At 57.8% G+C, this 115,343-nt stretch carries 97 protein-coding genes, 2 pseudogenes and 1 riboswitch (2 of these 100 cut by a window edge); of the genes and pseudogenes, 50 read left to right on the top strand and 49 right to left on the bottom strand.

Features of this window, described 5'->3' with window-relative positions:
* From fhuA to hrpB, 3 genes are all read right to left on the bottom strand, one after another.
* On the bottom strand, positions 1–1,999 hold the 5' portion of the coding sequence (fhuA, locus tag F3I47_RS12195) for a ferrichrome porin FhuA (protein WP_150028614.1). 224 nt of this gene lie to the left of the window's left edge; the window shows 1,999 of its 2,223 coding nt (coding positions 1–1,999); the start codon lies at positions 1,997–1,999; its stop codon lies off the left edge, out of view.
* Between the two features lie 199 nt (positions 2,000–2,198).
* A complete protein-coding gene (gene mrcB / locus F3I47_RS12190; protein WP_150028615.1) occupies positions 2,199–4,736 on the bottom strand; it encodes a bifunctional glycosyl transferase/transpeptidase in 2,538 nt (845 codons plus the stop codon).
* Between the two features lie 98 nt (positions 4,737–4,834).
* On the bottom strand, positions 4,835–7,318 hold the full coding sequence (gene hrpB, locus F3I47_RS12185; protein WP_150028616.1) for an ATP-dependent helicase HrpB: 2,484 nt from the start codon (positions 7,316–7,318) through the stop codon (positions 4,835–4,837).
* Positions 7,319–7,354: 36 nt separating this feature from the next.
* Here hrpB and thpR point away from each other — a divergent pair, with 36 nt between their 5' ends.
* The 9 genes from thpR to panD all read left to right on the top strand — a co-directional run bounded on the left by thpR (position 7,355) and on the right by panD (position 14,414).
* The gene (thpR, locus tag F3I47_RS12180) at positions 7,355–7,912 is read left to right on the top strand and encodes an RNA 2',3'-cyclic phosphodiesterase (RefSeq protein WP_009092036.1); all 558 of its coding nucleotides are present in this window, start codon (positions 7,355–7,357) and stop codon (positions 7,910–7,912) included.
* Positions 7,890–8,594, top strand: a complete 705-nt coding sequence (gene sfsA, locus F3I47_RS12175; protein ID WP_058957914.1) for a DNA/RNA nuclease SfsA — start codon at positions 7,890–7,892, stop codon at positions 8,592–8,594. The genes thpR and sfsA overlap by 23 nt, the downstream gene beginning before the upstream one ends.
* A gap of 247 nt (positions 8,595–8,841) precedes the next feature.
* Positions 8,842–9,297 (top strand): RNA polymerase-binding protein DksA, encoded by a 456-nt coding sequence (dksA, locus tag F3I47_RS12170; RefSeq protein ID WP_008925615.1) that lies wholly within the window; start codon positions 8,842–8,844, stop codon positions 9,295–9,297.
* Positions 9,298–9,370: 73 nt separating this feature from the next.
* Entirely contained in the window at positions 9,371–10,249 is an 879-nt protein-coding gene (gluQRS, locus tag F3I47_RS12165; RefSeq protein ID WP_009092040.1) for a tRNA glutamyl-Q(34) synthetase GluQRS, read from the top strand.
* 88 nt (positions 10,250–10,337) lie between these two features.
* Positions 10,338–11,756, top strand: a complete 1,419-nt coding sequence (gene pcnB, locus F3I47_RS12160) for a polynucleotide adenylyltransferase PcnB (RefSeq protein WP_208971008.1) — start codon at positions 10,338–10,340, stop codon at positions 11,754–11,756.
* Positions 11,753–12,238 carry a 2-amino-4-hydroxy-6-hydroxymethyldihydropteridine diphosphokinase gene (gene folK / locus F3I47_RS12155; RefSeq protein ID WP_046101246.1) on the top strand — a complete coding sequence of 162 codons (486 nt, stop codon included), beginning with the start codon at positions 11,753–11,755 and terminating at the stop codon, positions 12,236–12,238. The genes pcnB and folK overlap by 4 nt, the downstream gene beginning before the upstream one ends.
* Before the next feature lie 83 nt (positions 12,239–12,321).
* Entirely contained in the window at positions 12,322–13,116 is a 795-nt protein-coding gene (gene panB, locus F3I47_RS12150; protein ID WP_046101245.1) for a 3-methyl-2-oxobutanoate hydroxymethyltransferase, read from the top strand.
* Between the two features lie 15 nt (positions 13,117–13,131).
* Complete coding sequence (panC, locus tag F3I47_RS12145; protein WP_046101244.1) at positions 13,132–13,986, top strand: pantoate--beta-alanine ligase; 855 nt, start codon at positions 13,132–13,134, stop codon at positions 13,984–13,986.
* Positions 13,987–14,033: 47 nt separating this feature from the next.
* On the top strand, positions 14,034–14,414 hold the full coding sequence (gene panD, locus F3I47_RS12140; protein ID WP_009092050.1) for an aspartate 1-decarboxylase: 381 nt from the start codon (positions 14,034–14,036) through the stop codon (positions 14,412–14,414).
* A 54-nt stretch (positions 14,415–14,468) separates the two neighbouring features.
* Here the strand turns inward: panD and F3I47_RS12135 are convergent, their stop codons facing one another.
* The 3 genes from F3I47_RS12135 to F3I47_RS12125 form a co-directional block, all read right to left on the bottom strand.
* On the bottom strand, positions 14,469–15,482 hold the full coding sequence (locus tag F3I47_RS12135) for an acyltransferase family protein (RefSeq protein WP_009092052.1): 1,014 nt from the start codon (positions 15,480–15,482) through the stop codon (positions 14,469–14,471).
* Positions 15,483–15,902: 420 nt separating this feature from the next.
* A complete protein-coding gene (locus tag F3I47_RS12130) occupies positions 15,903–16,673 on the bottom strand; it encodes an ABC transporter permease (protein WP_009092055.1) in 771 nt (256 codons plus the stop codon).
* Positions 16,670–17,599 carry an ABC transporter ATP-binding protein gene (locus tag F3I47_RS12125; protein WP_009092057.1) on the bottom strand — a complete coding sequence of 310 codons (930 nt, stop codon included), beginning with the start codon at positions 17,597–17,599 and terminating at the stop codon, positions 16,670–16,672. Before F3I47_RS12125 ends, F3I47_RS12130 begins: the two co-directional genes overlap by 4 nt.
* A gap of 108 nt (positions 17,600–17,707) precedes the next feature.
* On the opposite strand from F3I47_RS12125, the gene can reads away from it, so the two are divergent.
* Positions 17,708–18,364 (top strand): carbonate dehydratase, encoded by a 657-nt coding sequence (can, locus tag F3I47_RS12120; protein WP_033736612.1) that lies wholly within the window; start codon positions 17,708–17,710, stop codon positions 18,362–18,364.
* Between the two features lie 80 nt (positions 18,365–18,444).
* Here can and hpt read toward each other — a convergent pair whose 3' ends face one another.
* Positions 18,445–18,981 carry a hypoxanthine phosphoribosyltransferase gene (hpt, locus tag F3I47_RS12115; protein WP_009092060.1) on the bottom strand — a complete coding sequence of 179 codons (537 nt, stop codon included), beginning with the start codon at positions 18,979–18,981 and terminating at the stop codon, positions 18,445–18,447.
* 235 nt (positions 18,982–19,216) lie between these two features.
* Between hpt and F3I47_RS12110 the strand changes: the two genes are divergently transcribed.
* Positions 19,217–20,500 carry a cystathionine gamma-synthase family protein gene (locus F3I47_RS12110; protein WP_009092062.1) on the top strand — a complete coding sequence of 428 codons (1,284 nt, stop codon included), beginning with the start codon at positions 19,217–19,219 and terminating at the stop codon, positions 20,498–20,500.
* Here the strand turns inward: F3I47_RS12110 and cueO are convergent, their stop codons facing one another.
* Positions 20,501–22,132, bottom strand: coding sequence for a multicopper oxidase CueO (gene cueO, locus F3I47_RS12105; RefSeq protein WP_150028617.1), 1,632 nt, complete (start codon positions 22,130–22,132; stop codon positions 20,501–20,503). It abuts the gene before it with no gap.
* Positions 22,133–22,313: 181 nt separating this feature from the next.
* On the opposite strand from cueO, the gene F3I47_RS12100 reads away from it, so the two are divergent.
* The 3 genes from F3I47_RS12100 to speD all read left to right on the top strand — a co-directional run bounded on the left by F3I47_RS12100 (position 22,314) and on the right by speD (position 24,463).
* The gene (locus F3I47_RS12100; protein WP_009092068.1) at positions 22,314–22,661 is read left to right on the top strand and encodes a YacC family pilotin-like protein; all 348 of its coding nucleotides are present in this window, start codon (positions 22,314–22,316) and stop codon (positions 22,659–22,661) included.
* A 100-nt stretch (positions 22,662–22,761) separates the two neighbouring features.
* On the top strand, positions 22,762–23,625 hold the full coding sequence (gene speE, locus F3I47_RS12095; protein WP_046101240.1) for a polyamine aminopropyltransferase: 864 nt from the start codon (positions 22,762–22,764) through the stop codon (positions 23,623–23,625).
* Between the two features lie 22 nt (positions 23,626–23,647).
* Positions 23,648–24,463 (top strand): adenosylmethionine decarboxylase, encoded by an 816-nt coding sequence (gene speD, locus F3I47_RS12090; RefSeq protein ID WP_009092072.1) that lies wholly within the window; start codon positions 23,648–23,650, stop codon positions 24,461–24,463.
* A gap of 47 nt (positions 24,464–24,510) precedes the next feature.
* Here speD and F3I47_RS12085 read toward each other — a convergent pair whose 3' ends face one another.
* From F3I47_RS12085 to F3I47_RS12075, 3 genes are read right to left on the bottom strand one after another with little or no spacing between them, the layout of a single operon-like run.
* Positions 24,511–25,272 carry a DeoR/GlpR family DNA-binding transcription regulator gene (locus tag F3I47_RS12085; RefSeq protein WP_046101239.1) on the bottom strand — a complete coding sequence of 254 codons (762 nt, stop codon included), beginning with the start codon at positions 25,270–25,272 and terminating at the stop codon, positions 24,511–24,513.
* A 6-nt stretch (positions 25,273–25,278) separates the two neighbouring features.
* On the bottom strand, positions 25,279–26,259 hold the full coding sequence (locus tag F3I47_RS12080) for a D-threonate 4-phosphate dehydrogenase (RefSeq protein WP_058957908.1): 981 nt from the start codon (positions 26,257–26,259) through the stop codon (positions 25,279–25,281).
* Positions 26,252–27,508 (bottom strand): four-carbon acid sugar kinase family protein, encoded by a 1,257-nt coding sequence (locus F3I47_RS12075; protein ID WP_150028618.1) that lies wholly within the window; start codon positions 27,506–27,508, stop codon positions 26,252–26,254. Before F3I47_RS12075 ends, F3I47_RS12080 begins: the two co-directional genes overlap by 8 nt.
* A gap of 187 nt (positions 27,509–27,695) precedes the next feature.
* Between F3I47_RS12075 and F3I47_RS12070 the strand changes: the two genes are divergently transcribed.
* The 5 genes from F3I47_RS12070 (at position 27,696) to F3I47_RS12050 (ending at position 33,113) form a co-directional block, all read left to right on the top strand.
* Positions 27,696–28,844 carry an iron-containing alcohol dehydrogenase gene (locus F3I47_RS12070; RefSeq protein ID WP_150028619.1) on the top strand — a complete coding sequence of 383 codons (1,149 nt, stop codon included), beginning with the start codon at positions 27,696–27,698 and terminating at the stop codon, positions 28,842–28,844.
* A gap of 11 nt (positions 28,845–28,855) precedes the next feature.
* Positions 28,856–29,740 (top strand): dihydrodipicolinate synthase family protein, encoded by an 885-nt coding sequence (locus F3I47_RS12065; protein ID WP_150028620.1) that lies wholly within the window; start codon positions 28,856–28,858, stop codon positions 29,738–29,740.
* Positions 29,741–29,819: 79 nt separating this feature from the next.
* Positions 29,820–31,235, top strand: a complete 1,416-nt coding sequence (locus F3I47_RS12060) for a sodium:solute symporter family protein (RefSeq protein ID WP_009092082.1) — start codon at positions 29,820–29,822, stop codon at positions 31,233–31,235.
* A 1-nt stretch (position 31,236) separates the two neighbouring features.
* A complete protein-coding gene (locus tag F3I47_RS12055) occupies positions 31,237–32,433 on the top strand; it encodes an exo-alpha-sialidase (protein WP_009092083.1) in 1,197 nt (398 codons plus the stop codon).
* 8 nt (positions 32,434–32,441) lie between these two features.
* Complete coding sequence (locus F3I47_RS12050; RefSeq protein WP_190311311.1) at positions 32,442–33,113, top strand: SDR family NAD(P)-dependent oxidoreductase; 672 nt, start codon at positions 32,442–32,444, stop codon at positions 33,111–33,113.
* 63 nt (positions 33,114–33,176) lie between these two features.
* Here F3I47_RS12050 and yacL read toward each other — a convergent pair whose 3' ends face one another.
* The 3 genes from yacL to F3I47_RS12035 all read right to left on the bottom strand — a co-directional run bounded on the left by yacL (position 33,177) and on the right by F3I47_RS12035 (position 37,274).
* Positions 33,177–33,557 carry a protein YacL gene (gene yacL, locus F3I47_RS12045; protein WP_009092085.1) on the bottom strand — a complete coding sequence of 127 codons (381 nt, stop codon included), beginning with the start codon at positions 33,555–33,557 and terminating at the stop codon, positions 33,177–33,179.
* 190 nt (positions 33,558–33,747) lie between these two features.
* Complete coding sequence (acnB, locus tag F3I47_RS12040) at positions 33,748–36,345, bottom strand: bifunctional aconitate hydratase 2/2-methylisocitrate dehydratase (RefSeq protein ID WP_111208287.1); 2,598 nt, start codon at positions 36,343–36,345, stop codon at positions 33,748–33,750.
* Between the two features lie 419 nt (positions 36,346–36,764).
* A complete protein-coding gene (locus F3I47_RS12035; RefSeq protein WP_150028622.1) occupies positions 36,765–37,274 on the bottom strand; it encodes a phenolic acid decarboxylase in 510 nt (169 codons plus the stop codon).
* Positions 37,275–37,379: 105 nt separating this feature from the next.
* Between F3I47_RS12035 and F3I47_RS12030 the strand changes: the two genes are divergently transcribed.
* Together F3I47_RS12030 and F3I47_RS12025 are read left to right on the top strand one after the other, a co-directional pair.
* Positions 37,380–38,285, top strand: a complete 906-nt coding sequence (locus F3I47_RS12030; protein ID WP_150028623.1) for a LysR family transcriptional regulator — start codon at positions 37,380–37,382, stop codon at positions 38,283–38,285.
* Between the two features lie 99 nt (positions 38,286–38,384).
* Positions 38,385–38,765 (top strand): annotated as a pseudogene (locus F3I47_RS12025) (hypothetical protein); the annotation flags it as partial.
* 266 nt (positions 38,766–39,031) lie between these two features.
* On the opposite strand, the pseudogene F3I47_RS12015 reads toward F3I47_RS12025, so the two are convergent.
* The 5 genes and pseudogenes from F3I47_RS12015 to pdhR all read right to left on the bottom strand — a co-directional run.
* Positions 39,032–39,327, bottom strand: a pseudogene (locus F3I47_RS12015) (integrase core domain-containing protein); the annotation flags it as partial.
* A 49-nt stretch (positions 39,328–39,376) separates the two neighbouring features.
* A complete protein-coding gene (gene lpdA / locus F3I47_RS12010; RefSeq protein ID WP_046101230.1) occupies positions 39,377–40,801 on the bottom strand; it encodes a dihydrolipoyl dehydrogenase in 1,425 nt (474 codons plus the stop codon).
* Positions 40,802–40,961: 160 nt separating this feature from the next.
* Positions 40,962–42,863, bottom strand: coding sequence for a pyruvate dehydrogenase complex dihydrolipoyllysine-residue acetyltransferase (gene aceF / locus F3I47_RS12005; protein ID WP_150028625.1), 1,902 nt, complete (start codon positions 42,861–42,863; stop codon positions 40,962–40,964).
* 14 nt (positions 42,864–42,877) lie between these two features.
* Complete coding sequence (gene aceE / locus F3I47_RS12000) at positions 42,878–45,544, bottom strand: pyruvate dehydrogenase (acetyl-transferring), homodimeric type (protein ID WP_009092095.1); 2,667 nt, start codon at positions 45,542–45,544, stop codon at positions 42,878–42,880.
* Between the two features lie 103 nt (positions 45,545–45,647).
* Positions 45,648–46,412 carry a pyruvate dehydrogenase complex transcriptional repressor PdhR gene (gene pdhR, locus F3I47_RS11995; RefSeq protein WP_009092096.1) on the bottom strand — a complete coding sequence of 255 codons (765 nt, stop codon included), beginning with the start codon at positions 46,410–46,412 and terminating at the stop codon, positions 45,648–45,650.
* A 515-nt stretch (positions 46,413–46,927) separates the two neighbouring features.
* Between pdhR and aroP the strand changes: the two genes are divergently transcribed.
* The 4 genes from aroP to F3I47_RS11975 all read left to right on the top strand — a co-directional run bounded on the left by aroP (position 46,928) and on the right by F3I47_RS11975 (position 51,197).
* Positions 46,928–48,283, top strand: coding sequence for an aromatic amino acid transporter AroP (gene aroP, locus F3I47_RS11990; protein WP_009092097.1), 1,356 nt, complete (start codon positions 46,928–46,930; stop codon positions 48,281–48,283).
* A 124-nt stretch (positions 48,284–48,407) separates the two neighbouring features.
* A complete protein-coding gene (locus F3I47_RS11985; protein ID WP_009092098.1) occupies positions 48,408–48,653 on the top strand; it encodes a hypothetical protein in 246 nt (81 codons plus the stop codon).
* Between the two features lie 175 nt (positions 48,654–48,828).
* Positions 48,829–50,241 (top strand): glycoside-pentoside-hexuronide (GPH):cation symporter, encoded by a 1,413-nt coding sequence (locus tag F3I47_RS11980; protein WP_009092099.1) that lies wholly within the window; start codon positions 48,829–48,831, stop codon positions 50,239–50,241.
* A complete protein-coding gene (locus tag F3I47_RS11975; protein WP_150028626.1) occupies positions 50,238–51,197 on the top strand; it encodes a family 43 glycosylhydrolase in 960 nt (319 codons plus the stop codon). The genes F3I47_RS11980 and F3I47_RS11975 overlap by 4 nt, the downstream gene beginning before the upstream one ends.
* Here F3I47_RS11975 and ampE read toward each other — a convergent pair.
* Complete coding sequence (gene ampE, locus F3I47_RS11970; RefSeq protein WP_150028627.1) at positions 51,179–52,033, bottom strand: beta-lactamase regulator AmpE; 855 nt, start codon at positions 52,031–52,033, stop codon at positions 51,179–51,181. The two genes, F3I47_RS11975 and ampE, sit on opposite strands and share 19 nt — an antisense overlap.
* 16 nt (positions 52,034–52,049) lie before the next feature.
* On the bottom strand, positions 52,050–52,601 hold the full coding sequence (ampD, locus tag F3I47_RS11965; RefSeq protein WP_009092102.1) for a 1,6-anhydro-N-acetylmuramyl-L-alanine amidase AmpD: 552 nt from the start codon (positions 52,599–52,601) through the stop codon (positions 52,050–52,052).
* Between the two features lie 196 nt (positions 52,602–52,797).
* Here ampD and nadC point away from each other — a divergent pair, with 196 nt between their 5' ends.
* The 4 genes from nadC to hofC all read left to right on the top strand — a co-directional run bounded on the left by nadC (position 52,798) and on the right by hofC (position 56,930).
* Complete coding sequence (gene nadC / locus F3I47_RS11960; protein ID WP_140028862.1) at positions 52,798–53,694, top strand: carboxylating nicotinate-nucleotide diphosphorylase; 897 nt, start codon at positions 52,798–52,800, stop codon at positions 53,692–53,694.
* Between the two features lie 216 nt (positions 53,695–53,910).
* Positions 53,911–54,366: a prepilin peptidase-dependent pilin gene (gene ppdD / locus F3I47_RS11955; protein WP_009092106.1), complete on the top strand. Its 456-nt coding sequence runs from the start codon at positions 53,911–53,913 to the stop codon at positions 54,364–54,366.
* Positions 54,353–55,738: a type II secretion system protein GspE gene (gspE, locus tag F3I47_RS11950; RefSeq protein ID WP_150028628.1), complete on the top strand. Its 1,386-nt coding sequence runs from the start codon at positions 54,353–54,355 to the stop codon at positions 55,736–55,738. Before ppdD ends, gspE begins: the two co-directional genes overlap by 14 nt.
* Positions 55,731–56,930 carry a protein transport protein HofC gene (gene hofC / locus F3I47_RS11945; protein ID WP_150028629.1) on the top strand — a complete coding sequence of 400 codons (1,200 nt, stop codon included), beginning with the start codon at positions 55,731–55,733 and terminating at the stop codon, positions 56,928–56,930. The genes gspE and hofC overlap by 8 nt, the downstream gene beginning before the upstream one ends.
* Positions 56,931–56,955: 25 nt before the next feature.
* On the opposite strand, the gene F3I47_RS11940 is transcribed toward hofC, so the two are convergent.
* Positions 56,956–57,996 carry a GMP reductase gene (locus tag F3I47_RS11940; RefSeq protein WP_150028630.1) on the bottom strand — a complete coding sequence of 347 codons (1,041 nt, stop codon included), beginning with the start codon at positions 57,994–57,996 and terminating at the stop codon, positions 56,956–56,958.
* 234 nt (positions 57,997–58,230) lie between these two features.
* On the opposite strand from F3I47_RS11940, the gene coaE reads away from it, so the two are divergent.
* From coaE to yacG, 3 genes are read left to right on the top strand one after another with little or no spacing between them, the layout of a single operon-like run.
* Positions 58,231–58,839, top strand: coding sequence for a dephospho-CoA kinase (gene coaE / locus F3I47_RS11935; protein WP_150028631.1), 609 nt, complete (start codon positions 58,231–58,233; stop codon positions 58,837–58,839).
* A gap of 4 nt (positions 58,840–58,843) precedes the next feature.
* Positions 58,844–59,587: a cell division protein ZapD gene (gene zapD, locus F3I47_RS11930; protein ID WP_150028632.1), complete on the top strand. Its 744-nt coding sequence runs from the start codon at positions 58,844–58,846 to the stop codon at positions 59,585–59,587.
* Between the two features lie 8 nt (positions 59,588–59,595).
* Entirely contained in the window at positions 59,596–59,793 is a 198-nt protein-coding gene (yacG, locus tag F3I47_RS11925) for a DNA gyrase inhibitor YacG (RefSeq protein ID WP_009092117.1), read from the top strand.
* 30 nt (positions 59,794–59,823) lie between these two features.
* Here the strand turns inward: yacG and mutT are convergent, their stop codons facing one another.
* The 22 genes from mutT to ilvI form a co-directional block, all read right to left on the bottom strand.
* Positions 59,824–60,219, bottom strand: a complete 396-nt coding sequence (mutT, locus tag F3I47_RS11920) for an 8-oxo-dGTP diphosphatase MutT (protein WP_009092119.1) — start codon at positions 60,217–60,219, stop codon at positions 59,824–59,826.
* A gap of 142 nt (positions 60,220–60,361) precedes the next feature.
* Complete coding sequence (gene secA / locus F3I47_RS11915) at positions 60,362–63,064, bottom strand: preprotein translocase subunit SecA (RefSeq protein WP_009092121.1); 2,703 nt, start codon at positions 63,062–63,064, stop codon at positions 60,362–60,364.
* Between the two features lie 74 nt (positions 63,065–63,138).
* Positions 63,139–63,645, bottom strand: coding sequence for a secA translation cis-regulator SecM (gene secM / locus F3I47_RS11910; RefSeq protein ID WP_223812705.1), 507 nt, complete (start codon positions 63,643–63,645; stop codon positions 63,139–63,141).
* 299 nt (positions 63,646–63,944) lie between these two features.
* A complete protein-coding gene (lpxC, locus tag F3I47_RS11905; RefSeq protein WP_009092125.1) occupies positions 63,945–64,862 on the bottom strand; it encodes a UDP-3-O-acyl-N-acetylglucosamine deacetylase in 918 nt (305 codons plus the stop codon).
* A gap of 101 nt (positions 64,863–64,963) precedes the next feature.
* The gene (ftsZ, locus tag F3I47_RS11900; RefSeq protein ID WP_009092127.1) at positions 64,964–66,118 is read right to left on the bottom strand and encodes a cell division protein FtsZ; all 1,155 of its coding nucleotides are present in this window, start codon (positions 66,116–66,118) and stop codon (positions 64,964–64,966) included.
* Positions 66,119–66,189: 71 nt separating this feature from the next.
* A complete protein-coding gene (ftsA, locus tag F3I47_RS11895) occupies positions 66,190–67,446 on the bottom strand; it encodes a cell division protein FtsA (protein ID WP_009092129.1) in 1,257 nt (418 codons plus the stop codon).
* Positions 67,443–68,282, bottom strand: coding sequence for a cell division protein FtsQ (gene ftsQ, locus F3I47_RS11890; RefSeq protein ID WP_009092131.1), 840 nt, complete (start codon positions 68,280–68,282; stop codon positions 67,443–67,445). The genes ftsA and ftsQ overlap by 4 nt, the downstream gene beginning before the upstream one ends.
* 1 nt (position 68,283) lies before the next feature.
* A complete protein-coding gene (locus F3I47_RS11885) occupies positions 68,284–69,204 on the bottom strand; it encodes a D-alanine--D-alanine ligase (protein ID WP_150028633.1) in 921 nt (306 codons plus the stop codon).
* Complete coding sequence (gene murC, locus F3I47_RS11880) at positions 69,194–70,672, bottom strand: UDP-N-acetylmuramate--L-alanine ligase (RefSeq protein ID WP_150028634.1); 1,479 nt, start codon at positions 70,670–70,672, stop codon at positions 69,194–69,196. Before murC ends, F3I47_RS11885 begins: the two co-directional genes overlap by 11 nt.
* A 70-nt stretch (positions 70,673–70,742) precedes the next feature.
* Positions 70,743–71,801 carry an undecaprenyldiphospho-muramoylpentapeptide beta-N-acetylglucosaminyltransferase gene (murG, locus tag F3I47_RS11875; protein ID WP_111208300.1) on the bottom strand — a complete coding sequence of 353 codons (1,059 nt, stop codon included), beginning with the start codon at positions 71,799–71,801 and terminating at the stop codon, positions 70,743–70,745.
* Positions 71,798–73,012 carry a cell division protein FtsW gene (ftsW, locus tag F3I47_RS11870; RefSeq protein ID WP_150028635.1) on the bottom strand — a complete coding sequence of 405 codons (1,215 nt, stop codon included), beginning with the start codon at positions 73,010–73,012 and terminating at the stop codon, positions 71,798–71,800. The genes murG and ftsW overlap by 4 nt, the downstream gene beginning before the upstream one ends.
* Positions 73,012–74,328 carry a UDP-N-acetylmuramoyl-L-alanine--D-glutamate ligase gene (gene murD, locus F3I47_RS11865; RefSeq protein ID WP_009092140.1) on the bottom strand — a complete coding sequence of 439 codons (1,317 nt, stop codon included), beginning with the start codon at positions 74,326–74,328 and terminating at the stop codon, positions 73,012–73,014. The genes ftsW and murD overlap by 1 nt, the downstream gene beginning before the upstream one ends.
* Positions 74,329–74,330: 2 nt before the next feature.
* Positions 74,331–75,413: a phospho-N-acetylmuramoyl-pentapeptide-transferase gene (gene mraY / locus F3I47_RS11860; protein ID WP_150028636.1), complete on the bottom strand. Its 1,083-nt coding sequence runs from the start codon at positions 75,411–75,413 to the stop codon at positions 74,331–74,333.
* Positions 75,407–76,765 (bottom strand): UDP-N-acetylmuramoyl-tripeptide--D-alanyl-D-alanine ligase, encoded by a 1,359-nt coding sequence (murF, locus tag F3I47_RS11855; protein WP_150028637.1) that lies wholly within the window; start codon positions 76,763–76,765, stop codon positions 75,407–75,409. The genes mraY and murF overlap by 7 nt, the downstream gene beginning before the upstream one ends.
* Entirely contained in the window at positions 76,762–78,249 is a 1,488-nt protein-coding gene (murE, locus tag F3I47_RS11850) for a UDP-N-acetylmuramoyl-L-alanyl-D-glutamate--2,6-diaminopimelate ligase (RefSeq protein WP_150028638.1), read from the bottom strand. The genes murF and murE overlap by 4 nt, the downstream gene beginning before the upstream one ends.
* Positions 78,236–80,002 (bottom strand): peptidoglycan glycosyltransferase FtsI, encoded by a 1,767-nt coding sequence (locus tag F3I47_RS11845; protein WP_009092146.1) that lies wholly within the window; start codon positions 80,000–80,002, stop codon positions 78,236–78,238. Before F3I47_RS11845 ends, murE begins: the two co-directional genes overlap by 14 nt.
* A gap of 16 nt (positions 80,003–80,018) precedes the next feature.
* The gene (gene ftsL / locus F3I47_RS11840; RefSeq protein ID WP_003854764.1) at positions 80,019–80,339 is read right to left on the bottom strand and encodes a cell division protein FtsL; all 321 of its coding nucleotides are present in this window, start codon (positions 80,337–80,339) and stop codon (positions 80,019–80,021) included.
* Complete coding sequence (rsmH, locus tag F3I47_RS11835; protein WP_009092147.1) at positions 80,336–81,277, bottom strand: 16S rRNA (cytosine(1402)-N(4))-methyltransferase RsmH; 942 nt, start codon at positions 81,275–81,277, stop codon at positions 80,336–80,338. The genes ftsL and rsmH overlap by 4 nt, the downstream gene beginning before the upstream one ends.
* A gap of 2 nt (positions 81,278–81,279) precedes the next feature.
* The gene (gene mraZ / locus F3I47_RS11830; RefSeq protein ID WP_009092149.1) at positions 81,280–81,738 is read right to left on the bottom strand and encodes a division/cell wall cluster transcriptional repressor MraZ; all 459 of its coding nucleotides are present in this window, start codon (positions 81,736–81,738) and stop codon (positions 81,280–81,282) included.
* Between the two features lie 496 nt (positions 81,739–82,234).
* Positions 82,235–83,245, bottom strand: coding sequence for a catabolite repressor/activator (gene cra, locus F3I47_RS11825; protein ID WP_009092150.1), 1,011 nt, complete (start codon positions 83,243–83,245; stop codon positions 82,235–82,237).
* 196 nt (positions 83,246–83,441) lie between these two features.
* Entirely contained in the window at positions 83,442–83,933 is a 492-nt protein-coding gene (gene ilvN, locus F3I47_RS11820; protein WP_009092152.1) for an acetolactate synthase small subunit, read from the bottom strand.
* Between the two features lie 2 nt (positions 83,934–83,935).
* Positions 83,936–85,660, bottom strand: coding sequence for an acetolactate synthase 3 large subunit (gene ilvI / locus F3I47_RS11815; protein ID WP_009092154.1), 1,725 nt, complete (start codon positions 85,658–85,660; stop codon positions 83,936–83,938).
* A gap of 730 nt (positions 85,661–86,390) precedes the next feature.
* On the opposite strand from ilvI, the gene leuL reads away from it, so the two are divergent.
* The 5 genes from leuL (at position 86,391) to leuD (ending at position 91,240) form a co-directional block, all read left to right on the top strand.
* Positions 86,391–86,474 (top strand): leu operon leader peptide, encoded by an 84-nt coding sequence (gene leuL, locus F3I47_RS22720; RefSeq protein ID WP_111208305.1) that lies wholly within the window; start codon positions 86,391–86,393, stop codon positions 86,472–86,474.
* Between the two features lie 89 nt (positions 86,475–86,563).
* Positions 86,564–88,126, top strand: coding sequence for a 2-isopropylmalate synthase (gene leuA, locus F3I47_RS11805; protein WP_150041162.1), 1,563 nt, complete (start codon positions 86,564–86,566; stop codon positions 88,124–88,126).
* Between the two features lie 2 nt (positions 88,127–88,128).
* A complete protein-coding gene (leuB, locus tag F3I47_RS11800; RefSeq protein WP_009092158.1) occupies positions 88,129–89,220 on the top strand; it encodes a 3-isopropylmalate dehydrogenase in 1,092 nt (363 codons plus the stop codon).
* 4 nt (positions 89,221–89,224) lie between these two features.
* The gene (leuC, locus tag F3I47_RS11795; RefSeq protein ID WP_009092161.1) at positions 89,225–90,631 is read left to right on the top strand and encodes a 3-isopropylmalate dehydratase large subunit; all 1,407 of its coding nucleotides are present in this window, start codon (positions 89,225–89,227) and stop codon (positions 90,629–90,631) included.
* A gap of 3 nt (positions 90,632–90,634) precedes the next feature.
* A complete protein-coding gene (gene leuD / locus F3I47_RS11790; RefSeq protein ID WP_009092163.1) occupies positions 90,635–91,240 on the top strand; it encodes a 3-isopropylmalate dehydratase small subunit in 606 nt (201 codons plus the stop codon).
* A 308-nt stretch (positions 91,241–91,548) separates the two neighbouring features.
* On the opposite strand, the gene F3I47_RS11785 is transcribed toward leuD, so the two are convergent.
* A complete protein-coding gene (locus tag F3I47_RS11785; protein WP_058958457.1) occupies positions 91,549–92,727 on the bottom strand; it encodes an MFS transporter in 1,179 nt (392 codons plus the stop codon).
* 254 nt (positions 92,728–92,981) lie between these two features.
* Between F3I47_RS11785 and sgrR the strand changes: the two genes are divergently transcribed.
* The 4 genes from sgrR to thiQ all read left to right on the top strand — a co-directional run bounded on the left by sgrR (position 92,982) and on the right by thiQ (position 98,085).
* The gene (gene sgrR / locus F3I47_RS11780) at positions 92,982–94,643 is read left to right on the top strand and encodes an HTH-type transcriptional regulator SgrR (protein WP_150028640.1); all 1,662 of its coding nucleotides are present in this window, start codon (positions 92,982–92,984) and stop codon (positions 94,641–94,643) included.
* 35 nt (positions 94,644–94,678) lie between these two features.
* A riboswitch (TPP riboswitch) is annotated at positions 94,679–94,781 on the top strand.
* Positions 94,782–94,827: 46 nt separating this feature from the next.
* A complete protein-coding gene (gene thiB / locus F3I47_RS11775; protein WP_150028641.1) occupies positions 94,828–95,814 on the top strand; it encodes a thiamine ABC transporter substrate binding subunit in 987 nt (328 codons plus the stop codon).
* Positions 95,790–97,397, top strand: a complete 1,608-nt coding sequence (gene thiP, locus F3I47_RS11770; RefSeq protein WP_140028852.1) for a thiamine/thiamine pyrophosphate ABC transporter permease ThiP — start codon at positions 95,790–95,792, stop codon at positions 97,395–97,397. The genes thiB and thiP overlap by 25 nt, the downstream gene beginning before the upstream one ends.
* The gene (gene thiQ / locus F3I47_RS11765) at positions 97,384–98,085 is read left to right on the top strand and encodes a thiamine ABC transporter ATP-binding protein ThiQ (protein WP_150028642.1); all 702 of its coding nucleotides are present in this window, start codon (positions 97,384–97,386) and stop codon (positions 98,083–98,085) included. The genes thiP and thiQ overlap by 14 nt, the downstream gene beginning before the upstream one ends.
* Before the next feature lie 4 nt (positions 98,086–98,089).
* Here thiQ and F3I47_RS11760 read toward each other — a convergent pair whose 3' ends face one another.
* Complete coding sequence (locus tag F3I47_RS11760; RefSeq protein ID WP_009092177.1) at positions 98,090–98,854, bottom strand: DedA family protein; 765 nt, start codon at positions 98,852–98,854, stop codon at positions 98,090–98,092.
* A gap of 169 nt (positions 98,855–99,023) precedes the next feature.
* On the opposite strand from F3I47_RS11760, the gene polB reads away from it, so the two are divergent.
* The 3 genes from polB to rluA all read left to right on the top strand — a co-directional run bounded on the left by polB (position 99,024) and on the right by rluA (position 105,136).
* Positions 99,024–101,384 (top strand): DNA polymerase II, encoded by a 2,361-nt coding sequence (gene polB, locus F3I47_RS11755; protein ID WP_150028775.1) that lies wholly within the window; start codon positions 99,024–99,026, stop codon positions 101,382–101,384.
* A 152-nt stretch (positions 101,385–101,536) separates the two neighbouring features.
* Positions 101,537–104,443, top strand: coding sequence for an RNA polymerase-associated protein RapA (gene rapA, locus F3I47_RS11750; RefSeq protein ID WP_150028643.1), 2,907 nt, complete (start codon positions 101,537–101,539; stop codon positions 104,441–104,443).
* Between the two features lie 39 nt (positions 104,444–104,482).
* Positions 104,483–105,136, top strand: a complete 654-nt coding sequence (rluA, locus tag F3I47_RS11745) for a bifunctional tRNA pseudouridine(32) synthase/23S rRNA pseudouridine(746) synthase RluA (RefSeq protein WP_009092184.1) — start codon at positions 104,483–104,485, stop codon at positions 105,134–105,136.
* Between the two features lie 51 nt (positions 105,137–105,187).
* Here rluA and djlA read toward each other — a convergent pair whose 3' ends face one another.
* On the bottom strand, positions 105,188–106,000 hold the full coding sequence (djlA, locus tag F3I47_RS11740) for a co-chaperone DjlA (protein ID WP_009092186.1): 813 nt from the start codon (positions 105,998–106,000) through the stop codon (positions 105,188–105,190).
* Positions 106,001–106,182: 182 nt separating this feature from the next.
* On the opposite strand from djlA, the gene lptD reads away from it, so the two are divergent.
* The 6 genes from lptD to apaH are packed head-to-tail and all read left to right on the top strand — an operon-like array spanning position 106,183 to position 112,993.
* Positions 106,183–108,555 (top strand): LPS assembly protein LptD, encoded by a 2,373-nt coding sequence (gene lptD / locus F3I47_RS11735; protein WP_009092188.1) that lies wholly within the window; start codon positions 106,183–106,185, stop codon positions 108,553–108,555.
* Between the two features lie 54 nt (positions 108,556–108,609).
* On the top strand, positions 108,610–109,905 hold the full coding sequence (surA, locus tag F3I47_RS11730; protein ID WP_150028644.1) for a peptidylprolyl isomerase SurA: 1,296 nt from the start codon (positions 108,610–108,612) through the stop codon (positions 109,903–109,905).
* Positions 109,895–110,887: a 4-hydroxythreonine-4-phosphate dehydrogenase PdxA gene (gene pdxA, locus F3I47_RS11725; RefSeq protein ID WP_150028776.1), complete on the top strand. Its 993-nt coding sequence runs from the start codon at positions 109,895–109,897 to the stop codon at positions 110,885–110,887. Before surA ends, pdxA begins: the two co-directional genes overlap by 11 nt.
* Positions 110,880–111,701, top strand: a complete 822-nt coding sequence (gene rsmA, locus F3I47_RS11720; RefSeq protein WP_009092193.1) for a 16S rRNA (adenine(1518)-N(6)/adenine(1519)-N(6))-dimethyltransferase RsmA — start codon at positions 110,880–110,882, stop codon at positions 111,699–111,701. Before pdxA ends, rsmA begins: the two co-directional genes overlap by 8 nt.
* 3 nt (positions 111,702–111,704) lie before the next feature.
* On the top strand, positions 111,705–112,082 hold the full coding sequence (gene apaG, locus F3I47_RS11715; RefSeq protein WP_009092195.1) for a Co2+/Mg2+ efflux protein ApaG: 378 nt from the start codon (positions 111,705–111,707) through the stop codon (positions 112,080–112,082).
* A 53-nt stretch (positions 112,083–112,135) separates the two neighbouring features.
* Positions 112,136–112,993 (top strand): bis(5'-nucleosyl)-tetraphosphatase (symmetrical) ApaH, encoded by an 858-nt coding sequence (gene apaH / locus F3I47_RS11710; RefSeq protein WP_009092197.1) that lies wholly within the window; start codon positions 112,136–112,138, stop codon positions 112,991–112,993.
* A 33-nt stretch (positions 112,994–113,026) separates the two neighbouring features.
* Here apaH and F3I47_RS11705 read toward each other — a convergent pair whose 3' ends face one another.
* Together F3I47_RS11705 and folA are read right to left on the bottom strand one after the other, a co-directional pair.
* Entirely contained in the window at positions 113,027–114,910 is a 1,884-nt protein-coding gene (locus F3I47_RS11705; protein WP_150028645.1) for a PhoX family phosphatase, read from the bottom strand.
* Between the two features lie 90 nt (positions 114,911–115,000).
* Positions 115,001–115,343, bottom strand: the 3' portion of a protein-coding gene (gene folA / locus F3I47_RS11700; RefSeq protein WP_009092201.1) for a type 3 dihydrofolate reductase. It continues 140 nt past the right edge of the window; 343 of the gene's 483 nt are visible here — the last part of the coding sequence; the start codon falls outside the window, past its right edge; its stop codon occupies positions 115,001–115,003.

The following is a 115,343-nucleotide window of genomic DNA, read 5'->3' as shown; positions in this document are numbered from 1 at the left end:
TATTAGTTGGGGTTTCAGCATACAGCCCCTGGCTTTCACCCACGTAACGGACCCCAGCACCGATCGTCACGCCTGACAGCGCGGTTTCGTGGAAGGTGTAGTCGCTCCAGAGTGAGGCCATATGCTTCGGCACCTGCACCGGCGTTTTGCCTTTCAGCAGGGTGTCTTCGGTATATTCCGCATCGGTGTAGGTATATGAGGCGGTCAGGTTGACGTTGGCATTCAGCGCCGCTTTGGCTTCCAGCTCAACGCCGCGCGAACGGATCTCACCGCTCTGTACGCTGAAGAAAGCCCTTTGTGGATTGGGATCGGCAGTCAGGTTTTTGGTTTTGGTCAGCTGATACAGCGCAGCGGTGAGCACTACCGGACGATCTTTCGGCACATACTTCACGCCCGCTTCATACTGCTTAGCGCGTGACGGATCAAAGGCTTCGCCATCATAAGTGGCACCCGCATTCGGAATAAAGGCTTCGCTGTAGCTGAAGTAAGGCGCGATACCGTTATCAAAGACATAGTTCAGTCCACCCCGCCAGGTGAAGGCCTGGTCGTTCTGGCGATCAACAGTGTCGGTGACCCGGTTATATACCGAGTTCATGGCGTAGTCGTAGCGGCCACCCAGCGTCAGCACCCAGCGGTTCCACTCCATCTGATCCTGAGCATAGAGACCTGTCTGGCGCTGCTTATTAAGGTGCTGATAAGGATCGGCAAACGGCGTCACGCTGTCATCGCCATACTGCGGATTAACGGCGTTCAGGCTGGAGGCAGAGCCAAACTGGGCGTCGATATCGTTGCGGGTACGCTGGAAATCCACACCCAGCAGCAGCGTATGATCCACCAGGCCGGTGGCAAATTTCGCCTGCGCCTGCGTATCCACGGCAAACTGATTCAGCTTCTCGCGGGAGGCTGCTGACCCACGGGTGATCTCCTGCGTCGCGGCGTTGAAACCATTGCCATAAATACTGCGGTAGTCGGTGCGCAGATCGGCGTAGCGCAGGTTCTGACGCAGCGTCCAGGTGTCGTCGACGCTGTGCTCGGCGCTGTAGCCCACCATTTTGGTGGTGCGGGAGATCTTGTTGCTCTGCTCGCCTTCATCGAAGTTGGTCGGCAGCTTATATTCACGGCCATCCGCGCGGGTGATCGGCACGATCGTGCCCTGCCGCGGCAGCCAGCCGTAATAGCCGGTTTCCGGCTCGTTCTGGAAATAGGTCAGCAGGTCAACGCGGGTCCGCTCATCGGGACGCCAGCTGAATGCGGGCGCGATGGTGTAGCGCTTCTCTTTGTTCATCGCCTGCTGCGCATCCTGACTGCGCGCCTGCCCGGTCAGTCGATAGCTGTATACACCGTCATCATCCAGCGCGCCACCAAAATCAAAGCCGGTTGAGAAGAGATTGTCGTTACCCATCTGGAACTGGACTTCACGCAGGGTCTCCTGCGTCGGACGCTTACTCACCAGCGCGACCACGCCGCCAGGGTTACTTTTGCCGTAGAGCACCGACACCGGACCGCGCAGCAGCTCGGCACGCTCCAGGAAGTAAGGGTCGAGGGCAAACTCCGAGTAGTTATCCCCCTGCAGTTTCAGGCCATCCAGATACTGGTTGGTGTTGGTTTCGCTGAAGCCGCGGATCGACAACGCATCAATCACGTCTGAGCTGCCCCGGTTGCCGGTCAGCACGCCAGGCGTGTAGTTAAACGCTCCTTTGACGCTGGTCACGTTGCGCATCTCCATCTCTTCGCGGGTCACCACGGAGACGGACTGCGGATTTTTTTCGATTGGGGTATCGGTTTTGGTGCCGGTAGCGCTGCGCTTCGCGGCGATCGTCGGCGCCGGGCCCCAGGGGCTTTCGGCTTCGACCCCACTGCCGCCTTCTGCCGAGACGACCATCGTCTCCGTCTGCGCGGCATACAGCGAGGTGCTCAGGCTGAGTGAAATCATGACGCCCAGAAGCGGTCGGGAAAATGTTTTTTTGGTGTTGTCGGCAAAACGCGTTCGCGCATTCATAAAAGTGTCTCTTAAAATAGGCTCAGGCGAGCGAATCGAAACGATAATGATTATTATAACGGATTAGATAATATGCGAACTGCAGCGGGCACTGCAAGAACAAATCCCAGCGTTGACGCCGTTTGCGGGGCGATTGAAGAGTAATAAAAGACCACAAAAAAAGGGCGCCGAAGCGCCCTTTTTAACCCATCTGGCCGATTTATTTGCCAAACATATCTTTTATCCACCCTGCTACGCCGTCGCTCTCTTTCTGCTCCTGCGGTTGCTGGGTCGGCTGCTGCTGTTGCTGCTGTTGCTGCTGTTGCTGCTGATCGAACAGCTGTTGCTGCTGCTGAACCTGTTGCTGCTGTTGCTGACACAGCGCATTCGGATCCAGCGCCCAGACCGGCAGCGCGCGCCAGGTGCTGCTGCCCGTGCCGCAGACAAAGTTACCGGCAGAGTCGATGTTCATCAGCGAGACATCTTCCGGCGGCGTCAGCTGCAGCGGCATTGGCGCCTGATTATCGAGGTAGCGACGGTAGATCTGCATCGCACCGCTGGCACCGTAGAGTTTGGTCGGCTGGTTGTTGTCGCGTCCCACCCAGGTGATCGCCACTTCTTTGCCATCAATACCGGCAAACCAGCTGTCGATCAGATCGTTGGTGGTCCCGGTTTTTCCGGCCAGATGCGCATTCGGGAAACGCGCGCCCAGCGCACGGGCGGTGCCATGATCGGCGACCTGCTGCAGGGTATAGAGCGTCAGATAGGCGGCCTGAGCCGGTTCCACGCGCTGCGCCTGCGGATAGCTCTGATAGAGCACGCTGCCATCTTCGGCGATCACCGACCGCACCGCCGAGAGCTCAGCGCGGTTACCGCCGCTGGCAATCGACTGGAACGCCTGCGCTACTTCAACCGGCGTCAGGTTCAGTGCACCCAGCAGCATGGCTGGTACCGGATTGAGCTGATCCTTCGCCACGCCCAGCTTAGTCCAGGTGTCCACCACCGCATCCAGCCCCAGCGTCATACCGAGGTTCACCGTCGGCACGTTCATGGAGTTGGTGAGCGCATCCACCAGCATCACTTTGCCGCTGAAGCGACGATCGTCGTTCATCGGTTTCCAGAGGCTGCCGTTGGGCTGCTTCAGCGCAATCGGCTCATCGGCGATCCAGCTGTTGAGACGGTAGCTGTTAGGCTGGCTCAGCGCGGTCAGATAGGTCGCCGGCTTCGCCAGTGAGCCAATCGAACGGCGCGCCTGCAGCGCACGGTTGTAACCGGCGTACTGCGGATCGGCACCGCCGACCATGGCGCGCACTTCGCCACTGAAGCGGTCAACCACCACCATCGCCGTTTCCAGATCCTTCAGGCCGCGCTGTTTTTTCAGCGTCGGAATCCCGTCAACCACCGCTTTTTCCGCCGCATCCTGCGACACCGGGTCCAGCGTGGTGAAGATTTTCACCCCGGAGAGATCTTTGATCTTATCGCCCAGTTTCGCCTGCAGTTCGTTACGCACCATCTGCATAAAGGCAGGCTGTGGCGTGATCACGCCCCCTTTCGGCTGCACGCCCAGCGGACGCGCCGACAGCATGTCATACAGCTCCTGATCGATTACCTTCTGCTGCTGCAGCAGGCGCAGCACCAGGTTGCGTCGCTCCAGCGCCAGTTTCGGGTTACGCCATGGGTTGTAGAGTGAGGCACCTTTTACCATGCCGACCAGCATCGCCTGCTGATCCAGACTCAGCTCATCGACCGGACGGCCAAAGTAGTAGAGGCTCGCCAGCGGGAAACCGCGGATCTGATCGCTGCCCGCCTGGCCGAGATAGACTTCGTTCAGGTAGAGCTCCAGAATGCGATCTTTGCTGTAGCGCGCATCCATGATCACCGCCATATAGGCTTCACGCGCTTTTCGCCACAGCGAACGCTCGTTGGTGAGGAACAGGTTCTTCACCAGCTGCTGCGTCAGCGTACTGCCGCCCTGCACCGCTTTGCCGGCGGTGATGTTCGCCAGGAAGGCACGGCCAATCGAGTAAGGGCTGATGCCGTCATGCTCATAGAAATGGCGATCTTCGGTGGCAATCAGCGTATCGACCAGCAGATCCGGGAAACCGGCGCGGGGCACAAAGAGTCGCTGTTCGCCATTTGGCGACTGCAGCATGGTGATCAGCCGGGGATCGAGGCGGAAGAAGCCAAAATCGCGACCGGTTTCGAGGTTTTTAATCTCGCTCAGCTCATCCTTGCTGAAGCTCATGCGTGCATGGATCTGCCCCTCTTTACTGTCGGGGAAATCAAACGGACGACGCAGCAGCTCGATCGTGTTGCCCTTCACCGAAAACTCGCCGGGACGGGTAATGCGCGACACTTCGCGATACTGGGTGCCTTCCAGCAGGGCGACCATTTCACTTTTGTTGTAGGCCATGCCCGGTTCCAGGCTGACCATGCGGCCATAGACGGTGGCGGGCAGTTGCCACACTTTACCGTCGATACGGCTGCGAATTTCCGAGTCGAGGTAGATGCCCCACGCGGCCATAACCACCACAAACACCAGGAACAGTTTAATTATCCATCCCAGCCAACGGCGTTTGCCGCGCGGCGGTTTTCCACCTTTACCTTTACGTGGCACCGGCGCTTCCTCCTCGTCATCATTAAAATCGTCCTGGTCGATATCCTGTTCGATATCCCTGCGTCGTCCCCGCCCCGCACTGCTGCGCGGCGGCAACGCTTTACCTTTGCGCCCTATTGGTTCGCGATCGTTCCCAGACATTACTTTTCTTCTCCAGGCAGTGCTTACGGCAGCGCCGCTACTCTAACTGCTTTCTCGCATAACGCATGGCAGAACCCTCTGAATTCGATCCAGTGGACTCAACCCTGCGGGGACATTTTTTTGGTTCGCCTTGTTGGCAAGGCGGTAGCCGGATCGTCGGGCCAGAGGTGTTTCGGATACCGTCCCTTCATCTCTTTCCTGACCTCCGGCCAGGCACCGCGCCAGAACGCCGCCAGATCGCGGGTGATCTGCAACGGCCGCTGGGCGGGCGATAACAGCTCCAGCACCAGCGGGATGCGTCCTTCCGCTACGGTGGGGTTCTGCGCTTCACCAAACATCTCCTGAATCCGTACCGCCAGCGCGGGCGGCTTCTCCGCATCGTAGCGAATCGGCAGCCGGCTTCCGGTCGGCACAGTGTAATGAGTTGGCAGCGCACTATCCAGCCGCTGACGTTGTGACCATGTGAGTAAATGTAAGAGTGCGGAGGTCAGGTTTACCGCCTGCAGGCTGCGGAGATCGCGCACCGTGGTCATCTGCGGCAGCAGCCACTCCGGCAGACGCTCAAGCAGTGCCGCATCATCGACACCAGGCCAGCACTCTTCCGGCAGCCACTGCGCCGCACACTGGATACGCACCCGCAGCTGCTCTGCCTCTGACGTCCAGCCGAGCACGGACAGCCCCTTTTCCGCAATCCAGCGCAGCATCGCCGCGTGCAGTACCGCCGGTTCCGGCTTTGCCATCGGCTGCGTCCGGAGTATCAGTGCGCCAATCTGCTCACGCTTCAGGGCGCGCAGCGTGCCCTTCTCTTCATCCCACTCAACCTCGGTGCGGCGTTCAACCAGGGCGGGCCGCTGCTGGCACAGCGCCTCAATGTCGACCGGCAGAGCCAGCAGCATCCGGGCATCCGGCGCGGCGCTGCTCTGTAACAGGGCAGGCGCGATCAGCCATTCATGACGCGTCAGGCCATCCTGCTCATCCAGCCTGGCCCCCAGCCCGTTGGCGAGCTGATAGCGGCCGCTCTGGTCGCGTCGCCGCGCCAGCCGATCGCCAAACCCCACCGCCAGCAAGCCGGCGAAACGATCCTCATCGACCCGTCCGCCTCGCACCTTCAGTCGCTGCTGCCACTGCTGCGCCCGCCGCTGCCAGTGTGCCTGAGGCCGGTGCAGCGCATCTCGCAGATCGGCGCTGCCGCTGCGGGGTGGCTCTTCCAGAATCGCCACCAGCAGTGCGGCGCTGGCAACCGCATCCGCCTCGTCGCCCGCCGCACAGAGCATCGCCGCCAGGCGCGGATCGCTGCCCAGCTGTGCCATGCGCCGCCCCAGGGTATTCAGCAGGCCATGGTCATCCAGAGCTCCCAGACGGGTTAACTGCTGCCGGGCCGCCGCCAGGTTTTTCACCGGTGGCTGATCCAGCCACTGCAGCTGTTGCGGCTGGGTGCAGCCCCACTGCAGCAGATCCAGCCACAGCGAGGAGAGATCGCTGTTCATGATCTCCGGCTCGCTCTGCGCGGCCGCGCGGGCGGCCTGCTCCTGCGGCAGTAAATGCAGGCAGATCCCCGGCATCAGACGCCCGGCGCGGCCCGCACGCTGGATCATCGACGCCTGGCTGATGCGCTGGGTCTGCAGACGCGTCACGCCACTGCGGGCATCGAACAGGGCGCTGCGTTCCAGTGCGCTGTCGACCACCAGCCGGATCCCCTCAATGGTCAGACTGGTTTCGGCAATATTGGTGGCGAGCACCACTTTGCGGCGTCCGGCCGCGGCGGGCTGGATTGCCCGGCGCTGTGCCGCCAGCGGCAGCGCCCCGTAGAGCGGCGTCAGATCCACGTCGTCGCTGATGCGCGCTTCCAGTTCACGCTTCACCCGTTCGATCTCCGCCACGCCCGGCAGAAACAGCAGCAGCGAACCGCTCTCCTCCCGCAGCAGCTGGGCAACTTCACGCGCTACCGCCTCTTCGAAACGCACCGTCTGGTTCAGCGACGCATAGCGCCGCTCCACCGGAAAGCTGCGTCCTTCTGAGACGATCAGCGGGGCGTCGGGCAGCAGCGCCGCCAGCCGGGCATTGTCCAGCGTGGCGGACATCAGCAGGATTCTGAGGTCGTCGCGCAGCCCCTGCTGCACATCAAGCAGCAGCGCCAGCGCCAGATCGGCCTGCAGGCTGCGCTCGTGAAACTCATCCAGGATCACCAGCGACACACCCTCCAGCATCGGGTCGTGCTGAAGCATGCGCGTCAGCATGCCTTCGGTCACCACTTCCAGTCGCGTCTCTGGTCCGACGCAGCTTTCGCCGCGCATCCTGAATCCTACCGTCGCCCCCGGCTGCTCGCCGAGCTGCTCCGCCAGCCGTTGCGCTACGTTGCGCGCCGCCAGCCGCCGTGGTTCCAGCATAATGATTCGCCCCGGCAGCGCCGCCTGCTGTAATAGCTGCAGCGGCAGCCAGGTCGATTTGCCCGCCCCCGTCGGTGCGGCCAGCAGGATTTGAGGGGCGTGGCTCAGCGCCGCCAGAATGTCAGGCAGCACCGCGCTGACCGGTAAATCGCTCACAACAAACTCCGCTTCTGCCTGTGCTAAGATGGCGCGCATTGTAGCATCCATCCGTGATATTTGCCGGAGAGCGCCATGGCGACACAACGCTTATTTTTTGCCATCAGCCTGCCTGACGCGATGCAGCAACAGCTGGTGCGCTGGCGGGCCGACACCTTCCCTGCAGAGGCGGGCCAGCCGGTGGCCGCCGCCAGCCTGCACCTGACGCTGGCGTTTCTCGGCGAGGTCGCGCCGGAGACCTCCCAGCGCCTGCAGACGCTGGCATCGCGCATTGATCAGCCCGGCTTCGATCTCGAGCTGGATGATGCCGGACACTGGCCGCGCCCCGGCGTGGTCTGGCTCGGCTGCCAGCGCGCCCCACGCGGTCTGTTACAGCTCGCCAGCCTGCTGCGGGCCCAGGCTGCCCGACACGGCTGCCACCAGAGCCCGCAGCCGTTTCATCCGCACATTACGCTGTTACGCCAGGCGACACAGCCCGTGGCGCTGCCGCCGCGCGGCTTTCACTGGCGTTTTCATGTCCCGGCGTTTTCGCTGTTTGCCTCGGAGTACAGCCGGGGCCGTACCCGTTATCGCACCCTGGCCAGCTGGCCGTTACGCTCTCAGGATCCCCATGCACTTCTCTCCTCCTCTTAAGCCCGCCCGCCTGATCGCCCGCTACAAGCGCTTCCTGGCCGATGTCGTGACGCCCGAGGGCGAGCAGCTGACGATTCACTGCGCCAACACCGGCGCCATGACCGGCTGCGCCACCCCAGGCGATCGGGTCTGGTACTCCACCTCCGGCAGCCTGACGCGCAAATACCCGCACAGCTGGGAGCTGACCGAGACGCAGGCGGGAGAGTGGATCTGCGTCAATACGCTGCGCGCGAATCAACTGGTAGCCGAAGCGCTGGACCAGAACCGGATAGCGGAACTGACCGGTTATGCCCAGCGTCAGGCGGAAGTCAGATATGGCAGTGAAAAAAGCAGAATTGATTTCCTGCTCAGAGCAGAGGGCCGACGCAACTGCTATATTGAGGTGAAATCCGTAACCCTTTTACATGAAGGTAAAGGTTATTTTCCGGATGCGGTGACGATTCGAGGACAGAAACACCTGCGTGAACTGGCGACGGTTGCGGCAGAGGGTCATCGGGCCGTTTTGTTGTTTGCCGTTCTGCACTCGGGGATTGAGGACGTTTCCCCGGCACGCCACATTGATGCGGCGTATGCAGAACAACTGGCTCAGGCGCAGCGAGAGGGTGTAGAGGTTTTCGCGTATCAGGCAGACTTATCCGCGGCGGGAATAGTTCTTAAAACGCCGGTTAACGTAACCTTGTAATATCTTTTGCAATTTTATGTGGTAAGAATGCTCAGAATCGGGGGCCAACTACGCTGTTCCTCACAGGCTTGTCAAGGTGTGTTCACGAAGAATTGCCAACCCTGACTGCTTCTGTTATTTATAGCGGCCTGTTTTTTTCCCCAATGGGGGATCGATGTACCCCGCAGATGTCAAATGCAGGCTGGCAGCAACGCCCCTGCGAGACGCAAGTCGAAGGGTATAGTGCGTGTTATCCAGGAGAAGCAACATGCAAGAAGGTCAAAACCGTAAAACATCGTCCCTGAGTATTCTCGCTATCGCCGGCGTCGAACCTTACCAGGTGAAACCGGGCGAAGAGTATATGAACGACGCGCAGCTGACCCATTTTCGCAAGATTCTGGAAGCCTGGCGTAATCAATTGCGGGACGAAGTCGATCGTACCGTATCGCACATGCAGGATGAAGCTGCTAACTTCCCGGACCCGGTAGACCGTGCCGCGCAGGAAGAGGAGTTCAGCCTGGAGCTGCGTAACCGCGATCGCGAACGTAAACTGATTAAAAAGATCGAGAAGACGCTGAAGAAAGTGGAAGATGACGACTTCGGCTATTGCGATTCCTGTGGCGTAGAGATCGGTATCCGCCGTCTCGAAGCGCGTCCTACCGCCGATCTCTGCATCGACTGTAAGACCTTAGCAGAAATTCGTGAGAAACAAATGGCCGGCTGATGCCGCGTCCAGCCTGTTGCCACGCAGCGGTACACCTGTTGTCCTGTCCGCTGCGTGGTCACTTCTGAAACCTATGTCATCCTCCTGTATCGGTCGCTTCGCCCCCTCTCCTTCTGGTGAACTCCATTTCGGCTCGCTGATTGCTGCGCTGGGCAGTTACCTGAGCGCGCGTGCGCAGAACGGGCTCTGGCGGGTGCGGATTGAAGATATCGACCCGCCACGCGAAGTGCCGGGGGCTGCAGATCGTATCCTGCATCAGCTGGCGCACTATGGACTGGAGTGGGATGGTGAGGTGCTGTGGCAGTCGCAGCGTCATGAAGCCTACCGGGAGGCGCTGGCCTGGCTGCAGCAGCATCGTCAGAGCTATTTCTGCACCTGCCCCCGGCGCCGCATTCAGGAGATTGGCGGTTTCTATGATGGCTACTGCCGCGATCGGCATCGCGGGCCGGAGAATGCTGCGCTGCGTTTACGTCAGCATGCCCCGGTTTTTGCCTTTGAGGATCGGCTGCGCGGTCACGTTGAGGCGGACAGGGGGCTGGCAGAGGAAGATTTTATTATTCACCGGCGCGACGGGCTGTTTGCCTATAACCTGGCGGTGGTGGTTGACGATCACTTTCAGGGGATTACCGAAGTGGTGCGCGGCGCCGATCTCATTGAGCCGACCGTGCGGCAGATTGCGCTTTATCAGCAGTTCGGCTGGGCGGTGCCCGCCTGGCTGCACCTGCCGCTGGCGCTTAATCACGACGGTAATAAGCTGTCGAAGCAGAATCATGCGCCGTCGCTGCCGGATGGCGACGCCCGGCCGCTGTTAGTGGCGGCGTTGCGCTTTCTCGGACAGCCTGTTTCACCCGGCTGGCAGGACTTAACGCAGGACAAACTGCTGTCTGATGCGGTGTCGCAGTGGAATATCGCTTTGATGCCGCAGGAGAACGCCCTGAAACCGGATGCATAGACAACAGCATTCTCAAACGGTTCTCAACAGGCTATGATTAGCCGCTGATTTTACCTACACCCTTTTTATGCCACTGTCGAGGTGTCCCATTTTTACCCGAGTAGCTAATTTTTGCCGGAAAGTCCTGAAGCGTGATGAAGAGGAAGCCCCAGCAGAGGTTGAACCAGAGCGTCTTATGACCATCATCCCTCGTGAAAGCCATACCATCTCACGTAAAGACATCAGCGAAAATGCCCTCAAAGTGCTCTATCGCCTCAATAAAGCCGGTTATGAAGCCTATCTGGTAGGCGGTGGCGTGCGCGATTTGCTACTGGGGCAAAAACCGAAAGATTTCGATGTGACGACCAACGCCACGCCTGAGCAGATGCGCAAGTTGTTCCGCAACTGCCGTCTGGTCGGTCGCCGTTTCCGTCTGGCACACGTGATGTTTGGCCCGGAAGTGATCGAAGTTGCCACCTTCCGTGGACATCATCAGGCGGAAGAGATGGCTGAGGATCGCAACAGTTCGCAGCGCGCCCAGAGCGGCATGCTGCTGCGCGACAACATTTTCGGTTCGATTGAAGATGATGCTCAGCGCCGCGATCTCACCATCAACAGCCTCTACTACAGCGTGGCGGATTTCACCGTGCGTGACTACGTGGGCGGCATCAGCGATCTGGAACAGGGCATCATCCGCCTGATTGGCGATCCGGAAACCCGTTACCGCGAAGACCCGGTCCGTATGCTGCGCGTGGCGCGCTTTGCTGCGAAGCTTAACATGCGCATTGCGCCGGAAACGGCAGAGCCGATCCCGCGTCTGGCCTCGCTGCTGCGTGATATTCCACCGGCTCGCCTGTTTGAAGAGTCGCTGAAGCTGCTTCAGGCGGGCTACGGCTACAGCACCTATCTGAAGCTCTGTGAATATCAGCTGTTCCAGCCGCTGTTCCCGACGCTGGCGCGCAATTTCACGGAAAACAGCGACAGCCACATGGAGCGCATGCTGGCGCAGGTGCTGAAAAACACCGATAACCGCATTCAGAATGATATGCGCGTGAATCCGGCGTTTCTGTTTGCCGCGATGTTCTGGTATCCGCAGCTGGAAGCGGCAGAGCGCATTGCGCAGGAAAGTGGCCTGACCTACTTTGAAGCCTTTGCGATGGCGATGAATGATACGCTGGATGAAGCCTGCCGTGCGCTGGCAATTCCGAAGCGCATCACCTCGCTGATCCGCGATATCTGGCTGCTGCAGCTACGCATGTCGCGCCGTCACGGTAAACGCGCCTGGAAACTGATGGAGCATCCGAAATTCCGCGCCGCTTACGATCTGCTGGCGCTGCGGGCGGAAGTGGAAAATAACCCGGAACTGCTGCGTCTGAGCCAGTGGTGGGGCGAATTCCAGGTCGCCGCGCCGCCGCAGCAGAAAAACATGCTGAACAACCTCGGCGACGATCCGGTGCCGCGCCATAAATCGCGTCGTCCGCGCCGCCGTTCTTCCGCGCCGCGTCGTGACAACCAGAACGCCTCATGACCCGGGTTTACCTGGCATTAGGCAGTAATCTGGCCGACCCGCTGCATCAGGTTGATGCAGCGCTTCGCGCCCTGGATGCGTTGCCGCAGACGCAGCGCATTGCCACCTCGCCCTTCTACCGCACGCCGCCCTATGGCCCGCCTGATCAGCCCGACTTCCTGAATGCCGCCGTGGCGCTGGAGACCGATCTCAGCGCAGAAGCGCTGCTGGACCACACCCAGCGCATTGAGCAGGAGCATGGCCGGGTGCGTAAGGCGGAGCGCTGGGGACCGCGCACGCTGGATATCGATCTGATGCTGTTTGGCGAGGCGGTGATCAACAGCGAACGGCTGACGGTGCCGCACTATGACCTGCTGAATCGGGCGTTTATGCTGGTGCCGCTGCTGGCGATTGCGCCGGATGTTCGCCTGCCGGATGGCCGCGCGCTCAGCACGATTCTGGCCACGCTCGACAGCCGCAGCATCACCCTGTGGCCGCGCTGAGCAGACAAACACAACTCTCTGATTCCGCTCTCTGACGCTATCCAGTAAACTGCGCCCATCAGAATTCCTGAGTTGAGAGCGCCATGAAACCCACCACGATTTCACATCTGCGTCAGGCGAAAGCCAGCGGTAAAAAATTCGCGACGCTGACCGCCTACGATTTCAGTTTTGCCCGCCTGTTTGCCGATGAAGGCATTCAGGTGCTACTGGTTGGCGATTCGTTAGGTATGACGATTCAGGGGCATGACTCAACGCTGCCGGTGACGGTCAGCGACATCGCCTATCACACCGCCGCCGTGCGCCGTGGCGCGCCGCAGGCGCTGCTGCTCGCTGACCTGCCCTTTATGAGCTATGCCACGCCGGCACAGACCTTTGACAACGCTGCGCAGCTGATGCGCGCCGGAGCCAACATGGTCAAACTGGAAGGCGGCAGCTGGCTGGCTGAAACCGTCCGGATGCTGACCGAACGCGCCGTGCCGGTGTGCGGTCATCTGGGGCTGACGCCGCAGTCGGTCAATATCTTTGGCGGTTATAAAGTCCAGGGGCGTGATGAAGCGGGAGCCGAGCAGCTGCTGGCCGACGCGCTGGCGCTGGAAGCCGCGGGCGCACAGCTGATGGTGCTGGAGTGCGTGCCGGTCTCGCTGGCCCGGCGGATCACCGCCGCCCTCACTATTCCGGTGATCGGCATTGGTGCCGGTAACGTCACCGATGGACAGATTCTGGTGATGCATGACGCCCTGGGCGTGACCGGCGGCCACATCCCTAAATTTGCCAAAAATTTCCTGGCGGAGAGCGGCGATGTTCGCGCGGCGATTCGCCACTATATCGCTGAAGTTGAAGCCGGTACCTACCCGGCGGCCGAGCACAGTTTTCAGTAATTCGGGAGAGTCACCGTGTTGATCATTGAAACGCTGCTGATGCTGCGCCAGGAAGTCCGTCGCTGGCGTCAGCAGGGTAAACGTATTGCGCTGGTGCCGACAATGGGCAACCTGCATGAAGGGCATCTGACGCTGGTGGATGAGGCGCGGGCGCGCGGCGACATCGTGATTGTGTCGATCTTCGTGAATCCGATGCAGTTTGACCGGGCAGACGACCTGGCTCGCTATCCGCGCACGCTGCAGGAGGATTGCGAAAAGCTGAACCGCCATCAGGTGGATGTCGTCTTTGCCCCCTCGCCGGCTGAAGTCTATCCGCAGGGCGCGCAGAATCAGACCTTTGTTGAGGTGCCGGTGCTCTCCTCTCTGCTGGAGGGCGCGACCCGTCCGGGCCATTTTCGCGGCGTGGCCACCATCGTCAGCAAACTCTTTAATCTGGTGCAGCCCGACATTGCCTGTTTCGGTGAAAAGGATTTTCAGCAGCTGGCTATCATTCGTAAGATGGTGGCCGATATGGGCTTTGACATTGAAATTGTCGGTGTGCCTACCGTACGGGCTGCGGATGGTCTGGCGCTGAGTTCGCGCAACGGCTACCTGACGGCCGATGAGCGTCAGCTGGCCCCGGTGCTGAGCCAGGTGATGCGTCAGATGGCGACGCGGCTGGAAAACGGCGAGCGCCATGTTGAAGAGATTATCGAGGCGGCCAGTGAGGCGCTGGTCGCGCAGGGATTGCGTCCTGATGGCCTGGCGATCTGCGATGCGGAAACGCTGCAGCCGCTGACGGTGGACAGCCAGCGCGCTGTCGTGCTGATGGCCGCCTGGCTGGGCAATGCCCGCCTGATTGACAACCAAACCGTTGACCTGACGCTGTAAGCTCACCCGCTACAGATTACTTTATTTCTCTGACAAGGTTTCTGGCTATGATTCGCACTGTTCTGCAAGGCAAATTACACCGCGTGAAAGTGACGCAGGCGGACCTCAATTACGAAGGTTCCTGCGCAATCGATCAGGATTTCCTGGATGCTTCCGGCATTCTGCAATATGAAGCGATCGATATTTATAACGTCACCAACGGTCAGCGTTTTTCCACCTATGCTATCGCGGCTGAGCGTGGCTCAAAGATCATTTCGGTGAATGGCGCGGCCGCCCGCTGCGCCTGCCAGGGCGATATTTTAATTATCTGCTCCTATGTGCAGGTTGAAGATGCGGAAGCGCGTCAGTGGCAGCCTAAGGTCGCCTATTTTGAGGGTGACAACCAGATGAAGCGTCTGGCAAAAGCGCTGCCAGTACAGATCGCCTGATAAAAAAGGGCCGCCCGTGATACGGCCGGCCCTTTTTCTTTGCGGTTATTTCCGTTAAACCGGTTTGGCCGCCAGCGGCTTCGACGGTTTTTTCATCGTAAAGAGGAAATTAAACCAGCCACGCTTTCTCATCAAACAGAGCGTCCAGGGTAATGCCAGCGCCACCAGGAAAGCCGAAATAAACTTCAGATCGTTAACCCAGGCGGACGGGCTTTCAAATTTCACAATCTTACTGAAGAACTGAATCGCCAGATAATGCGACAGGTAAAAGACGATAGAATTAACGCCGATATAATAAACCAGTTCAGACTTCAGCTTCAGCGCAATCCAGACAAAGAACGGAACCGACAGCAGTGCCAGCGGTGACAGTAATGCCTGCGAATGACGATCCAGCACAAAAATATTCAGGCAGGAGAGCAGCGCAAAACTGGCCACCGAAATGAGCAGGGTCGGACCGTGCTGCACTTTCTCCGCGATATCCACCTGCTTTCTCACCACGTAATCGCCCAGATAGAAGAAAACAAACAGATAAAGGGATTTATTAATGTGGCTGTTATCGAAACTGGCAAACACGCCGTCCGGGTCAATGGCTGGCAGTGCCCAGCTCAGCGCCATGCAGATGCCGAACACGAGCAGGAACGGCAGATGGCGGGCAAAGATAATCACAATAAAGAAGATAAACAGCGAATGCAGGAACCAGGTCATATCGCCGCCACCGGTCAGGTGAGAGAGAATAATATTCATCGGCGATTGCGGCGTATTGGCCATTGAGCTGAACAGAATTTTCAGCCCGCCATAAACCGCCACCCAGACCACAAACGGATAGAGAATACTGCGCACCTTGTTATTAAAAAAAGGACCCAGGCCTTTTCTTAATCCGGCATCGACAAATAAGCCCGACACAAAAAACATCAGCCCCAGCCTTACCGGTGCCAGCATCTCATTTAGCAGGCTGCTGAAGGCGGTAAAATGACCGGCATTGTTATGGACAGCGATAGTACTGTGCAAAAAAATGATTGCGAGAATACTCAATCCCCGCAGATTGTCGATCCACGTTATACGATTCATCTTTTCCTGCCTTTGATTAAAAACTGGCCCTGAATGTGCGACCATTCTTCTTATTACAGACACTCCATTCCCGCCCTTTCGTCCCTGAGCAGAGGAATAACCTTATTCGGCGGTATTCTGATCACTCGCGCTGAAATAAACAACAGTCGGGGCTTAAGGCTAATCTTAAAAAAAATTTAACAGTGGAGAATCATTAAGATAGAAACCGGTTCCACTTTAATATCAGATAATGCTTAGGGTTATTTTTTATCAGGAGGGCGAAAAAGGCGGCTATTTCCCGCAATCGCGTGAAAAAAGAGAGACGGAGCAGAAGAAAGGATCGTTTTTTAAGGCCAGTGACAACCGGAAAAGGCGGCGATTTTTTATCCGGCAATAAAAAAGCCACGCGCGTTTCGCTGCGTGGCTTCGGTAAAGCTTTCGTCAGGTGCGTAATCCGCGTCCGCGCTGAATCAGCGCATAGACCAGCCCGTAAAAGACCAGAATAAACGCGATCAATACCGAAAGCGTAAAGGCCAGCGGCACGTCATTAATGCCCAGGAAGCCATAGCGGAACCCGCTGATCATATAGACGATGGGGTTCAGCTTCGAAACGGCCTGCCAGAATGGCGGCAGCAGACTCAGCGAATAGAACACGCCACCCAGATAGGTCAGCGGCGTCAGCACAAAGGTCGGGATCAGGCTGATATCGTCAAAGGTCCGGGCAAACACGGCGTTCAGCAGACCGGCCAGTGAAAACAGAATCGCGGTCAGCAGCAGCGTCACCGCCACCATCGTCCAGGAGTGAACGTGAAACGGCACGAAGAAGAGCGAAATGGCCGTGACCAGAACCCCGACGCAGACACCACGCGCCACGCCGCCGCCGACATACCCCGCAATAATGATGTGGGTCGGCACCGGCGCGACCAGCAGCTCTTCAATGTTGCGCTGGAATTTGGCACTGAAGAATGAGGATGCGACGTTAGCATAGGCGTTGGTAATTACCGCCATCATGATCAATCCCGGCACGATAAACTGCATATAGCTGAAGCCGTGCATCTCACCAATGCGTGACCCGATCAGGTTACCGAAGATGATGAAATAGAGCGTCATGGTGATCACAGGCGGCACCAGCGTCTGGATCCAGATGCGGGCAAAACGGTTAATCTCTTTGGCCCAGATACTTTTCAGCGCCACCCAGTACAAATGTGTCATGCTTTTGCTCCTGTTTTTCCCTGCGTCGTCAGGCCAACGAACAGCTCTTCCAGACGGTTCGCTTTATTTCGCATACTCAGTACCTGCACCCCCTGCGCACTCAGCTGGCTGAAGACGCTGTTCAGCCCCTGCTCACGCAGCACTTCCACCTCCAGCGTGGAGGTATCCGTCAGGCGATACTGGAATCCTTCCAGCGCGGGCAGTGGACTGCGCGGCGCCAGATCGAGGATAAAGGTTTCTGATTTCAGCTTGGACAGCAGCCCTTTCATCGAGGTATTTTCCACCAGCTCACCGCTCTGGATGATGCCGATGTTGCGGCACAGCATCTCCGCCTCTTCCAGATAGTGGGTGGTGAGAATGATGGTGGTGCCTTTGGCATTCAGATCTTTCAGGAACCCCCACATTGAGCGCCGCAGTTCGATATCGACCCCCGCCGTCGGCTCATCCAGAATCAGCAGTTTGGGCTCATGCATCAGCGCGCGGGCGATCATCAGACGGCGTTTCATCCCGCCGGAGAGCATGCGCGCCCGTTCACTGCGTTTTCCCCACAGATCGAGCTGTTTCAGGTACTTCTCCGCCCGCTGATTGGCCTCACGCCGTCCGACGCCGTAGTAACCCGCCTGGTTAACGACGATCTGCATCACCGTTTCAAACGGGTTAAAGTTAAACTCCTGTGGCACCAGGCCGAGCTGGCGCTTGGCATTCACCACATCTTTTTGCAGGTCGTAGCCAAACACCCGCACGCTGCCGCCGGATTTATTGACCAGCGAACTGATAATCCCGATGGTGGTGGATTTACCGGCACCGTTTGGCCCCAGCAGCGCATAAAAGTCACCCGCTTCAACGTTAAGATCGATGCCCTTCAGCGCCTGTACGCCGCCGGGATAGGTCTTGGTCAGCTGAGAAAGTTCCAGTGCATATGTCATTCTGCATCCATACCCTGTTTTGGTGGCATCGTAATGCCGTTTAAATTTAGTCAGCCCTGGCATATAGTACGCGCGCGCACCTTGCGCAGTAACCGGTCGCTCAACGCCATGACAGACATTAACACCCTGATCAGTAACAACCGCGAATGGTCAAAATTACTGATTGAAGAAGATCCCGGCTTTTTTGAGCGGCTCGCCCAGGCACAAAAACCGCGCTTCCTGTGGATCGGCTGCTCAGACAGTCGTGTTCCTGCCGAACGCCTGACCGGACTGGAACCGGGCGAACTCTTTGTTCACCGCAACGTCGCCAATCTGGTGATCCACACCGATCTGAACTGTCTGTCCGTGGTGCAGTACGCTATTGAAGTGCTGGAAGTTGAACACGTCATCGTGTGCGGCCACTACGGCTGCGGCGGCGTGCAGGCCGCGATGGATAACCCGGAGCTGGGGTTGATCGACAACTGGCTGCTGCACATCCGCGACCTCTGGTACAAGCATAGCGTGTTGCTGGGGGAACTCCCGCCGGATAAGCGCCTGGACAAACTGTGTGAAATCAACGTGATTGAACAGGTCTATAACCTGGGACACTCGACCGTAGTGCAATCTGCCTGGAAACGCGGGCAGAAAGTCTCACTGCACGGCTGGGTTTACGGCATTCAGGACGGCTGCCTGCGTAACCTTGATGTCACGGCAGACAGCCGGGAGATCCTGGAACAGCGCTACCGCAATGGCATCGCCAGTCTGCAGATGAAGGTCGAAGCCTGAACCGATCGCGGCGCAAAACGCGACATAGCCTACACCAGTCGGAGGGTGCAGGCCTTGGAAGAATGTGCGGTTATGTGCTGTCAGGATTCCAGCGGCACCACTTTGCCGATGTAAGGCAGATGGCGATAGTGCTGGGCGTAGTCGATACCAAAGCCCACCACAAATTCATCGGGAATGGCGAAGCCAACATACTCAACGTTAACCTCGACTTCGCGGCGTTCAGGCTTATCCAGCAGGGTGCAGATCGCCAGTGATTTTGGCTGACGCAGCTGCAGGATCTCCCGCACTTTGCTCAGGGTGTTGCCGGAATCAATGATATCTTCGACGATCAGCACATCCTTGCCGCGAATGTCCTCGTCCAGATCTTTCAGGATTTTCACATCACGTGAGCTGGACATGCCGCTGCCGTAACTGGAGGCGGTCATAAAATCGACTTCATGCGGCACCTCAATGGCGCGACACAGGTCAGCCATGAACATGAATGAGCCGCGCAGCAGCCCCACCAGCACCATATCGCTGCCGCTGTCGCGGTAGTGATCGGTAATCTCTTTGCCCAGTTCAGCGATGCGCGTGGCGATTGCCTGTTCAGGGATCATCACTTCAACAGTGTGTTTCATTGCGTTCAGCCCGGTTACGTCAGAAAAGCCCCGAAGTCTATCACAGACGCCGCCACGTCGGCTGCGCCGCAGCGCAGGCAAACGATTACGTCGCGAAAATTGTTCACAGTTGTCTGCGGCTGGCTCAAATGCGCATTACCTTAGAACATTACGGCATTTACCAGCATGATTCGCTGCATGGTAGCCTTTATCCAACATATCGTTACCCTACTCGCGCCGCAGGCCGGAGATCACAATGACTTCACCTTCAAGCAAGAAAACGCATATCGGCGACAGGCCGCTGCACCCTGAAACGCAGATGCTGAACTATGGCTACGATCCCCGCCTGTCAGAAGGCGCGGTGAAGCCGCCGGTCTTTCTGACCTCCACCTTTGTCTTCGACAGCGCCGAAGAGGGACGCGATTTCTTCGATTACGTCTCCGGCCGGCGCGAGCCGCCAGAGGGCAAATCGGGCGGGCTGGTCTACTCCCGCTTTAACCACCCTAACAGCGAAATCGTGGAGGATCGGCTGGCCGTCTATGAGCAGGCGGAGAGCTGTTCGCTTTTCTCCTCCGGCATGGCCGCTATCGCCACCACCCTGCTGACCTTTGCCCGTCCCGGCGAGGTGATCCTGCACTCCCAGCCGCTGTATGGGGGCACCGAAACTCTGCTCAGCAAGACGCTGCACAATCTGGAGATCGGCGCGGTTGGCTTCAGCGACGGCAATGATGAGGCTAGAGTGCGTGAAGCGGCACAGCAGGCGATGGCGCAGGGCCGCGTGGCGATTATCCTGATTGAAACCCCGGCGAACCCCACCAACAGCCTGGTCAACATTCGTCTGATGGCGCGTATCGCTGATGAAATTGACCAGCAGCAGGGCTCCCGACCGATTATCGCCTGTGACAACACGCTGCTCGGCCCGCTGTTCCAGCAGCCGCTGACCCTGGGCGCGGATCTCTCGCTCTACTCGCTGACTAAATATGTGGGGGGGCATTCGGACCTGATTGCGGGGGCGGCGATGGGCAGCAAAGCACTGATGGCAAAAGTGCGCGCCCTGCGCAGCGCCATCGGCACCCAGCTGGACCCGCACTCAAGCTGGATGCTAAGCCGATCGCTGGAAACGCTGTCGCTACGCATGGAAAAGGCCTGGCAGAATGCGGAAGCCGTAGCGGCGTTTCTGCGCGATCACCCGAAAGTGGCGAAGCTGCACTGGCTGCCCTATCTCGACGCGGAGAGCGCCGAGGGCAAAACGTATCGCGAGCAGTGCAGCGGCGCCGGTTCGACCTTCTCGTTCGATATCGTCGGCGGCCAGCCTGCGGCGTTCCGTTTCCTCAATGCGCTGTCGCTGTTCAAGCAGGCGGTGAGTCTGGGCGGCACCGAGTCGCTGGCCAGCCATCCGGGCAGCACCACCCACTCCGGCGTGCCGCAGGCGGTGCGTCAGCGAATCGGTATCACTGACGCCACGGTGCGGCTGTCGATTGGCATTGAGAACGCGGGCGACCTGATTGAAGATGTGAAGCTGGCGCTGGAGCAGGCGTAATCAGCTCACGGTAAAGCCCAGCATCATGCCGGTATCTTCATGCTCCAGCAGATGACAGTGGGCCATATAAGCGTGTTCGGCGGCGGCGACATAGTTGAAGCGCACCAGCACTTCACTGCGCCAGCCGTCGACATTGACCATATCTTTCCAGCCCTGGCGATGGGGTGCCGGCGGTTTGCCATTCTCGGAGAGAATGCGGAACTGCGTGCCGTGAATATGAAACGGATGCAGCATCGCATCGCCTTCGCCGGAGATCGTCCACTTCTCATAGTCGCCCAGCTTCACCGCAAACGACGGTTTCGTCATATCAAACGCCTGACCGTTGATTTTATTGCCGTTTCGGAAATCATAACCCGCTGGCTGCGCCATACCCGCCATACCGTGCATGCTGTGATCCATCGGCGCGGCGGATGAGCCGTGCGCCTGCGCCATCGCCGGATGGTCGCCCGTCTCCCCGGCTTTTGCCTGCCTCTGCGGCATCGCGTGATGCCCGCCTTTCCCCATCGCTTTCTCGCCATAGCGCTGCATCAGCGCCTGCATCCCCTGCTGGTCCAGCTGCGGGTCCATCATCAGCTGCAGCCAGCGGGTGTGCAGCCCCTCTGTCGCGGGCAGAGCGGGCAGCGTCGCCAGCCGATCCGGCAGCGTGGCACTGGCCATCACCCGCAGCGGCAGGATCTGCACCAGCGGCAGCGGCTGATCGAATGGCGGCAGCGTCATCCCCATCTGATCGGTGGGCAGCGTCACCAGATCAAAGGCTTTGCCGTCGGAGGTGTCGATCATCACCTCAAAGCGCTCACCCGGCAGGATCGGCAACGCGTCGACGCTGACCGGCTCCGCCAGCAGACCGCCGTCGCTGGCGATCACATAGAGAGGACGTTTATCACTGGCGGCAACGTGCAGCGACCGGGCATTACAGCCATTGAGCAGGCGCAGCCGCAGCCAGCCGCGCGGCACCGCATGCTGCGGATAGTGCGCCCCGTTAGTCAGCATCATGTCACCAAACCAGCCTACCGCCGCGCGCATTACGTCGAGCTGATAGTCGATATGGCGGCCATCCTGAGTCAGCTGCTTATCCTGAAAAATCAGCGGCACATCATCCACGCCCCACTGCACAGGCAGCCGCAGTGTGCCGCTCTCTTTATCTTCCAGCAGGATCAGGCCCGCCAGCCCCTGCGCCACCTGATGCCCGGTTTTGCCGTGCAGATGAGGGTGATACCAGCAGGTTGCGGCGGGCTGATCGGGCGTGAAGGAGACCTGACGCGAGCCGCCGGGGGCTATCGCCGCCTGCGGTCCGCCATCCACCGCGCCAGGGATTTCCAGCCCGTGCCAGTGGAGCGTAGTCGCTTCGCTGAGCCGGTTATGAATGTTCACCGTCACCGGCTGGCCGCGCTGTAGCCGCAGTACCGGCCCCAGCAGGCTGCCGTTGTAGCCCCAGGTCGGCACCGCTTTGCCGTTCCACTGCGTGCTCCCCTGCATGGCGGTAAGGCTGTATGTGCCTCTGGCGTCGGGTTCCAGCAGAGAGGGAATCGGCAGCAGCGGACGGGGTGCTGCCATCAGCGAACGGCTCCAGAGCGGTAACGCTCCGGCTGCACTTAGTGCGGCGGTGAGTTTCAGGAAGTGGCGACGTTGCATGGTGATCATCCTTGTGGCATCAGAGCGCACAGCCTAAACCCTGACCTTATGGGAAGGTCAAGCGCTACCCGTGAGAATCTGACGAAAAAAGGCGGCGCAGCGGCTCACCACGGCAAATTAATCGAAAACCTGAGAGCAACTGTGCTAACGTCATTAACAATATCCATTGAAGAGAACGACTATGAAGCAAAGCATCAAGATCCTGCTGCTGACGGGACTCCTTGGCTTCTCCTCCACCAGTTTTGCCCTGAGTGAATCCGAAGCGGAAGATCTGGCGGATCTCACGGCGGTTTTCGTCTATCTGAAAAATGATTGTGGCTATCAGGATCTTCCGGACGCGCAGATTCGCAAAGCGCTGGTCTTTTTTGCTCAGCAGAACCGCTGGGATTTAAGCAACTACAGCAACTACAACATGAAAGCGCTGGGCGAAGAGAGCTATCGCGATCTCAGCGGCATCGCCATCACCAACGACAAAAAGTGCAAGTCTCTGGCCCGCGATTCACTGAGCCTGCTGGCTTACGTCAGGTAACGCCCCCGCCCTCTGCTGTCGGACATTTGACCGTGCAACCACGGTCAGTGTTAGCTATGATGTGCCGCCCATCTTCATGGCGACATCAGAGGAGAGCACCATGGCCCACAATGAAACGTGGCATGAAACCCTTCATGCCGGTTTTGGCCAGTATTTTACGGTAGACAAAGAGCTGTACCGTGAAAAGACTGCGCATCAGGATTTAATCATTTTCGAAAATGCCGCGATGGGTCGCGTCATGGCGCTGGACGGTGTGGTTCAGACGACCGAGCGTGACGAATTTATCTATCATGAAATGATGACTCACGTTCCCCTGCTGGCGCATGGCGCCGCGAAGAGCGTGCTGATCATTGGCGGTGGTGACGGTGCGATGCTGCGTGAAGTGTCGCGTCATTCCCAGATCGAAAAGATTACCATGGTGGAGATCGATGCGGGCGTCGTGACCTTTTGCCGCCAGTACCTGCCGAACCACAGCGCAGGCGCCTACGACGATCCGCGCTTTACGCTGGTGATCGATGACGGGGTAAACTTCGTCAATCAGACGCAGGAAAAATTCGATGTGATCATCTCCGACTGTACCGATCCGATTGGTCCGGGCGAGAGTCTGTTCACCTCTGAATTTTATGCCGGCTGCAAAGCGGCCCTTAATGAAAATGGCATCTTTGTGGCACAGAATGGCGTCTGCTTCCTGCAGCAGGATGAGGCGGTGAACAGCCATCGCAAGCTGGGTCACTACTTTGCGGATGTCAGCTTCTATCAGGCCGCGATCCCGACCTACTACGGCGGCATCATGACGTTTGCCTGGGCGAGCGACAATCCGGCGCTGCGCCACCTGGATACCGCCACGCTGCAGGCGCGTTTCGAGGCCGCTGGCCTGGCCTGCCGTTACTACACGCCAGCCATCCATACCGGCAGCTTTGCCCTGCCACAATATCTGTTGAATGCGCTGTCTGCCGCGTGCTGACAGCACATTTCTAAGGGGGTGAATGAAATTGCAAAAGCTAAAACTACATGGCTTCAACAACCTGACGAAAAGCCTGAGTTTTTGTATTTACGATATCTGCTATGCGAATACTGAAGCTGAACGCGATGGGTACATCGCCTATATCGATGAACAATATAACGCGAATCGCCTGACGGAGATCCTGACCGAGACCTGCTCCATCATCGGTGCCAACGTGCTGAACATCGCGCGTCAGGATTATGAGCCGCAGGGAGCCAGCGTCACGATTCTGGTCAGCGAAGAGCCGATCGATCCAAAAGATATCGATAACTCAGAACATCCGGGTCCCCTGCCCAACTCGGTGGTGGCCCATCTGGATAAGAGCCATATCTGCGTGCACACCTATCCGGAGAGCCACCCTGAAGGCGGACTCTGCACGTTCCGCGCGGATATTGAAGTCTCAACCTGTGGCGTGATCTCACCGCTGAAAGCGCTGAACTACCTGATCCACCAGCTGGAGTCAGACATCGTCACCGTCGATTACCGGGTGCGCGGCTTTACCCGTGACGTGAAAGGGATGAAGCACTTTATCGACCACGAGATTAATTCGATTCAGAACTTCATGTCTGAGGATATGAAGGCGATGTATGACATGGTGGATGTGAACGTCTATCAGGAAAACATCTTCCACACCAAGATGTTGCTGAAAGAGTTTGAGCTGAAGCACTACCTGTTTAACACCCGTCCGGAAGATCTCAGCCCGCAGGAGCACAAACGCATCACCGACCTGCTGTGGAAAGAGATGCGTGAGATCTACTACGGCAGAAACATCCCTTCTGTCGGTCTGAAGACGCTGTAATCACCCGGCGCGCAGCGTTACCGGCGGTAACCTGCGCGTGCTGTCTCTCAGGCTGTCAGCGCGAGCGCAATGCCGCGCTCGCGCAGCGTGCGGCAGACCGCGTCCTCTAAACCGCTGTCTGTCACCACGTCGGTCAGCTCATCCAGCGGTGCCGCGCAGAACAGCGACCAGGAACCATATTTGCTGCTGTCCGCCAGCAGAACCCGGCGAGCCGCATTGGCCAGCAGGTCATGTTTCAGCCCCGCTTTCTCCTCGGTCGGCGTGGTGATGCCGCGCTCCAGGCTCCAGGAGTTACAGCTGACGAAGGCGATATCGGGATTGATGCTGCGCAGCAACCGGCGTCCATGTTCCCCCACGCAGGACTGACTGGAGTCATCAATCCGCCCGCCGATAATCGTCACCTCAATCTGCTTAAATTCCGACAGAAACAGCGCAATATGCAGATCGGCCGTGATCACCCGCAGCGGCAGATGCGTCAGCTGACGCGCCAGTTCCAGCATGGTGGTGCCGGCATCCAGCACGATGGCATCGCCTGCCCGGACAAAGCTGGCGGCGCACTCCGCGATGGCCTGCTTCTCCGCCAGGTGACGCTGCATCTTCTCCAGGGTGGTCGGCTGGGCGGGAATAAACCGATTCAGGGTGACACCACCGTGACTGCGGCTGATCACGCCCTCTTTATCCAGCTTGATCAAATCACGGCGAATCGTGGCGGGTGAGGCGGAGATCGCACTGACCAGTTGCTCAACAGTCACCAGATTATGGCTTTTCAGATAATCCATAATCTGGTCAAGACGGCTCTGTCCCTTCATATTTCCCTATGCGAGCTGCATCGCGAGTTTGATGGAGATCGCCATGCTCTCAGACTTCGCTTTACCTGTCCAGGCGATATCAAAGGCGGTGCCGTGGTCCGCAGAGGTGCGGATAAACGGCAGGCCGGCAGTAATGTTGACGCCGTCATAGAAGCCCAGCAGCTTCAGCGGGATATGCCCCTGATCGTGGTACATCGCGACCACCATGTCATAGTGCCCCTCCTGGCATTGCAGGAACACCGTGTCCGGCGGGCACGGCCCGGCGACATCTATCCCCTGCGCTTTCATCGCCTGAATGGCAGGTGCAACGGTGGTGATCTCCTCATCGCCAAACAGCCCGTTCTCTCCGGCATGGGGATTGACGCCCGCCACGGCGATGCGCGGAGCCTGATAACCGACGCGCCGCAGGAAAGTGTCCGCCATACCAATGACCGTTTTAATGCGCGACTGGTTCAGCGTGTCGAGGAACTTACGTAGTGCAATGTGGGTGGTGACGTGAATCACCTTCAGCTTATCGGTGTAGAGCACCATGGCGTAATCCCGGGTGTCAGTGAGGTGGGCCAGCAGCTCCGTGTGCCCCGGGTAGAGATGGCCGGCCGCATGCATCGCCTCTTTGTTCAGCGGCGCGGTGGCAATCGCCTGCACGTCGCCCGCCAGCGCCAGCGCCGTGGCACGTTTCACACAGCGCCACGCCAGATCGCCCGCCTCTTTCTGCACCACGCCGGGTTTCAGCGCGTCAGGGTCAGCCAGCGGCTCGTCAATCACGTTGATGATGCCCGGAGCAAAGCGTGCATCCTGCACCCGGTCAAGCACCCGCAGCTCGGCCTGAGGCGTAATGTTCATCGCCAGAATGCGGCGCAGCGTACTGGCGCAGCCAATCACCACGGCAGGAATGCCATTCAGCTCACCTTCAGAGAGCGATTTAATGATGATTTCCGGGCTGATGCCCGCCGGGTCGCCCATGGTGATCGCAATAATTTTACTCACTCGACTTCTCCTCAATAAAATCAATGGCTGCTACCAGGGTGTTTTCATCACCAAAGCCACCCGCTTTGGTCATCACCGGCAGAGTAAATTCACTGTTAAGCAGAACCCCGTGCGGCACACAGCCCGCCACCAGACCCTGAATGGTAAAGCCGCTGGCACCCAGTGCCCGGGCGACGGCCATCGCCACATCCCCTCCCGACAGATAGAGCGCATGCGGCTGCGCAGTGCGGCAGAGCCGGTAGGTGATCTCGCCGAGAAACTGGCAGATCGCCTCCCCCAGCTGCTGGCGCGTCATGCTGAAGTGCTGACAGAGCTGCGCAATCTCGTGCCGCTGCGCCTCGTGCTGGCAGGTGGTGATCACCGTATGGCGACCGGCCCGCAGTGCCGCAGCCGCCTCGTCGATCCAGCGATCCCGATCGGGCCAGGCGGGCTGCCGGAACAGCTGCCGGATATCGATATCCACTCTCGCTGCGTCACGCCGGCTGAGCAGCGTGGCAACCTGCTGCTGCCCGCTCTCGCTCATCGATCCCACCACCGCCAGCACCGGCCGGGGCGTTCGCACCCGGAGCGCGGCGCCCAGCGCATCGCTTAATCCGGCGGCACCGACCAGCAGCGGCGTCTCGCGCAGCCGTGCAGCCGCGGCGATCAGTCGCGCCAGGTCCGCCCCGGTTTCGGCATCCACCACGACGATGCCGTGCGCCGCCGCCAGCACCGCATCAAGCCGGTCGCTGCGCAGCGTGGCAAGATCGATCACGCTGCCGGCGATCTGCATCTGTTCGAGAACGCTGGCGCTGGCGATCGGGGTTTTCGGATCGCTGGCAAATTCGGTGTCCGTGAGCAGACGCTGATGGACCCGGACGTGACCTCCGCGCGTGGTGCGGCCCAGTCGTGGCACCGCCGGTGCAACCAGCGCCAGCGTTTTCGCACTGGCCTTCAGTGCCGCCGCCGTTTCAGCGCCGATATTGCCGCGCAGCGTGGAGTCGATCTTTTTGAACAGCCAGCCGTGCTGAAACTGCGCCGCGAAGTGGTGCACCGCCTGCGTGACGCGCTCTGCCGCCTGGGTGGCGCTGATCGCCCGACTCTCCGTGCTGACGACCAGCACATCTGCCGTCTCTGGCAACGCGCCCCGGGTGTCGAACAGCACCTGAACGCCTGCGCCGGCCTGCGCCAGTCCGCTTCCCGCATCGTTGGCACCGGTAAAGTCATCGGCGATGACCAGTACCGGCGTTTTCCATAATGATGAGCCCATCCTCACTCCTGTCAGGCGATTGCCGCTGCCATTGATTATATTCAATCATAATTGATTATATGTGAGCAACTTCAAATTAATCGAAATCGATATGCCCTATAAAATGAGCCATACAGAGTGACTGACCTCGCATTGAGATGAGCAAAGTTAATCATCTGCTCAGACGCGATCGATATAAGGGTATGAAATGAACATTAACAGCACGGTGATCAGCGGCTATCAGGCGTTAAACGACATGCGCTATCTGCTGGAGGGGGTTTCATCCGCGGTAGTGGTAACTGACCGGAACATTGAAGCGATTCCGGCTGTACAGGCGCTGCTGGGGCAACTCCGGGAGCAGATCCCCCACATCAGCGTGGTGAACAGTGTTCCCCCCGAGCCGAGCCAGCATGATGTGGCCGCCCTTCTTGCCGCACTCACGTCGCGCAGGGCTGACATGGTGATCGGTATCGGCGGTGGCAGCGTGCTGGATGTGGCAAAGCTGCTGTCGGTGCTGTGCGTGGATGCGGCCCCGTCGCTGGAAGCCCTGCTGGCGGGGGAGAAACCGCAGTACCGCACCCGCTCCATGCTGATTCCGACCACCGCGGGTACCGGCTCAGAAGCCACGCCCAATGCGATTCTGGCGATCCCGGAGAAAGAGACCAAAGTCGGCATTATTTCCCCGATCATGCTGCCCGATGTCGTCGCGTTGGTGCCGGAACTCACCACCAGCATGCCCGCACACATCGCCTCCTCAACCGGTATTGATGCCCTCTGCCACCTGATCGAGTGCTTTACCGCCTGCATCGCCAATCCGGTCAGCGATAACTATGCGCGGATCGGGATGAAGAAGCTGTTCGCCAATCTCGAAACCACCCTGCGGGAGCCGGAGAATCTGCAGGCACGACTGGAGATGTTGTGGGCCTCTTATTATGGCGGCGCGTCGATTGCCCATGCCGGCACGCATCTGGTGCACGCTCTCTCCTACCCGCTCGGCGGCAAATATCATCTGCCGCACGGCGTGGCGAATGCCATTCTGCTGGCCCCCTGCATGCGCTTTGTCCGTCCGGCGGCGGTGAGTAAATTCGCTCAGGCCTATGACCTGCTGCCCGATGCTGACCACCGTTTAAGTGATGAAGCGAAGTCCCATGCGCTGGTCGACTACTTCACCGCACTGGTGGCGCGTCTGCAGCTGCCTGCCAGTCTGGAAGCGCTGGGCATCGGCCCGGATCACCTGCCCTATCTGGTGGAAGCCGCGCTCGACGTGCAGCGCCTGATGAAAAATGTCCCGATGGCGGTCACCGCTGACGATGTACGCGCGGTCTATCTGACCCTGTTTCCTTCCTGCCAGGCGTAATGAGGATTGTCATGAATAAGAAAATAAGCGGCGTACTGACCGCCATCGTCACCACCTTCGATCGTGACGGCGCTTTTGATCCGGTGAGACAGCGTGAGCAGGTCAGACGACAGATCCGGGCCGGTAACGGCATCTTCTGCGGCGGCACCAACGGCGAATTCTTTGTGCTGAACGAGCAGGAAAAGCTCGCCGTCACCGCCACCTGCGTGGATGAAGTCAGCGGCCGCGCGGCGGTGGTGGCGCACATCGGCGAAATCTCGACACGTGAAACGATCCGGCTCGGCACACAGATCGCCCGCCTGGGCGTGGATGCCGTCTCCGCGATCACCCCCTGGTTTGTGCCGCTGAAACAGCAGGAGCTGATCGATCACTACCGGCGTGTGGCTGACGCGCTGACGGTGCCGCTGTTCCTCTACAACATCCCGGCGCGCACCGGCAATACCCTGCAGCCGGAGACGGTGCGCACGCTGGCCGCCCATCCCAACATCATCGGCATCAAAGATTCGGCGGGCAGTTATGACAGCCTGCGCGGCTTCCTGCAGGCCACCGCCGACTGTGACGGTTTTGATGTGCTGAATGGCCCCGACTCGCTGATCCATCAGGGGTTTGTTGAGGGCTGCTCCGCCGCCATTTCCGGGCTGGCCAACGTGGCCCCGGAGGCGATTAACGCTATCTGGGCGCGCTTCGCTGCTGGCGATATTGCCGGTTCGCAGCAGGCTCAGGAGAACGTCACCGGTCTGCGCACGGCGCTCTACAGCATCGGTTTCTCACCGGCCGCCGTGAAAAAAGCGGTCAGCCTGCTGGGCTTCGAGGTGGGTGAAAGCCGCTATGCGGTGCAGTTCAGCGCCGAAGAGCAGCAGCAGATCCGTCAGATCGTCACCCACTACCTGCAATAAACGCCATCGCCTTTGTCTCCTACCGGTCAGATGAGAACGAACCTGATGGTCGCCATCTGCCAGCACAATCGAGGTTATGATGAACGCATTTTCAACTGAGAGCACCTTACTGATCGTAGGCATGGTGGTCGCCTATATCCTGTTCACCACCTGGCTGACCTGGCGGCTGCGCAGTAAAAGCAGCGGTGACTTTATGGAAGGCTCCCGCGCCATGCCCGCCTTTATCGTCGGCATCATGCTGATGTCGGAATATATCGGGGCAAAATCCACGATCGGCACTGCGCAGGCCGCCTTTGAAAATGGCTTCGCCGCTTCCTGGTCAGTGATCGGCGCGGCGATTGGCTTCCCGCTGTTTGGTCTGATCCTGGTGAAGCGCATCTACAACACCGGTAAGATCACCATCTCCGGGGCGATCGCCGAAAAATATGGCAGTTCGACCAAAAACATCATTTCGCTGATCATGATCTATGCGCTGCTGCTGGTGAACGTCGGCAACTACATCAGCGGCGCGGCGGCGATCTCTACCGTGCTGAAGATCGACCTGACCCAGGCGGCCTTTATTACCGCGGTGGTGAGTACCTTCTACTTCGCGTTTGGCGGCATGAAAGGGGTGGCCTGGGTGACGCTGCTGCACAGCGCTATTAAGTACATCGGGATCCTGATTATCCTCTACGTAGCGCTGAAGATGACCGGCGGCGTGGCCCCGATGATCGAGAAAATGCCCGCCTTCTACTGGACGTGGGATGGTCACGTCGGGGCCAGTACCATTGTGGCCTGGCTGATCGGAACCGTGGGCTCGATCTTCTGCACCCAGTTTGTGATCCAGGCGATCTCCTCGACCAAAGATGTCAAATCCGCTAAGCGTGCCACGTGGGTCGCCTTCTTCTTCTGCCTGCCTATCGGCCTGGCGATGGCACTGATCGGCGTGGCGGCGAAGTTTGCCCATCCCGATATCAAGAGCCTCTATGCGCTGCCGGTGTTTCTGCAGGATATGTCCCCCTGGCTGGCGGGCATCGTGACGACCTCGCTGGTGGCCTCGATTTTCGTCAGCGTCGGCACCGTGGCGCTGGCCATCGCCTCACTGGTGGTGAAAGATTTTTACGTCCCTTACCGTCACCCTACGCCAGAGCGCGAGTTCAAAGTGACGCGCTGGTTCTCGATTGCTATCGGCTTCTTTCCGCTGCTGTTTGTGCTGTTCTTCCCGGAAGTGCTGAAGCTCTCCTTCTTTACCCGCGCGATTCGCCTGTCGATCACCGTCGTGGCGATCATGGCGTTCTATCTGCCGTGGTTTAAGAGCACACGCGGTGCCAACGCCGGTCTGATTGGTTCCTGTCTGGTCACCTCCGTCTGGTTCCTGATGGGGAATCCGTTTGGCATCGATAATATGTATGTGGCGCTGGCCACGCCGGCGATCATTATGGTGATTGATCGCTGCATCCCGTCACGCCAGTCTCAGCCTCAACCGCAACGCAATGCACAAAAGAGTGGAGCCTAATATGACTCAGGAAACCGTCACCGCCGAACGTACCGGTCAGCTTGCGCCGCATCCGCAGGATAGCGCGCAGCAGGTTGCGATGCTGCCCTCCTCCTGCCCGCAAAACCATGCGGCTAACCTGCTGCCGCTGCCGGATGGCGATCTGCTCTGCGTCTGGTTTGGCGGCACCCAGGAGGGGATCGCCGATATCTCTGTCTGGTGTTCACGGCTGCAGAAAGGCAGCGATCGCTGGAGTGAGGCGCAGAAACTCTCTGAGGATCCGACGCGGTCCGAGCAGAATCCGGTGCTGTTCCTCGATCCCGATCAGGTCCTGTGGCTGCTCTGGACGGCGCAGAAGTCCGGTAATCAGGACACCGCCATCGTGCGCTATCGTCAGTCTCACGATCTGGGCCGGAGCTGGGGCGCGATCGACACCCTGCTGGATAAGCCTGGCACCTTTATTCGTCAGCCGATCGTGGTGCTGCCGAATGGTAACTGGCTGCTGCCGGTCTTTTACTGCCTGACGCCGCCCGGTGAAAAATGGGTGGGTAACTATGATGTCAGCGCCGTGAAAATCTCGGAGGATAAAGGCCGGAGCTGGCGCGATGTCAGCGTGCCTGACAGTACCGGCTGCGTCCATATGAACGTCACCCTGCTGGAGGATGGCTCGCTGCTGGCGCTCTACCGCAGTCGCTGGGCCGATCACATCTACCAGAGCCGCTCGTTTGATCAGGGAGAGAGCTGGAGCGCACCCGAAGCGCTGTCGCTGCCAAATAACAACTCCTCTATTCAGGTCACGACGCTGCGCAATGGTCATCTGGCGCTGGTGTTTAACGCCATGAGCGCTGAAGGTGCCAGCGAACGTCGCCTGTCGCTCTATGACGAAATTGAAGATGATGAAGAGGACGGTGAGGTGGCGGTGGCCGCCGAAGCGGTGGTACACAGCGGCCGTACCGCCTTCTGGGGTGCGCCCCGAGCGCCCATGACACTGGCGATCTCAACAGATGGCGGCAAAAGCTGGCCGCTGCAGCGCAATCTGGACGAAGGCGATGGCTACTGTATGACCAATAACTCGCAGCAGAAGTTAAACCGTGAGTTCTCCTATCCCAGCATCAAAGAGGGTCTGCATGGCGAACTGCATATCGCCTATACCTGGTATCGTCAGGCGATCAAATATGTGCGGATTGAGGAGTCATGGGTGCAGGGAGGTGACGCGTGAATGAACGGATGGCGCTGGTGACCGGTGCCAGCTCCGGCATCGGTCAGGCGATTTGTGACCGCTTACTGAGTGACGGCTGGCAGGTGATCGGCCTGAGCCGTTCGGCGGTCAGCCGCACAGAACCGGGCTGGCAGAGTCATCAGATCGACATCAGTGACAGCGCTGCCCTGCAGGCGCTGCTGGAACAACTGCCTGTGCCGCAGGCGGTGATCCATGCCGCGGGTATGATGCAGGCCGCGCCGCTGGGGGAACTGGATTTGGCGGCCAGCGCCCGTCTGTGGCAGCTGCACGTGGCCGCTGCGGAACAGCTGACGAACCAATTTGCGCCGCGGATGGCGGCAGGCGGGAGAGTGCTGCTGCTGGGGAGCCGTACGTCAGGCGGTGCCGCAGGCCGCAGTCAGTACGTGGCGACCAAATCAGCGATGATCGGCATGGTGCGCAGCTGGGCGGCAGAACTGGCTCCGCGTGGCATTACCGCCAATATCGTGGCCCCCGGTGCGACCGAAACACCGATGCTGCACCAGCCGGGCCGCGCCAGTTCACCGCCGCGCCTGCCGCCGATAGGCCGCTATATTCAGCCGCAGGAAGTGGCCGATCTGGTGGCGTTCCTGCTCTCTCCCTCAGCAGCGGCAATCACCGGCCAGCAACTGGTGATCTGCGGTGGCGCCTCGCTGAGCTAACCTGCCCCGGCCGCCGGGCGGTTTCACATCCCGGCCAGACGTGAAGCGCCACCTGTCCGGCATTTAGCGCCGGACGGGATTGCCATACTGGTTCACAAACTGGCGGTACGCGGCGATGACCAGCAGAAAATCTTCAATGCCGCAGAATGAGAGGCTCTCTTCGTCGTAGTAGTTCATCCCCTCCTCCATGCCGTCATCTTCCAGCGCCAGCAGGTTGGCGCGAATCATCACCTCCTCCTCATCCACCAGGATGGTGTATTCGCTGCCGATGCGCTGCCACTGTCGCACGCTGCCCTTGACGTCTTCGATAGCGGCTTCGACTTCATCCAGCAGACCCGGATCGTTTTTCACCTCTTCGTTGAACCAGTGGCCGACCGCTTCATGATCCATCGACATGCGGACCTTAATCTGTCCGGTCACATCGCGTAAAAATTCATATTCCATCGCCCGTTCCTCTCAACGTCGTCGCGTCACTCAATGAGTGTCACGGCTGGCTTTGCAGCATAATGTGACACGTCGCGCATTATTACAGGCTGTCAGGCGAAATCCAGCTTTTGATCGTGCCGGTGACCGGCGCGAAGACGAAAAAAAGGGGCGAATCATCGCCCCTTATGCATGCTTACAAGGTGAAGGATCAGACTGCGGTCTGGAAAATCACGCCTTCCGCTTTGTCGGTGTACTGCGCCAGCTGGTCGAAGTTGAGATAGCGATAGGTGTCGCTGGCCGTTTTATCGACCTGCGCCATAAATTGCTGATACTCATCAGGCGTAGGCAGCCGGCCCAGCAGTGACGCAACGGCAGCCAGCTCGGCAGACGCCAGATAGACGTTTGCGCCGGTCCCCAGACGGTTCGGGAAGTTACGGGTCGAGGTGGAAACCACTGTCGAACCGTCTGCCACACGCGCCTGGTTACCCATGCAGAGTGAACAGCCCGGGATCTCGATACGCGCACCGCTTTTACCGAAGACGCTGTAGTAGCCCTCTTCGGTCAGCTGTGCGGCATCCATCTTGGTTGGCGGCGCCACCCACAGACGGGTTGGCAGCTGACCTTTGTGGCTGTCCAGCAGCTTACCGGCAGCACGGAAGTGACCGATGTTGGTCATGCACGAGCCGATAAACACTTCGTCGATTTTCTCGCCCTGAACGTCCGAGAGCAGACGGGCATCGTCTGGATCGTTAGGGGCACAGAGGATCGGCTCTTTGATATCAGCCAGATCGATCTCGATCACGGCGGCGTATTCCGCATCCGCATCGGCTTCCAGCAGCTGAGGATCGGCCAGCCATTTCTCCATGCTCTCCACGCGACGCTCCAGCGTACGACGATCGCCGTAACCTTCTGCGATCATCCACTTCAGCAGCACGATGTTGGAGTTGAGATATTCGATGATTGGCGCTTTATCGAGCTTGATGGTACAGCCCGCCGCAGAACGCTCTGCTGACGCATCGGACAGCTCAAACGCCTGCTCAACTTTCAGATCCGGCAGACCTTCAATCTCCAGAATGCGACCAGAGAAGATGTTTTTCTTACCTTTCTTCTCAACGGTCAGCAGGCCCTGTTTGATGGCATAAAGCGGAATGGCGTGAACCAGATCGCGCAGGGTAATACCGGGTTCCATCTTGCCTTTGAAGCGCACCAGGACCGATTCCGGCATATCGAGCGGCATGACGCCCGTTGCCGCGGCAAACGCCACCAGGCCCGAACCGGCCGGGAAAGAGATGCCGATAGGGAAACGGGTATGGGAGTCACCGCCGGTTCCTACGGTATCCGGCAGCAGCATACGGTTCAGCCAGCTGTGGATAATGCCGTCACCCGGACGCAGTGAGACACCGCCACGGTTCATGATGAAGTCTGGCAGCGTGTGGTGCGTGTTCACATCGACCGGCTTAGGATAGGCGGCGGTGTGGCAGAAGGACTGCATCACCAGATCGGTCGAGAAGCCCAGGCAAGCCAGATCTTTCAGCTCGTCACGGGTCATCGGACCGGTGGTATCCTGCGAGCCCACGGAGGTCATCTTCGGTTCGCAATACGCGCCCGGACGCACACCGGTCACGCCACAGGCGCGGCCGACCATTTTCTGCGCCAGTGAGAAGCCACGGGTGCTCTCCGCAACATCTTTCGCCTGACGGAATACGGTGCTGTGCGGCAGACCCAGCGACTCGCGCGCTTTGGTGGTCAGGCCACGGCCAATGATCAGCGGAATACGGCCACCGGCGCGCACTTCGTCAATCAGCACTTCGGTTTTCAGTTCGAAGCTGGCCAGCAGGTCGTTGGTTTCGTGGTTACGCACTTCACCTTTGTAGGGGTAGATGTCGATCACATCGCCCATGTTCAGGTCGTTGACGTCCACTTCGATAGGCAGTGCGCCCGCATCTTCCATGGTGTTGAAGAAGATAGGCGCAATCTTGCTGCCCAGCACCACGCCGCCGCCTTTTTTGTTTGGCACGTTCGGGATGTCGTCGCCCATGAACCACAGCACCGAGTTGGTGGCGGATTTACGGGAAGAGCCGGTTCCGACCACGTCACCGACGTAAGCCAGCGGATAGCCTTTGGCCTGCAGCGCTTCGATCTGTTTGATCGGGCCGATATTGCCCGGCTCATCCGGCTCGATGCCTTCGCGGGCATTTTTCAGCATCGCCAGAGCGTGCAGCGGGATGTCAGGACGTGACCAGGCATCCGGGGCCGGAGAGAGGTCGTCGGTGTTGGTTTCGCCCGTTACCTTGAATACCGTGACCGTGATCTTTTCGGCCAGCTCAGGACGTGACAGATACCATTCCGCATCGGCCCAGGATTGCATGACCTGCTTCGCGTATTCATTGCCCGCTTTGGCTTTCTCTTCGACATCATAGAAGTTGTCGAACATCAGCAGGGTGTGTGAAAGGGCTTTGGCCGCGATGGGGGCCAGTCGGCTGTCGTCCAGCGCCTCGATCAACGGATGAATGTTATAACCGCCCTGCATGGTACCGAGCAGTTCGACCGCTTTTTCAGGAGAGATCAGAGGAGAGGTTGCTTCGCCTTTGGCAACAGCCGCCAGGAAACCGGCTTTGACATACGCCGCTTCATCGACGCCAGGTGGGACTCGGTTGACCAGTAAATCGGTCAGAAATTCTTCTTCACCCGCAGGTGGATTTTTCAGCAGTTCAACCAGCGCGGCCATCTGGGAAGCCTCTAAAGGCTTAGGAACAATTCCCTGGGCAGCACGCTCGGCAACGTGCTTACGGTATTCTTCTAGCACGACGTTATCCTCGCTCTCATTATGTAGGGCTTTCCGACCACCTTGCTCACTTATGGAGAACAACCTTCCCTTTTCTTGTCCAGGTTGAGGTGCCCGGTTTCGCGGAGGGCAGAATAGCAGGATTTCGTCTGTTTGTTAATCTGTTTACAAAAATACAACATAATCGACTACGCCCATTCTGCCCGTCCGGTTCGCCGTCTGCGCGGGCTGATTGTGCGTAAACGGACGGTCCCGAGCGTACCGCATGCCGGGGAAATTAGCCCCGAAAAATGTCAGGTTTATCGCGGTTTAAGAGAAGTATCAGGGCAGAATCGATAACGGGCAGGAATAGAAAGGTGCGGTTTGCAGGACTGGCCATCGATGCCACCGGCCAGACACAGCGGTGCAGAAGAGGCCTTAATGGCCTCTTCTGCCTGCTATCAGTTTTTCAGATTTTCCGGGAAGTCAGCGGGCAGCTGATCGGGCGGGCAGTCGATCACGCTTTCGTTATTTTCGCCCACATCGCGGATCACGGTCAGCGTTGCGAACTCGTCAATGACTTCGGTTGGGTAAACCGGACCTGCTTCGCGGAAGGCAGCCATCTCTTCCAGATGGTCATTCTGGAAACAGACGGTTTTTTCCGGATTATTCATTACCCAGCGCGGGAAGAAGATGGTGCCGTGGAAGATTTTATCCGCCAGGTTCACGGCCAGGCTGACATCGGTGCCGGTAGGTTCAGTCCAGGAAACTTTATAGACATCCTGCGCCAGACGGACGACATAGACATGCTGATTTTTAACCCAGCGATTACCCACCATGCCGCTGTGGATGCGATAGTCGATAGTGCTCGCATTTTTGATGTAGAGCTCGTAATTCCAGCCGTTGTCGTAGGTGTAAACCAGGTGTTTGCCAACGATGCCTGACAGATCATGTTTATCAAAAGTGCTCATGGTCAATTCCTCATTTATTTGCCTTGAGGAGATTATTGCGCGTTACAGATGAGATGAATAACGCTATTTTTAGCACTGAATAATCCAATTTTTCGATGAGTTGCCATGCATAAAACGACACTGGAACAGTGGGCGCTGCTCGACGCGGTGGTGAATGAAGGAAGCTTTGCGCTGGCTGCAGAAAAGCATCATCGCAGCCAGTCTTCACTGAGCTATCAGCTTAGCCTGCTTCAGCAGCGGCTGGGTCTGACACTGCTGCAACAGGAGGGGCGTCGCGCCGTCCTCACTGCCAAGGGACATCAGCTACTGGCTCAGGTTCGTCCATTGCTGGAGGGATTCAGCGCGCTTGAAGCTAAGGCGCATGCGCTGCAGCGGGGTGAACGTTCGCGCATCGATCTGATGGTGGACGCGACGCTGCCTAAACCTCTGCTGTTTGATGTGCTGCAGACCTTTCAGCAGCACTACCCCCATGTCCGCATCTGGTTCAGCGAAATTGTTCGCAGCGAAACGCCGGAAAGGCTGGCTGAGCAGCAGGCTGACCTCTGGCTGGTCGCGCAGTATGGCGATGCCCCTGTCGCTGGCGAGAGCCTGATGAGCATCGATTTCGTGGCCGTTGCCCATCGTGATCATCCGCTGCACACTGAACCTGCCCCGCTGAGTGCCACCACGCTGGCTCGCTGGCCCTGCATCACCATCCTGGATCGGCAGCAACAGCACCAATCCGAAGTCAGTGGCGATCAGGCGGAGAACTGGTCCTTCACGACGCTCTCCGCCGCGATTGAAGCAGTCCAGCATCAGCTGGGCTATGGCTGGTTACCGGAACAGAATATCGCCGGGCTGCTGAAGAGCGGTGAACTGCGCCCCCTGCCGCTGTTGCAGGGCCGCCGACGCAGCAGTTCGCTGGTGATGTATATCAATGAAGAGAGGCTGCCCGGCAACAATGCCATTGCAGCCCTGGCGCAGATGTTTGTGGAGCGGGTGGCGCAGGAGAAGCGCATAGCTGAGCGCTAAGGAGGCTGAGTTTGTTTCCATTGACGCGGGGAACACGTAAAAAACGCATTCCAAAGATGAAGCTGCGGTTTATCCCCCCTCAAGCGTGGAAAACCAGCGCAGAACGCTATCTATAGCAAAACGATGGCTTCAGTTGCTGGCCGGACGCTTACGAACTCATTAATAGCAGGAAGGTTAGCAACTACCATTGCGCAGCGTAGCTCGTTCCTTGTTGCGGTCAGAGGCGGTCTGATTGGTAATGCCCTGCTTATTGGTGGCATGACAGAGAGATGTATCTATACCTCTGAAAAGCTGCAAAAGAGCAATCCTGAAGTCTATAACGCATTACGCGTGAGGAACTATGATTTACTCTACTTCCTACTTGAGCCAGCTCTGAACCCGTTCTTAGAAGCTCTCAATGTGAAGCGAACGCAAGGGCAACCGGCTTTTGAACGGATCATTGAAATGGTAGAGAAGGAGGTAAACGCTAATGCGAGATAATGGGCCTGCTAAGCTGAGCTTAGGTAAACGCATCATGTATAGCCTTATAGAGGTGTCAGGTGCGATCATAGGCGGGTTGCTGCTCCTTCTGTGCTGCTACTGGTTCTTTCACTATGAAACCTGGCATGAGCGGCTGATGGCGATTGGTCTGTCTATCGGAGTTGTCTATCTGATAGGTAAGGTCTTACCTGAACGGCCAAATCAGTAAGCCCCTCATGGGGCCATACTCAGTTTTATCAGCTCAGACTTCATCTGAAAATTACCCGTTATTTATACAGGTAATTATCAGAGTACATTTGGATTGAATTCTTCTCAGCCCAGAGGCTTTTTCCATCAGGTAATATTTCCATAAGCGTCCGGACAGGGCACATTTTCCCCTGATGAGTTCGCTGATTATTAAGTGAGCCAGCCAGTCATCAAGATCAGATTGTAATGTGTCGGGTTCACCATACCGCTTTTGCGGAAAGTCGCCTGATATAATTCCTGCAATATCGTCATGTGGAAGCGCATCGCAGATGCCGTTCGTCTGTGGTGACATCGCTTTGGTCTTCGTATAATCCAGACCAAAAAAAAGCCTCCATAGTGGAGGCTTTTTCGTCAGCAGCGGAAACTTACTTCTTCTTCGCTTTCGCGTTAGGCAGATCGGTGATGCTGCCTTCGAAGATTTCTGCTGCCAGACCGACTGACTCATGCAGGGTCGGGTGAGCATGGATGGTCAGCGCGATATCTTCCGCATCACAACCCATCTCAATCGCCAGACCGATTTCGCCTAACAGCTCGCCGCCGTTAGTGCCGACAATCGCGCCACCGATGACACGGTGCGTCTCTTTGTCGAAAATCAGTTTGGTCATACCGTCTGCACAATCAGAAGCGATAGCACGGCCAGAGGCAGCCCACGGGAAGGTGGAGGTCTCGTAGCTGATGCCCTTCTCTTTCGCTTCTTTCTCGGTCAGACCGACCCAGGCAACTTCTGGCTCAGTATAGGCAATGGATGGGATCACTTTCGGGTCGAAGTAGTGCTTCAGACCGGAGATCACTTCCGCCGCAACGTGGCCTTCGTGCACGCCTTTGTGCGCCAGCATTGGCTGACCGACGATGTCGCCGATAGCATAGATGTGTGGCACGTTGGTACGCATCTGCTTGTCGACGCGGATAAAGCCGCGATCGTCCACTTCCACGCCCGCTTTACCGGCATCCAGACCTTTACCGTTCGGCACACGACCGATAGCCACCAGCACGGCGTCATAACGCTGCGCTTCACCCGGTGCCTTTTTGCCTTCCATTGAAACGTAAATGCCATCGTCTTTTGCTTCAACGGCGGTCACTTTGGTTTCCAGCATCAGGTTGAACTTCTTGCTGATTTTCTTGGTAAAGACTTTGACGACATCTTTATCCGCAGCCGGGATAACCTGGTCAAACATCTCAACCACATCGATCTCTGAACCCAGCGCATGATACACCGTCGCCATTTCCAGACCGATGATACCGCCGCCCATAACCAGCAGACGCTTCGGCACTTCTTTCAGTTCCAGCGCATCGGTTGAATCCCAGACGCGGGGATCGTCATGAGGAATGAAAGGCAGTTCGATTGGGCGTGAACCCGCAGCGATGATGGCATTATCGAAGTTGATGGTGGTCGCGCCGCCTTCACCTTCCACCACCAGGGTGTTAGCACCGGTGAATTTGCCAAGGCCATTAACCACTTTGACTTTACGACCTTTTGCCATTCCTGACAGGCCGCCAGTCAGCTGGTTAATCACCTTCTCTTTCCAGCTGCGAATCTTGTTGATATCAGTAGAGGGCTGACCAAACACAATGCCGTGCTCTTCAAGGGCTTTCGCCTCTTCGATCACTTTGGCAACGTGCAGCAGCGCTTTAGAGGGGATACAACCGACGTTCAGACACACACCGCCAAGGGTGCTGTAACGCTCTACCAGTACGGTTTCCAGACCTAAATCCGCACAACGGAAGGCTGCAGAGTAACCTGCAGGACCTGCCCCAAGTACCACAACCTGGGTTTTAATCTCTGTACTCATCATGACCTCTTATTTGATATCCGGCGGGTCAGACGTTCTTATAATGCCCTTGTTCCACCGGGACTTTCACCGCAAGAGTTTACAGAATTGTTAACAAACTGCCAACCGTGACGCGACGAAACGTTAAAGTAAGGCCGGCATCCGCCGGCCTTCTTCACATTTACATAACTAAACGACGTATGTCTGAGAGCATATTACCAATAATGGTGATGAATCTTGCACCATCAGCTCCGTCGATCACGCGGTGGTCGAAGGAGAGAGAGATTGGCATCATCAGACGCGGTGCAAACTCTTTACCGTTCCACACCGGCTCCATCGCCGACTTAGAGACACCCAGGATAGCCACTTCCGGCGCGTTAACAATCGGCGCGAAGTGCGTGGTTCCCAGGCCGCCCAGGCTGGAGATGGTGAAGCATCCGCCCTGCATGTCGCCCGCAGTCAGCTTACCGTCACGCGCTTTCTTCGACACCGCCATCAGCTCACGCGACAGCTCGGTAATGCCCTTTTTGTTCACGTCTTTGAAGACCGGAACCACCAGGCCATTTGGCGTATCGACCGCCACACCGATGTTGATGTATTTCTTCAGCGTCAGCTTCTGCGCATCTTCGGAAAGCGAGCTGTTGAAGCGTGGCATCTGCTCAAGCGCGGCAGCGACTGCTTTCATGATGAACACCACCGGGGTGTACTTCACATCCAGCTTACGCTTCTCTGCTTCGGCATTCTGCTGCTTACGGAACGCTTCCAGATCGGTGATATCGGTTTTGTCGAAATGCGTAACGTGCGGGATCATCACCCAGTTACGGCTCAGGTTCGCACCCGAAATTTTCTGGATACGACCCAGTTCGACTTCTTCGACTTCACCGAACTTGCTGAAGTCCACTTTCGGCCATGGCAGCATGCCTGGCAGGCCGCCACCGCTTGCCGCAGCCGGTGCCGCTTCAGCGCGTTTCACCGCCTCTTTCACGTAAGTCTGCACGTCTTCTTTCAGAATGCGACCTTTACGGCCGGTGCCTTTGACTTTCGCCAGGTTCACACCGAACTCACGCGCCAGGCGACGGATCACCGGGGTAGCGTGAACGTACGCATCGTTCTCGGCAAACTCACCTTTGCTGTCCGCTTTGGCTGCCGGAGCAGGCGCCGCAGATTTAGCTTCAGGTTTCGCAGCCGGGGCCGGTGCGGCTTCCTGCTTCGCTGCCGCCGGGGCCGGTGCGGCACCTTCGACTTCAAACACCATGATCAGTGATCCGGTGCTGACTTTGTCGCCGGTCGCCACTTTCAGCTCTTTGACGGTACCCGCGAATGGCGCAGGCACTTCCATTGACGCTTTATCGCCTTCCACCACGATCAGTGACTGCTCAGCGTCAACTTTGTCGCCCACTTTCACGAGGATCTCGGTGACTTCGACTTCATCACCGCCGATGTCCGGGACATTAACCTCTTTTGCGCCCGCCGCTGCGGCGGGTGCCGATGCCGCTTCTTCTTTCAGTTCTGGCTTCGCGTCAGCGGCCGGTGCAGCCCCTTCCGCTTCAAAAACCATGATGGCAGAACCGGTGCTGACTTTATCGCCGGTCGCAATGGTGATCTCTTTAACCACACCCGCGAACGGAGCCGGCACTTCCATTGACGCTTTATCACCTTCCACCACAATCAGTGACTGTTCGGCTTCAACTTTATCGCCAACCTTCACCAGAATCTCAGTGACTTCGACTTCGTCACCGCCGATATCTGGCACAGCCACTTCTTTGCTGGCGGTGGCTGCTGCCGCGGCGGGTGCAGGTGCCGCGTCCGCTTTCTTCTCTTCGGCGGCGGCAGGTGCCGCTTCTGCGGCCCCTTCTGCGTCAAACACCATGATCAGCGAGCCGGTTTCTACTTTGTCACCGGTGGCGATTTTGATCTCTTTCACTACGCCAGCCTGCGGGGAAGGCACTTCCATTGAGGCTTTGTCGCCTTCCACGGTGATCAGCGACTGCTCGGCTTCCACCTTGTCGCCAACTTTCACCAGAATCTCGGTGACTTCAACTTCGTCAGACCCGATATCCGGTACCTTAATTTCGATAGCCATTACTCTCTTACCTCTTAAGCCAGACGCGGGTTAACTTTATCGGCATCGATGTTGAATTTGGTAATGGCATCCGCCACCACTTTCTTCTCGATCTCGCCGCGTTTAGCCAGCTCACCCAGCGCAGCAACCACCACATAAGATGCATCAACTTCAAAGTGATGACGCAGATTCTCACGGCTGTCAGAGCGACCAAAGCCATCGGTACCCAGCACGCGGTAATCGCTGGCTGGAACATAGCTGCGAACCTGTTCAGCGAACAGTTTCATGTAGTCGGTTGAGGCAACCGCTGGCGCGTCATTCATCACCTGAGCGATGTAAGGCACGCGTGCTTCTTCTGTCGGATGCAGCATGTTCCAGCGCTCACAATCCTGGCCATCACGCGCCAGTTCGGTGAACGAGGTGACGCTGTAGACATCAGAGCCGATACCGTAATCTTTCGCCAGGATCTGTGCCGCTTCACGTACGTGACGCAGGATAGAACCTGAGCCCAGCAGCTGCACTTTGCCTTTGCTGCCTTCTACCGTTTCCAGCTTGTAGATACCCTTACGGATACCCTCTTCCGCACCCTGCGGCATGGCTGGCATATGGTAGTTTTCGTTCAGCGTGGTGATGTAGTAGTAGATGTTCTCCTGCGCTTCGCCATACATACGCACCAGACCATCATGCATGATGACAGCCACTTCATAGGCGTAAGACGGGTCGTAAGAGATACAGTTCGGGATGGTCAGCGACTGAATATGGCTGTGGCCATCTTCATGCTGCAGGCCTTCGCCGTTCAGCGTGGTACGACCGGAGGTTCCGCCGACCAGGAAGCCGCGCGCCTGCTGGTCACCCGCCAGCCACATCAGATCGCCGATACGCTGGAAGCCGAACATCGAATAATAGATGTAGAACGGGATCATCGGCAGGTTGTTGGTGCTGTAAGAGGTCGCCGCCGCCAGCCAGGATGAACCTGCGCCCAGCTCGTTGATCCCTTCCTGCAGAATCTGGCCTTTCTCATCTTCTTTGTAGTAAGCAACCTGCTCACGATCCTGCGGAGTGTACTGCTGGCCGTTCGGGCTGTAGATACCAATCTGACGGAACAGACCTTCCATACCGAAGGTACGCGCTTCATCCGCAAGGATCGGAACCAGGCGATCTTTGATCGACTTGTTCTTCAGCATCACGTTCAGGGCACGAACGAAGGCGATGGTGGTGGAGATCTCTTTGTTCTGCTCTTCCAGCAGCGCACCGAACTCTTCCAGCGCTGGCATTTCCAGCTTCTCGGTGAACTTCGGCTGACGCGTTGGCAGGTAGCCACCCAGCTTCTCACGCTGACCGTGCAGGTAAGTGTGCTCTTCTGAGCCTTTTTCGAAGGTCACGTACGGCAGATCTTCGATTTTATCGTCAGCAACCGGCACGTTGAAGCGATCACGGATATAGCGCACGCCATCCATGTTCATCTTCTTCACCTGGTGAGCAATGTTTTTGCCTTCCGCGGTGTCGCCCATACCATAACCTTTGATGGTATGCGCCAGGATCAGCACCGGCTTGCCTTTGGTGTCCTGCGCTTTTTTCAGTGCCGCGTAGATTTTCTTCGGATCGTGGCCGCCACGGTTCAGTGCCCAGATTTCATCATCGGACATGTCTTTAACCAGCGCGGCGGTTTCCGGATATTTACCAAAGAAGTGCTCACGCACATAGGCGCCATCACGGGATTTAAAGGTCTGGTAGTCACCGTCGACGGTTTCGTTCATCAGCTGAATCAGCTTGCCGCTGGTATCTTTGCGCAGCAGCTCATCCCAGCGACCGCCCCAGATGACTTTAATCACTTCCCAGCCAGCACCGGCAAAGATGCCTTCCAGCTCGTTGATGATCTTGCCATTACCGGTGACCGGGCCATCCAGACGCTGCAGGTTGCAGTTGATGATGAAGACCAGGTTATCCAGTTTTTCGCGGGTCGCGATGGTGATCGCACCTTTGGATTCTGGCTCATCCATCTCACCATCACCCAGGAAGGCGTAGACGGTCTGAGCAGAGGTATCTTTCAGGCCACGGTGTTCCAGATATTTCAGGAACTTCGCCTGATAGATCGCTGATAATGGACCCAGACCCATAGAAACGGTCGGGAACTGCCAGAACTCCGGCATTAATTTCGGGTGCGGATAAGAAGAGAGACCTTTACCGTCAACTTCCTGACGGAAGTTGTTCATCTGCTCTTCGGTCAGGCGACCTTCAAGGAACGCACGGGCATAGATGCCCGGAGAGATGTGGCCCTGGAAATAGACCAGATCGCCGCCATCTTTGTCATTACGCGCGCGGAAGAAGTGGTTGAAGCACACTTCATAAATGGTCGCAGAAGACTGGAAGGAGGACATATGGCCGCCGAGTTCCAGATCTTTCTTCGATGCGCGCAGCACCGACATGATGGCGTTCCAGCGGATAGCGGAACGGATACGACGTTCAAGAGAGGTGTTGCCCGGATAGTCGGGTTCATCTTCAACGGCAATAGAGTTGATGTAGTTGCTGATAGCAGACGAACCTGCAGCAACGTTCACGCCGCCTTTGCGGGCTGCACCCAGTACCTGATCGATCAGATACTGTGCACGTTCAACACCTTCTTCACGGATGACCGATTCGATCGCCTGTAGCCAGTCACGAGTTTCAATCGGATCCACGTCATTGTGTAAACGTTCTGACATGGGTGTGTTCCTTATCTGTGTCTAATACGTTGAATAATCGGGAGCCTGTCAAAGCACAAGCAGGCAGGCTCGTCGCACATGTCCGTACGATCTTTGTCGCACGTTATTCCTTACGTTGCTGTAAACGACGCAGGGAGCGTTCTCGACGGCTCTGCTCCCGACTTCTGTCCAGCAAGATTTCCTCTATGAACGCCAGGTGACGGTGTGAAGCCTCGCGCGCTTTTTCTGGCTCACGGGCCACAATCGCCTCAAAGATTCTGGCGCGGTGACCGCTCACTTTTGCCAGCATTTCCCGGCGAGAGTAGAGCAATTCGAAATTCTGACGGACGTTTTGTTCCAGCATAGGGCCCATTGAGCGTAGCAAATGCAAAAGCACCACATTATGGGCCGCTTCTGTGACAGCGATCTGATACTGCATCACGGCGTCCGCTTCGGCGTCCAAATCGCCGCTGTCCTGCGCCTGCTGGATGTGCACATGGCAGTCGCGAATGCGCAGCAGATCTTCTTCTGTGCCGCGCAGCGCTGCGTAATAGGCGGCGATGCCCTCTAAGGCATGACGCGTTTCCAGCAGGTCAAACTGTGATTCCGGATGGTCTGCGAGAAGCTCAACGAGTGGATCACTCAGGCTTTGCCAGAGATGCTCCTGTACGAATGTTCCGCCGCCCTGACGGCGCAGCAACAATCCTTTCGCTTCTAAGCGCTGGATCGCTTCGCGGAGAGACGGACGTGAGACATCGAATTGTTTGGCGAGTTCGCGCTCAGGGAGCAGCTTCTCTCCCGGACGCAGTGTCCCTTCCATAATCAGGGATTCGAGCTGTTGCTCGATAGCATCTGAGAGCTTGGGTTGGCGAATCTTACTGTAAGCCATCATCCCTTCTTATTAAGCCAGTCGTCCGGAGTAAATTGGTAATACCAATTGTACAGAGGTGGCGGTAAAGTAACAAAGTATTCACCTTGTGTCTATATGGTGTCTGTGACATTCCCCTGCCTCTGAAGCCCGCCCTGACGCTAACTTGCGGTTAAAAAAATGAAAAATTCGCGTTGAGCTGAATGTTAAATAAATTCACTTTTACCAAACCTTACACCTGCTTAGCCCCGAAGCGCAGCGGCATCCATAAGTGAAAGCTATTCGTCATGAACCGCATTTCATGGCAGAAATTTCTCTGGCCTGACGTGACCGGGACGGCGTTTTTTCAGTCAACTCTCAGCACGAAAGGCGAAAGCAGGTGCAAAGCGATTCGCTTATCACTATTCTTGTCGCCAGGGTAGCGCATGGCAGCACTCAGCACGCCAGATACCGTAAAATAATCAATACGTTAATGTAACTACTTCCTTACAGCGAACCGCGCTGGGAACGAAGAATAAAAACATCACGAGGTTTGTATGGAACAACAGCAAGGCGAGGCGCTGAAACGTGGTCTTAAGAACCGCCATATTCAGCTCATCGCGCTGGGTGGAGCAGTAGGAACCGGCCTGTTTCTGGGCAGCGCATCGGTCATCGAATCCGCCGGTCCGGCCGTTATTCTGGGCTATGCCATTGCCGGTTTTATTGCCTTTTTAATCATGCGCCAGCTGGGCGAGATGGTCGTTGAGGAGCCGGTTGCCGGCAGCTTCAGCCACTTCGCCTATAAATACTGGGGCAACTTTGCCGGCTTCGCCTCGGGCTGGAACTACTGGGTACTTTACGTGCTGGTCGCCATGGCAGAGCTCACTGCCGTCGGCAAATATATTCAGTTCTGGTGGCCCGACTTTCCGACCTGGGCCTCGGCAGCCATCTTCTTCGTCATGATTAACGCCATCAACCTGACCAACGTGAAAGTCTTTGGTGAGATGGAGTTCTGGTTCGCCATTATTAAAGTGGTGGCGGTCATTGGCATGATCCTGTTTGGCGGCTGGCTGCTCTTCAGCGGCAACGGCGGTCCGCAGGCAACGGTGCGTAACCTCTGGGAACAGGGCGGCTTTTTCCCGCACGGCATTGGCGGTCTGGTGACGGTCATGGCGATCATCATGTTCTCATTCGGTGGGCTGGAGCTGGTGGGGATCACCGCCGCTGAAGCCGATAATCCGGAAGTCAGCATCCCGAAAGCGACCAACCAGGTGCTGTGGCGCATCCTGATTTTCTACATTGGTTCACTGGCGGTGCTGCTGTCACTGATGCCGTGGAGCCGTGTCACCTCTGAAGTCAGCCCGTTTGTCTTTATCTTCCACGAGCTGGGCGATGCCATGGTGGCGAATGCGCTGAACGTGGTGATCCTGACGGCCGCCCTGTCGGTCTACAACAGCTGCGTTTACTGCAACAGCCGTATGCTGTTTGGTCTGGCTCAGCAGGGCAACGCGCCCAAATCGCTGCTGAAAGTTGACCGTCGCGGCGTTCCGGTCTTAACCATTCTGGTTTCTGCGGTCGCCACGGCGCTCTGCGTGCTGATCAACTACCTGATGCCCGGTGAAGCGTTCGGCCTGCTGATGTCACTGGTGGTTTCTGCACTGGTCATCAACTGGGCGATGATCAGCCTGGCGCACCTTAAGTTCCGTCGTAAGAAAGATCAGCAGGGCGTGACCACCCGCTTCAAAGCGCTGCTCTATCCGGCCGGTAACTGGATTTGCCTGATCTTCCTGGCGGCAATTCTGGTGCTGATGGCAACCACGCCGGGCATGGCCATCTCTGTCTGGCTGATCCCGGTCTGGCTGGTGATTCTGGCGCTGGGTTACTTTATTAAGAACCAGACGCAGAAAGTCTGATCCCTTCTCATATCCGGTGCGCCAGCTCAGGCGCACCGGCCACTTTCGTTCTGTTACTATTTTTATTGCTGACGGGTAGTGATAATTTTTTCCTGCTTCTCACCCAATAAAGGAAAAAATAACTATGCGTGAACTCGCACCTTCAGAAATTATGGCCGTCAGCGGATGTGGCCTGATTCAGGATATCACCACCGCCGTCGGCCAGCAGGCCGGTTCGCTTTTGGGCAGCGTGATGGGTTCCCTGATACCGATTCCCTTTCTCAACGGCGTGATCTCCTCGGTGGCCAGTACGCTTTTCAGCACCATTGGTGGCTGGATTGGCAGTCTGCTCGGTGGCCTGGTTGAAGGACAGAATAACAGCGCAGCTTAACGATTCTCTGCCGCCCTGCCCCGCTTAATGTGATGTGAACGGGCCCGCGCCTGCGTGCCAGTTCACATTTTTTTGCGCCCGCCCGTTTTGTCCATCTCTGTGACTCAATACTGCCACGCCGTGAATGACTTAAGCGCTGATAATCATTAGCTTCATGGTTTGCAGGAGAAGCACAATGAAGCCCGCGGCACTCACATTCAAAGAAAAACTGGGTTATGGCATGGGCGATGCCGGATGCAACATGATTGGCGGTGCCATCATGCTGTTCCTCAACTACTTCTATACCGACGTGTTCGGCCTGGCTCCGGCGCTGGTGGGCACGCTGCTGCTCTCGGTCAGGGTGCTGGATGCGGTCACCGACCCGATTATGGGCGCGATTGCCGATCGTACCCAGAGTCGCTGGGGTCGTTTTCGTCCCTGGCTGCTGTGGGTCTCCGTTCCCTACGTGCTGTTCAGCGTACTGATGTTTACCACGCCAGACTGGACCTATCACAACAAGGTGATCTGGGCATTTGTCACCTACTTCCTGATGTCACTGACCTACACCGCCATTAATATTCCTTACTGTTCACTGGGCGGCGTGATTACCAGCGATCCCGGCGAGCGCGTCTCCTGCCAGTCCTACCGCTTTGTTATGGTGGGCATCGCCACGCTGACCCTCTCCCTGTCACTGCTGCCGATGGCGGAGTGGTTTGGCGGCGCGGATAAGGCGCGCGGCTATCAGATGGCGATGGCGGTGCTGGCCACCCTGGGCCTGGCGATGTTTCTCTTCTGCTTTGCTACGGTGCGTGAACGCATCCGCCCTGCCGTTCCCAGCAATGATGACCTGAAAAAAGATCTGCGTGACGTCTGGAAGAATGACCAGTGGGTCCGGATTCTGTTGCTCACCTTCTGCAACGTCTGTCCCGGCTTCATTCGCATGGCGGCGACCATGTACTACGTAACCTGGGTCATGGGTCAGTCAACGCACTTCGCCACCTTGTTTATCAGCCTGGGGGTAATCGGCATGATGGTGGGCAGCACGCTGGCGAAAGTGCTCACCGACCGCTGGTGCAAACTCAAAGTCTTTTTCTGGACCAATATCGCGCTGGCCCTTTTTTCCAGCGGCTTTTACTGGATCGATCCGCATGCCACCTTGATGGTCGTGGTGGCTTATTTTGTGCTGAATATTCTGCATCAGATCCCCTCTCCCCTGCACTGGTCGCTGATGGCCGATGTGGATGACTACGGCGAATGGAAAACCGGTAAACGCATTACCGGCATCAGCTTCTCCGGCAACCTCTTTTTCCTCAAGGTGGGTCTGGCTGTCGCGGGGGCGATGGTCGGTTTTCTGCTCTCAATGTATGGCTACAACGCGGGCGCAAAACAGCAGTCAGCCGAGGCGATTAACGGCATCATGCTGCTGTTTACCGTTATTCCGGGCGTCGGCTACCTGATCACCGCCGGCGTAGTACGGCTGATGAAGGTTGACCGCAAAATGATGCTCACCATCCAGCAGGATCTGGCGCTGCGTCGCGAAAACTTCCACGACTTACACACTGTTCATCTGCACAACCGTGCTGCCACGCCAACCGGAGATGTAAAATGAGCCCAACCTGGCCGAATCCTTTTATTGAGCAGCGCGCTGACCCGTTTATTCTGCGCCATGAACAGCACTACTATTTTGTCGCCTCAGTACCGGAATATGACCGGCTGGAGATTCGCCGCGCCACCACGCTGGCTGACCTGCGCAGCGCAGAACCGGTAGTGGTCTGGCACAAGCCGGAGAGCGGCCCCTGCAGCGAACTCATCTGGGCACCCGAGCTGCACTATATCGACGGGCTGTGGGTGATCTATTTCGCGGCGGCACCGACGCGCGACATTAAAGAGGGGTTATTCCAGCATCGGATGTACGCACTGGTGTGCGAGGCCGGCGACCCGCTGCAGGGCGAATGGCAGCCCTGCCGGCGCGTCTTCAGCCAGCTTGACAGCTTTTCACTGGATGCCACCCACTTCGTGCATCAGGGTAAAAACTGGTATCTCTGGGCACAGAAAGATCCCGCCATTCCCGGTAACTCCAACCTCTATCTGGCGGAGCTGCTTAATCCATGGACGCTGAAAGGCACGCCGGTAATGCTGAGCCGGCCTGAATATGAGTGGGAGTGTGCAGGATTTAGCGTGAATGAAGGACCGGCGGTCATTCGTCATGGTGACAGGCTGTTTGTTACCTACTCCGCCAGCGCCACCGATGAGAATTACTGCCTGGGCATGCTGTCGATTGCCGTAGAGGCGGACCCGCTCGATGTGACCGCATGGCAGAAATCGGCGCGGCCGGTGTTTGTTTCCAGCTGGGACAATCATCAGTATGGGCCGGGGCACAACAGTTTTACGCAGGATGAGTCGGGGCGGGACGTGCTGGTCTACCATGCGCGAAACTACACGGAGATTGAGGGCGATCCGTTATGGGACCCGAATCGCCATACCCGACTGAAATATTTCAGCTGGCGCAGCGATGGCACGCCCGATTTTGGCGTGCCCCCCGCTGATCACACCAGCGTGCCATAAATCGTCAGCAGCGCTACGGCCACCACCAGCACCAGTGAGGTCCGTTTCGCCAACGCCACGGCCACCCGTGGCGTTTCAACTTTATCCGTGTGCGGATCGCGGGACAGCGAGAACTGCGCCAGGGTGGTCAGCACCTGATACTGAGAACGGTGACGGTCGGTCAGTGAGACAAACCAGGCGGGCAGCGCCTTTTCACCGTGGCCCAGCAGAGCGTAAGCCACCCCCGCCAGCCGGACCGGTATCCAGTCGAGCAGATGCAGAATACCGTCGACCCCCGATTGTGCCCGCGCCATCGGTGTGCCGTACTTTGCCAGCCAGCCCTGCCAGGCTCGCAGGAAGGCGTAACCCACCAGCAGCACCGGTCCCCAGGGGCCACCCACCACCAGCCAGAACATCGGTGCCAGATAGAAACGGAAGTTTATCCAGATCAGCGCATTCTGCAGCTCGCGCAGAAATTCGCGTTCGCTGCACTCCACCGGCACACCATGAATCAGCGTCAGCTCCGCCGCCATCGCCTGATGCGCCGCATCGTCGTCATGACTGGCCGCCTTCAGATAGTGATGGTAGTGCTGCCGCACTGAACCGGCCCCAATACAGAGCAGCCCGACCACAATCCAGAACAGCAATAGCACCACGCCAAACAGCACGCCTTTCAGCGTCACCAGCACCAGTGCCGTCAGCGCCATCGCCAGCGCGGTCATCAGCAGCGTCCGCAACATGGAGAAGTGGCGGCGATGGCGAAAAATCGGCTCCAGCCGGTGTTCGAGCTGCCAGTGCTCGCCCAGTTTAAACAGGCGCTCCCAGCCCAGAACCAACAACAAGGTAAACAACGTCATACTGACCCCGCAAAAATCAGGATTTTTGCTGCGTTAACAGCTCTCTGTAGTACTCCCAGTCAAAAGCAGGACCAGGATCGGTTTTGCGCGCCGGAGCGATGTCGCTATGCCCGGTAATACGTGCAGGCGTGACCGGATAGTGCTGCAGCAGCAACTGCGTAACCTGCTGCAAAGCCCGATATTGCGCCCCGGTATAAGGCTCGCTGTCAGTTCCTTCCAGCTCGATGCCAATAGAGAAGTCATTGCAGTTTTCCCGGCCCTCAAACTGCGAAACCCCCGCATGCCAGGCGCGCTTATCAAAGGGAACATACTGCACAATCTCGCCGTCACGGCGAATCAGGCAGTGTGCCGCCACTTTCAGTGCCGCGATATCGGCAAAATAGGGATGCGCATCCGGCGGAAGCGTGCCGGTGAACAGCTTATCGATCCACGGTCCGCCAAACTCACCCGGCGGCAGGCTGATATTGTGAATCACCAGCAGCGACGGCGCCTCATTGTCAGGTCGTTCATTGCAATGTAATGAGGGCACCTGACGTACGCCGGTCAGCCAGCCCTGTTTGATTTTCATACCGGATTTCCTTGTTCTGCCTGGCTGAGAATAGCATGAATAATAAAGGATTCTTGCCCCTTAGTGTGTCGGCAGCGTGACATTATCTGATTTCTTGTTAAGGATACTAAACAAAATGCGGTTTATGGCTGGCACCGCGTGGCAGTTCAGGCTATTGTGACCGCCTCAGACATCCCCTTTTCTGGAGTGTAAATCTATGTCTTCTCGTGGTTATGATCCCGACAGCCGCCGTCAGGCGCTGATTAAACGCATTGAAAGTGACATCCCGGATGCCGTTGCGCTGGCGTTAAAGGAGGATCTCGGTGGGGAGATCGACGCCGACCGCGATATCACCGCACAGCTGTTACCGGCCGATACCCAGGCCCATGCGCAGGTCATCACCCGCGAAGCCGGTGTTTTCTGTGGTAAACGCTGGGTCGAAGAGGTGTTTATTCAGCTGGGCGCGCACGCCACCCTGAACTGGCACGTCAGTGATGGCGATCCGATCAAGGCTGACCAGCTGCTGTTTGAAATTGAAGGCCCGGCCCGCCTGCTGCTGACCGCCGAGCGGACGGCGCTCAATTTTGTGCAGACGCTTTCCGGCGTGGCGACCGAAGTCAGCCGCTATGTTGCGCTGCTGGCAGGCAGCCAGACCCAGCTGCTGGACACGCGCAAAACCCTGCCCGGCCTGCGGACGGCGCTGAAATATGCCGTGCTCTGTGGTGGCGGCAGCAATCACCGGCTCGGCCTCTCTGACGCCTATCTGATCAAAGAGAATCATATTATCGCCAGCGGGTCGATTGCTCAGGCGGTGGAAAGAGCGCAGTGGTTACAGCCAGACGTGCCGGTTGAAGTTGAGGTGGAATCGCTGGAGGAGTTACGCCAGGCGCTGGAGGCCGCCGCTGATATTGTCATGCTGGATAACTTCAGCCTGGAGGAGATGCGGGCCGCCGTCGAACTGAATCAGGGGCGGACGCTGCTGGAAGTTTCCGGCAACGTTACCGAAGCTACCCTGCCGCAGATTGCCCTGACCGGCGTGGACTACGTTTCGGTTGGCGCACTGACCAAACATGTCCGGGCGCTGGATCTCTCGATGCGTTTTCAGCAAAAGTAAACCGCAGCGGCACGGTCAGTGCCGCTGCCTCTGTCCGCGCATTCTGCTGACCCGCCCGCGCGGCCACACGTTTTGCGACCTCGCTTACAGCGCCATTGCTACTGCGCTGTAACGACGCACATTCTTTCGGTGATCCTTTCCAGCCTGAAAACTCGCCACTGTTTTTCACTGCCCCCGCTTTCTACCCTGTCGACTTCTTAATCAGGAGACGATGGAATGAACTATCAACGTGGATTTACGCTGGTTGAACTGATGATTGTGGTCGGCATTGTGGCGATTCTGAGTGCCATTGGCCTGCCCGCCTATCAAAACTATCTGCAGCGCGCCGCGCTCACCGACATGCTGCAAACGATGGTGCCCTATAAAACCGCCGTCGAACTCTGTGCCATGGAGCGCGGCGGCCCGACGCAGTGTCAGGCCGGACAGGCTGGTATCCCTGCTGCGAAAGGATCGCGCTACGTTTCGGCACTGAGCGTCACTAACGGGGTGATTACACTGACCGGCCAGGAGAGTCTGAATGGCCTGAGCGTTGAAATGGTGCCGATTCATGATGCCACGGATGGCAGCATCAGCTGGCAGCGCAGCTGCACCAGCAGCAACAACAATCTGCGCGACAATTGCCTGGAACAGTTCCGCTTTGCGGATAAAGGGGCCAGCGATGAATCCGCCTGACGACGCAATAACAGCACTCTGCCAGCGCTATCGCGCGCTGATTTTGCAGCATGATGCCGATCGGTTACGCGTTGCCGTGGCGGAGAGCGTTCCGCCCGGCCTCTCTGAATCGCTTCACTTTGCCAGTCAGTGTCAGATTGACATTGAATGCTGGCCTCAGGCCCGCCTGGATCAACGTCAGCATGCCGACACGGGGCGGGTCGCGCGCGAAGAGACACCCGCTGAATCGGCGATTGAAGCCGCCGAGCTGATTCTGCGTCAGGCGCTGGAACGTCGCGCCTCGGATGTGCATATCGAACCCGGCGCTGAGGGGATGCGGGTGCGGCTGCGCATTGACGGTGTCCTTCACCCGCTCTCTTCCCTGCCTGTGACCCAGCCTGGGGCGCTGCTGGCGCGCCTGAAAATCCTCGGCGGACTGGATATTGCCGAACGCCGGTTGCCCCAGGATGGTCAGTTCAGTCTGGCGATCGCCGGTCAGTCAGCCTCCTTTCGTCTGGCAACGTTACCCGTGTATGGCGGTGAAAAAGCGGTCATCCGGCTGTTGCAGAGTGAAAGCGCGGCGCTGTCACTGGATAAGCTCGGCCTCCCCCCTGCGCAGCTGCGCCTCTTCACGGCGGCGCTGGCCCAGCCGCAGGGGCTGATCCTGGTCACCGGGCCGACCGGCAGCGGCAAGACATTTACCCTCTACAGTGGACTCAGCGCCCTGAACCGGCCGGAAAAAAACCTGTGCAGCGTGGAAGATCCGATTGAGATCCCGCTGTCCGGCATTAATCAGACGCAGATCCATAACCGCAAGGGGCTGGATTTTAACCGTGTGCTGCGGGCGTTACTGAGACAGGATCCGGACGTCATTATGGTCGGAGAGATCCGCGATGCCGAAACGGCAGAGATTGCAGTGAAGGCAGCGCAGACCGGCCATCTGGTGCTTTCAACTCTGCACACCAACTCCACCGCCGAGACGCTGACGCGGCTGCGGCAGATGGGCATCCCCGGTTATCTGCTGGGCCCGGCGCTGAAGCTGATCGTGGCTCAACGCCTGGTCCGGCGCCTCTGCCCCCATTGCCGTCAGCCGGCCCAGGCGGTGGCGCACTACCCCACAGAAATCTGGCCCGGCACGCTGCAAACCTGGCGGGCGCCCGGTTGCGATCACTGTTTCTCCGGCTACTTTGGCCGGCTGGCGCTGTTTGAACTGCTGCCGATCAATGCCAGGCTACAGAATGCCATTGCTGCTGAGATGCCGCTGGAGAATCTGCTCACGCTGGCAAAACAGCAGGGATTGCGCCCCCTGCTGGTTTCCGGTCTGGAAGCCGTAAGCCGGGGCGACACCTCGCTGGAAGAGATGCAGCGGGTCATCGGGCTGGACGATGGCTGATGCAGCGCTGTTCCGTTGGCAGGCGGTAGATAGCCAGGGGCAGTTGCGCAGTGGTCAGCTGCTGGCTGTTGACAGTGAAACCCTGCTGCGTGTGCTGGCGCAGCGCGACCTGCTGCCCGTGAGCTGGAAGCGGGAAAAGGGCTGGCGTCAGTCGGAATGGAAGTGGCAGCAGAAGAGCGATCTGATACGCCAGCTGGCAACCCTGCTCAAAGCCGGTCTGCCGCTGGCAGAGAGTCTGGCGTTGCTGGCAGAGGGGCATCCGCATGCAGGCTGGCGGGCATTGTTGCTCGCCCTGCATTATCGGGTGCTCAGCGGCGCCCCTTTTTCTCAGGCGTTACGTGAATGGCCGCAGATTTTTCCGGCGCTCTATCCGGCACTGATGGAGGTGGGTGAACTGACCGGTCAGCTCGATGTCTGCTGCGAGGAGCTGGCCCGCCAGCAGATCCGGCAACAGCAGTTAGGTCAGCAGGTGGTGAAAGCGTTGCGTTATCCGCTGTTCATCCTGCTGGTGGCCCTCGCTGTCACCTGCGGCATGCTGCTGTTTGTGCTGCCTGAGTTCGTTGCCGTCTATGACGCCTTTGACGCGCCCCTGCCCGCCTTTACGGCAGCGGTGATGCAGCTATCAGCCCTGCTTCAGGCATGGGGAGGCGTCCTCGCTTTCGGCGTAACGCTGATACTGGCGATTGTGTTTCAGTTGCGACGACGCTCTGCGGACTGGCAGCGCCGCGAACAGGCGCTTTTGCTGCGCCTCCCGCTGCTTGCCGGATTATGGCGGGGGATGCAGCTGACGCAGATCTACACCATCCTGACGCTGACGCAGCGTGCCGGGTTGACCCTGTTGCAGGGACTGGCCGCCGCAGAAGTGACGCTCTCTGCCCTGCTCTGGCGGGAGGCCATGGCCGCCCTCCAGCAGCACATTGCTCAGGGTCATCCCCTGCATCAGGCATTGATGCATCACTCGCTGTTCACGCCGTTATGTGGTCAGCTGATTCGGGTCGGCGAAGAGGCGGGAGCACTGGATGTGATGCTGGCGCGTCTGGCGGAGTGGCACGAGGCAGAGACCCGCAAACGTGCTGATACCCTGGCGGCGTCGCTGGAGCCGGTGATGATGGTGGTCATTGGCGCTATCGTCGGCTCGCTGGTAGTCGCGATGTATCTGCCCGTATTCGGTCTGGGTGATGCGATGCATTAAGGGGCGCCGGATGCGCCCCGGACGATTACCGGTTGAATACGCGGTTTTCCTGCTCATTGACCCGGATGAAGGTCGTGCGCTTGGTCAGCTCTTTCAGACGCTCAGCCCCGACGTAGGTGCAGGCGGACCGCAAACCTCCCAGAATATCCCGTGCAGTATCAGCCACCGGGCCACGTAGTGGCAGCTTCACCGTTTTACCTTCGGCGGCCCGATACTGGGCGACACCGCCGACATGACGTTTCATCGCCGATTCAGAACTCATGCCGTAAAACAGCATGAAGCTTTCGCCATTTTCTTCGACGACCTGCCCTTCACACTCATCGTGTGCCGCCAGCATGCCTCCCAGCATCACAAAGTCCGCTCCGCCGCCAAAGGCTTTCGCAATATCGCCTGGCACCGAACAGCCGCCATCACTGACAATCTGTCCACTTAAGCCATGGGCCGCATCGGCACATTCGATGACGGCAGAAAGCTGCGGATAGCCCACGCCGGTTTTCACCCGGGTCGTGCAGACCGACCCCGGACCGATGCCAACCTTAACGATATCCGCGCCCGACAGAATCAGCTCTTCCACCATTTCCCCTGTCACCACATTACCGGCACAGATGGTTTTCGCCGGGAACATCTCACGAGCGCGCTGCAGAAAATCAACAAAATGCTGCGAGTAGCCGTTGGCCACGTCGATGCAGATAAACTGTAAATCGTCGGACAGCGCCATAATGGCGACCAGCTTGTTCAGATCGTTTTCAGAGGTGCCGGTTGACACCATCACATGCTTCAGAACCGTGGCGGGGACGCGCTGAATAAACGCCAGCCACTCCTCCACGCTGTAGTGCTTGTGAACGGCGGTGAGAATATCAAAACTGGCCAGCGCCTCAGCCATTAAAAAGGTGCCGACGGTATCCATGTTGGCCGCGATAATCGGGACGCCGCTCCAGCTCAGGCGGGAGTGGCGGAAGGTGAAGCTGCGTTCCAGCTCGACCTGCGAGCGGCTTTGCAGCGTGGAGCGTTTGGGCCGGATTAAGACATCTTTAAAGCCCAGTTTCAGATCTTCTTCAATACGCATAAACAGTGTCCTGGTAGGTGGCAACAACTCGCCGTTCGCGAAATAAGCACGGTTCCAGTGACGTTATATTACGCGCCTCTGGCGACGCGACAAGACTGCGAATTTCACTTTATTTACGCTACAATCCGTAAAATTTATTGCTGCTTTACTGGTGTGATCTGTCGCTCATTTTTGCGTTTTTTGTTCAGATCATTACCCTGAACCTATGTCCATATGAGAAGCCAGGTGAGAAACATGCCCTATACCGTCGCGCTCACAGGAGGAATCGGCAGTGGTAAAAGCACGATAGCCGGGGCCTTTGCTGCGCTTGGTGTGGAAATTATTGATGCTGACCTGATCGCACGCGAAGTTGTCGAGCCGGGCACTCCCGCTCTGCAGGCCATTGAGGCGCGCTTCGGCGCATCCATCTTGACCGGACAGAGAACGCTTGACCGTGCCCGCCTGCGCGAAATTATTTTTCAGCAGCCCGAAGAGAAAAGCTGGTTAAACGCGCTGTTGCACCCGCTGATTAACGCCCGGACGCGACAGCTGATCGCCCAGGCGGCCTCACCTTATGTGCTCTGGGTGGTGCCACTACTGGTAGAAAATCAGTTACAGCACCAGGCTGATCGGGTGCTGGTCGTGGATGTTGATGAGGAGACGCAGTTAGCCCGTACCCGACAGCGCGATGGGCTCTCCCCGGAGCAGGCGCAACGTATTCTTTCCGCGCAGGCGACGCGCCAGCAGCGCCTCGCCTGTGCCGACGATATTATTGATAACAGTGGCGAGCCCGATGACGCCTTGCCACAGGTTGCCGGACTTCACCAGCGCTACCTCCGGCTGGCGGCAACGAAACAGGATTAATAACATGAGCACACCCGTTCTGTTTGAACACCCACTGAATGAAAAAATGCGGACCTGGCTACGGGTTGAGTTTTTAATTAATCAGTTAGACGAAACAACTCCGCTGGATAAAACTGTCAACGCGCTGACCTTTTTCCGCCTCACTGGCGAGTTGCTCGACATTTTCGAGCGGGGCGATATTCGCACAGAGCTGCTGAAAGAGCTGGAGCGTCAGCAGCAGAAATTACGCGCCTGGGCGGATGTGCCGGGTGTCGATATGACGCGGGTTAATGCCCTGAGCGATAAACTCAAAAGTCAGTCAACCCGGTTGATGAATGCACCACGGATGGGGCAGCAACTCCGCGAGGATCGTCTCATTGCCCTGGTTCGCCAGCGTCTGAGCATTCCTGGCGGCTGCTGCAGTTTTGATTTGCCGGGTCTGCACATCTGGCTGCATCTGCCACAGGAAGTCCGCGATGCGCAGGTTGAAGCCTGGATGCAGACCCTGGAGCCACTCCATCATGCCCTGGCGATGGTGCTGGATTTGATCCGCCAGTCGGGTTCGTTCCATACGCAGACCAGCCTCAATGGCTTTTATCAGGATAATGCCGAGGATGCCGATCTGCTGCGACTGCAGCTGTCGCTGGACGATGCGCTCTATCCACAGGTGTCCGGCCACAAAAGCCGCTACGCCATTCGTTTTATGCCGCTGGACAGCGAGCGCGGCGAAGTGCCCGCCCGCCTTAACTTCCAGCTGTCCTGTTGTTAGAGGTAACTATGCAGCAAGAAGTCATGACCGTCTCCTGTCCGCAGTGCGGCAAAGAGGTGATCTGGGATGAACTCAGCCCGTTTCGGCCGTTTTGCAGTAAGCGCTGTCAGCTTATCGATTTAGGGGAATGGGCTGCCGAAGAGAAACGCATTCCCAGCAGCGATGATATGAACGACAGTGAAAACTGGAGCGAAGAAGATCGCTGACAGAAGGATGGGGCGCACTGCCCCATCCGCTCAGAGCTCGCCGGCGACCAGACGCGCAATCAGCTGATGATTCGCGGCCGGAAATTCGTCGGCGACCAGCGCCTGCTGATCAACCCAGCGCTGCGGCTGCCCCTCTTTACCCCACGGCTCTCCCTTCCAGCCTTCGACCAGAAAGAAATGCAGCGTCACGCGCAGATCGTCATAGGTGTGGTCGGCATGACCAATCGGGCGCGCATCGGTCACTTCAATACCGGTTTCTTCGTGGAGTTCTCTGACGAGCCCCTCTTCCGCGCTTTCGCCCGCTTCAATCTTACCGCCGGGAAACTCCCATTTGTTTGCCATGTAAGACGTTGACGCGCGCTGGGCAAGGAAAATTTGTTTACTGGCATTGCGAATGATGCCAACCGCAACCTGCAGGTGCTTCATGGAAACTGTCCGGTCGTAATGAGTGAGGGCTGATTTTAGAACATGCTATAGCGGAAGTTAACCGCTTTACGTCTGCTCTGGCGGGATGGGCCGCGGGCATAAAAAAAGGAGCCAGCGGCTCCTTTTTCATTAGCATTGCGTATCAGGCGATACGGCCATGACACTGCTTGTATTTCTTACCGGAACCACACGGGCAGGGATCGTTGCGGCCGACTTTACGTTCACCGCTCTGCTCTGCCGCCGGTTCTGCCAGCGCATCCTCTTCTACGTGGCTCAGCTGCTGCTGCTGCGCCAGACGTTCGGCTTCTTCACGACGCTGCTGCTCCATCGCTTCAACCTCTTCAGGCATACGCACCTGAACCTTGCTCAGGGTACTGATCACTTCATACTTCAGTGATTCCAGCATCGCAGCGAACATGGCGAAGGATTCGCGCTTGTACTCCTGCTTCGGATCTTTCTGCGCATAGCCACGCAGATGGATACCCTGACGCAGATAGTCCATCGCAGCCAGATGCTCTTTCCACAGCGAATCCAGCGTCTGGAGCATCACGCCTTTTTCGAAGTTACGCATCATCTCGGCACCGACGATCTCTTCTTTGGCAGCATAGCTCTCGGTCGCGTGGGTCATGATGCGCTCACGCAGCACTTCCTCGTGCAGATCCGGCTCTTTATCCAGCCATTCCGCTATCGGCAGGTTAAGATCGAAGTCGGCGCGCAGACGCTCTTCCAGCCCTGGCACGTCCCACATCTCTTCCAGTGACTGCGGCGGAATGTAGGTATCGATGGTCGCTTTGTAGACATCGTGGCGAATGCTGTTAATGGTTTCGCTCACATCAGAGACATCCAGCAGTTCATTACGCTGGCTGTAGATAGCGCGACGCTGATCGTTTGCCACATCATCATATTCCAGCAGCTGCTTACGAATATCGAAGTTACGGCTTTCAACTTTGCGCTGAGCATTGGCGATCGCTTTGGTGACCCATGGATGCTCAATCGCCTCGCCAGGCTTCATGCCCAGTTTACGCATCATATTCGACACGCGATCGGAGGCAAAAATACGCATCAGCGCATCTTCCATTGAGAGGTAGAAGCGTGAGGAGCCGGCATCACCCTGACGACCTGCACGACCACGCAGCTGGTTGTCGATACGGCGGGACTCGTGACGCTCGGTACCGACGATGTGCAAACCCCCTGATGCCAGAACCGCATCGTGACGAACCTTCCAGGCCGCTTTGATCTCTTCGATCTGCGCTTCGGTCGGATTCTCCAGCGCCGCCACATCGGCATGCCAGCTGCCGCCCAGCATAATGTCTGTACCACGACCCGCCATGTTGGTGGCGATCGTTACCGCACCCGGCTGACCCGCCTGCGCCACAATATCCGCTTCGCGGGCGTGGAACTTGGCGTTCAGAACGTTGTGTTTAATACCCGCACGGGTCAGTTCGTTAGAGACCACTTCCGATTTTTCAATCGAGATCGTCCCCACCAGCACCGGCTGACCGTTAGCAGTACGCTCACGGATATCTTCGATAATAGCGTCGATCTTCTCTTTCTCGGTCATGTAGACCAGGTCAGCCAGATCTTTACGTACCATCGGACGGTTGGTCGGCACCACGATAGTGTCGAGTTTATAGATGGAGCTGAATTCGAACGCTTCAGTGTCTGCGGTACCGGTCATACCGGCCAGCTTCTCGTAAATACGGAAGTAGTTCTGGAAAGTGATAGAGGCCAGCGTCTGGTTCTCGTTCTGAATCTCTACCCCTTCTTTCGCTTCAATCGCCTGATGCAGACCATCGGACCAGCGACGACCCTGCATGGTACGGCCGGTGTGTTCATCAACAATCACGACCTCGCCATCTTTGACGATATAGTCCACGTCGCGGGTAAAGAGCGCATGAGCACGCAGCGCCGCCGTAACGTGATGCATCAGCATGATGTTGGTCGGTGAATAGAGTGACTCACCCGCTTCCATGATGCCCTGGCTGACCAGCAGCTCTTCCACCTTAACCAGACCGCGCTCGGACATGTGAGCCTGACGCGCTTTTTCATCGACCCAGAAGTCACCTTCACCCTGATGAGTTTCGTTATCTTCCTTATCCTGACGAACCAGATGAGGGATGATTTTGTTCACTTTGGTGTAGAGGTCAGAACTGTCTTCTGCCGGACCGGAAATAATCAGCGGCGTACGCGCTTCATCGATCAGGATGGAGTCGACCTCATCCACCAGCGCGTAGTGCAGTTTACGCTGTACGCGCTCTTCCGGGCTGAAAGCCATATTGTCGCGCAGGTAGTCGAAGCCATACTCGTTGTTGGTACCGTAGGTAATGTCTGCAGCGTAGGCTTCGCGCTTCGCTACCGCAGGCAGGCCCGACATGTTGATACCAATGCTCAGGCCAAGGAACTCGAACAGGGGACGGTTGTTTTCCGCATCGCGCTGAGCCAGATAGTCATTGACGGTCACCACGTGAACGCCCTTGCCGGAGAGTGCGTTCAGGTAGGCTGGCAGGGTCGCGGTCAGGGTTTTACCTTCACCGGTGCGCATCTCAGCGATGCAGCGGTCATTCAGCACCATGCCGCCGATCAGCTGAACGTCGAAGTGACGCATGCCAAACACACGTTTACTGGCTTCACGCACCGTCGCAAAGGCTTCAGGAATCAGGCTCTCCAGCGATTCACCTTTTTTCAGGCGCTCGCGGAACTCGTCCGTTTTGGCTTTCAGTTCATCATCAGAGAGCTTCTCGAAATCAGGCTCCATCTTGTTGATGACATCTACCACTTTGCGCATGCGGCGCAGCGTACGATCGTTGCTGCTGCCAAAAACCTTGGTCAATATTTTGCTTAACATAATCAATAGTTTCTCAATTCAGCCGGCGCTTGCCGGACTGCGAAATCTTAACAGAGTAAATAAAACCAAAAATATTAGCAGAACAATCGGGCAGGTCCGGCGCGAATGCCATGCACGCTGGCATGCCACTCAACCCATGAGCGGGTTACGGCGGTGAAAAGCGGGGGTGCCGTCATCAGCTGCGGGGCGGTATGCCGCGCAGAATGAGACGTCAGTAAGTTATGCAGTGAATCAATCAGCGCCAGCTTTTGTGCCGCCAGCGGTAAAATCTGTGGCTCCGCCTGGGCCTGTGGCGCCAGCGTGAACGAAAGATGACGGATAACCGTACGGATGGCGTGCTGATGCCAGTAATCCACGCTGAAGCTGGGACGGCGGGACGCTTCCTGAAGCCGTATCAGGTGGTCAAAACGTGCGGCACTGCCCAGAAAAAGGCTGCTGGCCGGAGATTCTGAAGAGGTGCTGAGTTCGGAGTTTTGCGCACAGGCTGGCAGGCCAAAGCTGGCCGCGACCATCCCTAACAGGAGATGGGGCCAGAAATAGCGTCTACCCAATTGTCGCCAGCGCTGAAGAATCCCGATCACACCCTTTCCATTGCGCATGCTCCTGCGCCTTTGTTTTCGTTCAACCGCCGCATGCTGCAACGGATTTCGGCCTGTAAAAGCGCCACAGATAGTATCATTAATGTGGGGCATCCACACCTGAGATTAAAGTGGCGGTGTGAGAAAAGGCGAGCGATTGTTCAGCAATTCAGCAGAACAGACAAGGCGTTACGAGAGCGGTCACACTATTGCGACGGATAAGATGGGGGCAATAAAAAACGGCTGGCGCCGCTGACCGGAGAGGGTGTCAGCATAACCAGCCGTTTCGCGTTCCGGGGTAATTAAGCCAGAACCAGATTCGGTGCTTTGAATGCCAGCGGCAGTTCAGCTTCGTCTTCGAAGGTTGCCCATTCCCAGGCTTCCTGCTTAGCCAGAACCGCTTGCAGCAGCTTGTTGTTCAGTGCGTGGCCTGATTTGAATGCAGTAAATGCACCAATGATGTTGTGACCACACATAAACAGGTCGCCGATAGCGTCCAGCATTTTGTGACGGACAAACTCGTCTTCAAAACGCAGGCCTTCTTCATTCAGTACGCGGAAATCATCCAGACCTATCGCACAATCTAAGCTACCGCCCAGGCACAGGCCTTTAGACTGCAGATATTCGATTTCACGCATAAAGCCAAATGTACGCGCCCGGCTGATCTGACGAACAAAGGCATCAGCAGAGAAGTTCATCGCATAACGCTGTGAGCTGGAATCGATAGCCGGGTGTTTGAAGTCGATGGTGAAATCAAGCGAGAAACCGTTGTACGGTTTGATCTCGGCCCATTTATCACCCTCTTCCACACGCACGGTCTGCTTAACGCGCACGAATTTCTTCGCGCTGTTGAGCTGCTCGATACCCGCATCCATCAGCAGATAGATAAACGGTGCTGCGCTGCCATCCATGATCGGAATTTCCGGAGCATCGACTTCAACAATAATGTTATCGATACCCAGACCGGCCAGGGCGGCATTGAGGTGTTCGACCGTTGAAATACGCACGCCGTCATCATTCACCAGGCAGGTACTCAGCATGGTGTCGCGCACGTATTTTGCATCAGCCGGAAAATCTACCGGTGGATTCAAGTCGGTGCGACGATAGATGACCCCGGTGTTAGCCGACGCAGGGCGTAATGTCAGGGTGACTTTTTTGCCGGTATGCAAACCGACACCCGTCGCCTGAACAATACGTTTTAATGTCCTTTGTTTGATCATCGCATTATCTCGCAATATTACCTTTCCGACCGCCAGTATACTTTACCAGCGGGCAGACACTTTAGCACAAAGAGCGGAGAACCCCAATTATAGGGTTAATCCTAATCGGCCTGCTTGCGTAAAAAGGCCGGAATATCAAGATAGTCGGGCTCTTTGTTCGACTGCGCAGCCTGGTCGTTAACCACTTTAGCAGCGGGTTTCTGCTCCTGCGGCAGCGGTGACATACCGTGCTGCTGATAGCGGTGATCCATCACAGGCTGGCTGGCTGGCTTGTTAGTGACCAGCGTGATTTCCGGACGCTTGTCCATGCCGATACCGGTTGCCACCACGGTGACGCGCAGTTCGTCGTTCATTTCCGGATCCAGCGAGGTGCCTATAACCACGGTTGCGTTGTCAGAGGCGAAGGCGCGGATGGTGTTACCCACGGTTTCGAACTCATCCAGACGCAGATCGAAGCCTGCCGTAATGTTGACCAGCACGCCACGTGCACCAGACAGGTCGATATCTTCCAGCAGTGGGCTGGAGATCGCCATTTCAGCCGCTTCTTCCGCGCGATCTTCACCGCACGCAACGCCTGAACCCATCATCGCATAGCCCATTTCAGACATGACGGTACGCACGTCAGCAAAGTCGACGTTCATCAGGCCCGGACGGGTGATCAGCTCGGCAATACCCTGGACTGCACCTTTCAGCACGTCGTTGGCTGCGCCAAACGCATCCAGCAGGGAGATTCCGCGACCCAGCACTTTCAGCAGCTTGTCGTTAGGAATGGTGATCAGTGAATCGACATGCTTAGAGAGTTCAGCGATCCCCTGCTCGGCAAACGCCATGCGTTTTTTGCCTTCGAAGTTGAACGGCTTGGTGACCACGGCCACCGTCAGGATGCCTAAATCCTTTGCCACTTCAGCCACGACAGGCGCTGCACCGGTACCGGTACCGCCGCCCATGCCGGCTGCGATGAACACCATGTCTGCCCCTTCCAGCGCAGAACGCAGTGCTTCGCGATCTTCTTCTGCAGAGTTACGGCCCACTTCCGGGTTCGCACCCGCACCCAGACCTTTGGTAATGTTGTTACCGATCTGGATCGTCTGGCCGACCGCTGTTTTACGCAGCGCCTGAGCGTCGGTATTCACAGCAAAGAATTCCACACCTTCGATACGCTCGCGTACCATGTGCTCTACGGCGTTACCGCCGCCGCCACCGACGCCGATGACTTTAATCACCGCGTCGTTGGTTAATTCCATAGGTTCAAACATGATTTCTCTCCGTTATGTGCCTGTCGCCTGGAGATCACTAAAGAAAACAGCATGATCTCCTTTCACAAAAATTAAAACTCTTTTTTTAACCAACTGTTAAAACGCTTGAACCAGTTACCTACTGAGACACGCTTTTCGGTCTCTGCATCACCGTTCATGTGCGACTCTTTGCCATAGTGCAGCAGTCCCACCGCGGTGGAGTAGTACGATTCCTGCGCATAATCAGTCAGGCCAGTAATATTCAGCGGCTGTCCGATACGCACCTGCGTATGGAACACGCGTTGCGCACAGGCCGCCAGTCCTTCAATTTGCGCAGCGCCACCGGTCAGGACAATGCCTGCGGCTAAGTGGTGCTTCACGCCCTGCTGACGCAGTTGTTCCTGTAACTGCAGAATCTCGTCGTTGACCAGATTCAAAAGTTCGGTATAACGCGGCTCAATCACCTCTGCCAGCGTCTGACGCTGCAGGCTGCGCGGTGGACGTCCACCCACGCTTGGCACTTCAACGTTCTCATCTTTGCCGACAATCGATCCCAGCGCACAGCCATGGCGCACTTTAATCGCCTCCGCATCGGTTGGCGGTGTGCCAAACGCATAGGCGATATCGCTGGTGACGACGTTGCCCGCATACGGAATAACCTTAGTGTGCCGTAAAGCGCCGCCGGTATATACGGCAATGTCCATTGTACCGCCACCAATGTCGACAACACACACGCCCAGCTCACGTTCGTCTTCCGTTAAAACGGCAAAACTGGAGGCGAGACCGGCAAAAATCAGCTGATCGACTTTCAGCCCGCACCGCTCAACGGCTTTCACGATGTTCTTCGCCATGTCGTTGTGACAGGTGATCAGGTGCACTTTCGCCTGCATACGCACGCCGGAAAGTCCGACCGGGTTCTTGATCCCTTCCTGATAGTCGATGGCATATTCCTGAGGAATCACGTGCAGGATGCGATGCTCATCACGCACACGCACCGATTTGGCGGTATGCACGACGTTCTCCACATCATCCTGAGTCACTTCCTCTTCCGAAATCGGAACCATCCCGATTTCGTTCTGACAACTGATATGTTTGCCCGATAAAGCAAGGTAGACAGAGGAGATCTGGCAATCTGCCATCAGCTCAGCCTGGTCGATGGCACGCTGAACGCATTTCACCACCGACTCAAGGTCGTTTACGCCACCTTTATCCATACCGCGGGAGGGACAGCTGCCCACCCCAATAATGTTGACCATACCATCGGGCAGAATTTCCCCAACCAGGGCGGCGACCTTCGCAGTGCCGATTTCGAGTCCAACTACCAGTTTTCTGTCCGTTGCCTTGATCATTGTTGTTTAGCCTGTGCCTGGTTCTGTTGCTGATTACTGTCCTGTGGCTCCATCACAACCGGTGTCCAGCCAACAGAAGCGCCCGAGTCGTATCGCAAATCCACGTAGCTGATACGTTTGCTCTCGTTCTGACCTTGCTGTTCCAGCACCGGGTAGAGCTCAATAAAGCGATTCAGTCGTTTCATGGTGTCGCTGCGGCCCAGCTCGATACGAACATCATCGCTGGTGACCAGCTGCCATGAACGCCGGGCCGTCATCGACGCCACCTTCAGAGTAAACTTCCGGGCTTTCAGCACATCATCCATGCTGTGATAGCCCGCCAGGACCTCTTTCTCACTCCCTTCAGGTCCATACAGCATTGGCAACGTCTCTTTACCAATGTGGCTGGCAGGCACACTGAAGGAAACCCCATCAGCATCCACCATATGCACATCGTTCCAGCGCGCCACTGGCGTGTACTCCACCAGATGAATCTTCAGCTCGTCCGGCCACTGTTTACGCACGCTGACCTGCTTGATCCACGGCAGCCGCTCGATCTGCTGCTGCAGGATGTCGACATTCTGCGACATAAAGGTGCCCGGTGGGCCAAGCGACAGGATCGCCTGGCGGATATCATCGTGCGTGGTGTAGTGCGTCTGCCCCGTTACCACCAGTCTGGATAACGGCAACCGGGACGCATCATTCATCCACTTCAGCACCACCAGCCCGCCGGAAATCATAATCCCGATGACAATCAGCAGGAAAACAATACCGAACAGTCGGGCTCCGTTACTGCGCCCGGTGCGAGTACGCTCCTGCGGTTCACGGTTTCGAACTCTCATCGCCGCCTGTGACATATCAGTCGGCCAGCTCCAGAATATGGGCAACCAGCTGCGGGAAAGGCATACCCGCCTGTTTCGCCGCCATCGGAACCAGACTGTGGCTGGTCATGCCCGGTGAGGTGTTGGCTTCCAGCAGCTGAAAGTTCCCCTCTCCGTCGGTCATCACATCAACCCGTCCCCAGCCACGGCATCCCAGCGCACGCCAGGCTGCCAGCACCAGCTGCTGCAATTCTGCTTCCCGTTCGGCACTTAAATCGGCCGGACAGAGATACTGAGTATCGTCAGAAATGTATTTAGCTTCATAGTCATAGAACTCACTGGCGCTCTTAATCTCAATGGCAGGCAGAATACGATCGCCCACAATCGCGACGGTATACTCCGCGCCGCTGAGAAACGCCTCGACCAGCACGTCATTGTCGTGCTTAAACGCCAGTTCCAGTGCAGCAGGCAGCGCGCTCAGATCGTTGACCCGGCTGATGCCCACGCTGGAGCCTTCACAGGCTGGCTTAACAAACAGTGGCAGGCCAAGCGCCGCAATCGCCGCGTCGCTCTCGGCATCCAGCCCGGCAGCAAACTGCTGACGCGTCAGCCAGACAAAGCGTCCTGAAGGTAAGCCGCGCCCCTGCCACAGCAGTTTGGTGCGCAGCTTGTCCATGGTGACGGCTGAGGCCATCACGCCGCTGCCCGTGTAGGGCAGTTGCAGAAACTCCAGCACCGCCTGCAGCGAGCCATCTTCGCCACCCCGGCCATGCAGAGCGATAAAGGCTTTGGTAAAGCCCTGCTCTTTCAGCGTGAGAACCGAAACATCACGGGTATCGATGCCATGTGCATCAATGCCCATTTCCCGTAATCCGGCTAAAACAGCCTGACCCGAGTTAAGCGACACCTCACGCTCTGCCGAGGTACCGCCCATTAATACGGCAACTTTATCCGCCATGACGATCCTCCGCTTTCTGCTCCGGCTGGAGCCTGGCGTCAGCCAGCTTGCGGGCAACCTTACCGACGTTACCGGCCCCCTGCACCAGAATCAGATCGTTGCCTGACAGCAGCGGTGCCAGCATCTCCGGCAGCGCGTCATGTTCCGGCACCAGAATCGGATCCACTTTGCCCCGATTGCGAATCGCACGGCAGAGCGAACGGCTGTCTGCGCCCGGAATGGCCGTCTCACCGGCAGAGTAGACATCCAGCATCAGCAGGACATCGACATGTGACAGCACGTTGGCGAAATCATCGAAGAGATCGCGGGTTCGGCTGAAACGGTGCGGCTGAAATACCATGACCAGTTTTTTGTCCGGCCAGCCTGCACGCGCCGCTTTGATCGTCGCCTCAACTTCAGTCGGGTGATGACCATAGTCATCCACCAGCATTGCGCTGCCCGGCTGCCCGTTTACCGGTTCGGTCGGGAACTCACCCAGCAGATCAAAGCGACGGCCCGTGCCCTGGAAGCTCTCCAGCGCAGCCAGAATGGCGTTGTCTTCAATGCCCTCTTCACTGGCGACGGCAACCGCGGCGGCCGCATTCAGTGCGTTGTGGCGGCCCGGTGCGTTCAGCGTAATCTGCAGCGGCGCTTTATCCTGACGGATCAGGGTGAAATGTCCCTGCGCACCACTCTGCTCATAATTCTCAATGCGCAGGTCAGCGTCATCACTGAAACCGTAGGTGGTAATGTGCCGTCCTACACGTGGGATCAGATCGCGGATCACCGCATCATCCACGCACATCACTGCGCGACCGTAAAACGGCAGGTTGTGCAGGAAGTTAATAAAGGTCTGCTTCAGGTTCTCAAAATCGCCCTGATAGGTGTCCATGTGGTCCGCTTCGATGTTGGTCACAATCGCCACCATCGGCTGCAGATGCAGGAACGACGCGTCACTCTCATCCGCTTCGGCAATCAGATAGCGGCTGTTGCCCAGACGGGCATGGGTGCCTGCTGCTTTAACCAGTCCGCCGTTCACAAAGGTCGGATCCAGCCCGGCTTCCGCATAAATGCTTGAGACCATCGCCGTGGTGGTGGTTTTGCCATGAGTGCCCGCAACGGCGATGCCGTGACGGAATCGCATCAGCTCCGCCAGCATCTCCGCGCGACGAATGACCGGAATGCGCTGTTCACGCGCCGCCACCAGTTCAGGGTTGTCCTGCGAGACCGCGCTGGAAACCACCACCACGCTGGCATCGTTCACGTTTTCAGGGCGATGGTTAAAATAGATGGTCGCACCCAGCGCTATCAGGTTCTGCGTCACCGGGTTAGGGGCCAGATCTGAACCGCTGATATGGTAGCCTTCATTTGCTAACACTTCGGCAATACCGCCCATGCCAGCACCACCGATGCCGACAAAGTGGATGTGCCGGACGCGACGCATCTCGGGCACGATAGAACGCAGTTTTGCCAATTGTTGTGTATTCATCGCTCTCAATTACCTGCTCTTTCAGTTTGTACCCGGCCCGGGTACAGGTCAGACACGCTGACCGGAATGATTACTTTGCGGCGCGAGCCACTTCCTGTGCGACCCGATCGGTCGCATCGGGGATCGCCACCTGACGGGCCTGCTCAGCCATCGTCAACAGGGTTGCGCGATCCCAGTGGCGTAGCAGATCCGCTACGGCCTCCGCAGTAAACTGCGGCTGCTCAAAAATTCTGGCGGCGCCCGCTTTTTCCAGCGGCAGCGCGTTCCAGTACTGCTGGCGATCCTTGTGCTGAAACGGCACGAAAATCGCCGGTAAACCGGCGGCAGCGACTTCACTCACGGTTAACGCCCCGGAGCGGCAGACCACCACATCGGCCCAGGCATAGGCCGCCGCCATATCATCGATAAACTCGGTGACCCTGTGCTGCGTCTGACCCGCCTGCTGATAGGCTTTCTCCGTTTCAGGCAGCGCCCCTTTACCGGTCTGATGCCACAGGGTGATCTCATCACCCACCAGCGCCGCAATCTGCGGCAGCGTCTGGTTCAGTATCCGCGCGCCCTGACTGCCGCCAATCACCAGCACCCGGATCGGGCCTGTACGGTCGGCCAGTCGTTGTGCCGGCAGAGGCAGCGCCAGCACATCCGTACGCACCGGATTGCCCACTACATCGGCAGCAGGAAAAGCCCCCGGAAACGCCTGCAGCACTTTGGTGGCGATTTTCGCCAGCCATTTGTTGGTCAGTCCGGCAATCCCGTTCTGCTCATGCAGTACCACCGGAATGCCGCAACTCCAGGCCGCCAGGCCACCGGGACCGGAAACGTAGCCGCCCATGCCCAGCACAACATCGGGCTGCCAGGCTTTCATAATGCGACGCGCCTGACGCCATGCATTGAAGATGCGCATGGGCGCCAGCAGCAGCGCTTTCAGGCCTTTACCACGCAGTCCGCTGATGCGGATAAAGTCGATCTCAATGCCGTGCTTCGGCACCAGATCGGCCTCCATGCGGTCGGCGGTGCCTAACCAGCGAACCTGCCAGCCCTGTTCCATCAGATGATGGGCGACAGCCAGACCGGGAAAAACATGTCCGCCGGTTCCGCCTGCCATCACCATCAATCGCTTACCGCTCATCGACCACCTCGGGTAAACGCCTGCGCTTTCGCCAGGCGCGTTTCATAATCTATGCGTAATAAAAAGACGATGGCGGTCGACATAATGATCAGACTCGAACCACCGTAACTGATCAGCGGCAAGGTCAGGCCTTTAGTCGGTAACATACCGGCTGCAGCCCCGACGTTAACCAGCGCCTGGAAGCTGAACCAGACGCCAATTGAACAGGCTAAAAAGCCGGAAAAACGCTGATCCAGCTCCAGCGCACGTCGGCCAATCGACATCGCACGAAAAGCGACGAAGAATACCATTAAAAGTGCCAATACCACACCGATGTAACCGAGTTCTTCCCCTATGATGGCGAAAATAAAGTCGGTGTGCGCCTCCGGCAGATATTCCAGCTTTTGCACGGAGTTACCGAGTCCCTGCCCCCAGAACTCACCGCGGCCAAAGGCCATCAGCGACTGGGTCAGCTGGTAGCCACTCCCAAACGGATCTTCCCAGGGATTCCAGAACGACGTCACGCGGCGCATACGGTAGGGCTCTGCAATGATAAGCAGGATCACCGCAAAGATACCGGAGCCGATAATCGCCATGAACTGCCACAGCTTGGCCCCCGCCAGGAAGAGCATCGCCAGCGTCGTAACAAACAGCACCACCACCGTTCCCAGGTCGGGCTGCGCCAGCAGTAACACCGCCAGCACGACCATGACGCCCATCGGTTTACAGAAGCCCCAGAAGTTATTACGCACCTCTTCCACTTTGCGCACCAGGTAACTGGCGAGATAGCAGAACAGGGAGAGCTTCGACAGCTCCGCAGGCTGGATACGCAGCGGACCCAGCGCAATCCAGCGCGATGCACCGTTAACCGAGCTGCCGACTACCAGAACAATCAGCAGCATGACGATCGTGACCATCAGCATCACGTTGCTGTAGCGCTGCCAGAAATCCATTGGCACCCGCAGCGTAACCAGCGCCATGCCCAGCGCCAGCGCAATGTAGAAGGCGTCACGCTTGGCAAAGTAAAAGAGATCGTCATTCAGACGCTGACCGACAGGCATAGAGGCCGAGGTCACCATCACAAAACCAATCACTGCCAGACCGAGCGTCAGCCATAACAGCGTGCGGTCATAGAGCACCAGTGAAGTGTCATCACTTTCACGCGATCCCATGACCCAATCTTTCAGGCGTCCTGAGAAATAGTGAGCCAGTCCGGCGCCAGGAATACGCATCAGCTCAGCTCCTTCGCCAGCTGCGCGAACTGATCGCCGCGCTGCTCAAAGTTACGGAACTGGTCAAGGCTGGCACAAGCGGGCGACAGCAGAACCATATCGCCGGATTTAACCTGAGGCGCGATCTGCTCCATTGCCTGACGCATCGTCTCCGTGCGTACGGCGATCTCAGGACGCAGCGCCGCCAGCGCATCACCGTCGCGGCCAAAACAGTAGAGACGCACATTGTCACCCTGCAGCCAGGGGATCAGCGGCGTAAAGTCGGCTGATTTGCCATCGCCGCCCATCAGCAGCCATAACGTGCCGTTCACCTGCAGACCATTCAGTGCCGCTTCGGTGCTGCCAACATTGGTGGCTTTAGAGTCGTTAATCCAGCGCACGCCCTGATGCTCATGCACCAGCTGGAAGCGATGTGCCAGACCGTTAAAATGCGTTAAAGCGGCCAGGCTGGAGGCGCGTGGCAACCCTACGGCGTCAGCCAGGGCCAGCGCCGCCAGTGCATTGGTGTAGTTGTGCTGGCCGGTCATTTTCATTTCAGCGGTGTTCAGCACCTTCTCACCCTTCACCCGCAGCCAGATACTGCCCTGCTGCTTGTTAAGGTGATAGTCACCGAAATCGATGCCAAAGCTGACACAACGGGTGTCCGCCCCGCGAACCGGCATCGTCAGGGCGTCATCGGCGTTAACGATGCAGGTCTGCGCGTTCTCGTAAACCCGCAGTTTGGCGGCACGATACTGCTGCATCCCCAGCGGATAGCGATCCATATGATCTTCGCTGACGTTCAGCACGGTTGCCGCCGCGGCTTTCAGGCTGTGCGTAGTCTCAAGCTGAAAACTGGAGAGCTCCAGCACGTAGAGCTGCGCCGGAGACTGCAGCAGGCTCAGTGCGGGCAGACCGATGTTGCCGCCTACGCCCACCTGCCAGCCTGCGGCTTTGGCCATCTCGCCCACCAGCGTCGTCACCGTGCTTTTGCCGTTGGAACCGGTAATCGCCACGACAGGCGCCTGCGCCTCGCGGCAAAACAGCTCGATGTCGCCGACGATTTCGATACCGGCATCTGCTGCTTCGCTGAGAAGCGGATGCGCCAGCGCGATGCCCGGACTGGCAACAATCAGATCGGAGGTCAGCAGCCAGTCGCCGTTAAGACCGCCCAGATGGCGTTCAACCTGCCCGGGCAATTTATCCAGCCCCGGCGGCGAGACACGGGTATCCATCACGCGAGGCGTTACGCCCTGCGCCAGAAAGAAATCAACACAGGAGAGCCCGGTCAGGCCCAGCCCGATGATGACGACTTTTCTACCCCGATAGTCAGCCATGATTAACGCACCTTCAGCGTGGCCAGGCCAATCAGCACCAGCATTAGCGAAATAATCCAGAAGCGCACAATCACGCGCGGTTCCGGCCAGCCTTTCAGTTCATAGTGGTGATGGATCGGCGCCATGCGGAAAATACGCTGACCGCGCAGCTTGAACGATCCCACCTGCAGGATCACCGACAGCGTCTCAACCACAAACACGCCGCCCATGATCACCAGTAAAAATTCCTGACGCAGTAACACCGCGATGGTTCCGAGCGCGCCGCCCAGTGCCAGCGAGCCCACGTCCCCCATAAAGACCTGTGCCGGGTAGGTATTGAACCACAGAAAGCCCAGCCCTGCCCCGACGATAGCGGTGCAGACAATCACCAGTTCACCGGCATGACGCAGGTAAGGGATATGCAGATATTCTGCGAATTTCACGTTACCCGTTGCCCAGGCAACCAGCGCGAAGCCGGCCGCTACAAAGACGGTCGGCATAATCGCCAGACCATCCAGGCCATCGGTCAGGTTGACCGCATTACCCGTTCCGACAATCACAAAGTAGGCCAGCAGCACATAAAAGAGGCCGAGCTGCGGCATGATGTCTTTGAAAAATGGCACCACCAGCTGGGTCGCCGGCGTATCTTTGCCTGCCACATACAGCGCGAACGCCACGCCCAGCGAAATCACCGACATCCAGAAATATTTCCAGCGGGCGATGAGTCCCTTGGTGTCTTTACGTACGACTTTGCGGTAATCGTCGACAAAGCCGATGATGCCAAAGCCGATTAACACCACCAGCACACACCAGACATACGGATTCGACGGATAGGCCCACATCAGCACCGAAATGGTGATGGAGGTCAGGATCATGATGCCGCCCATGGTCGGCGTGCCGCGCTTGCTGAAGTGAGACTCCGGGCCGTCATTGCGGACAACCTGACCGATCTGTAACTTCTGCAGCCAGGCGATCAGGCGCGGTCCCATCCAGAGCGAGATAAATAACGCGGTCAGCAGGCTGACAATGGCGCGAAACGTCAGATAGGAAAAGACGTTAAAACCGGAATATAAAGCGACCAGATGCTCGGCCAGCCAAACTAACATGTTCCTTTCTCCTGTAAGCTCTGTACTACCTGCTCCATGGCGGCACTACGCGAACCTTTTATCAAGACAGTAATTTCTGAGTGTTCGGACAACAGCTGGCGTAAACGTTCAGTCAGCGCCGTCTTATCGCTGAAATGTTCGCCAGCTTTGCTGCTTTCGCTGATGAAATGGCTGAAACTGCCGGTCGTCAGCACGCGATCAATGCCTGCGTCACGTGCCGCCTCGCCGACTTCGCGGTGACACTGTTCGGTCTCGTCGCCCAGTTCGGCCATATCCCCCGCCACCAGCACCCGATAGCCCGGCATCTCGGACAGAACCTGAACCGCTGCGGTCATTGAACCGACGTTAGCGTTGTAGCTGTCGTCCAGCAGCAGCTGCTGCGCAGAGAGGCGCACCGGGAACAGACGGCCAGGCACCGACTGCAGGCTTTTCAGCCCCTGCTGAACGGCACTCAGCGGCGCGTCCACTGACAGGGCCAGGGCCGCAGCGGCCAGGGCATTAGCGATGTTATGGCGACCCGGCAGCGGCAGAACGATCTCCACTTCGCCACGCGGAGTCACCATGACAAAATGGGTACCGTCCTGAGCAATGCGGATATCGCGGGCGGAGAAGTCGCACCCTGCCGCCTGCGGTGCAAAGCGCCACACGGTTTTATCCTGCAGATTCGCCTGCCACTTTGGCCAGTCATTGCTCTCGGCATTCAGAATCGCAATGCCGTGCGGCGGTAAGCCCTGAAAAATTTCGCCTTTGGCTTTGGCAACGCCCGCCAGTGAACCAAAGCCTTCCAGATGTGCTGCCGCCAGGTTGTTAACCAGCGCACTCTCCGGCCGAACCAGATCGGTGGTATAGGCGATCTCGCCCTGATGATTCGCGCCCAGCTCGATCACCGCATACTGATGTTCAGGTGTCAGGCGCAGCAGCGTCATCGGGACGCCATAATCGTTATTGAGATTACCGGCGGTATAGAGCGTTTCACCACACTGACGCAAAATCGCCGCGGTCATCTCTTTCACCGAGGTTTTCCCGGAAGAGCCGGTCAGCGCCACGACGCGAGCGGTCGACTGCTGGCGAACCCAGGCCCCCAGTCTGCCAAAGGCGAGACGGGTATCCTCAACGACCACCTGCGGTACAGCCACAGGTAAATGCTGACTGACCAGCAGCGCCTGTGCGCCATTCGCAATCGCATCGCTGACAAAGTCATGCGCATCAAAACGCTCACCCACCAGCGCGACAAACAGGCTGCCAGCCGTCACCTTGCGGGTATCTGTGGTGACCTCATTCAGAGTGAGGTCGCTGCCGTAAAGCGTGCCGCCGGTGATCTGTGCCAGAGTCTGTAATGAAACCGGAATCATGCTGCGCCTCCCAGCAGAGCCGCGACCGTTGCACGGTCGGAGTAATCAAGCCGGTGTGTACCGATGATCTGATAATCTTCGTGGCCCTTGCCCGCGACCAGCACGATGTCGTCAGGCTGCGCCTGCATAATGGTGTTAGTCACCGCCTGCGCACGACCGGAGACCACACGGGCGCGGCCCGGGTCCAGCAAACCGGTCAGAATATCGTTGACGATGGCCTGCGGATCTTCACTGCGCGGGTTGTCATCGGTAATCACCACCACATCGGCAAACTGCTCGGCAATCGCCCCCATTAACGGGCGTTTCCCTTTGTCACGATCGCCACCGCAGCCAAACAGGCACCACAGTTTTCCTGTGCAGTGCAGGCGTGCCGCTTCCAGCGCTTTTTCCAGCGCGTCTGGCGTGTGAGCGTAATCGACCACGACCGTGGGTTTACCTGCGGCACTGAACACTTCCATACGCCCGTTGACCGGCTGTAACCGGGGGGCGGCGTCGATCAGCGTCGCCAGCGGATAGTCGAGCGCCAGCAGGGTCGCCAGCGCCAGCATCAGATTGCTGACATTGAATGCGCCCATCAGCGGGCTGGCAATGTCGCCATTGCCCCAGCTGGAGCTGAAACGGATATGGGCGCCGTTGTCGTGATACTCCACCGCGTCGGCTTTCAGCCAGCGGCCATGGCAACCCGGCTGGAGGTTATTCTCCATAGTGACCGCGACCGCATCCGGTAAGCGCGCGAGCCAGCGACGCCCCACTTCATCATCCGCGTTGAGGATCGCCTGACCGACCTGATGCTCAGAGAAGAGCAGCCATTTGGCGGACTCATAGCTCTCCATGTCACCGTGATAGTCGAGGTGGTCGCGGCTGAGATTAGTGAAGACCGCAGCGGCAAACGGCAGCGCCGCGACGCGATGCTGAACCAGCCCGTGTGAAGAAACTTCCATAGCGGTCAGAGTCGCCCCTTTTTCAGCCAGATCGTGCAGCAGATGCTGTACGTCTACCGCAGAGCCGGTGGTATTTTCGGCTGCGGCCAGCTGGCCTACCAGGCCGTTGCCGACCGTGCCCATGACCGCGCTGGTTTCACCCAGCAGCATTGCCCACTGCGCCAGTAACTGCGTGGTGGTGGTTTTGCCGTTGGTGCCGGTCACGCCGATCAGCTTCTGTTTTTCACCTGGCTGCTGGTAAAAGCGTCCGGCTAATGCCGAAAGACGCTGATGCAGCTGCGCCAGATAGATAACCGGCACGCCGTGCATCTCACGGATTTCACCGTCGGCGGCTTCGCCTTCGGCTTCCGCCACAACCGCAGCGACGCCCTGCGCAATCGCCTGCGGGATAAAGCGGCGTCCATCAACCTGATGGCCTGAAACAGCGACAAACAGATCGCCAGAAGCCGCAAGGCGGCTGTCCAGGGTCATGTCACGCAGTGGGCGCGCCGGCGCGCCTGGCACCCAGGGGCCGAGTAAGTCGCGCAGGTTACGATCTGTCACTTGATTCCTCACTTCTGTTAGTCACCAGCTCGTTTCTGTCATTGGTCGGTAATGCATCCGGTTCGATGTTCATGGTGCGCAGTACGCCGCCCATGATGGCACCAAACACCGGAGCAGAAACCGCACCACCATAATATTTGCCGGCCTGGGGATCGTTGATCACCACCACCAGCGCGAACCGAGGATGACTGGCAGGTGCAACACCTGCGGTATAGGCGATGTATTTGTTGACGTAGCGACCATCCGGCCCGACTTTTTTCGCCGTACCGGTTTTTATCGCAATGCGATAGCCCTTGATGGCCGCTTTGACACCGCCGCCACCGGGCAGCGCCACGCTTTCCATCATATGCATCACGGTTTTCACCAGCGACTCATCGAAAACGCGCTCTCCCGCGACGGGCGGGTCGACTTTGGTAATCGACAGCGGGCGATTAATGCCATAGCTGCCAATGGTTGCGTAGACTCGCGCTAACTGTAACGGCGTTACCATTAGCCCGTAGCCGAAAGAGAAGGTGGCCCTCTCTATGTCAGACCACCGTTGTTTTTTAGGGTATAAGCCACTGCTTTCCCCGACCAGCCCCAAATTGGTCGGTTTGCCCAGTCCAAAACGCGAGTAAGTTTCTACCAGCGCTGAGGAGGGCATCGCTAACGCCAGACGTGAAACTCCGACGTTACTCGACTTCTGCAGAACCCCTGTCAGGGTCAATTCGTTGTAGCGCGCCACATCTTTGATCTCATGACCATTGACGCGGTACGGCACGGTATTCAGAACGCTGTTCTCTCTGACCACGCCGCGTTGCAGCGCCGTCATCACCACCATCGGCTTCACGGTTGAGCCAGGCTCGAAAATGTCGGTGATGGCGCGGTTGCGCATCAGATCTTTGGAGGTATTACTGAGATTGTTCGGGTTGTAAGCAGGGCTGTTAGCCATCGCCAGCACTTCACCGGTGTTCACATCCACCAGCACTGCCGTGCCCGACTCCGCTTTGTTGAACGCCACGGCGTTATTCAGTTCGCGGTAAACCAGCGCCTGCAGACGTTCATCAATGCTCAGGGTCAGGTTGTGGGCCGCCCGGCTGTCGACGGAAGAGATATCTTCGATGACCCGACCGTAACGGTCTTTACGCACCGTTCTTTCGCCCGGCGCACCGGTCAGCCACTTATCAAAGCTCTTCTCGATGCCTTCAATGCCCTGTCCGTCGATATTGGTAAAACCAATCAGATGGGAGGTGACCTGCCCGGCAGGATAGTAGCGGCGCGACTCTTCGCGCAGATGAATACCGGGAAGTTTAAGTTTTTTAACGTACTCGCCGATAGCCGGATTGACCTGGCGCGCCAGATAGACGAAGCGGCCTTTCGGGTTGGCATTAACACGCGCCGCCAGCTGATCCAGCGGAATCGAAAGCGCATCGGAGAGCGCCTTCCAGCGGCTGTCCAGTGTGACGCCGCCGCCGGCGTGAAGCTCTTTGGGATCGGCCCAGATGGCATTTACCGGGACACTGACGGCGAGCGGGCGTCCGGCTCGATCGCTGATCATTCCGCGCGACGTCGGCACCGCCTGCACGCGCAGCGAGCGAAGATCGCCCTCTTTGACCAGCTTGCCTGGATTGATCACCTGCAGCCAGGCAACGCGTGACAGCAGTCCACCCAGTGCCAGCAAAATACAGCCGCACAGCAACGCAAAACGCCAGCTTACAAAGCTGGCCTTATCTTCCGGTTTCTTTAACTTCAGCGTTCTGCCTGTACCGCTCATTCGCTATCTGAGGTCCTTATTTCTGCACCACGATATTTTCTTGTGAAGGATCAACGTGCTGCAGCTGCAGCTTCTCGGTGGCGATGCGTTCGACACGGCTGTGATCGCCCAGCGCATTCTCTTCCAGAATCAGGTTGCGCCATTCGATATCCAGCGCGTCGCGCTCCAGTACCAGCTGTTCACGCTGTGCGGTTAACAGTCGGGTTTTATGGGTGGTGGTGACCACCAGCACGGCAGAAACCACCACAGCGATCAGCAACAGCACCGGGATCTTGCCCTTTCGCAGCAGATCCCCGCCGATGACGGCGGGCAGACTGTGACGCTCATTACCGATCATGCGTCGGTTTTCTCCGCAATACGTAATACCGAACTGCGCGCGCGCGGGTTCTCAGAAACTTCGGCATCGCCCGGCGACATTTTGCCGAGTAATTTCAGTTCACGACCGCCCAAGGCACGCAGCTGATGTTCCGTCATTGGCAGCCCGGCTGGGACCTGCGGCCCGCGACTCTGATCGCGCATAAAGCGTTTCACCAGCCGATCTTCCAGCGAGTGGAAGCTGATCACCGAAAGGCGCCCTTGTGGTGCCAGCACCTCAACAGCCCCTTTCAGCGCAATATCGATCTCTTCCAGTTCACTGTTAATCCAGATACGGATCGCCTGGAAACTGCGCGTCGCCGGATGCTTGAACTTATCTTTAACCGGCGTGGCAACGGCGATCACCTCAGCCAGCTCCCGTGTCCGGGTCATCGGCGCTTCGCGATTGCGCTCAACAATGGCGCGGGCGATACGTTTGGCGAACCGCTCTTCACCGTAGGTTTTCAGAACGAAAGCGATGTCTGCCTCTTCCGCCTGCAGCAACCACTCGGCGGCGGAGTGACCGCGCGAAGGATCCATACGCATATCCAGCGGTCCGTCACGCATAAACGAGAAGCCGCGCTCTGCGTCATCCAGCTGCGGTGAGGAAACCCCCAGATCCAGCAGGATGCCGTCAATTTTTCCGACCAAATCCCGCTCAGAGACATACTCTGCCAGGGCGGAAAAAGGGCCATGAATAATAGAGAAGCGGGGATCGGTAATCTCAGCGGCAGCGGCGATAGCTTGAGGGTCGCGATCGATGGCGATCAGTTGTCCCTTCTCTCCCAGTTGCGAAAGAATCAGACGTGAATGACCACCACGACCAAACGTGCCGTCGATGTAGATACCGTCTTCCCTGATATTGAGGCCGTTAACCGCCTCATCCAACAGCACGGTGGTATGTTTGAAATTTTCCTGCATAGCTATAGCGACAAGTCCTGCAACCGCTCAGATAAAGGCTCCTGAGCTGACTGTTCTGCGTCAATATCGTCCCTGACCTGTTGATACCAGGTCTGTTCATCCCACAGCTCAAACTTGTTGAACTGTCCGACCAGCATCACTTCTTTGGTTAATTTTGCGTGCTGCCGAAGCGTATTCGCCAGCAGCAGGCGTCCTGCATTATCCATCTGACATTCACTGGCATGTCCCAGCAACAGACGCTGCACACGGCGCTCAAGTGGATTCATACTGGATAAGCGGGCGAGCTTTTTTTCAATGATTTCCCATTCGGGCAGGGTATAAAGCAACAGGCATGGCTGGTGGAGGTCGATGGTACAGACCATCTGCCCCTGAGATTCCCCGATCAGCAAATCGCGATATCGCGTGGGTACGGCAAGCCGCCCTTTACTGTCGAGATTGACTAACGTTGCTCCGCGGAACATGCCAGTCTCTCCCCCTGGTCACCCGTTTGCACCACTTTATCCCACTTTTTACCACGAAACGAGTTTAAGGATTCGATGAAATCCTTGTCAAGCCGGAGCGGCAGTTGAATATCACTATTTACAGAGCGCCGAATTAATGGCTGCCGACGCCCTGATCGAATAAAAAGAGAAAGAAAAAATTAAACCAATGAATACCTGAATAAAAAAAGCGGGCGCGGAAAAAACGATTAAAAATGAAACAGCATCACACGCTGAATATTTCTCGTGGTTTCTGAGACAGCGGCGGCATTTTAGGGGATTTCCGAAAGAAAGCCCAGCGGCTCAGGGCGGACAGGAAAGCGGCATTTGTTGAAGTTGTAAGCAGATAATAAAAATAACCCTTTCTGCTTTGTTAGAATTGATGAGCAGAATTTACGCTTTTTTACGTCGACCTGTTTATTTAATCAGTAATTCGGAAAAAAATAAACGTGGTGGGCAGTGTAATACTGCCCTTCCCTCATTTAACTCTTCGGCTTAATTGTCCGCGACGATATAAATTACGGCGGATACGGGTTAAACCGGGTTTAGGTTTTCTTGGCTCATCCAGCGAGGCTAAAACTAATTCCAGTACCCGTTCGGCGACGTCACGATGGCGTTGTCCTACGGCCAGCACCGGGCACTCAAGAAAGTCCAGTAATTCGTGGTCGCCAAAGGTGGCAATCGCCAGCTCGGTAGGCAGCCGGCCGTCTCGTTTCAGCGTGACATCCATGACGCCCTGCAGCAGCCCGAAAGAGGTGGTAAAAAGCGCCTCCGGCATCGGATGCTCTTCAAGATAACGCTCAAACAGCGCGGCGGCAGCGGTGCGTTCGAAGCTGTTGCAATAAATGTAATCTATCGGCCGCGGGTCATCTTTCCACGCATCACGGAATCCCATCTCACGCAGGAAGCTCACTGACAGCTCAGGCAGAGCGCCGAGGAATAGCACGTTTTTGACCTCGAGCTGACGCAGTTCAGCCGCCAGCGTATGGGCATCGTCCTGGTCGGCGCCCACGACGCTGGTGAAATGTTCACGATCCAGCGCACGGTCTAACGCAATGATTGGCAGCGGATCGTTGACCCAGCGCTGATAAAAGGGATGCTCAGGCGGTAACGAGGTGGAGACGATGATCGCGTCGACCTGACGCTGTAGCAGATGCTCAATGCAGCGCATCTCGTTATCAGGCTGATCTTCTGAGCAGGCGATCAGCAGCTGATAGCCTCGCTGACGCGCCTGACGTTCAAGATAGTTTGCAATACGGGTGTAACTGGTATTCTCCAGATCGGGAATCACCAGCCCAATAGAGCGCGTTCGCCCGGCGCGCAGCCCGGCGGCCACCGCATTGGGGTGATAATTATGCTCACGCACGACCGCCATCACTTTCTCAACGGTTTTGTCGCTGACACGATACTGCCGCGCTTTACCATTGATCACATAACTGGCCGTGGTGCGCGACACGCCTGCCAAACGCGCAATTTCATCCAGCTTCACGATAACCCCACCATCAAATCCGCTTTTACGGCAGAAATAGCCGCAGTTAAGCTATGGATAACTCATGGCTATCATCTAACAGCAGAAAAGTGCGCGGAGCAACCGCTTTTCTGAATGTAACCAGCCTGGCGCATAAAAAATAAAAAAACCCGGCATTTCGCCGGGTTAGGTGAGGTTCGATGGTGACGCAGCGTGATTAACGCATGATGCGATCGCCGCGTGACACGCCCACAATACCGGAGCGGGCCACTTCAACGATTTCGGCAACCTCACGCACGGAATTGAGAAACGCGTCCAGTTTGTCACTGGTGCCTGCCAGCTGAACCGTGTACAGCGTAGGCGTTACATCAATAATCTGACCGCGGAAGATCTCAGCGTTGCGCTTCACCTCTTCACGGCCATAGCCACTCGCCTGGATCTTCACCAGCATGATTTCGCGCTCTACGTAGGCACCCTGCCCCAGTTCGGTCACGCGCAGCACATCCACCAGCTTGTGCAGCTGCTTTTCGATCTGCTCCAGCACCTTCTGGTCGCCTACCGTCTGAATGGTCATCCGCGACAGGGTGGGATCGTCGGTAGGCGCAACGGTCAGGCTTTCGATGTTGTAGCCGCGCTGCGAAAAGAGACCGACGACACGGGATAATGCGCCAGATTCGTTCTCCAGCAGAACTGATAAAATGCGACGCATAGTTATGTCCTCTCCGTTTTGCTTAACCACATCTCATCCATGCTGCCGCCGCGAATCTGCATCGGGTAAACATGCTCGCTACCGTCCACGGCGACATCTACAAACACCAGACGCCCCTGTGCCAGTTTCTCCAGCGCCAGCGTCAGCTTCTCTTCCAGTTCAGCCGGATGCTCAATGGCAATCCCGACGTGGCCGTAGGCTTCAGCCAGACGCACGAAGTCAGGCAGTGATTCCATATAGGACTGCGAGTGGCGGCCGGAGTAGATCATATCCTGCCACTGTTTCACCATGCCCAGAACCCGGTTATTCAGGCTCAGTACCAGCACCGGCAGATTGTACTGCAGTGCGGTGGAGAGCTCCTGAATGTTCATCTGGATACTGCCATCGCCCGTCACGCAGATAACGGTTTCGTCCGGCAGCGCCATCTTGACACCCAGCGCAGCGGGCAGGCCAAAGCCCATTGTGCCCAGCCCACCGGAGTTGATCCAGCGACGCGGTTTATCAAACGGATAATAGAGCGCAGCAAACATCTGATGCTGGCCCACATCGGACGTGACGTAGGCGTCGCCATGGGTCAGACGGCTGATGGTTTCAATGACGGCCTGCGGTTTGATTTTGTCGCTGGTCCGATCAAACTCCAGGCACTGACGACTGCGCCAGCCCTCAATCGCGCTCCACCACGCCTGCAGACTTTCAGAGCGCGGCTCACTGTCGTTTTGCGCCAGCAGCTCCAGCATCTGCTGCAGCACCTGCTTCGCATCACCCACGATCGGGATATCCGCCGCCACCGTCTTGGAGATAGAGGTCGGGTCGATATCAATGTGCATGATGGTGGCGTTGGGGCAATACTTCGCCAGATTATTGGTGGTGCGGTCGTCAAAGCGAACGCCGATACCAAAAATCAGATCGGTGTTGTGCATCGTCATGTTGGCTTCATAGGTGCCGTGCATGCCGAGCATCCCGACGCACTGACGATGCGTGCCAGGAAACGCGCCCAGCCCCATCAGCGATGTGGTGACCGGAATGTTCAGGCTTTCGGCCAGCTGTAACAGTTCCGCTTCACAGCCCGCGGTGATGGCACCGCCACCGGCATAAATCACCGGCTGTTTTGCGGCCAGCAGTGTCGTCAGCGCACGCTTAATCTGACCTTTATGGCCCTGGATGGTCGGATTGTAGGAGCGCATGCTGACAGCGTCCGGCCAGTGATAAGGGAGCTTATTGGCCGGGTTGAGAATATCTTTCGGCAGATCGATAACCACCGGTCCCGGACGTCCGCTGGCGGCGAGCCAGAACGCCTTTTTCAGCACGGTGGGGATCTCTTCGGTGCTTTTCACCAGAAAACTGTGCTTCACCACCGGCCGTGAAATGCCGACCATGTCGCACTCCTGAAAGGCATCATAGCCAATCAGCGAGGTAGGCACCTGGCCCGACAGAATCACCAGCGGAATAGAGTCCATATAGGCGGTGGCGATCCCGGTGATCGCATTGGTCGCGCCGGGGCCGGAAGTGACCAGCACGACCCCGACTTCACCCGTGGCGCGTGCGAGGCCGTCAGCCATATGCACCGCAGCCTGCTCATGGCGTACCAGAATGTGATCGATACCCCCGACGGTTTGCAGCGCATCATAGATATCTAATACCGCGCCACCCGGATAACCGAATACCTGCTTAACGCCCTGATCGATTAACGAACGGACGACCATTTCGGCTCCTGACAACATCTCCATCTTCTGCCTCCAGGCTTCAGGACCGGGCGCCATGAATAGGGCCGTTTGCACGTATCGCGTCACGCCGGTGCCTGCTCTGCCAATCAAAATCTTATGTTTATGCACGACAGCGGAAACCTGTGCCGCTGTCCGGTTACAGAGAAATCTGTCGAGTTCATTGTTCTGAGAGTAGGTCGATTACCATAACCGCACTTCAGCGGGCAGGCAAACCGCAAAGCCGTGTAAATTAAATGGCAGGGACGTAAAGGCTCTGCCCGATAAGAATTGGCTGCGCGGATTAAACTAATTACGCCGCAGAACCGCAGAGGAAAATGCTGACTAAGAAATTATTTTTAGCGTGATCTAAGAAATAACGAAAACTTATTGTGACCTGCCCCAGCCCACAATCGCCCCACCGTTTTATTTTCTGGGTTAATTAACCAGAAAATCGCTAAAGCGCATACGATTATGCTAAGCAAGCGGACATAAATTCTGCCTCACGCCTGAGAAACATAAAAATAAAATTATTATTTTTCAAATAGATAAAACAGTCACCACCCTGCAACAGCGTACTTATCCTGCCTGACCGGCGCGGCGCTCACTTCTGCGCTATTCATTACGCTGTCAGGCCGTAAAATAACAGACGATCTTCCTTTTACTCGCTGGAGAATAACCCTGCACAGAAGGTTGACATCCCTGAGTGATTGCAGTACCAATATAGGCAGCACAACAATTTATAAGGTTTGAATCCATGTTTCGTTTTGCTCGCCTTCTCGGTCTACTACTAAACGCATACAGCTTGCGCGGTAGACTTGTGGGCGGAATCAAACACTGATTCAAACCTGCTGAAAGTTAAAAACCCGCGCCTGTCGCGGGTTTTTTTATGCTCGTTGCCAGGCCAGAAAATGCATAAGGATGAATACGATGAGTCAGCAAGTCATTATTTTCGATACCACTCTGCGCGACGGTGAGCAGGCATTACAGGCCAGCCTGAGTGTGAAAGAAAAATTGCAGATTGCATTAGCGCTGGAGCGTATGGGCGTGGATGTCATGGAAGTGGGTTTCCCGGTCTCCTCACCTGGCGATTTTGAATCCGTACAGACCATCGCGCGCACCATTAAAAACAGCCGGGTCTGCGGTCTGGCCCGCTGTGTGGAGAAGGATATTGATGCGGCATACGAATCACTGCGCGCTGCCGAAGCCTTCCGTATTCATACCTTTATCGCCACCTCACCGATGCATATCGCCACCAAACTGCGCAGCACGCTGCCCGAGGTGATTGAGCGCGCGGTTCACATGGTGAAACGTGCCCGTAACTATACTAATGACGTTGAATTCTCCTGCGAAGATGGCGGCCGCACCCCGATTGATGACCTGTGCCGGATGGTTGAAGCCGCAATTAATGCCGGTGCCAACACCATCAATATCCCGGACACCGTGGGTTACACCCTGCCAGGCGAATATGCTCACATCATCAGCCAGCTGATCAACCGCGTACCTAACATCGACAAAGCGATTCTCTCTGTCCATACCCACGATGACCTGGGTATGGCGACCGGTAACGCCCTGGCGGCTGTCCAGGCGGGTGCGCGTCAGGTTGAAGGCACGCTGAATGGTCTGGGTGAACGTGCCGGTAACTGTGCGCTGGAAGAGGTGATCATGGCGATCAAAACCCGCCAGCAGATCATGAATGTGCACACCAACATCAATCATCAGGAGATCTACCGCACCAGCCAGATGGTGAGCCAGATCTGCAATATGCCTATCCCGGCAAACAAGGCGGTGGTCGGCTCCAACGCCTTCGCCCACTCCTCCGGTATTCATCAGGATGGCGTGCTGAAGAATCGCGAAAACTATGAAATCCTGACGCCGGAGTCGATCGGCTTACACAAGATTCAGCTGAACCTGACCTCACGTTCTGGCCGCGCGGCGGTAAAACATCGCATGGAAGAGATGGGCTATGCAGAGCAGGATTACAATCTGGATGCCCTGTATGACGCCTTCCTGAAACTGGCTGACAAAAAAGGTCAGGTGTTCGACTACGATCTGGAAGCGCTGGCCTTCATCAATAAACAGAATGAAGAGCCGGAGCATTTTCAGCTGCATGAATTTAACGTTCAGACCGGTTCCGGCATCACTGCTACCGCCTCTGTCAAGCTGGGCTGCGGCGATGATGCCAAAGCGGATGCGGCCACCGGCAACGGCCCGGTTGACGCGGTCTATCAGGCCATTAACCGTATTACTCAGTTCGACGCGGAGCTGGTTAACTACAAACTGACCGCCAAAGGCCACGGCGAAAACGCGCTGGGTCAGGTCGACATTGTGGTGAGCTACAACGGCCGTAAGTTTCACGGCGTCGGTCTGGCGACCGATATCGTGGAGTCGTCCGCCAAAGCGATGGTGAATGCGCTGAACAATATCTGGCGTGCCCGCCAGGTTGAACAGGAATTGCAACGCAAATTTAAAGATCAGAAGGAAACCGTATAACTATGTCCAGCTCTTCTCATATCGCAGTTTTACCCGGTGACGGCATTGGCCCGGAAGTGATGGCACAGGCAATGAAAGTGCTGGATGCCATTCGTCAGCGCTTTGATATGCAGATTACCACTCAGGAATATGCGGTCGGCGGCATCGCTATCGATCAGCACGGCGAACCCCTGCCTCCTGCGACCGTGGCGGGCTGCGAGCAGGCGGATGCGATCCTGTTTGGTTCGGTTGGCGGACCGAAGTGGGAACATTTGCCTCCGGCCTCGCAGCCGGAACGCGGTGCCCTGCTGCCCCTGCGCAAACACTTCAGACTGTTCAGTAACCTGCGCCCGGCGGCACTCTACAGCGGTCTGGAAGCTTTCTGCCCGCTGCGCGCCGACATCGCGGCGAAAGGCTTCGATATCCTGTGCGTGCGTGAACTGACCGGCGGCATCTATTTTGGTCAGCCTAAAGGACGCGAAGGCAGCGGCCCGGAAGAGCGGGCATTCGATACGGAGGTTTACCACCGCTTCGAGATCGAGCGCATCGCCCGTATCGCGTTTGAGTCTGCGCGTAAACGCCGCAATAAAGTGACCTCAGTAGATAAAGCCAACGTCCTGCAGACCTCAGTCATGTGGCGTGAAATCGTTAACGAGGTCGCTAAAGAGTATCCGGACGTACAGCTGAGCCACATCTATATCGACAATGCCACCATGCAGTTGATCAAAGATCCGTCACAGTTTGACGTGCTGCTCTGCTCCAACCTGTTCGGCGACATTCTCTCTGATGAGTGCGCCATGATCACCGGTTCGATGGGGATGCTGCCTTCCGCCAGCCTGAATGAAGCGGGCTTTGGCCTGTTTGAACCGGCAGGTGGCTCCGCACCGGATATCGCCGGACAGAATATTGCTAACCCGGTCGCGCAGATCCTGTCGCTGTCCCTGCTGTTACGCTACAGCCTGAATGCCGATGAGGCTGCCGACAGTATCGAACGCGCCATCAGTCGTGCGCTGGAACAGGGCTACCGCACTAAAGATTTAGCCGGTGATGGCCCAGCGGTCAGCACAGATGAGATGGGCAGCATCATTGCCCGCTTTATCGCCGAGGAAAAATAAAAAAATGAAAACCTTATACCAGAAGTTATTTGATGCACATGTCGTCCACGAAGCGCCGAACGAAACGCCATTACTCTATATCGATCGCCACCTGATCCATGAAGTCACCTCGCCACAGGCTTTTGATGGTCTGCGCGCGCATGGACGCAAGGTGCGTCAGCCAGGCAAAACCTTTGCCACCATGGACCACAACGTCTCTACTCAGACCAAAGACATCAATGCGTCGGGCGAGATGGCGCGGATTCAGATGCAGGAGCTGATGAAGAACTGCGCCGAATTTGGCGTACAGCTCTATGACCTGAACCACCCGTATCAGGGAATTGTGCACGTTATCGGCCCTGAGCAGGGCATGACGCTGCCAGGCATGACCATCGTGTGCGGTGACTCGCACACGGCAACGCACGGAGCCTTCGGCTCACTGGCCTTTGGTATCGGCACCTCCGAAGTAGAGCATGTGTTTGCCACCCAGACCCTGAAGCAGGGCCGGGCGAAAACCATGAAAATTGAGGTGCTGGGCCAGGCTTCAACCGGCATTACGGCAAAAGATATTGTCCTGGCGATCATCGGCAAAACCGGCAGCGCAGGCGGAACCGGCTATGTGGTTGAGTTCTGCGGTCCGGCCATTCAGGCGCTGAGCATGGAAGGTCGTATGACGCTGTGCAACATGGCGATTGAAATGGGCGCGAAAGCGGGCCTGGTGGCACCGGACGAGACCACCTTCAGCTACCTGAAAGGCCGCCAGTTCTCCCCACAGGGTGAGAAGTGGGAGCAGGCTGTAGAGTACTGGCGCACACTGAAGTCAGATGAAGGCGCGACCTATGATGCGGTGGTCACGCTGCATGCAGAAGAGATTGCGCCACAGGTCACCTGGGGCACCAACCCGGGTCAGGTGATCGCCGTTGATCAGGTGATCCCGAACCCGGCCTCATTCGCCGATCCGGTAGAGCGCGCCTCAGCGGAAAAAGCGCTGGCGTATATGAATCTGCAGCCGGGCATCCGACTGACCGATGTCGCGATTGATAAAGTCTTTATCGGCTCCTGTACCAACTCACGCATTGAGGATCTGCGTGCCGCCGCCGCTATCGCCAAAGGCCGCAAAGTTGCGCCGGGTGTGGTTGCGATGGTAGTGCCCGGTTCCGGTCCGGTAAAAGCACAGGCGGAAGCGGAAGGTCTGGATAAAATCTTCCTGGAAGCGGGCTTTGAGTGGCGTCTGCCAGGCTGCTCCATGTGTCTGGCGATGAACAATGACCGCCTCAACCCCGGCGAGCGTTGCGCGTCAACCAGCAACCGTAACTTTGAAGGTCGTCAGGGCCGCGGTGGACGAACCCATCTGGTCAGCCCGGCGATGGCCGCAGCGGCAGCCGTCACCGGCCACTTTGCCGACATCCGTGAACTGACGACAGGAGCATAAGTCATGGCGAATAAATTTACTCAGCACACCGGCATCGTCGCGCCGCTGGACGCCGCAAACGTCGATACCGACGCGATCATCCCTAAGCAGTTTTTGCAGAAGGTGACCCGCACCGGTTTTGGTCAGCATCTGTTCCATGACTGGCGCTTTGAAGATGACGCCGGCACGGTCCCTACCCCCAGCTTTGTGCTGAACAAGCCAGAGTTTAAAGGCACCAGCATTCTGCTGGCGCGCGAGAACTTTGGCTGTGGTTCCTCTCGTGAGCATGCGCCCTGGGCGCTGACCGATTTCGGTTTTCACGTGGTGATTGCCCCAAGCTTCGCCGATATCTTCTACGGCAACAGCTTCAACAATCAGCTGCTGCCGGTGAAGTTAAGCGAAGAGGAAGTGGATGAGCTGTTCCGGCTGGTTGCGGCTCAGCCAGGCATCAGCTTTACGGTCGATCTGGAAGCGCAGACGGTGACCGCAGGCGATAAAGTCTACCCGTTTGAACTCGACAGCTTCCGTCGCCACTGCATGATCAACGGCCTCGACAGCATTGGTCTGACCCTGCAGCATGAAGCGTCAATTTCGCAGTATGAGCAGAATCAGCCCGCCTTCCTGCGCTGATTGCGTTAAGACAGGGCTAATCTGACAGCAACAATTAAGCTTAACGCGCAGGGAACACGGTCAGAGGAGGAAAGCGTCCCGCGCCAGGGACAAAAACGTCGGGAGCGTTTTTGAACAACGCAATGCGTTGGCCCGTTTACGGGCGCACCTCATGGATGAGGTGCGTAATCGCGCGGGCCGAGCGGCCAGGGATTGGCTTAAGCGCCTTTCCGATCTGACCGTGTTCCCTGAGCAGGCTCGCTATCACAGCGACCGGTCCAGATTCCTCAATAGTTAAAAAAAGGGCGACATCCTGTCGCCCTTCTTCTTTATACGTCGCGCACCCGCGCCGACATCACCAGCGCCACAATTGCCAGCCCGAATGCCAGCCAGTAGACCGCCTCATGTCCCAGCCGCTCGCTCAGCGTACCCTGAATCACCCCGGCCAGAATCATGCCGGTTGAGATGGAGTTGGTGAACAGGGTGGTTGCAGCGCCAGGCCGTCCCGGCATCAGATCCTGGAACCACAACATCCCAATCCCGGCAATAATCCCGACAAACACCGCATTAAACAGCTGCAATACCATCAGTGACGTGCGGGAGTTAAACAGCACCAGCCCCAGATAAAACAGTACCCCGGCGGCCACCGCCACCAGCATTAACCGGCGCTTGCCCATGCGGCGGGCGTAATGCCCGGCCAGCAGCATCACCGGGATCTCCAGCCCGGCGGCCGTGCCCATCAGCAGACCCGCCAGCTTTTCCGGCAGGCCAAGCGTCGTACTGATATAGAGCGGCATATCAATGATATACATGGTATTGCAGGTCCACATCACCACCGAGGCGATAAACAGCAGGCGCACATCGCGATCGCGCCAGCCGCTTAGCGGCAGACCGCCGCTTTGCAGCAGCGGCTGCGCACGGGGCACTGACGGCAGGGTAAACCAGACCAGCAGGATACAGATCAGAAACAGCGCGGCGGCCACCATAAACAGCGTGACAAAACCATAGTTCAGCGCCAGCGCAAATGAGAGCGGTGGCCCGATGACCCACGCCAGTGACAGCTGCGCGCGCATCACCGAACTGAACATGACCGCTTCACGCGCCGACTGATCGGCATATTCCCGGGCCAGCGCAAAGAGCTGAGGCATCGAGACGCTGGCGAGCGCCGACAGCAGCACACCCAGCGTAATCAGCGTCAGGTAGTGGCGGCTAAAGGCAAACAGCAGCGCATTAACCAGCGCCATCAGGCAGCAGAACAGAATGATATTACGGCGGTCCCCCACGCTGTCCGAACGCTTCGCCACCAGCATGCTCACCAGGATACCGGCCACCGCATTGATGGTAAAAAACAGTCCGACCCAGAAAGGGCGGGCCTGCACTTCGCGCGTCAGAAACAGGCTCAGCGTCGGTGCCTGCAATGCGCCCGCCACGCCCAGCATGAACGAGGCGACCATAAAAGCGAGGTAAACCGGATTGATGCGGCGCTGCCGCGTTAACAGCGATTTCATAGCGAAATCCCTTAGAGGCTAAACAGAGAGGAAAAAAGAAGGGTAGACCATACCGCGCACGATGAAAAAAGCCAGCAGAGATCCTCTGCTGGCGGTGTAAATGCACCCTACTCAGAAAAGCACTCCGCTGAACAGCGAAGTCAGGGTTGAACGCCATTCCAGACTGAATGCCTCCCGCTCTTCCCATAGCGCAAAGTTTGCTCTTAAAATGAGGCAGAAAAAACAGAGCGCTTTTCAGCAGGAGTTCCTCTTTTATGTCCTCGTCACGTCTGAAGCAGCAATTCATTCGCCTGTGGCAGAGCTGCCAGGGCCAGTCGCAGGCCATTACGCTCAGCGAACTGGCTGACCTGCTGCACTGCTCGCGCCGCCACATGCGCAATCTGCTCAACCGGATGCAGGCGGCAGGCTGGCTGATCTGGCAGGCAGAAGCGGGACGCGGCAGGCGGTCACATCTGACGTTCTGCTATACCGGGCTGGCTTTACAGCAGCAGCGTGCCGAAGATCTGCTGGAGCAGGATCGCATCGATCAGCTGGTCCAGCTGGTGGGCGATAAGGATCAGGTGCGGCAAATGATCAGTGCGCATCTCGGCCGCAGTTTCCGGCAGGGCAAGCATATCCTGCGGGTGCTCTACTATCGTCCCCTGCTCAATCTGCTGCCTGGCTCGCCGCTGCGACGCTCTGAAACGCACATCGCCCGGCAGATTTTTAATGGCCTGACGCGGATAAATGAGGAAAACGGGGAAATCGAGCCCGATATCGCGCATCACTGGCAGCAGACCTCCCCGCTTCACTGGCGCTTCTTTCTGCGTCCGGCCATTCGTTTTCATCACGGTCGGGAGCTGGAAATGGCGGATGTCATCGCCACCCTGGAGCGTCAGCGCCCTCATCCGCTCTTTTCCCACATTGCGGAGATCTCCTCACCCGCCCCCTGGACGCTGGATGTGCATCTGAGCCAGCCCGACGACGGCCTGCCCTGGCTGCTGGGCAGCGTCAGCGCGATGATCCTGCCGCGTGAGTGGCCGACGATTCAGGATTTTGCCCGCCAGCCAGTCGGCACCGGCCCCTACCGGGTGATCCGCAATCATGAGAGCCAGCTGAAGATTGAAGCTTTTGATGATTACTTCGGTTTTCGCGCCCTGATCGACGATGTCTCTATCTGGGTGCTGCCCGACATCAGCGATGAGCTGGTCTATGCCGGTGTGCGCCTGCAGGGGGACGCTGCGGATGAAATTCAGGAGGAGAGCCGCCTTGAGGAGGGCTGCTACTATCTGCTGTTTGACCAGCGTTCAGAGCAGGGCCGCAATGAGGCAGTCAGGCGCTGGGTCAGTTATCTCTTCAACCCTATCGCCCTGCTCAACCACGCGGGCGTCGGCTATCAGCGATACTGGTTTCCGGCTTATGGCCTGCTGCCGCGCTGGCACCACCGCCGGGACCTGACCCCGGTCGAAAAGCCGTCCGGCCTGACCCATCTGAGGCTGACCTGGTACAGTCAGCACGTGGAGCATGAGGGCATCGCCAATGCGCTGCGTCCCCTGCTGGCCCAACAGGGCGTCACCCTGGAAACCCGTGAGATCAGTTATGAAAGCTGGTATCAGGGCGACGCGGAGAGTGATATCTGGCTCGGCAGCGTCAACTTTACCCTGCCGCTGAACTGGTCGCTGTTCGCCCAGCTGTATGAGATCCCGCTGCTGCATCACTGCCTGCCGATTGACTGGCACAGTGACGCGGCCCGCTGGCGCGAGAAAACGCTGCCGCTGGCCGAGTGGAGCAAACAGCTGGTTGAAGAGGCGGGCCTGCATCCGCTGTTTCATCACTGGCTATTGCTGGAGGGCCAGCGCAGCATGCGCGGCGTGCGGATGAATACCCTGGGCTGGTTTGATTTTAAATCAGCCTGGTTTGCGCCGCCGGCACTGTGATGCTTTCGCCACGGCGCTGAAATGACTAGAATGTGACGTTCTCAACGGGGTGCCGCCTGCAACCAGCAAGCAGCTGAGAGAGACCCGTCGAACCTGATTCGGTTAATACCGACGTAGGGATTTGAGAGGCCGCTGTGCTCAGATCCTTTGCGACTCATCCCCTATTCTCCTGAAGGAGCGCAAAGTGTTAAACAAAGTTCTGCCGGTATTGCTGTTACTCTCCGCCCCCGTTCTGGCGGCTAAGCCGGTCCTCACGGTCTACACCTACGACTCCTTCTCTGCCGACTGGGGCCCTGGCCCGGCGGTAAAAAAAGCCTTTGAGGCGCAATGTAACTGTGAGCTGAAATTCGTCACGCTGGAAGATGGCGTCTCGCTGCTGAACCGCGTGCGGATGGAAGGCAAAAACAGCAAAGCGGATCTGGTGCTGGGGCTGGATAACAATCTGGTGCAGGCGGCGCAGAAAACCGGTCTGTTTGCTGAAAGTCAGGTCGACACCGCAAAACTTACCCTGCCTGGCGGCTGGCACGACACCACCTTTGTGCCGTTTGACTATGGCTACTTCGCCTTTGTCTATGACAAAACCCGGCTCAAAAACCCGCCCAAAAGCCTGAAAGAGCTGGTTGACAGCCCGGAAAAGTGGCGGGTGATCTACGAAGATCCCCGTACCAGTACCCCCGGCTTAGGCCTGCTGCTGTGGATGCAGAAGGTCTACGGCGACCAGGCTCCGCAGGCGTGGCAGAAGCTGGCGCAGAAAACCGTGACGGTGACCAAAGGCTGGAGCGAAGCCTATGGCCTGTTCCTGAAGGGCGAAGGCGAGCTGGTGCTGAGTTACACCACCTCTCCGGCTTATCACATCATCGAAGAGAAAAAAGAGAACTACGCCGCCGCCCCGTTTGCCGAAGGACACTATCTGCAGGTGGAAGTGGCCGCACAGTTAGCCAGCAGCAAACAGCCTGCGCTGGCACAGCAGTTCATGCAGTTTATGGTCTCGCCTGCGTTCCAGCGCACCATTCCCACCGGCAACTGGATGTACCCGGTGATCGATACGCCGCTGCCTGCCGGTTTTGCCAGCCTGACGGTGCCGTCCACCGCCCTGCAGTTCTCGCCTGAAGAGGTGGCCACACAGCGTTCAGGCTGGATCAGCCAGTGGCAACGCGCCGTCAGCCGCTGATGCCGCGCTGGCTGATCCCCGGCTCGCTCGCCACGCTGCTGCTAACCGGCGTGGCGCTGCTGGCCTTTGGCGCACTCTGGATGGCCGCGCCAGGCCTGGAGTGGCGCAGCGTGCTGCAGGATGCGTATCTGCGGCACGTAATCGGCTTCTCTTTCGGTCAGGCGCTGCTCTCCGCCCTGCTCTCCCTGCTGCCTGCGGTGCCGCTGGCGCGTGCGCTCTATCGGCGCCGTTTTCCCGGCCGCCAGCTGCTGCTGCGTCTCTGTGCCATGACCCTGGTCCTGCCGGTACTGGTGGCGGTGTTTGGTCTGCTGACCGTCTATGGCCGCGTTGGCTGGCTGGCCCAGCTCTGTCAGCTGCTGGGCATCGGTTATCACTTCTCACCCTATGGTCTGCCGGGCATTTTGCTGGCGCACGTCTTCTTTAATCTGCCGCTGGCGACGCGTCTGATGCTGCAGGCGCTGGAGAGCATTCCGGCCGAGCAGCGTCAGCTCGCGGCGCAGCTCGACCTGCGCGGCTGGCACCATTTTCGCCTGCTGGAGTGGCCGTGGCTGCGGCGTCAGTTGCTGCCGACCGGCGCGCTGATCTTTATGCTCTGCTTTGCCAGCTTTGCCACCGTGCTGTCACTGGGGGGCGGGCCGCAGGCTACCACGCTCGAACTGGCGATTTTCCAGGCGCTGAGTTATGACTACGATCCGGGCCGTGCCGCGCTGCTGGCGCTGATTCAGCTCGGCTGCTGCCTGACGCTGGTGCTGCTCAGCCAGCGCTTCAGTAAGGCGATCCCCGCCGGAACCCGTCAGCTGAAGGGCTGGCGCGATCCGCAGGATTCATGGGGCGCACAGCTCAGCGATGCGCTGCTCATCCTGCTGGCGCTGCTTCTGCTGCTGCCTCCGCTGGCGGCGGTAATTGTGGAGGGCCTGCATGGCGGCGTGCGCGGTGCGCTGGCTCAGCCTGCTCTCTGGCGGGCAACCCTGACCTCATTACGCATCGCCACCGGGGCCGGATTGATCTGCGTGGTGCTGACCATGATGCTGCTCTGGAGCAGCCGCGAGCTGCGTCTGCGCCAGCATCCGGCGGCGGCCACGCTTATCGACACCAGCGGAATGCTGATTCTGGCGATGCCGGGCATTGTGCTCGCCACCGGTTTTTTCCTGCTGTTCAACGCCACCATCGGCCTGCCCGACTCCGCCGAAGGGCTGGTGATGTTTACCAATGCACTGATCGCCATTCCCTATGCGCTGAAAGTGCTGGAAAACCCGATGCGCGACACCGCAGAGCGTTACGGCAGACTCTGCGATTCACTGGATATTCAGGGCTGGAACCGGCTGCGGCTGATCGAGTTGCGGGCGCTGAAACGTCCGCTGGCCCAGGCGCTGGCCTTTGCCTGCGTGCTGTCGATTGGTGATTTTGGCGTGGTGGCGCTGTTTGGCAGCGCCGACTTCCGCACGCTGCCGTTCTATCTCTATCAGCAGATAGGCGCCTATCGTGGCGCTGATGGTGCGGTTACCGCCCTGCTGCTGCTGCTGCTCTGCTTATTGCTGTTCACGCTAATGGAAAAATTACCGGGCCGCCATGCTGACTCTTGATAACCTTACCTATCTCTACCAGCATCTGCCGATGCGCTTCAGCTTCAGGGCCACACGCGGTGAACGCATCGCGATTCTCGGCCCCAGCGGCGCGGGTAAAAGCACCCTGCTGAGCCTGATTGCCGGTTTTCTGCCGGTGAATCAGGGCACCCTGCTGATTGACGGTCAGGAGCACACCCACACTGTCCCGGCCCGACGACCGGTCTCCATGCTGTTTCAGGAGAACAACCTGTTTCCGCACCTCAGCGTGCAGCAGAATATGGCGCTGGGGCTGCACCCCGGGCTACGACTCAGCGCGGAACAGCAGCAGCAGCTGACTGCGCTGGCTGAACAGGTGGGATTAAGCGATCTGCTGTCACGCCTGCCAGGCGAACTGTCGGGCGGCCAGCGCCAGCGCGTGGCGCTGGCCCGTTGCCTGCTGCGTGACCGTCCGGTGCTGCTGCTGGATGAGCCCTTTTCCGCGCTGGACCCCGCCCTGCGCGGCGAAATGCTTCAGCTGGTGCGTTCGGTGTGTGAGGCGCGCAGCATCACGCTGCTGATGGTGTCACACAGTCTGGAAGATGCGCAGCAGATCGCGCCGCGCAGCGTGGTGATTGTGGATGGCCGGGTTTACTGGGATGGCGAAACCCGACAGCTGCTGTCGGGCGACACGCGGGAGGCCGACGTACTCGGCATCCCGCGCCGTTAGCGGCTCAGGCGATGAAAACCTGCCACAGCAGATGGCGGAAAACCGGCATCATCGGATGGAACTGGATCGCGACAAACGCCGCCACGGCGATCGCCAGCCCCAGCGGGCCAGCCCAGCGCAGGCGCGCCGGGGGCAGCCAGGCGGTGGCCCAGTCACGGCTTTTGCCACTGCGCCACCAGCGCCAGCCTAACCAGCCGCCAAGCCAGATCAGCAGCGCTGCGCCCAGTAACAGCCATTTAAAGCTGCCGCCCTGCGCCGCTTTTGGCACGTCAATCGCCACCCCGGCCAGAATGCCGGGCAGCAGATAGATCGGCGGCCAGAGAAGACAGCCGATGAGATTAGGCGGCAGAAATTTACGTACCGGCAGCTCCAGCATACCCGCCGCCAGCGGGATTAGCGGCCGCGTGGGGCCGACAAAACGTCCGACCAGGATGGTAAACATACTGTGCTGATGCAGGGCATGCTCGGTTTTATCCAGCAGGCCTTTATACTTTTGCAGATACTTCCAGCGGTGCAGCGGCCCCTGGAATTTCCAGCCGATACCGTAGGAAACCCAGTCACCGATCAGGCAGCCCGCAAAGCCCGCCGCCCAGGCAGGATAAAGGCCAAGCTCGCCACTGCCGACCAGCGCGCCCAGGCTGGCCATCATCACCGTACCTGGCAGCAACAGCCCGACCAGCGCCAGCGACTCCAGAAACGTCACCAGCGCAACGGCAAACAGCGCCCACTCCAGGGACTGCGTAATCAGTTGTTGAATCCAGGCTTCCATAGTGGTCCTTAGTCAAAGCAGAAGGCTGGATTGTCCAGAGCCAGCCACACAGCGTCAAGGCAAGAATTGTAGGACAATGTTGACAAATCGTGGCGACAGGAACTGTATAAATATCCATGATATACTCAGGTTGTTTACTTATCCCTGAAACATGGCGTCCGGAGAACATCTGACTATGCCCCGCGCAGGTTTTCTGCTCACCCGCCACTGGCGCGACAGCCCGAATGGCACCGAAATTATCCTCTGGCTCGCCACCGATGCGGGCGCGCAGCGCGTGGTGCTGCCTGTGCAGGAGTCTGTCGCTTTTGTGCCTGCGGAATATCAGGCGCAGATCAGCGAGCTGCAGAGAGAGGAACGCCAGCTGCGTATCCAGCCGCTGGCGCTGAAAGATTTTCGTCACCGTCCGGTGCTGGGCCTCTACTGCCAGCAGCATCGTCAGCTCCAGCGCATCGAAAAACGGCTGCGCGAACAGGGGATTCCGATCTACGAGGCGGATATCCGCCCGCCGGAACGCTATCTGATGGAGCGCTTTATTACCGCCCCCGTCTGGTTTGATGGCGAGCAGCAGGGCGACACGCTGATCAATGCGCGGCTTAAGCCCCACCCCGACTATCGCCCGCCGCTGAAATGGGTCTCGCTGGATATTGAAACCACCCAGCATGGCGAGCTCTACTGCATCGGACTGGAGGGCTGCGGTCAGCGCCAGGTCTATATGCTCGGCCCCGCTAACGGCGATGCCAGCACGCTGGATTTCGACCTGATCTATCTCGACAGCCGGCCACAGCTGCTGGAAGCCCTGAACCAGTGGTTTGCAGAGCATGACCCGGATGTCCTGATTGGCTGGAACGTGGTGCAGTTTGACCTGCGGGTGCTGCAGAAGCATGCCGACCGCTACGGCATTCCGCTGCGTCTTGGCCGCCAGCAGACGGCGCTGGAGTGGCGGGAGCATGGCTTCAAGCCAGGCGTTTTTTTCGCGCAGGCCAGCGGCCGCCTGATCATTGATGGCATCGACGCACTGAAATCGGCGTTCTGGGATTTTCCGTCGTTCAGCCTGGAGTCGGTGTCGCAGCAGCTGCTGGGTGAAGGCAAAGCGATCGACAATCCCTGGCACCGCATGGAGGAAATAAACTGGCGGTTTGCCAACGATAAACCGGCGCTGGCGCGCTACAACCTGAAAGATTGCGAACTGGTGACGCGCATCTTCCACAAAACGGCGATCATGCCGTTTCTGCTGGAGCGCGCGGCGGTTAATGGTCTGGCCGTGGACCGCCATGGCGGTTCGGTGGCGGCGTTCAGTCACCTCTATATTCCGCGCATGCACCGTGTCGGGTTTGTCGCGCCCAATATGGGTGAGGTGGCCCCGGAAGCGAGTCCGGGCGGTTATGTCATGGATTCGCGTCCCGGTCTCTACGACTCGGTGCTGGTGCTGGATTACAAAAGCCTCTATCCGTCGATTATCCGCACCTTCCTGATCGACCCTGTGGGCCTGGTGGAGGGTCTGGCCCATCCTGATGATGCGGATTCGGTTGCCGGTTTCCGGGAAGCGCGCTTCTCTCGCCACACCCACTGCCTGCCGGCGATGGTTGAACAGATCTGGCTGGGGCGCGAAGCGGCGAAAAAACAGAACAATCAGCCGCTGTCACAGGCACTGAAGATCATCATGAACGCCTTTTACGGTGTGCTGGGCACCAGTGCCTGCCGCTTCTTTGATCCGCGACTCGCCTCCTCAATTACCCTGCGCGGTCACGCCATCATGCAGCAGACCCGCGCGCTGATTGAAGCGGAAGGCTACGACGTCATCTACGGTGACACCGACTCCACCTTTGTCTGGCTGAAGTCGGCCCACGATGAGGAGCAGGCCGCTGCCATTGGTCATCAGCTGGTGCAGAAAGTGAATGCCTGGTGGCGCGATCACCTGCAGCAGACGCTGGGACTGACCAGCGCGCTGGAACTGGAGTATGAAAACCACTTCTGCCGTTTTCTGATGCCGACCATTCGCGGCGCGGAACAGGGCAGCAAGAAACGCTACGCCGGACTGATTCGTGACGCCGACGGTGCGCGCATGGTCTTTAAGGGACTGGAGTCGGTGCGAACCGACTGGACGCCGCTGGCCAAAACATTTCAGCAGCAGCTCTACCACCGTATTTTCCACCGCGAGCCGTGGCAGGATTACATCCGGGAGACCGTGGCGCAGCTGCTGGCGGGCGAGCTGGACGATCAGCTGATCTACAAAAAGCGCCTGCGGCGTCCGCTGAAGGAGTATGAACGAAATGTGCCCCCGCACGTGCGCGCCGCCCGGCTGGCTGATGAGCAGAATCGCAAACTGAACCGGCCACTGCAGTATCAGAACGGCGGCCGGATTCGTTACGTCATGGCTACGGCTGGCCCCGAACCGCTGGAGGCGCGCAGTACGCCGCTCGACTATGACCACTATGTGACGAAGCAGCTGCAGCCGGTGGCAGAGGGGATTCTGCCCTTTGTCGGGGGAGATTTTGCTACACTGATTACGGGGCAACTGGGGCTTTTTTGACAGGTGACGAATGCCCTGCCATCCAGTACCATAGCGCCCTTCCTGAAACTCACCGCTCTTATGCACGCTCCAGACCTTGTTGTCTGGCGGTAACGCTATTGCCTGAGATTCGGGAACACCTCTAAAAACGTTAAAATTCGAGCTAAAAATATATGGTTTTTACATTAGGTCAGCGCTGGATTAGTGATACGGAAAGTGAACTGGGACTGGGCACCGTGGTGGCGATCGATACCCGCATGATCACCCTGCTGTTTCCGGCCACGGGGGAAAACCGCCTCTACGCCCGCAACGATTCGCCAGTTACCCGCGTCATCTTTAACCCGGGTGATACCATCACCAGTCACGAAGGCTGGCAGATGCGCGTCGATGAAGTCCGCAACGAAAATGACCTGATGACCTATATCGGTACCCGACTGGATACTGAAGAAAGCGATGTAATCCTGCGTGAAGTGATGCTCGACAGCAAGCTGGTGTTCAGTAAGCCGCAGGATCGTCTGTTTGCCGGTCAGCTCGACCGCATGGACCGCTTTGCCCTGCGCTTCCGCGCACGCAAATACCAGAGTGAGCAGTACCGTCTGCCGATCAGCGGTTTACGCGGCATGCGCACGAACCTGATCCCTCATCAGCTGCATATCGCACACGATGTGGGTCGCCGCCACGCGCCACGCGTACTGCTGGCCGATGAAGTGGGCCTGGGTAAAACCATTGAAGCCGGGATGATCATTCAGCAGCAGCTGCTGGCGGGTCGTGCCGAGCGGGTACTCATCGTGGTGCCTGAAACCTTACAGCATCAGTGGCTGGTCGAGATGTTGCGCCGCTTTAACCTGCGTTTCGCTCTGTTTGATGATGACCGCTACACCGAAGCGCAGCACGACAGCGATAACCCGTTTGAAACGGAACAGCTGATCATCTGTTCGCTCGACTTTGTTCGCCGTAACAAACAGCGCCTTGAACTGCTGGCCGATGCCGAATGGGATCTGCTGGTGGTGGATGAGGCACACCACCTGGCCTGGTCCGAAGGCGAACCGAGCCGTGAATATCTGGTCATCGAAAAACTGGCTGAGAAAACGGCCGGGGTGCTGCTGCTGACGGCGACGCCGGAACAGCTCGGCATGGAGAGCCACTTTGCCCGTCTGCGCCTGCTCGATCCGGACCGTTTCCACGATTTTGCTGCCTTTGTTGAAGAGCAGCAGCATTTCCGTCCGATTGCCGATGCGGTGACAGCGCTGCTGGCTGACCAGGCGATCTCCCAGGAAGAGATGAACCGGATCAACGATCTGGTGGGCGAAGAGGATATCGAGCCGCTGCTGCAGGTCGCCAACAGCGATCGTGAGGGCAAGCTGGAGGCGCGTCAGGAGCTGATCGCCATGCTGATGGATCGCCACGGCACCAGCCGCGTCCTGTTCCGCAACACCCGTAACGGTGTGAAAGGTTTCCCGAAACGCGAACTTCATCAGATCCGCCTGCCACTGCCTGCGCAGTATCAGACGGCCATCAAAGTCTCCGGCATTATGGGCACGCGCAAAAGCGCCGAGGAGCGGGCGCGTGACCTGCTCTATCCGGAGCAGATTTATCAGGAGTTTGAAGGCGACAGCGGCACCTGGTGGAACTTCGATCCGCGCGTGGAATGGCTGATGGGCTATCTCACCACTAACCGTAAAGAGAAAGTGCTGGTCATCTGCGCCAAAGCGGCCACGGCGCTGCAGCTGGAGCAGGTGCTGCGCGAGCGCGAAGGCATCCGGGCGGCGGTGTTCCACGAAGGCCTGTCGATCATTGAGCGTGACCGTGCTGCCGCATGGTTTGCCTCAGAAGAGAACGGCGCACAGGTTCTGCTCTGCTCCGAAATCGGTTCTGAAGGCCGTAACTTCCAGTTTGCCAGCCGCCTGGTGATGTTCGACCTGCCCTTTAACCCGGATCTGCTGGAGCAGCGTATCGGCCGTCTGGACCGTATTGGTCAGGCGCACGATATTCAGATTCTGGTGCCGTGGCTGGAGCAGACCGCTCAGGCGGTGCTGCTGCGCTGGTATCATGAAGGTCTGGACGCGTTCGAGCACACCTGCCCGACCGGTCGTACCATCTACGACAGCGTGCATCAGCAGCTGATTGGCTATCTAGCCGCGCCGGAAAACAGTGAAGGCTTTGACAGCTTTATCGCGGAGTGCCGTAAACAGCACGAGGCGCTGAAATCGCAGCTGGAACAGGGCCGCGATCGTCTGCTGGAGCTGAACTCTAACGGCGGCGAATCGGCTCAGCTGCTGGCGAACGCCATCAGCGAGCAGGATAACGACACCGGTCTGGTGAACTTCGCGCTGAACCTGTTTGATATTGTTGGTATCAATCAGGAAGACCGCAGCGATAACCTGATTGTGCTGACCCCTTCCGACCACATGCTGGTGCCCGATTTCCCTGGCCTGCCGGAAGATGGCTGCACCATCACGTTCAACCGCGATCAGGCGCTCTCCCGCGAGGATACCCAGTTCATCACCTGGGAACATCCGCTGATCCGTAACGGCCTGGATCTGATCCTGTCGGGTGACACCGGCAGCTCCGCGCTGTCACTGCTGAAGAACAAGGCGCTGCCGGTAGGCACGCTGCTGGTTGAGCTGATCTACGTGGTGGAAGCGCAGGCACCGAAGCATCTGCAGCTGACCCGCTTCCTGCCACCGACGCCTGTCCGTCTGCTGCTCGATCGCAACGGCACCAACCTGGCCGGGAAAGTGGAGTTCGAAAGCTTTAACCGCCAGCTGAATGCGGTTAACCGCCACACCGCCAGCAAACTGGTCAATGCGGTGCAGCAGGATGTGCATGCGATCCTCACCCAGGGTGAAGAGAGCGTGGTCAGCGAGGCACGTGCGGTGATTGAAGCGGCGCGGGCCGAGGCGAATGAAAAGCTGGGCGCAGAGCTTTCCCGTCTCAACGCGCTGAAAGCGGTGAACCCGAACATCCGTGAAGATGAGATCGAGGCGCTGGAAAGCAACCGTGAACAGGTGCTGGAAAGCCTGGATCAGGCCAACTGGCGTCTCGACGCGCTGCGCCTGATTGTGGTGACTCACCAGTAAGCTCAGGGGCCCTCCGGCCCCTTATTTTTGGAAAGCCCTATGGAACCTTACAATCCACCGCGTGAACCCTGGCTGCACATCCTTTATCAGGATGCGCATATCATGGTGGTGAATAAACCCAGCGGTCTGCTCTCGGTACCCGGTCGGCTGGATGAGCACAAAGATAGCGTGATGACGCGGATACAGCGTGATTTTCCGCAGGCGGAATCGGTTCACCGGCTGGATATGGCGACCAGTGGTGTGATGGTCGTCGCCCTGACCAAGGCGGCTGAGCGTGAGCTGAAACGGCAGTTTCGCGAGCGGGAACCCGCCAAGACATACGTGGCCTGCATCTGGGGTCATCCGGAGAAGGAGGAGGGAGTGGTTGATCTGCCGCTGATTTGCGACTGGCCCAATCGTCCGAAGCAGATGGTCTGCTTCGAGAACGGCAAAGCCGCGCAGACGGAGTATCAGGTGCTGGAATATCGTGCGGATAACAGTGCGCGCGTTTCGCTGAAGCCGATTACCGGCCGCTCGCACCAGCTGCGGGTGCATATGCTGGCCCTGGGCCATCCGATTCTGGGCGACAACTTCTATGCCCATCCGGACGCCAGGGCGATGGCACCGCGCCTGCTGCTGCACGCGGAGTCACTGACTATCACCCATCCGGCATTCGGTAATGCCATGACCTTTCGTCAGCCCGCCGATTTTTAAGGGGGGCGGTACGCCTGGCCGCCTCCTTCTGAGAGGCGGAGAGAGGCGCGATTACTTAAAGCCTTTTTCTTTGCGAATCAGATCGTACGCCGCCTGAATTTCCTGCGCCTTCTGCTTCGCCATCTCCATCATCTCTGGCGGCAGCCCCTTCGCCACCAGCTTGTCGGGATGATGCTCGCTCATCAGCTTGCGGTATGCGCGCTTGATGGTGGTGGCGTCATCGCTGCTCTTCACACCCAGCACGCTGCAGGCATCTTCCAGCGTTGGTCCACGTTGCGCCTGCTGAAAGCCACCATTGCCACTGCGCTGTCCGCCGCCGAACTGCTGGCCGCCTTCCATCATGCGCAGGAACTGATCGAACTGAACGCGTGAAATGCCCAGCTCCTCGGCGATGACATAGAGCACCTGCCGCTCATTGGGATGCAGGGAACCGTCGGCAAAGGCAGCCTGAATCTGAATTTCCAGGAACATGCGAATCAGATCGAACCGGCCAAAACAGGCGCTGCGCAGTTCCCGCAGTTTGCTGCGTAACGGGTAATCTGCCTGCTTGCCTTCACGAAATGCGCGCTGGGCGGCGGTGCGCGAGTCACCGTGCAGTTGCATCCGCTCCATAAGCAGCGATGCAATCTGAATATCCGCTTCGGTAACGCGCCCTTTTGACTTGGTCAGATGGCCCATGACCTGAAAGGTGGTGCTGAAAAACAGCGTCTGTCGGGTCTGATTATTTGAGAAGTAAGCCTTGCCTTGCGCGCCGCGCACTTTGTCAAACATATGGCCAATGATCAAACCGATCACAATACCCCAGAAGCCTGCACCGGAAAGTAATCCCAGCGCCAGACCCACAACTTTTCCCCAGTAGCGCATAAACTCCTCAATTCGCCATGCTTGCGGCTGAAAATTGCATTATCATACCTGTCATTTATCTCAGCGCCTAACGGCAACGCTGACTGACCAGGATTAACACTGGCGCAACGCCGGGCAGTAAGTTAGTCTCTGACCCGATTGTCGGCATGATGCCAGTTTTCATGGAATTCTCGATACCGCGTATGAAAAAACATATACCTACCCTGCTGGCCACACTGATCGGCGCAGCCATTAGCCAGCAAGCCGTTGCCGACGATCTGATGTCGCAGTGTATGTTAGGCGTGCCGAGTTACAACCGCCCGCTGGTGAATGGCGATACCAATCAGTTGCCTGTCACCATTCACTCCGACGCTGCCAAAGGGAACTATCCCGATGATGCGGTCTTCACAGGCAATGTGAATATTGAGCAGGGCAACAGCCGTATGCAGGCCGATGAAGTTCAGCTTCATCAGCGTCAGCAGGAGGGCCAGACCACGCCGGTTCGTACCGTCGATGCCCTGGGTAATGTGCATTACGATGATAACCAGGTCATCCTGAAAGGTCCGAAAGCCTGGTCAAATCTGAACAGTAAAGATACCAACGTCTGGAACGGTCAGTACCAGATGGTGGATCGTCAGGGTCGCGGCACCGCCGATCAGATGAAACTGCGCGGTGATAACCGCTACACCATTCTGGAGAATGGCACCTTTACCTCCTGTCTGCCCGGCTCCAACAGCTGGAGCGTGGTCGGTTCTGAAGTGATTCAGGACCGCGAAGAGGAAGTGGCCGAGATCTGGAACGCCCGCTTTAAACTCGGTTCCGTTCCGGTGTTCTACAGTCCCTATCTGCAGTTACCGATTGGCGACCGTCGTCGCTCCGGCTTCCTGATCCCGAATGCCAAATATGGCAGCAACAACGGCTTTGAGTTCATCCTGCCCTACTACTGGAACATCGCGCCGCAGGCCGATGCCACCATTACGCCGCACTACATCAGCAAGCGCGGCATGAAGTTTGAGAATGAATTCCGTTATCTGACAGAGCTGGGCGCAGGTCTGATGGAGTTCGACTACCTCGGCTCAGACAAGCAGTACGACAAAGATAAAGCGCTGCGCGGCATCGCCGAAGATGACAGCTCCGATCGCTGGCTGTTCTACTGGCGTCATGCGGGTGTCTACGATAAACACTGGCGTTTCAGCGCGGACTACACCAAGGTCAGCGATAGCTACTACTTCAACGACCTCGACTCGAAGTACTACAGCTCGACTGACAACTACGCCACGCAGAAATTCAGTATTGGCTACGCGGACACCAACTGGGATGCGACGCTCTCCAGCAAAGATTTCCAGGTATTTGGTAACACCAGTAATAGCAACGTTTACCGCGCCATGCCGCAGCTGGACGTCAATCTCTATCAGAATGACATCGGTCCGTTTGATGGCCGGATCTATGCGCAGGCGGTGAAATTCACTAACGTCAGCGATCGCTATCCTGAAGCGACCCGTTTGCACGTTGAGCCAACGCTGAACCTGCCGCTGTCTAACGGCTGGGCCAGCCTGGATACCGAAGCGAAGTTCCTGGCAACCCACTACCAGCAGACCAATGTTGATTACTACAACAACAACTTTGCGAACCGCAACGGCAAAAGTGGCGATCTGGATGAGTCGGTAAACCGCACCCTGCCGCAGTTTAAAGTCGATGGCCGTCTGGTCTTTGACCGCGATATGGACTCCGCGGCGGGCTACACCCAGACGCTGGAGCCGCGGGTGCAGTACCTTTATATCCCGTACCGCAATCAGAGCAACATCTATCCATACGACTCAACGTTGCTGCAGACCGACTACACCGGCCTGTTCCGCGACCGCACCTACAGCGGCTTGGATCGTATCGCCTCGGCTAACGAAGTGGCCACCGGTGTTACCACACGCATTTATGATGCCGATCTGGTTGAACGTTTTAACGTTTCTGTAGGTCAAATCTACTCGTTTACCCCTTCTCGTACTGGTGTGAATCAGACCAGTAAAGAAGATGATACCGGCAGCCTGATCTGGGCTGGCGATACATACTGGAAAATCAGCGATCGCTGGGGCGTCCGGGGTGGGTTGCAGTATGACACCAAACTCGACAACGTTTCCCAGGGCAATACCGTACTGGAATATCGTCGTGATGCCGATCGCATGGTGCAGCTGAGCTACCGTTACAGCAGCCCGGAATATGTCGCAACCGCGCTGAACGACAGCAGCCTGGTGACCAATCCTATCTTCAAAAATGGGATTTCACAGGTGGGCACCACGGCCAGCTGGCCGATTGCGGATGCATGGTCCGTGGTAGGCGCGTACTACTACGATACACGCAACAGCCGTCCGGCTTCGCAGCTGGTAGGCCTGCAATACAGCTCATGCTGTTATGCCATTCGGGTCGGTTACGAACGCAAAATTAACGGTTGGGAAAACGACGACAGTAAATATGACAACCAAATCTCATTCAACATTGAGCTGCGTGGTCTGAGCTCCAACTATGGCTTAGGCACCAACGATATGCTGCGTCAGGGGATTATCCCTTACCAGCCCGCTTTCTGATGTTGTGATGTTTGACAGGCAATCCCGCAGTGCGGAACCAACAATGGATAAAGTATGAAGAACTGGAGAATGCTGATTCTTGGTGTGGCAATCAGTGCCAACACCGCGTTCGCAGCACCACAAGTCGTTGATAAAGTTGCCGCCGTGGTCAATAACGGCGTGGTTCTTGAGAGTGACGTGGACGGCATGATGGGCACGGTGAAATCTCAGGCCCGGCAGGCAGGTCAGCAGTTGCCAGATGATAAAACGCTGCGCCATCAGATTCTGGAACGCCAGATCATGGACAACATCATTCTGCAGATGGGTGAAAAAGCGGGGATTCAGATCAGCGATGAGCAGCTGGACCAGGCGATTAAGAACATCGCCGCACAGAACCGCATGACGCTGGATCAGCTGCGCAGTCGTCTGGCTTATGACGGCATGAACTATGGCATCTATCGCTCGCAGATCCGCAAAGAGATGATGATTGCCGAAGTCCGCAACAATGAAGTGCGTCGTCGCGTGACCATCCTGCCGCAGGAAGTGGATACGCTTTCAACCCAGATTGCTGCCCAGAACAGCCAGGGAACCGAGCTGAACATCAGCCACATTCTGCTGCCGCTGCCGGAAAACCCGACGCAACAGCAGGTCGATGAGCAGGAAACGCTGGCGAAACAGCTGGTTGGCGAACTGAAAAATGGTGCGGATTTCGGCAAAATGGCCGTGACCTACTCCGCCGACTCGCAGGCGCTGAAAGGCGGCAACATGGGCTGGGGTAAAATTGAAGAGTTACCGACCCTGTTTGCCCAGGCGCTGGCAACGGCGAAAAAAGGCGACATCGTCGGGCCGGTGCGTTCAGGTGTGGGCTTCCATATCCTGAAGGTGAACGACCTGCGTGGCGAAAGTAAGAACGTCTCGGTCACTGAGGTGCATGCTCGTCATATTCTGCTGAAACCATCGCCGATTCTCACTGACGATCAGGCCAGGGCGCAGCTGGAACAGATCGCGGCCGATATCCGCAGCGGAAAAACCACCTTTGCCGCCGCGGCAAAACAGTACTCTGACGACCCGGGATCGGCGAATCAGGGTGGCGATCTCGGCTGGACCTCTCCGGAAGTCTTTGATCCCGCCTTCCGCGATGCGCTGCTGCGTCTGCAGAAAGGCCAGACCAGCCAGCCGGTGCACTCCTCTTTCGGCTGGCATCTGATTCAGCTGCTGGATACCCGCCAGGTGGATAAAACCGACGCGGCCCAGAAAGAGCGCGCTTATCGCATGCTGTTTAACCGTAAATTTGCTGAAGAAGCGCAGACCTGGATGCAGGAACAGCGCGCCAGTGCTTATGTGAAGATTCTGGATGGCAATGCACAGTAACCAGCGTGTGGTGATCACTCCCGGCGAGCCCGCCGGGATTGGTCCCGATCTCACCGTTCAGCTGGCTCAGCACGCCTGGCCGGTGGAACTCGTCGTCTGCGCCTCCCCTGCCCTGTTGCAGCAGCGGGCAGCGCAGCTCGGCCTGCCGCTGACCCTGCGTCACTACCAGCCTGAGGCGGACCCCGTGCCGCAGCAGGCGGGGACGCTGACCATTCTGCCGATTGAGACGGCACAGCCGGTCACACCAGGCAAACTCTGTGTCGCTAACGGTGACTATGTGCTGGCCACGCTGGCCCGCGCCTGTGACGGCTGTCTGCAGGGTGAATTTGCGGCGCTGATTACCGGCCCGGTGCACAAAGGCGTGATTAACGATGCCGGTATCGCCTTTACCGGCCATACCGAATTCTTCGCCGACCGCGCAGGCGGTCATCGCGTGGTGATGATGCTGGCAACCGAAGCGCTGCGTGTGGCACTGGCCACCACGCATCTGCCGCTGAAAGAGGTGCCTGCGGCGGTCACCCGCGAATGCCTGCATGAAGTGATCACCATTCTTCATCGTGATCTGCAGCAGAAGTTCGCCATTGCCGAGCCGCATATCTATGTCTGTGGTCTTAACCCCCACGCCGGTGAAGGCGGTCATATGGGACGGGAAGAGATCGAGACGATTACGCCGGCCCTCAATGAACTGCGTCAGCAGGGCATTAAACTGACCGGCCCGCTGCCTGCGGATACACTGTTCCAGCCCAAATATCTGCAAAACGCCGATGCGGTGCTGGCGATGTATCACGACCAGGGCCTGCCGGTACTGAAGTTTCAGGGGTTTGGCCGCGCGGTAAATATTACCCTGGGCCTGCCCTTTATCCGGACCTCCGTTGACCACGGCACCGCGCTTGAACTCGCCGGGCTGGGTCAGGCGGAACCGGGCAGCTTTATCACGGCGCTTAACCTCGCCATCACTATGATCAAGAGCAGTAATGAATAATCGCGTCCATCAGGGGCACTACGCCCGTAAACGTTTCGGGCAGAACTTCCTGAACGATCAGTACATTATCGACAGCATTGTCTCCGCCATTCATCCCCAGCGCGATGAAGCGCTGGTAGAGATCGGCCCTGGCCTCGGCGCCTTAACCGAGCCGGTGGGCGAACGCCTCGATAGCTTAACGGTGGTGGAGCTGGACCGCGATCTCGCGGCGCGTCTGCAAACGCATCCGTTCCTTGGCCCGAAACTGACCATCTTCCAGCAGGATGCCATGACCTTCGACTTTGCCGCGCTGGCACAGGAGAGAGGCCAGCCGCTGCGGGTATTTGGTAACCTGCCTTACAATATTTCGACCCCGCTGATGTTCCACCTTTTCAGCTATACTGGTTCGATCAAAGATATGCACTTCATGCTGCAGAAAGAGGTGGTTAACCGTCTGGTTGCGGGGCCGGGCAGCAAAGCGTATGGTCGCCTGACGGTGATGGCGCAATATTACTGCCAGGTTATTCCGGTGCTGGAAGTGCCGCCACACGCCTTCACGCCGCCACCAAAAGTGGACTCGGCTGTCGTGCGTCTGGTGCCGTTTGCCGAGCCACCGCATCCGGTCAGCGACGTGCGTATCCTGAGCCGTATCACGACAGAAGCCTTTGGTCAGCGCCGTAAAACATTGCGCAACAGCCTGAACCACATGGTGGCGGCGGGTGCGCTGGAAGAGTTATCCATTGATCCTGGTCTGCGTGCTGAAAACGTCTCGGTCGCGCAATATTGTCAGCTGGCTAACTGGCTAGCGACGCATCAGGGAAAATCGCAGGAGTAAGTCATGAGTGAAACGGCCCGCGTCTCCGTTCATGTGCAAAGCCAGTACGTCGCCTCCCAGTCCTCGCCGGATGAGGATCGCTACGTCTTCGCCTATACCATTACGATACGCAATCTGGGCCGTTCCGCCGTGCAGCTGCTGGGGCGTTACTGGCTGATTACCAACGGTAACGGCCGCGAAACAGAAGTTCAGGGCGAAGGCGTGGTCGGTGAGCAGCCGCTTATCCCGCCGGGCAACGAATTCCAGTACACCAGTGGTGCTGTCATCGAAACGCCGATGGGCACCATGCAGGGACACTACGTGATGGTCGACGATCAGGGCGACACCTTTCACGTTGAAATCCCGGTGTTCCGCCTCGCCATCCAGACGCACATTCACTGATTTTCACGCCTTTTGCCCGATACGTCGGGCACATTCCCGATGGATAAAACGTTATGAGCACATACCTGATTGGCGACGTCCATGGTTGCTACGATGAATTACGTGCCTTGCTGCAGCAGGTCGATTTCAATCCCGAGCATGACACGCTGTGGCTGACCGGTGACCTGGTGGCGCGCGGTCCTGGCTCACTGGAGGTCCTGCGCTATGTGAAGTCACTGGGCGACGCCGTGCGCCTGGTGCTGGGCAACCACGATTTACATCTGCTGGCGGTCTATGCCGGAATCAGCCGTAACAAGCCTAAAGATCGCCTCACCACCCTGCTGGAAGCGGACGATGCTGATGAGCTGATCAACTGGCTGCGCCGGCAGCCGCTGCTGCAGGTGGATGAAGAGAAAAAGCTGGTCATGGGACACGCCGGTATCACGCCTCAGTGGGATATCGACACCGCGAAAAAATGTGCGCGGGAAGTGGAAGCGGTGCTCGCCAGCGACAGTTATCCGCTGTTCCTGGATGCGATGTATGGCGATATGCCAAATAACTGGAGCGAAGATCTGACCGGCCTGGCCCGACTGCGCTTCAGCACCAATGCCTTTACCCGTATGCGCTACTGCTTCCCCAATGGTCAGCTGGACATGATCTGCAAAGATGCCCCGGAGTCGGCGCTGCCACCGCTGAAGCCCTGGTTCAACATCGACGGACCGGTCGCCCGGGACTACACCATCGTTTTCGGTCACTGGGCTTCACTGGAAGGCAAAGGCACGCCAGAGGGGATTATCGGCCTGGATACCGGCTGCTGCTGGGGCGGCGCGCTGACCCTGCTGCACTGGGAAGAGCAGCGCTATGTGGTTCAGCCCTCTAACCGCGAGAAAGCGCTCGACTCCAGCGAAAGTCTGGCGCCTCCGGCGCTATAACCCTGAGGCTGGCCTGGCGGCCAGCCTGCTGTTTTATGCGCCGATAATGCCGCCATCCTCCCGGGTGATCATGATCACTGACGAGCGCGGGCGCGGACTGTTGTCAGGAAAATGTGAATCCCCCTCTTCGCCAGGGTGCTGCACGTTCACGAACAGCGTTCTGTAGTCAGGCGTAAAGGTAATGCCGGTCAGCTCGCAGGATTTAGGGCCGACCATAAACCGGCGAATCTCGCCGCTGTCCGGGTCTCCTGCCAGCATCTGATTATTCCCCTGCCCCTGATAATCCTCTTTGTTGCTGTATTTGCCATCGGTAAGGATCCAGAGCCGCCCCTGCGCATCAAACCCCAGGCCATCCGGGCTGTTAAAGGTGTTTTCAGCAGTGATGTTCGGTGTGCCACGATAGATGCCTTCGGGATGGGCAATCGGGTTGCCGCATAACGCGTAGATGTCCCAGGCAAACGACGTGGCCGTGGCATCGCCCTTCTCATCCCAGCGGATAATCTGGCCGTAGATATTTTTAGGGCGCGGGTTGGCGGCATTAACCGGCACCCCCTCATTGCCACGCTTGTTGTTATTGGTCAGCGTACAGTAGGCGCGGCCATCATGCGGGTTAACGGCGATCCATTCCGGCCGATCCATCCGCGTGGCGTTAACCACATCGGCAGCAGCACGCGCATTGATCAGGACATCGGCCTGGCTATGAAATCCCTTCTCAGCAGTGAGTCCATTTTCCCCCCACTTCAGTGCCAGCCAGCGACCGGTGCCTTTCAGGGGTGTGCCCTGTTCATCGCCGTTAAACTGCGCCACATAGAGCGTGCCCCGATCGAGCAGTCCGTGATTCGCTTTCGCGTCGTCCGGGTTAACCTTGTCGTCCGAGACATATTTATAAATGTACTCGCCACGCTCATCGTCGCCCATGTAGACCACCAGCTGGCCGGTTTTAGCAACCGTCACCGCAGCATTCTCATGCTTGAAACGCCCCAGCGCGGTTCGTTTGACCGGCACCGATTGGGGATCGAAGGGATCGATTTCGACTATCCAGCCGTGGCGGTTAAATTCGTTAGGATTTTTTGCGATATCGAAGCGGGGATCAAAATCGGACCAGTTTCGCTCCGGCTCGGCGGCGTTTAGGGTGTAGCGCTTCTGCTGGGCGGTCGGCGTAAAATCCGCGTCATGCGTGCCAAAGTAGGTGTCGTAGTTCTCTTCGCAGGTCAGATAAGTGCCCCAGGGCGTTTTACCGTTGGCGCAGTTACCAAAGGTGCCGAGAACCTGCAGGCCCTGAGGATCGGCGGCGGTCTGCAGCGCTTTGTCGCCTGCGGCCGGACCGGAAAAACGCATCGGGGTATTCGCGGTAATGCGGCGGTTGTAATCTGAAGGACGGACAACCTGCCACCGATTGCCTTCGCCGCATTTAATCTCAACGACAGAAACGCCGTGCGCCGCCTGTGATTTCTTCACATCCTCCAGGCTGGTCGCTTTGCTGCCGCCATGGGCGAACAGCGTCGGCTCATTCACATACTCATTGTTGATTGCCATTACGCCACGATGCTCATCAATGGCGAAGAAGCTCATCCCATCATTGTTGTCACCGAACTGCTTTTCCTGATCCTCCGCGCTGTTGTTGCCATGCGGATAGAACTCAGGCGCGCCATTAACCAGCGGATCGCCCCAGGAGATCAGCACTTCAGCGCGATAGCCTGGCGCCACAACAATCTCATCCGCGGTCGAAGCGGCAATCGCCTGAAAGCCCAGCAGCGGGCTGCCGGCGGGTTTTTCCTGCGCCAGTGCGCCGGAGGAGAAAGTCAGGCCGCCGCTGAGAAAGCCGGTCAGCCCAAGTGCGCCGGAACCGGCAAGAAACTTACGTCGCTGCGTATCGGGCAGGCGGTCTGTGCTTAACGCGGAGAGTTCGATCTTCATCAGTGATTGCTTCCTTTGTGTCGGTCCCGGAAAAGAAGCAATGCTAATGAATAAAGATGACAGCCAGGTTACAGGCGGGCGGGCAAGGAATCAGCGACGGCGATCCAGGATCTCAAAGCAGTAGCTGTGGGAGTTATGCTCATCAGCGTCGTGGAACTCGCTGAACGTTGACTGCCACTCATCCGGCTCGTAATCCGGGAACTGCGTGTCGCCTTCTACTTCTGCATCGATGTGGGTCAGATAGAGGCGATCGGCACGCTTCAGCATCTGCTCATAAACGCGTCCGCCACCGATCACCATGATCTCTTCGGCTTCACCGGCAGCCTGAACCGCCTCATCCAGCGAAGTGACCCAGGTGACGCCTTCGGCGGTGCCGGGCTGGCTGCTGACCACGATATTCAGTCGGCCAGGCAGAGGACGACCAATGGATTCA

The sequence above is a fragment of the Pantoea sp. M_10 genome (assembly GCF_008631515.1).
Taxonomy (GTDB): Bacteria; Pseudomonadota; Gammaproteobacteria; order Enterobacterales; family Enterobacteriaceae; genus Pantoea; species Pantoea anthophila.
Note: the sequence above shows the minus strand (reverse complement) of the source record. Positions and strands in the feature narration are given on the sequence as shown.

What these genes read in the sequence shown, in the direction of transcription:
- mraY (WP_150028636.1), bottom strand. Translation starts at nt 75,413, where the DNA reads ATGTTAGTTTGGCTGGCCGAGCATCTGGTCGCTTTATATTCCGGTTTT.
- pdxA (WP_150028776.1), top strand. Translation starts at nt 109,895, where the DNA reads ATGCACAGTAACCAGCGTGTGGTGATCACTCCCGGCGAGCCCGCCGGG.
- F3I47_RS12085 (WP_046101239.1), bottom strand. Translation starts at nt 25,272, where the DNA reads ATGAAGGGACAGAGCCGTCTTGACCAGATTATGGATTATCTGAAAAGC.
- lpdA (WP_046101230.1), bottom strand. Translation starts at nt 40,801, where the DNA reads ATGAGTACAGAGATTAAAACCCAGGTTGTGGTACTTGGGGCAGGTCCT.
- F3I47_RS12075 (WP_150028618.1), bottom strand. Translation starts at nt 27,508, where the DNA reads ATGGGCTCATCATTATGGAAAACGCCGGTACTGGTCATCGCCGATGAC.
- leuB (WP_009092158.1), top strand. Translation starts at nt 88,129, where the DNA reads ATGTCCAGCTCTTCTCATATCGCAGTTTTACCCGGTGACGGCATTGGC.
- zapD (WP_150028632.1), top strand. Translation starts at nt 58,844, where the DNA reads ATGAGCACACCCGTTCTGTTTGAACACCCACTGAATGAAAAAATGCGG.
- murD (WP_009092140.1), bottom strand. Translation starts at nt 74,328, where the DNA reads ATGGCTGACTATCGGGGTAGAAAAGTCGTCATCATCGGGCTGGGCCTG.
- speE (WP_046101240.1), top strand. Translation starts at nt 22,762, where the DNA reads ATGGCCCACAATGAAACGTGGCATGAAACCCTTCATGCCGGTTTTGGC.
- F3I47_RS11705 (WP_150028645.1), bottom strand. Translation starts at nt 114,910, where the DNA reads ATGAAGATCGAACTCTCCGCGTTAAGCACAGACCGCCTGCCCGATACG.
- leuD (WP_009092163.1), top strand. Translation starts at nt 90,635, where the DNA reads ATGGCGAATAAATTTACTCAGCACACCGGCATCGTCGCGCCGCTGGAC.
- F3I47_RS12065 (WP_150028620.1), top strand. Translation starts at nt 28,856, where the DNA reads ATGAATAAGAAAATAAGCGGCGTACTGACCGCCATCGTCACCACCTTC.
- surA (WP_150028644.1), top strand. Translation starts at nt 108,610, where the DNA reads ATGAAGAACTGGAGAATGCTGATTCTTGGTGTGGCAATCAGTGCCAAC.
- folK (WP_046101246.1), top strand. Translation starts at nt 11,753, where the DNA reads ATGACCCGGGTTTACCTGGCATTAGGCAGTAATCTGGCCGACCCGCTG.
- panB (WP_046101245.1), top strand. Translation starts at nt 12,322, where the DNA reads ATGAAACCCACCACGATTTCACATCTGCGTCAGGCGAAAGCCAGCGGT.
- yacG (WP_009092117.1), top strand. Translation starts at nt 59,596, where the DNA reads ATGCAGCAAGAAGTCATGACCGTCTCCTGTCCGCAGTGCGGCAAAGAG.
- rluA (WP_009092184.1), top strand. Translation starts at nt 104,483, where the DNA reads ATGGAACCTTACAATCCACCGCGTGAACCCTGGCTGCACATCCTTTAT.
- hofC (WP_150028629.1), top strand. Translation starts at nt 55,731, where the DNA reads ATGGCTGATGCAGCGCTGTTCCGTTGGCAGGCGGTAGATAGCCAGGGG.
- F3I47_RS12100 (WP_009092068.1), top strand. Translation starts at nt 22,314, where the DNA reads ATGAAGCAAAGCATCAAGATCCTGCTGCTGACGGGACTCCTTGGCTTC.
- hpt (WP_009092060.1), bottom strand. Translation starts at nt 18,981, where the DNA reads ATGAAACACACTGTTGAAGTGATGATCCCTGAACAGGCAATCGCCACG.
- ampD (WP_009092102.1), bottom strand. Translation starts at nt 52,601, where the DNA reads ATGAAAATCAAACAGGGCTGGCTGACCGGCGTACGTCAGGTGCCCTCA.
- F3I47_RS11845 (WP_009092146.1), bottom strand. Translation starts at nt 80,002, where the DNA reads ATGAGCGGTACAGGCAGAACGCTGAAGTTAAAGAAACCGGAAGATAAG.
- F3I47_RS11885 (WP_150028633.1), bottom strand. Translation starts at nt 69,204, where the DNA reads ATGGCGGATAAAGTTGCCGTATTAATGGGCGGTACCTCGGCAGAGCGT.
- aceF (WP_150028625.1), bottom strand. Translation starts at nt 42,863, where the DNA reads ATGGCTATCGAAATTAAGGTACCGGATATCGGGTCTGACGAAGTTGAA.
- lpxC (WP_009092125.1), bottom strand. Translation starts at nt 64,862, where the DNA reads ATGATCAAACAAAGGACATTAAAACGTATTGTTCAGGCGACGGGTGTC.
- speD (WP_009092072.1), top strand. Translation starts at nt 23,648, where the DNA reads ATGAAATTGCAAAAGCTAAAACTACATGGCTTCAACAACCTGACGAAA.
- F3I47_RS11940 (WP_150028630.1), bottom strand. Translation starts at nt 57,996, where the DNA reads ATGCGTATTGAAGAAGATCTGAAACTGGGCTTTAAAGATGTCTTAATC.
- F3I47_RS11760 (WP_009092177.1), bottom strand. Translation starts at nt 98,854, where the DNA reads ATGGAAGCCTGGATTCAACAACTGATTACGCAGTCCCTGGAGTGGGCG.
- can (WP_033736612.1), top strand. Translation starts at nt 17,708, where the DNA reads ATGACAGACATTAACACCCTGATCAGTAACAACCGCGAATGGTCAAAA.
- gluQRS (WP_009092040.1), top strand. Translation starts at nt 9,371, where the DNA reads ATGTCATCCTCCTGTATCGGTCGCTTCGCCCCCTCTCCTTCTGGTGAA.
- gspE (WP_150028628.1), top strand. Translation starts at nt 54,353, where the DNA reads ATGAATCCGCCTGACGACGCAATAACAGCACTCTGCCAGCGCTATCGC.
- aceE (WP_009092095.1), bottom strand. Translation starts at nt 45,544, where the DNA reads ATGTCAGAACGTTTACACAATGACGTGGATCCGATTGAAACTCGTGAC.
- sfsA (WP_058957914.1), top strand. Translation starts at nt 7,890, where the DNA reads ATGCACTTCTCTCCTCCTCTTAAGCCCGCCCGCCTGATCGCCCGCTAC.
- F3I47_RS12050 (WP_190311311.1), top strand. Translation starts at nt 32,442, where the DNA reads ATGGCGCTGGTGACCGGTGCCAGCTCCGGCATCGGTCAGGCGATTTGT.
- rapA (WP_150028643.1), top strand. Translation starts at nt 101,537, where the DNA reads ATGGTTTTTACATTAGGTCAGCGCTGGATTAGTGATACGGAAAGTGAA.
- F3I47_RS12135 (WP_009092052.1), bottom strand. Translation starts at nt 15,482, where the DNA reads ATGAATCGTATAACGTGGATCGACAATCTGCGGGGATTGAGTATTCTC.
- F3I47_RS11985 (WP_009092098.1), top strand. Translation starts at nt 48,408, where the DNA reads ATGCGTGAACTCGCACCTTCAGAAATTATGGCCGTCAGCGGATGTGGC.
- mutT (WP_009092119.1), bottom strand. Translation starts at nt 60,219, where the DNA reads ATGAAGCACCTGCAGGTTGCGGTTGGCATCATTCGCAATGCCAGTAAA.
- dksA (WP_008925615.1), top strand. Translation starts at nt 8,842, where the DNA reads ATGCAAGAAGGTCAAAACCGTAAAACATCGTCCCTGAGTATTCTCGCT.
- ampE (WP_150028627.1), bottom strand. Translation starts at nt 52,033, where the DNA reads ATGACGTTGTTTACCTTGTTGTTGGTTCTGGGCTGGGAGCGCCTGTTT.
- apaH (WP_009092197.1), top strand. Translation starts at nt 112,136, where the DNA reads ATGAGCACATACCTGATTGGCGACGTCCATGGTTGCTACGATGAATTA.
- mrcB (WP_150028615.1), bottom strand. Translation starts at nt 4,736, where the DNA reads ATGTCTGGGAACGATCGCGAACCAATAGGGCGCAAAGGTAAAGCGTTG.
- panD (WP_009092050.1), top strand. Translation starts at nt 14,034, where the DNA reads ATGATTCGCACTGTTCTGCAAGGCAAATTACACCGCGTGAAAGTGACG.
- ppdD (WP_009092106.1), top strand. Translation starts at nt 53,911, where the DNA reads ATGAACTATCAACGTGGATTTACGCTGGTTGAACTGATGATTGTGGTC.
- F3I47_RS12030 (WP_150028623.1), top strand. Translation starts at nt 37,380, where the DNA reads ATGCATAAAACGACACTGGAACAGTGGGCGCTGCTCGACGCGGTGGTG.
- F3I47_RS12055 (WP_009092083.1), top strand. Translation starts at nt 31,237, where the DNA reads ATGACTCAGGAAACCGTCACCGCCGAACGTACCGGTCAGCTTGCGCCG.
- sgrR (WP_150028640.1), top strand. Translation starts at nt 92,982, where the DNA reads ATGTCCTCGTCACGTCTGAAGCAGCAATTCATTCGCCTGTGGCAGAGC.
- murG (WP_111208300.1), bottom strand. Translation starts at nt 71,801, where the DNA reads ATGAGCGGTAAGCGATTGATGGTGATGGCAGGCGGAACCGGCGGACAT.
- leuC (WP_009092161.1), top strand. Translation starts at nt 89,225, where the DNA reads ATGAAAACCTTATACCAGAAGTTATTTGATGCACATGTCGTCCACGAA.
- F3I47_RS11975 (WP_150028626.1), top strand. Translation starts at nt 50,238, where the DNA reads ATGAGCCCAACCTGGCCGAATCCTTTTATTGAGCAGCGCGCTGACCCG.
- secA (WP_009092121.1), bottom strand. Translation starts at nt 63,064, where the DNA reads ATGTTAAGCAAAATATTGACCAAGGTTTTTGGCAGCAGCAACGATCGT.
- F3I47_RS12130 (WP_009092055.1), bottom strand. Translation starts at nt 16,673, where the DNA reads ATGACACATTTGTACTGGGTGGCGCTGAAAAGTATCTGGGCCAAAGAG.
- F3I47_RS12110 (WP_009092062.1), top strand. Translation starts at nt 19,217, where the DNA reads ATGACTTCACCTTCAAGCAAGAAAACGCATATCGGCGACAGGCCGCTG.
- F3I47_RS12125 (WP_009092057.1), bottom strand. Translation starts at nt 17,599, where the DNA reads ATGACATATGCACTGGAACTTTCTCAGCTGACCAAGACCTATCCCGGC.
- murC (WP_150028634.1), bottom strand. Translation starts at nt 70,672, where the DNA reads ATGAATACACAACAATTGGCAAAACTGCGTTCTATCGTGCCCGAGATG.
- ftsW (WP_150028635.1), bottom strand. Translation starts at nt 73,012, where the DNA reads ATGCGTATTCCTGGCGCCGGACTGGCTCACTATTTCTCAGGACGCCTG.
- nadC (WP_140028862.1), top strand. Translation starts at nt 52,798, where the DNA reads ATGTCTTCTCGTGGTTATGATCCCGACAGCCGCCGTCAGGCGCTGATT.
- pdhR (WP_009092096.1), bottom strand. Translation starts at nt 46,412, where the DNA reads ATGGCTTACAGTAAGATTCGCCAACCCAAGCTCTCAGATGCTATCGAG.
- F3I47_RS11980 (WP_009092099.1), top strand. Translation starts at nt 48,829, where the DNA reads ATGAAGCCCGCGGCACTCACATTCAAAGAAAAACTGGGTTATGGCATG.
- murF (WP_150028637.1), bottom strand. Translation starts at nt 76,765, where the DNA reads ATGATTCCGGTTTCATTACAGACTCTGGCACAGATCACCGGCGGCACG.
- leuA (WP_150041162.1), top strand. Translation starts at nt 86,564, where the DNA reads ATGAGTCAGCAAGTCATTATTTTCGATACCACTCTGCGCGACGGTGAG.
- thpR (WP_009092036.1), top strand. Translation starts at nt 7,355, where the DNA reads ATGGCGACACAACGCTTATTTTTTGCCATCAGCCTGCCTGACGCGATG.
- apaG (WP_009092195.1), top strand. Translation starts at nt 111,705, where the DNA reads ATGAGTGAAACGGCCCGCGTCTCCGTTCATGTGCAAAGCCAGTACGTC.
- F3I47_RS12070 (WP_150028619.1), top strand. Translation starts at nt 27,696, where the DNA reads ATGAACATTAACAGCACGGTGATCAGCGGCTATCAGGCGTTAAACGAC.
- ftsQ (WP_009092131.1), bottom strand. Translation starts at nt 68,282, where the DNA reads ATGTCACAGGCGGCGATGAGAGTTCGAAACCGTGAACCGCAGGAGCGT.
- cueO (WP_150028617.1), bottom strand. Translation starts at nt 22,132, where the DNA reads ATGCAACGTCGCCACTTCCTGAAACTCACCGCCGCACTAAGTGCAGCC.
- rsmH (WP_009092147.1), bottom strand. Translation starts at nt 81,277, where the DNA reads ATGCAGGAAAATTTCAAACATACCACCGTGCTGTTGGATGAGGCGGTT.
- F3I47_RS11785 (WP_058958457.1), bottom strand. Translation starts at nt 92,727, where the DNA reads ATGAAATCGCTGTTAACGCGGCAGCGCCGCATCAATCCGGTTTACCTC.
- leuL (WP_111208305.1), top strand. Translation starts at nt 86,391, where the DNA reads ATGTTTCGTTTTGCTCGCCTTCTCGGTCTACTACTAAACGCATACAGC.
- coaE (WP_150028631.1), top strand. Translation starts at nt 58,231, where the DNA reads ATGCCCTATACCGTCGCGCTCACAGGAGGAATCGGCAGTGGTAAAAGC.
- rsmA (WP_009092193.1), top strand. Translation starts at nt 110,880, where the DNA reads ATGAATAATCGCGTCCATCAGGGGCACTACGCCCGTAAACGTTTCGGG.
- thiQ (WP_150028642.1), top strand. Translation starts at nt 97,384, where the DNA reads ATGCTGACTCTTGATAACCTTACCTATCTCTACCAGCATCTGCCGATG.
- ftsL (WP_003854764.1), bottom strand. Translation starts at nt 80,339, where the DNA reads ATGATCGGTAATGAGCGTCACAGTCTGCCCGCCGTCATCGGCGGGGAT.
- ftsA (WP_009092129.1), bottom strand. Translation starts at nt 67,446, where the DNA reads ATGATCAAGGCAACGGACAGAAAACTGGTAGTTGGACTCGAAATCGGC.
- ilvN (WP_009092152.1), bottom strand. Translation starts at nt 83,933, where the DNA reads ATGCGTCGCATTTTATCAGTTCTGCTGGAGAACGAATCTGGCGCATTA.
- djlA (WP_009092186.1), bottom strand. Translation starts at nt 106,000, where the DNA reads ATGCGCTACTGGGGAAAAGTTGTGGGTCTGGCGCTGGGATTACTTTCC.
- F3I47_RS12035 (WP_150028622.1), bottom strand. Translation starts at nt 37,274, where the DNA reads ATGAGCACTTTTGATAAACATGATCTGTCAGGCATCGTTGGCAAACAC.
- F3I47_RS12060 (WP_009092082.1), top strand. Translation starts at nt 29,820, where the DNA reads ATGAACGCATTTTCAACTGAGAGCACCTTACTGATCGTAGGCATGGTG.
- yacL (WP_009092085.1), bottom strand. Translation starts at nt 33,557, where the DNA reads ATGGAATATGAATTTTTACGCGATGTGACCGGACAGATTAAGGTCCGC.
- lptD (WP_009092188.1), top strand. Translation starts at nt 106,183, where the DNA reads ATGAAAAAACATATACCTACCCTGCTGGCCACACTGATCGGCGCAGCC.
- hrpB (WP_150028616.1), bottom strand. Translation starts at nt 7,318, where the DNA reads ATGCGCGCCATCTTAGCACAGGCAGAAGCGGAGTTTGTTGTGAGCGAT.
- ftsZ (WP_009092127.1), bottom strand. Translation starts at nt 66,118, where the DNA reads ATGTTTGAACCTATGGAATTAACCAACGACGCGGTGATTAAAGTCATC.
- ilvI (WP_009092154.1), bottom strand. Translation starts at nt 85,660, where the DNA reads ATGGAGATGTTGTCAGGAGCCGAAATGGTCGTCCGTTCGTTAATCGAT.
- aroP (WP_009092097.1), top strand. Translation starts at nt 46,928, where the DNA reads ATGGAACAACAGCAAGGCGAGGCGCTGAAACGTGGTCTTAAGAACCGC.
- mraZ (WP_009092149.1), bottom strand. Translation starts at nt 81,738, where the DNA reads ATGTTCCGCGGAGCAACGTTAGTCAATCTCGACAGTAAAGGGCGGCTT.